Origin of the sequence: Nitratidesulfovibrio sp. HK-II, from assembly GCF_003402415.2 — a bacterium.
Lineage (GTDB): Bacteria > Desulfobacterota > Desulfovibrionia > Desulfovibrionales > Desulfovibrionaceae > Cupidesulfovibrio.
Genome location: NZ_AP036014.1, coordinates 2,331,612 through 2,444,239 on the forward strand (window position 1 = coordinate 2,331,612; position 112,628 = coordinate 2,444,239).

At 66.6% G+C, this 112,628-nt stretch carries 110 protein-coding genes, 3 tRNA genes and 1 pseudogene (1 of these 114 only partly in view); 30 read left to right on the forward strand and 84 right to left on the reverse strand.

Annotation, left to right across the window (positions count from 1 at the left end; all coding sequences use genetic code 11):
- Both RVX_RS09620 and lpxB read left to right on the forward strand, forming a co-directional pair.
- Positions 1-817 carry the 3' portion of a hypothetical protein gene (locus tag RVX_RS09620; protein ID WP_116305695.1) on the forward strand. 167 nt of this gene lie to the left of the window's left edge, so only the last 817 of its 984 coding nucleotides appear in the window; the start codon falls outside the window, past its left edge; the stop codon is at positions 815-817.
- 4 nt (positions 818-821) lie between these two features.
- Positions 822-2,000 carry a lipid-A-disaccharide synthase gene (gene lpxB, locus RVX_RS09625; protein WP_116305696.1) on the forward strand — a complete coding sequence of 393 codons (1,179 nt, stop codon included), beginning with the start codon at positions 822-824 and terminating at the stop codon, positions 1,998-2,000.
- A 281-nt stretch (positions 2,001-2,281) separates the two neighbouring features.
- On the opposite strand, the gene galE is transcribed toward lpxB, so the two are convergent.
- Complete coding sequence (gene galE, locus RVX_RS09630; protein ID WP_116305697.1) at positions 2,282-3,346, reverse strand: UDP-glucose 4-epimerase GalE; 1,065 nt, start codon at positions 3,344-3,346, stop codon at positions 2,282-2,284.
- A 445-nt stretch (positions 3,347-3,791) separates the two neighbouring features.
- Here galE and RVX_RS09635 point away from each other — a divergent pair, with 445 nt between their 5' ends.
- Positions 3,792-4,961: a DUF3179 domain-containing protein gene (locus tag RVX_RS09635; protein ID WP_230404525.1), complete on the forward strand. Its 1,170-nt coding sequence runs from the start codon at positions 3,792-3,794 to the stop codon at positions 4,959-4,961.
- Positions 4,958-5,689, forward strand: coding sequence for an HAD family hydrolase (locus tag RVX_RS09640; RefSeq protein ID WP_116305699.1), 732 nt, complete (start codon positions 4,958-4,960; stop codon positions 5,687-5,689). The genes RVX_RS09635 and RVX_RS09640 overlap by 4 nt, the downstream gene beginning before the upstream one ends.
- Positions 5,690-5,771: 82 nt before the next feature.
- On the opposite strand, the gene RVX_RS09645 is transcribed toward RVX_RS09640, so the two are convergent.
- Both RVX_RS09645 and RVX_RS09650 read right to left on the reverse strand, forming a co-directional pair.
- A complete protein-coding gene (locus RVX_RS09645) occupies positions 5,772-6,032 on the reverse strand; it encodes a Txe/YoeB family addiction module toxin (protein WP_116305700.1) in 261 nt (86 codons plus the stop codon).
- A 1-nt stretch (position 6,033) separates the two neighbouring features.
- Positions 6,034-6,297 carry a type II toxin-antitoxin system Phd/YefM family antitoxin gene (locus tag RVX_RS09650; protein WP_116305701.1) on the reverse strand — a complete coding sequence of 88 codons (264 nt, stop codon included), beginning with the start codon at positions 6,295-6,297 and terminating at the stop codon, positions 6,034-6,036.
- Between the two features lie 154 nt (positions 6,298-6,451).
- On the opposite strand from RVX_RS09650, the gene RVX_RS09655 reads away from it, so the two are divergent.
- Positions 6,452-7,021 (forward strand): hypothetical protein, encoded by a 570-nt coding sequence (locus RVX_RS09655; RefSeq protein WP_230404526.1) that lies wholly within the window; start codon positions 6,452-6,454, stop codon positions 7,019-7,021.
- 203 nt (positions 7,022-7,224) lie between these two features.
- On the opposite strand, the gene RVX_RS09660 is transcribed toward RVX_RS09655, so the two are convergent.
- The 3 genes from RVX_RS09660 to RVX_RS09670 form a co-directional block, all read right to left on the reverse strand.
- Positions 7,225-7,905, reverse strand: a complete 681-nt coding sequence (locus RVX_RS09660; protein WP_230404527.1) for a class I SAM-dependent methyltransferase — start codon at positions 7,903-7,905, stop codon at positions 7,225-7,227.
- A gap of 87 nt (positions 7,906-7,992) precedes the next feature.
- Entirely contained in the window at positions 7,993-8,877 is an 885-nt protein-coding gene (locus tag RVX_RS09665) for an HD domain-containing protein (RefSeq protein ID WP_172596596.1), read from the reverse strand.
- 2 nt (positions 8,878-8,879) lie between these two features.
- Positions 8,880-9,224 carry a hypothetical protein gene (locus RVX_RS09670; RefSeq protein WP_116305704.1) on the reverse strand — a complete coding sequence of 115 codons (345 nt, stop codon included), beginning with the start codon at positions 9,222-9,224 and terminating at the stop codon, positions 8,880-8,882.
- Positions 9,225-9,556: 332 nt separating this feature from the next.
- Between RVX_RS09670 and dnaE the strand changes: the two genes are divergently transcribed.
- The 3 genes from dnaE to RVX_RS09685 all read left to right on the forward strand — a co-directional run bounded on the left by dnaE (position 9,557) and on the right by RVX_RS09685 (position 14,366).
- Entirely contained in the window at positions 9,557-13,072 is a 3,516-nt protein-coding gene (gene dnaE, locus RVX_RS09675) for a DNA polymerase III subunit alpha (RefSeq protein ID WP_116305705.1), read from the forward strand.
- A gap of 61 nt (positions 13,073-13,133) precedes the next feature.
- Entirely contained in the window at positions 13,134-13,526 is a 393-nt protein-coding gene (gene queD / locus RVX_RS09680) for a 6-carboxytetrahydropterin synthase QueD (protein ID WP_116305706.1), read from the forward strand.
- A 222-nt stretch (positions 13,527-13,748) separates the two neighbouring features.
- On the forward strand, positions 13,749-14,366 hold the full coding sequence (locus RVX_RS09685; RefSeq protein ID WP_116305707.1) for a MarC family protein: 618 nt from the start codon (positions 13,749-13,751) through the stop codon (positions 14,364-14,366).
- 190 nt (positions 14,367-14,556) lie between these two features.
- On the opposite strand, the gene dxs is transcribed toward RVX_RS09685, so the two are convergent.
- From dxs to ispG, 7 genes are all read right to left on the reverse strand, one after another.
- Entirely contained in the window at positions 14,557-16,497 is a 1,941-nt protein-coding gene (gene dxs, locus RVX_RS09690; RefSeq protein ID WP_116305708.1) for a 1-deoxy-D-xylulose-5-phosphate synthase, read from the reverse strand.
- A gap of 85 nt (positions 16,498-16,582) precedes the next feature.
- Complete coding sequence (locus tag RVX_RS09695) at positions 16,583-17,491, reverse strand: polyprenyl synthetase family protein (RefSeq protein ID WP_116305709.1); 909 nt, start codon at positions 17,489-17,491, stop codon at positions 16,583-16,585.
- Positions 17,475-17,765: an exodeoxyribonuclease VII small subunit gene (locus RVX_RS09700; protein ID WP_116305710.1), complete on the reverse strand. Its 291-nt coding sequence runs from the start codon at positions 17,763-17,765 to the stop codon at positions 17,475-17,477. The genes RVX_RS09695 and RVX_RS09700 overlap by 17 nt, the downstream gene beginning before the upstream one ends.
- Positions 17,766-17,768: 3 nt before the next feature.
- Positions 17,769-18,743, reverse strand: coding sequence for a M23 family metallopeptidase (locus RVX_RS09705; RefSeq protein ID WP_116305711.1), 975 nt, complete (start codon positions 18,741-18,743; stop codon positions 17,769-17,771).
- On the reverse strand, positions 18,743-20,233 hold the full coding sequence (xseA, locus tag RVX_RS09710; protein ID WP_116305712.1) for an exodeoxyribonuclease VII large subunit: 1,491 nt from the start codon (positions 20,231-20,233) through the stop codon (positions 18,743-18,745). The genes RVX_RS09705 and xseA overlap by 1 nt, the downstream gene beginning before the upstream one ends.
- 231 nt (positions 20,234-20,464) lie before the next feature.
- Positions 20,465-22,192, reverse strand: a complete 1,728-nt coding sequence (locus tag RVX_RS09715; RefSeq protein ID WP_116305713.1) for a proline--tRNA ligase — start codon at positions 22,190-22,192, stop codon at positions 20,465-20,467.
- A complete protein-coding gene (gene ispG, locus RVX_RS09720) occupies positions 22,192-23,283 on the reverse strand; it encodes a flavodoxin-dependent (E)-4-hydroxy-3-methylbut-2-enyl-diphosphate synthase (RefSeq protein WP_116305714.1) in 1,092 nt (363 codons plus the stop codon). The genes RVX_RS09715 and ispG overlap by 1 nt, the downstream gene beginning before the upstream one ends.
- Before the next feature lie 305 nt (positions 23,284-23,588).
- Between ispG and RVX_RS09725 the strand changes: the two genes are divergently transcribed.
- The 4 genes from RVX_RS09725 to RVX_RS09740 are packed head-to-tail and all read left to right on the forward strand — an operon-like array spanning position 23,589 to position 26,959.
- A complete protein-coding gene (locus RVX_RS09725; RefSeq protein ID WP_230404530.1) occupies positions 23,589-24,686 on the forward strand; it encodes a metal ABC transporter solute-binding protein, Zn/Mn family in 1,098 nt (365 codons plus the stop codon).
- Between the two features lie 6 nt (positions 24,687-24,692).
- Positions 24,693-25,646 (forward strand): metal ABC transporter ATP-binding protein, encoded by a 954-nt coding sequence (locus RVX_RS09730; RefSeq protein ID WP_116305716.1) that lies wholly within the window; start codon positions 24,693-24,695, stop codon positions 25,644-25,646.
- Positions 25,646-26,470 (forward strand): metal ABC transporter permease, encoded by an 825-nt coding sequence (locus tag RVX_RS09735; RefSeq protein WP_116305717.1) that lies wholly within the window; start codon positions 25,646-25,648, stop codon positions 26,468-26,470. Before RVX_RS09730 ends, RVX_RS09735 begins: the two co-directional genes overlap by 1 nt.
- A gap of 21 nt (positions 26,471-26,491) precedes the next feature.
- Complete coding sequence (locus tag RVX_RS09740; RefSeq protein WP_116305718.1) at positions 26,492-26,959, forward strand: Fur family transcriptional regulator; 468 nt, start codon at positions 26,492-26,494, stop codon at positions 26,957-26,959.
- Positions 26,960-27,200: 241 nt separating this feature from the next.
- On the opposite strand, the gene RVX_RS09745 is transcribed toward RVX_RS09740, so the two are convergent.
- From RVX_RS09745 to RVX_RS09775, 7 genes are all read right to left on the reverse strand, one after another.
- A complete protein-coding gene (locus RVX_RS09745) occupies positions 27,201-27,575 on the reverse strand; it encodes an iron hydrogenase small subunit (protein WP_116305719.1) in 375 nt (124 codons plus the stop codon).
- 11 nt (positions 27,576-27,586) lie between these two features.
- A complete protein-coding gene (locus RVX_RS09750) occupies positions 27,587-28,852 on the reverse strand; it encodes a [FeFe] hydrogenase, group A (RefSeq protein ID WP_116305720.1) in 1,266 nt (421 codons plus the stop codon).
- A 124-nt stretch (positions 28,853-28,976) separates the two neighbouring features.
- The gene (gene hydF, locus RVX_RS09755; RefSeq protein ID WP_116305721.1) at positions 28,977-30,227 is read right to left on the reverse strand and encodes a [FeFe] hydrogenase H-cluster maturation GTPase HydF; all 1,251 of its coding nucleotides are present in this window, start codon (positions 30,225-30,227) and stop codon (positions 28,977-28,979) included.
- Positions 30,149-31,189, reverse strand: a complete 1,041-nt coding sequence (hydE, locus tag RVX_RS09760; RefSeq protein WP_116306517.1) for a [FeFe] hydrogenase H-cluster radical SAM maturase HydE — start codon at positions 31,187-31,189, stop codon at positions 30,149-30,151. Before hydE ends, hydF begins: the two co-directional genes overlap by 79 nt.
- On the reverse strand, positions 31,189-32,856 hold the full coding sequence (locus tag RVX_RS09765; RefSeq protein WP_230404531.1) for an aspartate ammonia-lyase: 1,668 nt from the start codon (positions 32,854-32,856) through the stop codon (positions 31,189-31,191). Before RVX_RS09765 ends, hydE begins: the two co-directional genes overlap by 1 nt.
- Positions 32,843-34,252: a [FeFe] hydrogenase H-cluster radical SAM maturase HydG gene (hydG, locus tag RVX_RS09770; RefSeq protein ID WP_116305722.1), complete on the reverse strand. Its 1,410-nt coding sequence runs from the start codon at positions 34,250-34,252 to the stop codon at positions 32,843-32,845. The genes RVX_RS09765 and hydG overlap by 14 nt, the downstream gene beginning before the upstream one ends.
- A gap of 33 nt (positions 34,253-34,285) precedes the next feature.
- Positions 34,286-34,555 (reverse strand): TM1266 family iron-only hydrogenase system putative regulator, encoded by a 270-nt coding sequence (locus RVX_RS09775; RefSeq protein ID WP_035064003.1) that lies wholly within the window; start codon positions 34,553-34,555, stop codon positions 34,286-34,288.
- A 615-nt stretch (positions 34,556-35,170) separates the two neighbouring features.
- Between RVX_RS09775 and RVX_RS09780 the strand changes: the two genes are divergently transcribed.
- From RVX_RS09780 to RVX_RS09790, 3 genes are read left to right on the forward strand one after another with little or no spacing between them, the layout of a single operon-like run.
- Positions 35,171-36,121 carry a FlgO family outer membrane protein gene (locus RVX_RS09780; protein WP_116305723.1) on the forward strand — a complete coding sequence of 317 codons (951 nt, stop codon included), beginning with the start codon at positions 35,171-35,173 and terminating at the stop codon, positions 36,119-36,121.
- 17 nt (positions 36,122-36,138) lie between these two features.
- Entirely contained in the window at positions 36,139-36,405 is a 267-nt protein-coding gene (locus RVX_RS09785) for a hypothetical protein (RefSeq protein WP_116305724.1), read from the forward strand.
- A 23-nt stretch (positions 36,406-36,428) separates the two neighbouring features.
- Positions 36,429-37,004, forward strand: a complete 576-nt coding sequence (locus RVX_RS09790; RefSeq protein WP_116305725.1) for a FlgO family outer membrane protein — start codon at positions 36,429-36,431, stop codon at positions 37,002-37,004.
- A gap of 287 nt (positions 37,005-37,291) precedes the next feature.
- Here RVX_RS09790 and lon read toward each other — a convergent pair whose 3' ends face one another.
- The 5 genes and pseudogenes from lon to RVX_RS09815 all read right to left on the reverse strand — a co-directional run bounded on the left by lon (position 37,292) and on the right by RVX_RS09815 (position 43,907).
- Positions 37,292-39,754 (reverse strand): endopeptidase La, encoded by a 2,463-nt coding sequence (gene lon / locus RVX_RS09795; RefSeq protein ID WP_007521085.1) that lies wholly within the window; start codon positions 39,752-39,754, stop codon positions 37,292-37,294.
- A 253-nt stretch (positions 39,755-40,007) separates the two neighbouring features.
- Positions 40,008-41,261: an ATP-dependent Clp protease ATP-binding subunit ClpX gene (clpX, locus tag RVX_RS09800; RefSeq protein WP_116305726.1), complete on the reverse strand. Its 1,254-nt coding sequence runs from the start codon at positions 41,259-41,261 to the stop codon at positions 40,008-40,010.
- A gap of 7 nt (positions 41,262-41,268) precedes the next feature.
- A pseudogene (clpP, locus tag RVX_RS09805) lies at positions 41,269-41,877 on the reverse strand (ATP-dependent Clp endopeptidase proteolytic subunit ClpP); the annotation flags it as partial.
- Positions 41,878-42,456: 579 nt separating this feature from the next.
- Complete coding sequence (gene tig / locus RVX_RS09810) at positions 42,457-43,755, reverse strand: trigger factor (protein WP_116305727.1); 1,299 nt, start codon at positions 43,753-43,755, stop codon at positions 42,457-42,459.
- A 67-nt stretch (positions 43,756-43,822) separates the two neighbouring features.
- A tRNA-Leu gene (locus RVX_RS09815) sits at positions 43,823-43,907 on the reverse strand.
- 379 nt (positions 43,908-44,286) lie between these two features.
- Between RVX_RS09815 and RVX_RS09820 the strand changes: the two genes are divergently transcribed.
- A complete protein-coding gene (locus RVX_RS09820) occupies positions 44,287-45,249 on the forward strand; it encodes a selenium metabolism-associated LysR family transcriptional regulator (RefSeq protein ID WP_116305728.1) in 963 nt (320 codons plus the stop codon).
- Positions 45,246-46,298 carry a selenide, water dikinase SelD gene (gene selD, locus RVX_RS09825; RefSeq protein WP_116305729.1) on the forward strand — a complete coding sequence of 351 codons (1,053 nt, stop codon included), beginning with the start codon at positions 45,246-45,248 and terminating at the stop codon, positions 46,296-46,298. Before RVX_RS09820 ends, selD begins: the two co-directional genes overlap by 4 nt.
- A 188-nt stretch (positions 46,299-46,486) precedes the next feature.
- On the opposite strand, the gene rplQ is transcribed toward selD, so the two are convergent.
- From rplQ to rpsL, 32 genes are all read right to left on the reverse strand, one after another.
- Positions 46,487-46,891, reverse strand: a complete 405-nt coding sequence (gene rplQ / locus RVX_RS09830) for a 50S ribosomal protein L17 (RefSeq protein ID WP_116305730.1) — start codon at positions 46,889-46,891, stop codon at positions 46,487-46,489.
- On the reverse strand, positions 46,881-47,924 hold the full coding sequence (locus RVX_RS09835; protein ID WP_007521063.1) for a DNA-directed RNA polymerase subunit alpha: 1,044 nt from the start codon (positions 47,922-47,924) through the stop codon (positions 46,881-46,883). Before RVX_RS09835 ends, rplQ begins: the two co-directional genes overlap by 11 nt.
- Before the next feature lie 12 nt (positions 47,925-47,936).
- Complete coding sequence (rpsD, locus tag RVX_RS09840) at positions 47,937-48,563, reverse strand: 30S ribosomal protein S4 (protein ID WP_116305731.1); 627 nt, start codon at positions 48,561-48,563, stop codon at positions 47,937-47,939.
- 16 nt (positions 48,564-48,579) lie between these two features.
- A complete protein-coding gene (gene rpsK / locus RVX_RS09845; RefSeq protein ID WP_007521058.1) occupies positions 48,580-48,969 on the reverse strand; it encodes a 30S ribosomal protein S11 in 390 nt (129 codons plus the stop codon).
- A gap of 150 nt (positions 48,970-49,119) precedes the next feature.
- The gene (gene rpsM / locus RVX_RS09850; RefSeq protein ID WP_007521057.1) at positions 49,120-49,488 is read right to left on the reverse strand and encodes a 30S ribosomal protein S13; all 369 of its coding nucleotides are present in this window, start codon (positions 49,486-49,488) and stop codon (positions 49,120-49,122) included.
- 17 nt (positions 49,489-49,505) lie between these two features.
- Positions 49,506-49,619 (reverse strand): 50S ribosomal protein L36, encoded by a 114-nt coding sequence (rpmJ, locus tag RVX_RS09855; RefSeq protein WP_007521055.1) that lies wholly within the window; start codon positions 49,617-49,619, stop codon positions 49,506-49,508.
- 85 nt (positions 49,620-49,704) lie between these two features.
- Positions 49,705-50,499: a type I methionyl aminopeptidase gene (gene map / locus RVX_RS09860; RefSeq protein ID WP_116305732.1), complete on the reverse strand. Its 795-nt coding sequence runs from the start codon at positions 50,497-50,499 to the stop codon at positions 49,705-49,707.
- 1 nt (position 50,500) lies between these two features.
- Entirely contained in the window at positions 50,501-51,814 is a 1,314-nt protein-coding gene (secY, locus tag RVX_RS09865) for a preprotein translocase subunit SecY (protein ID WP_116305733.1), read from the reverse strand.
- A gap of 3 nt (positions 51,815-51,817) precedes the next feature.
- Positions 51,818-52,267, reverse strand: a complete 450-nt coding sequence (gene rplO, locus RVX_RS09870; protein WP_012611257.1) for a 50S ribosomal protein L15 — start codon at positions 52,265-52,267, stop codon at positions 51,818-51,820.
- Positions 52,267-52,437, reverse strand: coding sequence for a 50S ribosomal protein L30 (gene rpmD, locus RVX_RS09875; RefSeq protein WP_007521049.1), 171 nt, complete (start codon positions 52,435-52,437; stop codon positions 52,267-52,269). The genes rplO and rpmD overlap by 1 nt, the downstream gene beginning before the upstream one ends.
- A 9-nt stretch (positions 52,438-52,446) precedes the next feature.
- Entirely contained in the window at positions 52,447-52,938 is a 492-nt protein-coding gene (rpsE, locus tag RVX_RS09880) for a 30S ribosomal protein S5 (RefSeq protein WP_043607855.1), read from the reverse strand.
- Between the two features lie 18 nt (positions 52,939-52,956).
- Entirely contained in the window at positions 52,957-53,316 is a 360-nt protein-coding gene (rplR, locus tag RVX_RS09885; protein ID WP_007521046.1) for a 50S ribosomal protein L18, read from the reverse strand.
- Positions 53,317-53,330: 14 nt separating this feature from the next.
- The gene (rplF, locus tag RVX_RS09890) at positions 53,331-53,867 is read right to left on the reverse strand and encodes a 50S ribosomal protein L6 (RefSeq protein WP_116305734.1); all 537 of its coding nucleotides are present in this window, start codon (positions 53,865-53,867) and stop codon (positions 53,331-53,333) included.
- A gap of 9 nt (positions 53,868-53,876) precedes the next feature.
- Positions 53,877-54,257: a 30S ribosomal protein S8 gene (gene rpsH / locus RVX_RS09895; protein ID WP_043607852.1), complete on the reverse strand. Its 381-nt coding sequence runs from the start codon at positions 54,255-54,257 to the stop codon at positions 53,877-53,879.
- A gap of 18 nt (positions 54,258-54,275) precedes the next feature.
- Entirely contained in the window at positions 54,276-54,461 is a 186-nt protein-coding gene (locus RVX_RS09900) for a type Z 30S ribosomal protein S14 (RefSeq protein ID WP_007521040.1), read from the reverse strand.
- Between the two features lie 12 nt (positions 54,462-54,473).
- On the reverse strand, positions 54,474-55,013 hold the full coding sequence (gene rplE / locus RVX_RS09905) for a 50S ribosomal protein L5 (RefSeq protein ID WP_007521038.1): 540 nt from the start codon (positions 55,011-55,013) through the stop codon (positions 54,474-54,476).
- 11 nt (positions 55,014-55,024) lie between these two features.
- Positions 55,025-55,348 carry a 50S ribosomal protein L24 gene (gene rplX / locus RVX_RS09910; protein WP_007521035.1) on the reverse strand — a complete coding sequence of 108 codons (324 nt, stop codon included), beginning with the start codon at positions 55,346-55,348 and terminating at the stop codon, positions 55,025-55,027.
- 10 nt (positions 55,349-55,358) lie between these two features.
- On the reverse strand, positions 55,359-55,727 hold the full coding sequence (gene rplN, locus RVX_RS09915) for a 50S ribosomal protein L14 (protein WP_007521033.1): 369 nt from the start codon (positions 55,725-55,727) through the stop codon (positions 55,359-55,361).
- Positions 55,728-55,736: 9 nt separating this feature from the next.
- A complete protein-coding gene (gene rpsQ, locus RVX_RS09920; RefSeq protein ID WP_007521031.1) occupies positions 55,737-56,003 on the reverse strand; it encodes a 30S ribosomal protein S17 in 267 nt (88 codons plus the stop codon).
- A gap of 4 nt (positions 56,004-56,007) precedes the next feature.
- Positions 56,008-56,193: a 50S ribosomal protein L29 gene (gene rpmC, locus RVX_RS09925; RefSeq protein ID WP_007521028.1), complete on the reverse strand. Its 186-nt coding sequence runs from the start codon at positions 56,191-56,193 to the stop codon at positions 56,008-56,010.
- Between the two features lies 1 nt (position 56,194).
- Entirely contained in the window at positions 56,195-56,608 is a 414-nt protein-coding gene (rplP, locus tag RVX_RS09930) for a 50S ribosomal protein L16 (RefSeq protein ID WP_012611251.1), read from the reverse strand.
- Entirely contained in the window at positions 56,608-57,249 is a 642-nt protein-coding gene (gene rpsC, locus RVX_RS09935) for a 30S ribosomal protein S3 (protein ID WP_116305735.1), read from the reverse strand. The genes rplP and rpsC overlap by 1 nt, the downstream gene beginning before the upstream one ends.
- Positions 57,250-57,252: 3 nt before the next feature.
- Complete coding sequence (gene rplV, locus RVX_RS09940) at positions 57,253-57,591, reverse strand: 50S ribosomal protein L22 (protein WP_007521022.1); 339 nt, start codon at positions 57,589-57,591, stop codon at positions 57,253-57,255.
- A gap of 12 nt (positions 57,592-57,603) precedes the next feature.
- Complete coding sequence (gene rpsS / locus RVX_RS09945) at positions 57,604-57,885, reverse strand: 30S ribosomal protein S19 (protein ID WP_007521020.1); 282 nt, start codon at positions 57,883-57,885, stop codon at positions 57,604-57,606.
- A 9-nt stretch (positions 57,886-57,894) separates the two neighbouring features.
- A complete protein-coding gene (rplB, locus tag RVX_RS09950; protein WP_007521018.1) occupies positions 57,895-58,725 on the reverse strand; it encodes a 50S ribosomal protein L2 in 831 nt (276 codons plus the stop codon).
- A 3-nt stretch (positions 58,726-58,728) separates the two neighbouring features.
- The gene (gene rplW / locus RVX_RS09955; RefSeq protein WP_012611248.1) at positions 58,729-59,019 is read right to left on the reverse strand and encodes a 50S ribosomal protein L23; all 291 of its coding nucleotides are present in this window, start codon (positions 59,017-59,019) and stop codon (positions 58,729-58,731) included.
- An 11-nt stretch (positions 59,020-59,030) separates the two neighbouring features.
- Positions 59,031-59,651, reverse strand: coding sequence for a 50S ribosomal protein L4 (gene rplD / locus RVX_RS09960; protein WP_007521015.1), 621 nt, complete (start codon positions 59,649-59,651; stop codon positions 59,031-59,033).
- Positions 59,652-59,669: 18 nt separating this feature from the next.
- A complete protein-coding gene (gene rplC, locus RVX_RS09965; RefSeq protein ID WP_007521014.1) occupies positions 59,670-60,299 on the reverse strand; it encodes a 50S ribosomal protein L3 in 630 nt (209 codons plus the stop codon).
- 12 nt (positions 60,300-60,311) lie between these two features.
- A complete protein-coding gene (rpsJ, locus tag RVX_RS09970) occupies positions 60,312-60,629 on the reverse strand; it encodes a 30S ribosomal protein S10 (protein WP_007521013.1) in 318 nt (105 codons plus the stop codon).
- A 771-nt stretch (positions 60,630-61,400) separates the two neighbouring features.
- Positions 61,401-63,476 (reverse strand): elongation factor G, encoded by a 2,076-nt coding sequence (fusA, locus tag RVX_RS09975; protein ID WP_116305736.1) that lies wholly within the window; start codon positions 63,474-63,476, stop codon positions 61,401-61,403.
- A gap of 18 nt (positions 63,477-63,494) precedes the next feature.
- Complete coding sequence (gene rpsG / locus RVX_RS09980) at positions 63,495-63,965, reverse strand: 30S ribosomal protein S7 (protein ID WP_012611244.1); 471 nt, start codon at positions 63,963-63,965, stop codon at positions 63,495-63,497.
- 15 nt (positions 63,966-63,980) lie between these two features.
- Positions 63,981-64,352, reverse strand: a complete 372-nt coding sequence (rpsL, locus tag RVX_RS09985) for a 30S ribosomal protein S12 (protein ID WP_116305737.1) — start codon at positions 64,350-64,352, stop codon at positions 63,981-63,983.
- Between the two features lie 1,253 nt (positions 64,353-65,605).
- Here rpsL and sat point away from each other — a divergent pair.
- Entirely contained in the window at positions 65,606-66,892 is a 1,287-nt protein-coding gene (gene sat / locus RVX_RS09990; protein ID WP_012611243.1) for a sulfate adenylyltransferase, read from the forward strand.
- Positions 66,893-67,066: 174 nt separating this feature from the next.
- On the opposite strand, the gene RVX_RS09995 is transcribed toward sat, so the two are convergent.
- Positions 67,067-68,035, reverse strand: coding sequence for a M48 family metallopeptidase (locus RVX_RS09995; RefSeq protein WP_420192304.1), 969 nt, complete (start codon positions 68,033-68,035; stop codon positions 67,067-67,069).
- A 114-nt stretch (positions 68,036-68,149) separates the two neighbouring features.
- On the opposite strand from RVX_RS09995, the gene RVX_RS10000 reads away from it, so the two are divergent.
- The 7 genes from RVX_RS10000 (at position 68,150) to dsrP (ending at position 75,103) form a co-directional block, all read left to right on the forward strand.
- Positions 68,150-69,187, forward strand: coding sequence for a hypothetical protein (locus RVX_RS10000; RefSeq protein ID WP_116305738.1), 1,038 nt, complete (start codon positions 68,150-68,152; stop codon positions 69,185-69,187).
- A gap of 390 nt (positions 69,188-69,577) precedes the next feature.
- Entirely contained in the window at positions 69,578-70,123 is a 546-nt protein-coding gene (locus RVX_RS10005) for an RsbRD N-terminal domain-containing protein (protein WP_007521006.1), read from the forward strand.
- Between the two features lie 15 nt (positions 70,124-70,138).
- Positions 70,139-71,146, forward strand: coding sequence for a sulfate reduction electron transfer complex DsrMKJOP subunit DsrM (gene dsrM, locus RVX_RS10010; protein WP_007521005.1), 1,008 nt, complete (start codon positions 70,139-70,141; stop codon positions 71,144-71,146).
- A gap of 9 nt (positions 71,147-71,155) precedes the next feature.
- Positions 71,156-72,766, forward strand: a complete 1,611-nt coding sequence (gene dsrK, locus RVX_RS10015; protein WP_007521004.1) for a sulfate reduction electron transfer complex DsrMKJOP subunit DsrK — start codon at positions 71,156-71,158, stop codon at positions 72,764-72,766.
- A gap of 2 nt (positions 72,767-72,768) precedes the next feature.
- Positions 72,769-73,149, forward strand: coding sequence for a sulfate reduction electron transfer complex DsrMKJOP subunit DsrJ (gene dsrJ / locus RVX_RS10020; RefSeq protein WP_007521003.1), 381 nt, complete (start codon positions 72,769-72,771; stop codon positions 73,147-73,149).
- Complete coding sequence (dsrO, locus tag RVX_RS10025) at positions 73,149-73,928, forward strand: sulfate reduction electron transfer complex DsrMKJOP subunit DsrO (protein WP_116305739.1); 780 nt, start codon at positions 73,149-73,151, stop codon at positions 73,926-73,928. Before dsrJ ends, dsrO begins: the two co-directional genes overlap by 1 nt.
- An 11-nt stretch (positions 73,929-73,939) precedes the next feature.
- Positions 73,940-75,103, forward strand: coding sequence for a sulfate reduction electron transfer complex DsrMKJOP subunit DsrP (dsrP, locus tag RVX_RS10030; protein ID WP_116305740.1), 1,164 nt, complete (start codon positions 73,940-73,942; stop codon positions 75,101-75,103).
- A 512-nt stretch (positions 75,104-75,615) separates the two neighbouring features.
- Here the strand turns inward: dsrP and RVX_RS10035 are convergent.
- The 11 genes from RVX_RS10035 to ftsH all read right to left on the reverse strand — a co-directional run bounded on the left by RVX_RS10035 (position 75,616) and on the right by ftsH (position 90,011).
- The gene (locus tag RVX_RS10035) at positions 75,616-76,902 is read right to left on the reverse strand and encodes an OmpP1/FadL family transporter (protein ID WP_116305741.1); all 1,287 of its coding nucleotides are present in this window, start codon (positions 76,900-76,902) and stop codon (positions 75,616-75,618) included.
- 493 nt (positions 76,903-77,395) lie between these two features.
- Complete coding sequence (locus tag RVX_RS10040; protein ID WP_116305742.1) at positions 77,396-79,081, reverse strand: response regulator; 1,686 nt, start codon at positions 79,079-79,081, stop codon at positions 77,396-77,398.
- A gap of 130 nt (positions 79,082-79,211) precedes the next feature.
- Entirely contained in the window at positions 79,212-79,604 is a 393-nt protein-coding gene (locus RVX_RS10045) for a response regulator (RefSeq protein ID WP_116305743.1), read from the reverse strand.
- 198 nt (positions 79,605-79,802) lie between these two features.
- The gene (locus RVX_RS10050) at positions 79,803-79,970 is read right to left on the reverse strand and encodes a hypothetical protein (RefSeq protein WP_172596559.1); all 168 of its coding nucleotides are present in this window, start codon (positions 79,968-79,970) and stop codon (positions 79,803-79,805) included.
- Positions 79,971-80,302: 332 nt separating this feature from the next.
- Positions 80,303-82,747, reverse strand: coding sequence for a replication restart helicase PriA (priA, locus tag RVX_RS10055; protein ID WP_116306523.1), 2,445 nt, complete (start codon positions 82,745-82,747; stop codon positions 80,303-80,305).
- Between the two features lie 101 nt (positions 82,748-82,848).
- A complete protein-coding gene (gene galU, locus RVX_RS10060; protein WP_007520995.1) occupies positions 82,849-83,724 on the reverse strand; it encodes a UTP--glucose-1-phosphate uridylyltransferase GalU in 876 nt (291 codons plus the stop codon).
- A gap of 116 nt (positions 83,725-83,840) precedes the next feature.
- Positions 83,841-85,193: a phosphoglucosamine mutase gene (gene glmM / locus RVX_RS10065; RefSeq protein ID WP_116305744.1), complete on the reverse strand. Its 1,353-nt coding sequence runs from the start codon at positions 85,191-85,193 to the stop codon at positions 83,841-83,843.
- A 174-nt stretch (positions 85,194-85,367) separates the two neighbouring features.
- Positions 85,368-86,267, reverse strand: coding sequence for a YbbR-like domain-containing protein (locus RVX_RS10070; RefSeq protein WP_116305745.1), 900 nt, complete (start codon positions 86,265-86,267; stop codon positions 85,368-85,370).
- A 2-nt stretch (positions 86,268-86,269) separates the two neighbouring features.
- Positions 86,270-87,013 carry a diadenylate cyclase CdaA gene (gene cdaA, locus RVX_RS10075; RefSeq protein WP_116305746.1) on the reverse strand — a complete coding sequence of 248 codons (744 nt, stop codon included), beginning with the start codon at positions 87,011-87,013 and terminating at the stop codon, positions 86,270-86,272.
- On the reverse strand, positions 87,013-87,948 hold the full coding sequence (gene folP, locus RVX_RS10080; RefSeq protein WP_116305747.1) for a dihydropteroate synthase: 936 nt from the start codon (positions 87,946-87,948) through the stop codon (positions 87,013-87,015). The genes cdaA and folP overlap by 1 nt, the downstream gene beginning before the upstream one ends.
- Positions 87,948-90,011, reverse strand: a complete 2,064-nt coding sequence (gene ftsH, locus RVX_RS10085) for an ATP-dependent zinc metalloprotease FtsH (RefSeq protein ID WP_116305748.1) — start codon at positions 90,009-90,011, stop codon at positions 87,948-87,950. The genes folP and ftsH overlap by 1 nt, the downstream gene beginning before the upstream one ends.
- A gap of 329 nt (positions 90,012-90,340) precedes the next feature.
- Between ftsH and RVX_RS10090 the strand changes: the two genes are divergently transcribed.
- Positions 90,341-90,434 (forward strand) — tRNA-Sec (locus tag RVX_RS10090).
- Between the two features lie 503 nt (positions 90,435-90,937).
- Entirely contained in the window at positions 90,938-91,150 is a 213-nt protein-coding gene (locus RVX_RS10095; RefSeq protein WP_116305749.1) for a hypothetical protein, read from the forward strand.
- A 207-nt stretch (positions 91,151-91,357) separates the two neighbouring features.
- Here the strand turns inward: RVX_RS10095 and RVX_RS10100 are convergent, their stop codons facing one another.
- From RVX_RS10100 to argF, 5 genes are all read right to left on the reverse strand, one after another.
- Positions 91,358-91,624 (reverse strand): RNA recognition motif domain-containing protein, encoded by a 267-nt coding sequence (locus RVX_RS10100; protein ID WP_007528059.1) that lies wholly within the window; start codon positions 91,622-91,624, stop codon positions 91,358-91,360.
- 279 nt (positions 91,625-91,903) lie between these two features.
- Positions 91,904-92,524, reverse strand: a complete 621-nt coding sequence (locus RVX_RS10105; protein WP_116305750.1) for a hypothetical protein — start codon at positions 92,522-92,524, stop codon at positions 91,904-91,906.
- A 172-nt stretch (positions 92,525-92,696) separates the two neighbouring features.
- A complete protein-coding gene (argH, locus tag RVX_RS10110; RefSeq protein ID WP_116305751.1) occupies positions 92,697-94,079 on the reverse strand; it encodes an argininosuccinate lyase in 1,383 nt (460 codons plus the stop codon).
- Positions 94,080-94,194: 115 nt separating this feature from the next.
- Positions 94,195-95,400: an argininosuccinate synthase gene (locus RVX_RS10115; protein ID WP_116305752.1), complete on the reverse strand. Its 1,206-nt coding sequence runs from the start codon at positions 95,398-95,400 to the stop codon at positions 94,195-94,197.
- Positions 95,401-95,491: 91 nt separating this feature from the next.
- Positions 95,492-96,394 (reverse strand): ornithine carbamoyltransferase, encoded by a 903-nt coding sequence (argF, locus tag RVX_RS10120; RefSeq protein WP_116305753.1) that lies wholly within the window; start codon positions 96,392-96,394, stop codon positions 95,492-95,494.
- A 445-nt stretch (positions 96,395-96,839) separates the two neighbouring features.
- Here argF and RVX_RS10125 point away from each other — a divergent pair, with 445 nt between their 5' ends.
- Together RVX_RS10125 and RVX_RS10130 are read left to right on the forward strand one after the other, a co-directional pair.
- Positions 96,840-97,484 carry a class I SAM-dependent methyltransferase gene (locus RVX_RS10125; protein ID WP_116305754.1) on the forward strand — a complete coding sequence of 215 codons (645 nt, stop codon included), beginning with the start codon at positions 96,840-96,842 and terminating at the stop codon, positions 97,482-97,484.
- 72 nt (positions 97,485-97,556) lie between these two features.
- On the forward strand, positions 97,557-98,387 hold the full coding sequence (locus tag RVX_RS10130) for a UPF0280 family protein (protein WP_230404536.1): 831 nt from the start codon (positions 97,557-97,559) through the stop codon (positions 98,385-98,387).
- A gap of 183 nt (positions 98,388-98,570) precedes the next feature.
- Here the strand turns inward: RVX_RS10130 and RVX_RS10135 are convergent, their stop codons facing one another.
- Positions 98,571-99,920 carry a coiled-coil domain-containing protein gene (locus tag RVX_RS10135; protein ID WP_230404538.1) on the reverse strand — a complete coding sequence of 450 codons (1,350 nt, stop codon included), beginning with the start codon at positions 99,918-99,920 and terminating at the stop codon, positions 98,571-98,573.
- A 528-nt stretch (positions 99,921-100,448) separates the two neighbouring features.
- On the opposite strand from RVX_RS10135, the gene RVX_RS10140 reads away from it, so the two are divergent.
- Positions 100,449-100,524 (forward strand) — tRNA-Thr (locus RVX_RS10140).
- 61 nt (positions 100,525-100,585) lie between these two features.
- Here the strand turns inward: RVX_RS10140 and RVX_RS10145 are convergent.
- The 9 genes from RVX_RS10145 to RVX_RS10185 all read right to left on the reverse strand — a co-directional run bounded on the left by RVX_RS10145 (position 100,586) and on the right by RVX_RS10185 (position 112,413).
- Positions 100,586-101,734: a GGDEF domain-containing protein gene (locus RVX_RS10145; RefSeq protein WP_116305756.1), complete on the reverse strand. Its 1,149-nt coding sequence runs from the start codon at positions 101,732-101,734 to the stop codon at positions 100,586-100,588.
- A 47-nt stretch (positions 101,735-101,781) separates the two neighbouring features.
- Positions 101,782-102,429, reverse strand: a complete 648-nt coding sequence (locus RVX_RS10150) for a PqiC family protein (RefSeq protein WP_230404539.1) — start codon at positions 102,427-102,429, stop codon at positions 101,782-101,784.
- A complete protein-coding gene (locus RVX_RS10155) occupies positions 102,429-103,412 on the reverse strand; it encodes an MlaD family protein (protein ID WP_116305757.1) in 984 nt (327 codons plus the stop codon). Before RVX_RS10155 ends, RVX_RS10150 begins: the two co-directional genes overlap by 1 nt.
- On the reverse strand, positions 103,412-104,338 hold the full coding sequence (locus tag RVX_RS10160) for an ABC transporter ATP-binding protein (RefSeq protein ID WP_116305758.1): 927 nt from the start codon (positions 104,336-104,338) through the stop codon (positions 103,412-103,414). The genes RVX_RS10155 and RVX_RS10160 overlap by 1 nt, the downstream gene beginning before the upstream one ends.
- The gene (locus RVX_RS10165) at positions 104,335-105,480 is read right to left on the reverse strand and encodes an MlaE family ABC transporter permease (protein WP_116305759.1); all 1,146 of its coding nucleotides are present in this window, start codon (positions 105,478-105,480) and stop codon (positions 104,335-104,337) included. Before RVX_RS10165 ends, RVX_RS10160 begins: the two co-directional genes overlap by 4 nt.
- A gap of 179 nt (positions 105,481-105,659) precedes the next feature.
- Positions 105,660-106,319, reverse strand: a complete 660-nt coding sequence (locus RVX_RS10170) for a DUF3313 domain-containing protein (protein ID WP_420192305.1) — start codon at positions 106,317-106,319, stop codon at positions 105,660-105,662.
- Between the two features lie 29 nt (positions 106,320-106,348).
- On the reverse strand, positions 106,349-109,489 hold the full coding sequence (locus tag RVX_RS10175) for an efflux RND transporter permease subunit (protein ID WP_116305761.1): 3,141 nt from the start codon (positions 109,487-109,489) through the stop codon (positions 106,349-106,351).
- A gap of 30 nt (positions 109,490-109,519) precedes the next feature.
- A complete protein-coding gene (locus RVX_RS10180) occupies positions 109,520-110,755 on the reverse strand; it encodes an efflux RND transporter periplasmic adaptor subunit (protein WP_116305762.1) in 1,236 nt (411 codons plus the stop codon).
- A gap of 38 nt (positions 110,756-110,793) precedes the next feature.
- On the reverse strand, positions 110,794-112,413 hold the full coding sequence (locus RVX_RS10185) for an efflux transporter outer membrane subunit (protein WP_116305763.1): 1,620 nt from the start codon (positions 112,411-112,413) through the stop codon (positions 110,794-110,796).
- Between the last annotated feature and the right edge of the window lie 215 nt (positions 112,414-112,628).

Here is a 112,628-nt window from a genome sequence, read left to right on the forward strand (position 1 = left end):
GCCCATCATGGGGCTTACCGGCCTACCCGCCGACCTTGGCCTGTCGTGGGCCACCAGCATGCTGGTGAACATATACAGCGGCCTGTTCGTCTACGCCGGGCTGCTGCCGGGCATGGAACAGCTGACCGTGGCCCAGGTGACCACCTTCGCCACCATGACGCTCATCGCCCACAACGTGCTGGTGGAAGGGCGCATCGCCCAGCAGTGCGGCCTGAACATGACCACCCAGGTCGTGCTGCGCTTCGGCGGGGCGCTCTTGTGCGGCATGCTCATGCGCGCCTTCTTCGACGCCACCGGCTATCTTTCCGAGCCCGCCGCCATGCTGTGGGCCCCGCGCGAAGCCCCGGCCAGCCTGGCCGCCTGGGCCTGGAACGAGGCGCGCAACCTGGTCTCGGTGTTCGGCATCGTGCTGGTGCTGATGGGCCTGATGCGCGTGCTGGACGCCGTGGGCATCACCCGGCTGCTCAACGCCTGCCTGCGCCCGGTGCTGCGGCTGATGGGCATCGGCGACAATGCCGCCACCATCACCATCGTGGGGCTGAGCCTGGGCATCGCCTACGGCGGCGGGCTCATCGTGCACGAGGTGCAGGGCGGCAAGGTGCCCCCGCGCGACGTGTTCAGCGCCATGTCGCTCATGGGCCTGTCGCACGCGCTCATAGAGGACACCCTGCTGATGACCCTCATCGGGGCGCACCTGGGCGGCACCCTGTGGGCGCGGCTGCTGTTCTCCATGGTGGTGGTGATGCTGCTCATCCGGCTGTACGACCGGTTGCGCCCCACGCCCGCCCCGGCCACCACGGCAAGCATGGGCGCATAGGCGGATGCCCATGCCCGAATCTGCCCCCCCGTCCGCCCCCCTGTTCGCGCCGGGCTCTTCCCCCGCCGCCACGCCGCGTACCGTGTGGATCAACGCCGGTGAGCTTTCCGGCGACATGCACGGCGGCCGCCTGCTGGAGGCCCTGCGCCGCCGCGACCCGGCGCTGCGCTGCATCGGCATGGGCGGCCCGCACCTGCGCGAGGCCGGGCAGGACGCCCTGCTGCGGGTTGAAGACCTGTCCGTCATGGGCATCACCGAGGTGCTGGGCTACCTGCCGCGCATCCTCGCCATGCTGCGCCGCATCAAGGCGGAACTGGCCGCGCGCAGGCCCGACGCCGTGGTGCTCATCGATGCGCCGGAATTCAACTTCCGCATCGCCAAGGCCGCGCATGCGCTGGGCATTCCGGTGCACTATTACATCAGCCCCAAGATTTGGGCGTGGCGCACCGGGCGGGTCAACTTCATCCGCCGCCACATCCGCCGGATGATCTGCATCCTGCCCTTCGAGGTGGAGTTCTACCGCCGCCACGGCATGGACGTGGACTACGTGGGCAACCCGCTGCTGGACATGATGGACTGGCAACGGCTGGACGCCATCGTCCCCGTGCCTGGACGCATCGGCCTGATGCCCGGCAGCCGCCGCAAGGAGATCGAGGCGCTGATGCCGGAATACGGCAAGGCCGCCCGGCTGCTGCTGGCAGCCCGCCCCGGCCTGTCCTTTCACTGCGTGCGCGCCCCCAACGTCACCGAAGACGCCCTGCGCGCCCTGTGGCCCGCCGACATCCCCCTGACCGTCGAGCCGCCCGACGACCGCTACGCCACCCTGCGCGCCTGCCAGCTGCTGCTGGCCGCATCCGGCACGGCCACGCTGGAAACGGCCCTGCTGGGCGTGCCCACGCTGGTGGCCTACCGCGTGTCCCCGCTTTCGTACTGGCTGGGCAAGCGGCTGGTAAAGGTAAAATGGGTCAGCCTGCCCAACCTTGTGCTGAACCGCGAGGTGTTCCCCGAGCTGTTGCAGGAGAACGCCGACGGTGCCGTGCTGGCCCACCATGCCCTGCGCTGGTTGGGCACCCCCGGCGAACTGGACCGAGTGCGCGCGGACCTGGACGACCTGCGCCGCCGCTGCGGGCCGCCCGGCGCGGCGGATGCTGCGGCAGGCATCATTCTGGACGAGATGAAGTAGAAACAGAACCGGGGGAGGGCGGAAGGGACTTTTGAAAAAGTCCCTTCCGCCCTCCCCCGGACCCCCTCCCTCCTTCCCAAAACTTTTCATTTGGGGGCTTCTTTTTGGCTCGGAATCGGCAGGAAGACAGGCATCGCCTCCTACCCCAACCAGAAAGTTTGCGGGATGGGGGGCACGGGGGGAAGGGGGCTTTGCGGCAACTGTTAGCCGAACGCGAAGCGTGAGGCTTACAGATGGCGACCGCAGAGCGCAAAGCCCCCTTCCCCCCGGCTCTTTCCCGCTCAGTACTTCTGATCGCGGTGCCAGGCCCACGCGGTTTCGATGATCTCGCGGATGTCGGTAACCTTCGGGGTCCATCCCAGTTCCCTGCCCGCCAGCGCGCTGTCGGCCACCAGCCTGGCCGGATCGCCCTCGCGGCGCGGCCCCACGGTGAAGGGCACCTCGCGCCCGGTCACCCTTGCCGCAGCGTCGATGACCTGCCGCACGGTGAACCCCTGCCCGTTGCCGAGGTTGCAGAGCAGCGCGCCCTGCTCGCCTGACCCGGCCGTCAGCCCGTCATTCAGGGCCGCCGTGCCCAACATTCCCACGGGGGCGGCCAGCAGCCTGTCCAGCGCGGCCAGGTGGGCGTCACACAGGTCATTGACGTGGATGTAGTCGCGCACGCAGGTGCCGTCGGGGGTGTCATAGTCGCTGCCGAACACGGTGAGCCCTGGCCCCGTGCCCAGCACGGCGCGCAGGATGTTGGGGATAAGGTGCGTTTCCGGGCTGTGCGATTCGCCAATGCCCCCCGCCCGGTCCGCCCCGGCCGCGTTGAAGTAGCGCAGCGCCACCGAACGCAGCCCGTAGGCCGTGGCGTGGTCGGCCAGCATGCGTTCCACCATCAGCTTGGACGCGCCGTAGGGGTTCACCGGGGCCAGCGGATGCGTCTCGGCGATGCGCTCGGTGACCGGGTTGCCGTACACCGCCGCCGTGGACGAGAACACCAGGCGCAGCACGCCCGCCTCACGCATGGCGTCCAGCAGGTTCAGGGTGCCGGTGACGTTGTTGGCGTAGTACAGGGCCGGTTCGCGCACCGATTCGCCCACCAGGCTGCGGGCCGAAAAGTGCATCACCGCGTCTATGCTGTACTCGGCGAACACCCTGCGCAAGGCCTGGCGGTCCAGCAGGTCGCCGCGCACCAGGTCGCAGTCCGGGGCGGCAGCGTCCACGGCCTCCGCGTGGCCGGTGGAAAGATTGTCGAAGATCACGGGCGTGCAGCCGCGCGCCACCAGCGCCCGGACCATATGCGAGCCGATGTAGCCCGCGCCGCCGCAAACCAGCACGTTGCAGATGGGTGTTTCACCCATGGGGCACCTCCTGAAATATCGGCGGAAAACGCGACAGGAATCGACTGGCGGCTACCGGCGACGGCTGTCGCGATGTCATGTCCGGTGCGTCCTGCCTCCGGCGTGCGGTACCGCCCGCCGCCACGTCCGCATTCCCTGTACAGCCAATACGACGGGGGGCGTCCTTGCCCCATGCCGCCGTTTTCACTATCCTTGCCCGGTGCGGGCGCACCAGCCTTCGCGCATTCTGCCGGGGCACGCCCCCATCACCATGCTTTCGGCCCGCGCCTTCGGAGACAAGCCGAAGTGGAACGCACGTCGGGCATGCCGGGGGCGCGCTGCCCGCGCAACATGCCGTCAGCCAAGGAGAACCTAACACATGCGGCAACGGATGCAACCACACGGCGCAACATGCGCGCCATGTCATCATGCCCCGGCGCGGCGCCGTGCCGTCCTGCCCGCCCGCATGCAGTCCGCCGCGCAGGGGCAGCCGACCGGGAGGCCGCTGGCGAAACTGGTTCTTGCCTGCCTTGCCGCCCTGCTGTTCCTGACGGCCCCCGGCCCGGCCATAGCCGGACCGCGCACCGACGACGACCTGAAGCAGCTGGCCAACCAGTTGCTGGAAACCAAGGTGAAGCCGGACGCCATCCCCGCCCTGTACCGCCCGGAATACACCACCACCATCAGCGCCGCCCTCAGCCTGGAGGACCCGGAACCGGTCTTCGTGGTGCGCCTGCCCGACGGCCCGCGCATCTACCCCCAGCGCATCATGGTCTGGCACGAGGCGGTGAACGAGGTGGTGGGCGAAGCCACCTACTGCATCACCTACAGCCCGCTCACGGGTGTGGTTGCCGCCTACAAGGGGCAGGCCGGGCGGTTCATGACCACCTTCGGCGTGGACGGACGGCTGCTGTACAACAACACCGTGCTGTTCGATCGCGCCAGCGGCAGCCTGTGGTCGCAGATGCTGGGCATTTCCATCGACGGTCCCCTGCGCGGCAAGGTGTTGCAGCGCATTCCCGCGTGGTGGACCACCTGGGGAGCTGCGCGCACCGCCCTGCCCGACGCGCAGGTGCTGGCCACCCCCACGGCCGTCCGCCGCTCCTACGGCAAGGATCCCTACGGCTCGTACCTGCTGCCCGGCAACTATTACGACGACGAGCGCATCATGCACCCCGTGCCCGCGCTGGACCGCCGCATGAAGCCCAAGACGCGCATTCTCGGCGTGGACATGCAGGGCCAGCAGGTGGCCATCGACATCGCCGCCGTGCGCAAGGACGGCATCGCCAACATCGAACAGGGGCCCGTCCCGCTGCTGGCCGTGGTGGACCGGCGCATGGACATCATCCGCGTGTACGACCGCATGGTGTGGGGCAAGCCCGCCACCTTCTCCTTCAAGAAGGGCAGCGCCAACCGTCTGGTCGATGCGGAAAGCGGCAGCGAATGGACCATCGACGGCAAGGCCGAGGCGGGCCCCATGAAGGGGGCCGTGCTGAACGAGGTGGTGGCCGTGGACGCCATGTGGTTCGCCTGGTCCGCCTTCCACCCCGCCACCATCGTCGCGCCGGGCACGGATGCGTGGCCCGCGCCGCCCAAGCCCCAGGTCACCGTGCCGGGGCTGGCTCCGTTCCAATGAGCGCGCCCCGTCAACTGCGCTGCGCGGGGGTGACCGTGCGCGCCGTGGTGTTCGACTTCGACGGCACCCTGGCCGTGCCCACGCTGGACTTCGGCGTCATGCGCCGCGCCGTGGCCGAGGCCATGGCCGCGCACCTGACCCCGCCGGAACGCCCCGACCTGCCGGTTATGGAGTGGATAGCCCACACTGCCCGCCTGCTGGAGGAGCGTTCTCCCGTTGGCGCTTCCGCCCTGCACGCGGAGGCCCACGCCGCCATCCGCCGCGTGGAGGTGCAGGCCGCCGCGCGGGGCAGCCTGTTTCCGTTCACCCGCCCCATGCTGGCCGCCCTCGCGGCCATGGGCGTGCCCGTGGCCATCGTGACCCGCAACTGCCCCGAGGCCGTGCGCGCCGTGTTCCCCGACGTGGACGCGCTGTGCCCCTGCCTGCTCACCCGCGACGACGTGCCCAGCGTGAAGCCAGACCCGGACCACCTGCTGCGCGCGCTGGACGGCATTGGCCGCGCACCCGGCGAGGCCCTGATGGTGGGCGACCACCCCATGGACATCGTCACCGGCCGCCGGGCGGGCACCCTGACCGCCGGGGTGGCCAGCGGCGAAAGCCCGGCCGACGCGCTGCACGCCGCCGGGGCCGACATGGTGGCGGACCACTGCGGTGACCTGATGGCCCGGCTGGGTCTAAGCGGGATGGACGAAACAGGCGGAATGGGCGGAATGGGCGGGATGGGCTAGCCGGGGACCGGTGATGTTCCGGAAGCAGGCTCTGCGGAGAAACAACGCGAAAAATGCCGCAGCGCGCAGCGCCTGAGAACAGCTAGTAATGATACCGGCATTGCAGGACGACAAGCATGGACGCTTTCTCGTCCAGCCTGTAGACCAGCCGATGTTCGCGGTCGATGCGGCGTGACCAGCATCCCGCAAGATCAAACCGGAGTGGTTCCGGCTTGCCCAATCCGGAAAACGGCGTCCGCAGGGCATCACGGACGAGTTCGTTGACGCGCTTCACGACGCGCGTGTCCGTGGTCTGCCAGTAAAGATAGTCCTCCCAGGCTTGCGGCGTCCATGCGAGAAGCACGTCAAGCCCCGGCGTCCACGAGGTCGCGGGGGGCCGCCTCGCCTGCATCGGCGGCGGCCAGAGAGGCGCGCAGGCGCGCGGCGTTGGCGGGGGACTGGAGAAGATAGGCGGTCTCCAGTATGCTGGAGTAGTCTTCCAGCGACATCAGCACCACCGAGCGCGCCTTCTGGCGCGTGATGATGATGGGCTGGTGCGAATCGCACACCCGCTCCATGGTCTGGGCAAGGTTCTGCCGGGCTTCGGAGTACGTGATGGCTTCTGACATGGCGGCCTCCTGACATGTACAAATATGCGTACATATCATTGTCTGTCAAGCTACTGAACTGCCCGCGCAACGGGACGCTCCATGGCCGTCCACCGCGAACCCGGCAGCCCCCCCAGCGCCCGGCCCAGCCGTGTCGCATCCACAGGAGTTCGTAATGTCCCCACGCCCCGAATTCGCCGCCAGCAATATTCCCACCGTCCGGCGGGCATCCCCAAGACGCTCCGGCATCCCCCGCGCCGCCCTGGCGGTGCTGCTGCTTGCCGCCGCCCTGTGCGCCGCCTGCGCCGGGCGGGCCTGCCCCCCGCGCGAAAGCTGCACCAAGCCGGTGTTCGAGCGGGTGCAGAACAAGGCCGTCAGCGCCGGGCAGCAGGCCGTGGTGCAGGGGCTGCTGGGCGTGCTTGCCGGGACGGCCACCGGGCCGAAATTCACGGGCGAGAGGCTGCGCCTTGAGATGTACCGCGCCTTTGACGACGCCTTCAAGGAAGAGGGGTACTCTCTTGATGCCACCCTGCGCGAATTCCTGGGCAAGCACGTGGACACCGCCTACTACCGCGACGCCCTGACCTCCGGGCTGGTGCCGCTGCTGGCCACGCCGCTGTCCATCCTGCGCGTGGCCGACGCCCGCCAGCGGCTGCTGGCCGAAGGCCGGGTGACCCAGCCCACCCTGGATCTGGTGGCCGCCGTGCCCGCTTCGGCCACTGGCGAGGGCACGGCGAAACCCTAAGCCGTGGCGAGCCGTCCGGCAACGGATTGCCCCATGCGCATCCCCGCAACACGAAACGCGAAACGCCCGGCTTCGGCCGGGCGTCATGCGTTGCGGGACGGTGATGGTGGGGGCGTTTCGTCTGACGATGCCGGTTGGCGGGTGGGGCGCATCATGGCTCCGGGCCACGACGGCCAAACCTCCATGAGCGACAGGCACACGTGTCAGCGCTCGCGCCGGTCCCGTTCGGCCAGCAGCAGCGCCCCGGCCCCGCCGAACAGCCTCTCCCGCCGGATGACGGCAAGCCCGGCCCGCTGCGCCAGCCCTTCCACGCCCCCACGGGCCATGAACCCCCGGAAATTGAGGTAGTGCTCGCCCCCGGCCAGCCGTTCCGGCAGATGCACGAACAGGGCGGCGGGCAGGTCCAGGTTGCGCTCGGCCAGCCGGTAATCGGCCAACAGCACGCGCGGGGCCACGCGCAGGGCCTCGGCCAGGGCCGCGTTGCCGGTGGATTCGGACATTTCGTGCAGGGCCAGCGACAGCACCACCGCGTCGAAGGCGTTGTCCGCGAAGGGCAGCCCGCGCGCGTCGGCGCGCAGCAGGGCCAGCGGGGCCAGCCGGGCGGAAGATGCCGGCGGGGCGCAACCACCGTGGGCCTCGCATGGCCGGGCCACGCGCGCGGCAGTTCGCGCCGCACGGAGCATGGCCGGGGAAAGGTCCGCGCCAACGCAGGACACCCCCGCGCCGCGTAACACCGCGCACTGCCGCCCGGTGCCGCAACAGGCGTCCAGCACCCGCCGCAGCCCCTCGGCGCGGCAGACCTCGGCCACGGTCCGGCGCACCCCGTCCAGCACGGGGTTCAGCAGCAGGTCGTACCAGTCTGCGATGCGGGCGTAAGGGTCCATGGGCATCCCGATGGGCATCCCGGCGGAAAGGGTCGGAGGAAAAAAGAGCGGAGATTCCAGCCAGAACTCCCGCTGGCGGGTGCCGTGCTACGGGGCCACGGGTTCCCCGGCGTCACTGTCATCAACGGCATCGCCGGCATTGCCGGGCGCTTCCACGAAGCCGGGGTGGCAGTCCGCCGCATCCCGGTCGTCGTGCAGCGCCGCCAGCACCCGGCAGCGCAGCTCGGCCATTTGCGGCGCCACCTCGGGCGAGGGCAGCCAGGCCAGCAGTTGCTCCACCCGGCCCGATTCGCGCAGCAGCCTGCGCGAGGCGGCGAACCCCAGGTCGAAGCTCCAGCCGCACAGCAGGATGCGGAAATCGTTCATGCAGCGCATGTCGGCATAGCTGGCCAACCGCCCGGCGCGCACCGCCTCCAGCACGGCGGGGGTCCACTGCCCTTCCTGTTCCGGCAGGTGCAGCACCACCACCTCGTCGCGGGGGCCGCCGGGCCGCATGTGCGCGGCCAGCACCCGAAAGATGTCCAGCTTGTCGGCGTCGCGCACCACGCGGGTCACCTGACGGGCGCGCGGCGAAACGCCCGCCGGAATGGCGAAGCGGTTGTGCAGCACCACGGCGCAGGCGGCCAGGCGGCGTACGGCCGGGGCCTCGTCGCGCAGGGGGCGTTCCTCGTTCAGGGTGCGTCCGCCCAGCAGGCCGTGGTTGGCCGAACGGGCGTCGCTGAAGGTGCGCCAGCGCCGATACTGCGGAAAGCGCCCCATGTCGTGGTACAGCGCGCCCAGCAGCGCGGCGCGGGCGCTGACCACGTCCATGGCGCCAGCGGCCACCGCCTCGGCCACGATGGTCCGGGCGTGCCCCAGCACCAGCAGGGAATGCTCGCGCTTGAGTTCAATGTGCCCGTCGTGTTCCGCGTTCCCGGTCAGGAAGCGGTCCACGTACTGGCCGAACCACGCCTCGTGCGCGGCGATGTCCATGCTCACGGGCGGTCTCCTTCGGCAATGGGGGAAGCCGCCGCCGGGGGCTCGGCCGCGCCGGTCGCTTCGTCGTCCGCACAGTCCGAGCAGTCCGGGCAGTCCGGGCCGTCCCCGGCCTTGGCCTTCGACGCATCCTCGCGCCGGGCGTCCTCGTTCCAACGGTCCCAGGCCGGGTCGCGGAAGACCCCCTTGGGTCCATACAGAAAACGCAGAAACCAGATGATGGACCCGAAAAAGGCGATGATCAGGACGTACTGTCCCGCTTTTTCCAGAACCAGCCCCCCAAGCCCCGTGTCCGTTGCCACGGTGGCTGCGGCGGCCGCATGGGCCATGGTCACGTCGAACACGCCAACCTCCTGTGCCGTCCGCAGGCTGCGGCGGCAGCCGTGGTTGTACGCATTCCCCATCTGCCGGGCAAGCCGCGTGCCGCGACTCGCCCCATGCGCTCCCCCGTCCGCTCTTCCCCGGCCCTCCCCGGCCTTCCCGGCCCCCACTCCGCCGTTGTGGGTGCGCCCCCCTTCTGCTAGGGTGGGGCATCCCCGTCACGGTACCGCCGCCGCCCCGCTGGGCGGCATTCAACGCGGCAACCTTCCGGATTCACACGCGAACAGACAGACGACCAGGCACCGCCCCGCGCGGCCCGGCCTGCGCCGCCCTGTCGGGAACACGTCCAACGTCCATGTCCGATTTCGTCCATCTGCATTGCCACACCGAATACAGCCTGCTCGACGGGGCCATCCGCCTGAAGGACCTGTGCGCCAAGGCGGTGGACTTCGGCATGCCCGCCGCCGCCATCACCGACCACGGCAACCTCTACGGTGCCGTCTATTTCTACAATACCTGCAAGCAGTTCGGCATAAAGCCGGTCATTGGCTGCGAGGTCTACGTGGCCAACGACCACACGGACAAGACCTCGGAGCTGGCCCGCGTGCGCCACCACCTGGTGCTGCTGGCGCGCACCACCGAAGGCTACCACAATCTGGTCAAGCTGGTGACCCACGGCTTCCTGCACGGCTTTCACTACAAGCCGCGCGTGGACATGGACCTGCTGCGCCAGTATTCGGGCGGCATCACCGCCCTTTCCGCCTGCCTGGCCGGGCAGGTGCCGCGCGCGCTCATGCGCAGCGGCATGGACGACGCCATCCGCATCGCCCGCGACTACGAGGCCATCTACCCCGGTCACTTCTATCTGGAATTGCAGTCCAACGGCCTGAAGGAACAGGACGAACTGAACGAGAAGCTGCTCGAACTCGCGGACCACACCAAGCTGCCGCTGGTGGCCACCAACGACTGCCACTATCTGGAAGCCAGCGACGTGGAAGCCCACGACGTGCTGCTGTGCATCCAGACCCAGGCCAAGGTGGACGACGAGCGCCGCATGCGCTTCGAGACCAAGGAACTGTACTACAAATCGCCGGAGGAAATGGAAAAGGCGTTCGCCCACGTGCCCGACGCCGTGGCCAACACCGGGCGCATCGCCGAGCAGTGCGCGGTAAAGTTCGAATTCGGCAAGTACGTCTTTCCCGTGTACGCCCTGCCCGAGGGCATGACCCTGGAGGACGAGTTCCGCCGCCTCTCGCGCGAAGGGCTGAAGCGCCGCCTGGAACGCCACCCCAACCGCGACACCATCGACCACGACCTGTACTGGAAGCGCCTGGAACTGGAACTGGACGTCATCGGCCAGATGGGCTTTCCCGGCTACTTCCTCATCGTGCAGGACTTCATCAACTGGGCCAAGGACAACGGCATTCCCGTGGGTCCGGGGCGCGGTTCCGCCGCCGGTTCGCTGGTGGCGTGGTCGCTGCGCATCACCAACCTCGATCCCATCCCGTACAACCTGCTGTTCGAGCGCTTCCTGAACATCGAACGCGTGTCCATGCCCGATATCGACGTGGACTTCTGCGAACGCCGCCGTACCGAGGTCATCCGGTACGTGGGCGAGAAGTACGGCGAAGACATGGTGGCCCAGATCACCACCTTCGGGAAGATGAAGGCGAAAGCCGTGGTGCGCGACGTGGGCCGCGCCCTGGGCATGACCTTTCCCGAGACGGACCGCATCGCCAAGCTGGTGCCCGAAGACCTGAAGATGACGGTCAAGAAGGCCATCGACGCGGAACCGGACCTGGCCGCGCTGTACAAGACCGATCCGCAGATCCGCAAGCTGCTGGACGTTTCCATGCGGCTCGAAGGGCTGTCGCGCCACGCCTCCACCCACGCGGCGGGTGTCGTGGTGTCCGACAAGCCCATGCGCGAATACCTGCCGCTGTACCGGGGAAAGAAGGGTGAAATAGTTACCCAGTTCGACATGAAGATGGTCGAGAAGGTCGGGCTGGTGAAGTTCGACTTTCTGGGCCTGCGCACCATGACCCTGGTGCAGGATTCGCTGGACGAGATCGCCCGGCAGGGCAAGACCCCGCCCGACCTCGACACGCTGGCCCTGGACGACGCGGAGACCTACGAGCTGTACTCGCGCGGGGACACCGACGGCATCTTCCAGGTGGAAAGTTCGGGCATGCGCCAGTACCTGCGCATGCTGAAACCCTCGTGCTTCGACGACGTCATCGCCATGCTGGCCCTGTACCGGCCCGGCCCGCTGGGATCGGGCATGGTGGACGAATTCATCAAGCGCAAGCACGGCGAGGTGCCCGTCACCTATCCGCTGCCCTCGCTGGAAGACTGCCTGCGCGATACCTACGGCGTCATCGTGTACCAGGAACAGGTGATGCAGATCGCCCAGATCGCGGCGGGCTACACCCTGGGCGGGGCCGACCTTTTGCGGCGCGCCATGGGCAAGAAGAACGCCGAGGAAATGGGCCAGCAGCGCATCAAGTTCGTGGAGGGCGCGCAGAAGAACGGCGTTGCCAAGGCCACGGCCGACGAAATCTTCGACCTGATGGAAAAGTTCGCGGAGTACGGCTTCAACAAATCGCACAGCGCGGCCTACGCGCTCATCTCGTACTACACCGCGTTCCTGAAGGTGCACTTTCCCACGGAATTCATGGCCGCCCTGCTCACGTCCGAAATGGGCAACCAGGACAAGCTGCTGAAGTACGTGGCCGCGTGCAAGGACATGGGCATCGCCGTGCTGCAGCCCAACGTGCAGGCCAGCCGCCGCGAGTTCACCGTGCACGAGGGGGCCATCGTTTTCGGCCTTGGCGGCATCAAGAACGTGGGCGACGAAGCCATCCGCGAAATCGTGGACGCCCGCGAAGAAGGCGGGGTGTTTGCCTCGCTGCTGGACCTGTGCACCCGGGTGAACCTGCGCAAGGTGACCAAGCGCGTGCTGGAAAGCCTGATCAAGGGCGGCGCGTGCGACTGCCTGGGCTGCACCCGCGCGGGCATGCTGGCCGCCCTGGACAACGTGGTCAGCAAGGCCCAGAAGCGGCTGAAGGACAAGGACTCGAACCAGGTGTCCCTGTTCACCATGGTGCCCGAGGAACCCGCCGTGTGCCCCGGCATCGGCTTCGACTGCGAAGAGCAGCAGGCCCAGGAATGGGACGACGACCAGAAGCTGCGCTTCGAGAAGGAGGCGCTGGGCTTCTTTCTGACCAGCCACCCGCTGCAGCCCTACCGCAAGGAACTGTTCCGCCTGCGCCTGACCCCGCTGGAAGAAACGCGGGACATGGCCCCCGGCATGTCGCTGAAGACCGCCGTGCTGGTCACCGGCATCAAGGAGCACATGACCAAGAAGGGCGCGCGCATGGCCTTCCTGCAGGTGGAAGACCTGACCGCCTCGGGCGAGTGCGTGTTCTTTCCGGAGCCGTACGCGGAATTCCGCGAACTGCTGAAGTCGGACCAGCCCCTGCTGCTGGAGGCCACCATCAGCAAGCAGCAGAACGACGACGGCGGCAGGAATGGCGGCGGGGGCGGGGATGGGTCCATGCCCATGTCCGAGGAAGACGACGACATACCGCGCGAAATCAAGCTGCTGGGCGACAAGGTCATTCCCCTGGCCCGCGCCTGCGGGGCCAGCGACCAGCCCGTGACCATCGACATGCCCCTGCCCCGCGTGGAGCCCGCCAGCCTTGCCGCGCTGCGCGCCATTCTGGAGCGGCATCGCGGCCCGGTGCCGGTGAACGTGCGCCTGGTGGTGGACGAGTCTGAATGCCTGTTGCAGTTCGGCCCGCAGTGGATGGTGCAGCCCGGCCCGGCCTTCGAGACCGACATTGCCCACTGGACCGAAGGGGCGGAGTAGCGCCCAAGCCCGCACGGGCAGATCATCGCATTGCAGCGGGGCTTGCCCCAGGAGACATACCGTGAAGAAATCCATCTGGCGGCTGACCGTGCGCTCGGAATTCTGCGCCTCGCACGCGTTGCGCCATTACGAAGGCAAATGCGAATCCATGCACGGCCACAACTTTTCCGTGGAAATGGTGGCCGAGGGCGACCGCCTGACCGGCGACACGGAAATCGTGCTCGACTTCAAGGTGCTGAAGCGCGAACTGAACGCGGTGCTCGACACCCTGGACCACAAGAACCTGAACGACGTGCCGCCCTTCGACGCCATCAACCCCTCGTCGGAAAACCTTTCGCGGCACATATGGCAGCAGTTGGCCCCGCGCCTTGCCCCGCGCGGGGTGCGCCTGCACGCCGTGACCGTGTCGGAAAAGGCCGCCCAGTCGGCCACCTACATGGAAATAGAGGAATAGCCGGGCGGCACGGCAACCAGTCCGCGCCCTGTTTCCGCCCGGCGGAACCCGCACCCCTGCGGGCCGCCGGGCGAGCCTTGTTCCGGCCTTGGGCGCGCCCCGTGGGAATACGCCGCCATCGCGGAACCCCTCCCCGCGGATCGTCGGACCAGGCACGCTCCGCACCCGCATCTCTTCAACCGGGCCACGCTCCTGCCGGGCCGCCCCGAAACGGATTTACCCATGTTCGACGCCTTCAACTTCCGCACCGCCTTCGAGATCGCCCTGCCGCTGTTCCTGATCATGGACCCGGTGGGCAACGCCGCCGCGTGCCTCGGCATGCTGCGCGAACATACCGAGGCGCGCCAGCGCGCCATCCTGCGGCGCGAACTGTTGTTCGCCCTCGGCATCATCCTGGCCTTCCACGTGCTGGGAGACGCGCTGCTGGGCATGCTGGAAATAGAGCAGTCCACCCTGCGCCTGTCCGGCGGGCTGATCCTGTTCATCATTTCCATGAAGATGGTCTTTCCACCGCAGGAAGGCGACACCGAAGCCGTGGCGCACGACCCGTTCATCGTGCCCATCGCCGTGCCGCTCATCGCCGGTCCCTCGCTGCTGGCGGCGGTGATGGTCTTCGCCCGGCAGGCCCAGGGCGGCATGATGGCCCAGATCAACGTGGTGGCGGGCATCCTGATGGCCTGGACGGGCACCGCCGCCATCATGGCCTTCACCCCGGACATCGCCCGACTGCTGGGGCCGCGCACCATGCGGGCCATGGAGCGCCTGATGGGCCTCGTGCTGATCATGATGGCCGTGCAAATGCTGGAGAACGGCATACGGCTCTTTGCGGCCAGCTTCTAGACGCCCAGCGCATGAAAGACATACGGCATCCCAGTGCCCCCCAAGCGCAATCTGCGCTGTACAACCGGGCAGCCAGCTTTCATCCCATTTTTTGAAGATCAGAACATGACGCCTGCAAACGGAAACGGCGGTCGGAGGGTATCCGACCGCCGTTTCCGTTCCATGTCATGGCATTCGGAAAGAATACCCTTCAGGCCACACCCAACATCTCGCGCAGGGCCTCTTCGATGCCGTCCACGCACAGGCCCAGTTTGCCCCGCAGTTCCTTCTGGCTGCCGTGCTCCACGAAGTGGTCGGGCACGCCCAGTCTGCGGACGGCCTGCCCGCGCAACGCGCCGTGGTCGGACAGGCATTCCAGCACGGCGGAGGTGAAGCCGCCCGCCAGGGCGTTCTCCTCGATCAGCAGCAACGCGTCGTGGGTGGCGGCCAGTTCCAGCAACTGCGCCTCGGGCAGCGGCTTCACCCACACGGCATCGAACACCGTGACCTGACGGCCGGATTCCTCGGCCACCCGCTCCGCCGCCTCCAGCGCCGGGGCCACCCGGCTGCCGCAGGCGATGACGGCAAGGCCCTCGCCCTGCTTCAGCACCTCGCCCCGGCCAAGGGGCAGCACCTCGCCGCGCGGAGGCAGCGCGACCCCGGTGCCCACGCCGCGCGGGTAGCGCACGGCCACCGGCGCGTCCTGGGCCAGGGCGGTGCGCATGGCATGGCGCAGTTGCGCCTCGTCGCGCGGGGCCAGGATGTGCATGTTGGGAATGTGGCGCAGGTAGGAAATATCGAACACCCCGTGGTGGGTGGGGCCGTCCTCGCCCACCAGCCCGGCCCGGTCCACGCAGAAGACCACGGGCAGGTTCTGGATGCACACGTCGTGCACCACCTGGTCGTAGGACCGTTGCAGAAAGGTGGAATAGATGGCCACGAACGGCCGCAGCCCCTGCGTGGCGAGCCCCGCCGCAAAGGTCACCGCGTGCTGCTCGCAGATGCCCACGTCCACGAACCGCTCCGGATGGCGCGTACAGAAGCAACTGGTGCCGGTGCCTTCGGGCATGGCGGCGGTGATGGCCATGACCCGCGCGTCCTCGTCGGCCAGCATGCACAGGGTTTCGCCGAACACGTCGGTGAAGCTGGGCAGCGCGGGGGCGTCGGCCAGCTTGGCGGCCTTGCCCGTTTCCGGCTCGAAGCGCCCCACCCCGTGGAAGTGGGTGGGGTTGGTCTCGGCCGGGGCGTACCCCTTGCCCTTGCGGGTCAGCACGTGCAGCAGCACGGGCTCGTCCAGGGTGCGGGCCATGTCGAAGGTGTTCTTCAGCGCCTTCAGGTCGTGGCCGTTCACCGGGCCGATGTAGTTGAACCCGAACGCCTCGAACAGCATGCCCGGCGTGAAGAACCCCTTCAGGCTGTGCTCGCTGCGCTTGGCGTAGCCCAGCATGTCCTCGCCGATGCCGGGGATGGAGCGCATGAAGGTTTCCATGTCCTTCTTCATGCGGCGCACCCAGCGCTTGGACAGGTTGCGGCTGAGGAACAGCGACAACGCCCCCACGTTCTTGGAAATGGACATCTCGTTGTCGTTCAGCACGACGATGAGCTTGCGGTCCATGGCCCCGGCCTGGTTCAGCCCCTCGAAGGCAAGCCCCGCCGTCATGGAGCCGTCGCCGATGACGGCCACCACGTTGTGGTCGCCCCCGGCCAGGTCGCGCGCCATGGCCATGCCCAGCGCGGCGGAGATGGACGTGGAGGAATGCCCCACCCCGAAGTGGTCGTAAGGGCTTTCCGCCATCTTGGGAAAGCCGCTGATGCCGCCGCCGCGCCGCAGGGTGTGGAACACGTCGGCCCGGCCGGTCAGCAGCTTCCAGGCGTAGGCCTGGTGCCCCACGTCCCAGATGACCTTGTCCCGCCCGGCGTCGAACGAGGTCAGCAGGGCGATGGTCAACTCCACCACGCCCAGCGAGGGCGCAAGGTGCCCGCCGTTGCGGGACACGGTGGCGATGATGCGCCGACGCAGTTCGTCGGCCAGTTGCTGCAACTGCTCGGGCGTCAGCCCGGCCACGTCGCGCGGGCTGGCCAGGGAAGCCAGCAGGGGCGTGTCGTCCGACTGCCCCGGAGGCTGGTAGGAAGGCGGTAGCTGTCCGGTCATGGGTGAAGTATCCGTTATCGGGCCGCGCTGGGCGCGCCCGGTGATGCATGGCGTTGTTGTCCGCCGTGAATGCTCCCGCGCGGCGCTAGGAAGCTCGATCGACAATGTAGCTCGCGAGGCTGCGCAGGAAATCGGCGTCCGGCCCGCTGTAGGGGGACAGCCGCTCCATGGCCGCGTCGGCCCGTTCGCGGGCCAGGGCGCGGCTGCGCTCCACGCCCAGCAGCGAGGGATAGGTGGTCTTGCCCTGCTCCGCGTCGCTGCCCACGGGCTTGCCGATTTCCGCCTCGTCGCCCACCTCGTCGAGAATGTCGTCCACGATCTGGAAGGCAGCGCCGATGTGCGCTCCGTAGTCGGCGATGCGGGCCTGCGCGTCGGCGTCCGCGCCCGCCAGCAGCGCGCCGGACAGGCACGACGCGCGCAGCAGGGCCCCGGTCTTCATGGCGTGCATGGCGGCCATTTCCTCCAGGGTCACGCCCGCGCGGCCGGTGTATTCCATATCCAGCGCCTGGCCGCCCACCATGCCGGGCGCGCCGGCGGCGCGGGCCACGGCGCGCAGGGCGGCCAGCACGTTGGCCGGGGGAATGCCCCCGTCGCCCGCACCGACACCGGCCATGAAATCGAAGGCGTCGGTGAGCAGGCCGTCACCGGCCAGAATGGCCGTGGCCTCGTCGAACATCTTGTGGTTCGAGGGCTTGCCGCGCCGCAGGTCGTCGTCGTCCATGGCGGGCAAGTCGTCGTGGATGAGCGAATAGGTGTGGATCATCTCTATGGCGGCGGCAAAGGGCATCACCTTCTGTGCGGGCAGGCCGAACAGCGCGGCGGTGGTCAGGCACAGCACCGGGCGCACCCGCTTGCCGCCCGCGTTCAGGCTGTATTCCATGGCCGCGCACAGCCGCGCGGGAATGCCCCTGTCGGCCAGGCACGCGGCAAGGTAGCCTTCCACCCCAGCCGCCGCGTCGCGCAGGCGGGCCTTGATCTCACTCGGCGTCAGCATCTTCCTCCACCCCTTCGAAATCCGTCAGGCCACCTTCCGTGAACAGGCGTATCTCGTTGCGGGCCGTGCGCAGCCGGTCGCGGCAGGCGCGGGACAGGCCCAGTCCTTCCTTGTACAGGGCCACGCTGCGTTCCAGCGGCAGGTCGCCCGCTTCCAGCGCGGCCACCACTTCCTGCAGGCGGGCCATGGCGGCCTCGTAGTCCACCTGTTCCCGGGGTTCCTTTTCCTGCGCGGGGGCGTCGCCCCCGGCATTCTTTCGTGCGCGCGCGGCCATGCGTTACTCCCGTGTGGTCGCGCCCGTATTCGCGGGCGCGTTCTCCAGCAATACCTGAGGGTCCACCATGTCGCCAAGCACCGCCATGCCGAAATGCAGATGCGGCCCGGTGACCCGGCCCGTGCTGCCCACCCGGCCGATGGCCTGGCCCCTCGCCACCGTCTGGCCGGGGGCCACGTCCATGGCGGACAGGTGAAAATACATGCTGACGACGCCCATCCCGTGGTCGATGTATACGGAATTGCCCGCGAAATAATGTTTCTCGGCCAGCACCACCCGGCCCGATGCGCAGGCCGTCACCGGTTCACCCGCCTCGCCGCGCAGGTCCAGCCCGCGATGCGGCGCGCGCGGCTCGCCGTTGAACACCCGGCGCAGCCCGAACAGGCTGGACACGTCACCCGCAACGGGCCGTTCCATGGGCAGCGCCCACAGCCGCTCCGGCGTGCGCAGGGCCAGGGCGGCCTTGACCCGGACGCGTTCCGCCTCGTGCCGATCCAGCGCGGCCTTGTCCGGGTTGACGTACTTGCCCTCCACGGTCAGGCGCTGCTCCGGATAGGCGGCGCGGACGACGGCGATGGCGCGCGTGACGCCCGTCTGGGCAGACACGGCCTTGGGCTGCCCGGCAACGCGGGCGCGCAGCGTCTCCGTACCCGGCTTCGCATCCAGCGGCACGGCCAGGATGGCCTGTCCCGTCCAGCCAGTGCGCGTTCCATCTGCCGCCATGGGAACGGTGACGGCCTGGCCGCGCCAGTCCAGCACCACGTCGCCCGGCGCATCCGCCGTCACGGTGACTACGAAGGGCTTGCCGTCGCCGGTGGAGTGCGGCGCATCCAGCGACAGCACCGCCGCATGCGCGGGCGTGGCCAACGCTACCAGCAGCAGGGCCGACGACAGGACCAGACAGCAACACGCCATCAACATCGACAGCAGGCGCGCGGCCCCCCGGCCATCACGCCCGGCAAACAGAAAACTCTGCATCACGAAAAATCTCCGGCGTCCCGCTCCGAAACGCCCATCTCGCCATCGCGGTCCGTTGCGGCGGCATGCCCGCCAGCAGAAGCACCGCCCTGCTCCATCATTCGTCCGGGTCGCGCGCCATGCACGGTCACGTCAACCTCGCCGTCGCGCACCAGCACGGCCAGCGCGTCGCCGGGCGCGACTTCCGCCACGCTGCGCAGAAAACCGCCGTCGGCCCGGCGCACCAGGCTGTAGCCACGCTCCAGCGGGCGCAGCGGGTCCAGCGCGTCCAGGCGCAGGGCATGGCGTTCCAATTCATGCTCGCGTCCAGTCACCGCGCGTTCGCCCGCCCACTGCAGGCGCGCGTCCAGAGCGTCAACCGCACGTTCACGGCGTTCCCACGCCTCCGGCCCCAGCACGCGGGCCAGTGCCGCATCCGCCGCATCCAGCCGCGCCGCATCGCGCCGGGCCAGCATCTCCCACGCCCGGCTCAAGCGGGCCGCCGCGTCGGCAAAGCGTTCGTCCAACCGGGCCAGCGCCCGTTCCGGCGAAAGCCAGGCCAGCCCGCGCATCAGGGCCCCCAACTGTTCGTCCAGCCGGGCGAAGCGCCGCTCCATGCCCCGCGTCAGGGCCATTTCCAGTTCGTCCACGCGCTGCGCCAGTTCGCGCCGCTCGGGCCACAGCAACTGCGCCGCGTGGGTTGGCGTGGCCGCGCGCACGTCGGCGGTCATGTCGGCCATGGTGTGGTCCACCTCGTGGCCGATGCCCGCCAGCACGGGCAGCGGGCTTTCGAACACCGCCGTGGCCACCCGCTCGTCGTTGAAGGCCCACAGGTCTTCCAGCGAACCGCCGCCGCGAATCAGCACCGCCACCTGCGCCCAGCCCTGCGCCGCCACGTCGGCCAGCGCCGCCGCGATGCGCGGGGGGGCCTCGTCGCCCTGCACCGGCACCGGATGGATGCGTATCTCGCAGCCCCAGCCGCGCTCGTCCGCCATGCGCAGAAAATCGCGCACCGCCGCCCCGCCGGAGGCCGTGACCACCGCCACCCGCCTGGGGTGGCGCGGCAGCGGCCGCTTGCGCGCCGCGTCGAAATATCCCCGCTCGGCAAGGCGGGCCTTCAGCGCCTCGAACTGCGCGTGCAGCCGCCCCAGGCCCGCGTCCTGCGCCATTTCGACCACCAGTTGGTAGCCGCCGCGCGGCGGGTACACCGTCAGCCGCCCCGCGCACAGCAATTCCTGGCCGTTGGCCATGGTGCGGGCAAGGCCGGGACGCGGCCCGTCCTCGAACACCTCGCCGGTCATGGGGTCGAAATGTTCCGCCTCGCGCTGGTTGCCCCGGAACCACACGCAGTTCAGCACCGCGTCCTCGTCCTTGAGCGCGAAATAGCAATGCCCCGAGGCCGGGCGCGACAGGTTGCTCACCTGCCCGCGCACCCACACGAAGGGAAACCCGCCCTCCACGGCGGCCCGGATGGCCCGGGTCAATTCACCCACGGTGTAGATGGTGCTCATGGCGTTGCAGATGCGGGGCTCCGCCCCGCTCCCCGCAAGGGGGCCGCGCCCCCTTGACCCCTTTTGCGTGAACAGCCCGCGCTACGCGCGGCCCGTCCACGGAACGGACACAACGGGAAGCGGCAGGCTGCCTCGAATGAAAAGTTTTGGAGGGAGGGGTCCGGGGAGGGAGACCTTTTCCAAAAGGTCCCCTCCCCGGCAACTCTTGCCAAACCTCTTTCAGTCCGCCTGCTACAGCCCCCAGCCCGCGCGCACGGCGGCGCGCCAGGTACGGAAGGCTTCGGCGAAGCCTTCGACGGGCAGTTCGGTCTTTTCGCCGGTGCGGCGGTCCTTGGCCTCCACAATGCCTCGGGCCAGGCCCTTGCCGCCGACCACCAGTTGCAGGGGCATGCCCACCAGGTCGGCGTCCTTGAACTTGACGCCGGGGCGCTCGTCGCGGTCGTCCAGAATGACGTCCACGCCCTGGGCCTTGAGTTCGGCGTAGAATTCCTCGGCCTTGCCCAGGGTTTCGCCGTTCTTGGGGTCCAGGCAGCACAGCACGGCTTCGTACGGGGCGATGGGCGGCGGGAACACGATGCCGTCGGCGTCATGGTTCTGCTCGATGCACGAGGCGACGACGCGCGACACGCCGATGCCGTAGCAGCCCATGATCATGACCTTTTCCTTGCCGTCTTCGTCAAGGAAGGTGCACTTGAGCGGTTCGCTGTACTTGGTGCCCAGCTTGAACACGTGGCCCACCTCGATGCCACGCGTCAGCTCGATGGGCTGGCCGCAGCGCGGGCAGGCGTCGGCGGGGGTGATCACGCGCAGGTCGGCGTAGCGCTCGATCTTGGCGTCGCGGCCCAGGCTGACGTTGCGCAGGTGGGTGTCGCCCTTGTTGGCCCCGGCGATCCAGCCATCGGAGGTCAGCAGTTCGTGGTCGGCGAAGACGCGTTCCACGTTCAGGCCCACCGGCCCGGCATAGCCCACGGGCGCGCCGGTAACCTTCTGCACCAGTTCGGGCGCGGCCAGTTCCAGTTCGTCGCACTTCAGCAGGTTCTTCAGCTTCACGTCGTTCAGTTCGCGGTCGCCGCGCACCAGGGCGGCCACGGGCTTGCCGTCGGCCACCAGGATCAGCGTCTTGACCAGCGCGGTCTGCGGCACGCCCAGGAAGGCGCATACATCTTCCACGGTGTGCTTGCCGGGGGTAGCCACCTCTTCGATGGCCCCGACTGCGGGCAGCGTGGCGGGCACGGCAGGGGCCGCAACCTCGGCGCGCTCAACGTTGGCGGCGTACTCGCAGCCGGTGCAGGCGGCAATGGTGTCCTCGCCGGTGTCGGCCAGCACCATGAACTCGTGCGAAAAGCTGCCGCCGATGGAGCCGGAATCCGCCTCCACCGCGCGGAAGCGCAGGCCAAGGCGCTTGAACACGTTCTGGTAGGCCTCGTACATGGCCCAGTAGCTCTTGTCGGCCCCGGCCTCGTCACGGTCGAAGGAGTAGGCGTCCTTCATGATGAACTCGCGGCCGCGCATCAGGCCGAAGCGCGGGCGGATCTCGTCGCGGAACTTGGTCTGGATCTGGTACAGGTTGATGGGCAACTGGCGGTACGAGCGCACCTCGCCGCGCACGAGGTCGGTGATGACTTCCTCGTGCGTGGGTCCAAGGCAGTAGTCGCGCCCGTTGCGGTCCTGGAAGCGCAGCAGTTCCTTGCCGTAGAATTCCCAGCGGCCCGATTCCTGCCACAGGTCGGCGGGCTGCACCATGGGCATGGAAAGTTCCAGCGCACCAGCGCGGTTCATTTCCTCGCGCACGATGGCGGCGGTCTTCTCGATGGCCTTCAGGCCAAGGGGCATGTAGATGTAGATGCCCGAGGTGAGCTTGCGGATCATGCCAGCGCGGGTGAGCAGCTTGTGGCTGACCACTTCGGCGTCGGCCGGGGCTTCCTTCAGGGTGGGGATGTAGCAATTGCTCCAGCGCATCAGCTGTCCTTTCTGGCTGCCTTGCGTTCGGCAAGGAACGTATCGAGTTCTTCCATGAAGGCGGCGAGCAGGTTCGCGCCGCCCTTGACTGTTCGTATGATCTCTCCCTTGCGGAAGATGATGCCCTTGTCGCGCCCGCCCGCGATGCCGATGTCGGCCTCGCGCGCCTCGCCGGGGCCGTTCACGGCGCAGCCCATGACGGCCACCTTGAAATTTTCCGTCTCGCCCGCCAGGCGGCGTTCCACTTCCTGCGCAAGGCTGATCAGGCCGATCTCCGTGCGCCCGCAGGTCGGGCAGGAGATGATTTCCGGCCCCCGGTGGCGCAACCCCAGCGAGCGCAGGATTTCCCACGCCACGGGAATTTCCTCCACCGGGTCGCTGGTCAGCGAAACGCGCAGCGTGTCGCCTATGCCCAGCCACAGCAGCACGCCAAGGCCCACGGACGACTTGACCGACCCGCGCAGCATGGTGCCCGCCTCGGTCACGCCGATGTGCAGGGGGTAGTCGCACCGGTCCGCCAGCATGCGGTAGGCGTCTATGGTATGCAGCACCGATGAGGACTTCAGCGATATCTTGATGTCGCCGAAGCCCCGGTCCTCCAGCATGCGCACATGGCCGAGGGCGCTTTCCACCATGGCTTCGGGCGTTGGTCCGCCGAAGCGTTCCAGCAGATGCTTTTCCACCGAGCCGGAATTGACCCCCACCCGGATGCACGCGCCGCGAGCGCGGGCCGCATCCACCACGCGGGCCACGTTGGCCTCGCCCCCGATGTTGCCGGGGTTGATGCGCAGGGCGTCCACGCCCGCTTCCAGCGCGGCCACGGCCAGGCGATGGTCGAAATGGATGTCCGCCACCAGCGGCACCGGGGACGCCGCGCGGATGGGGCCGATGGCCGCAGCCGCAGCCTCGTTCAGCACGGCAAGGCGCACCACCTCGCACCCCGCGGCGGCCAGCGCGCGGATCTGCGCCACGGTGGCGTCCACGTCGCGGGTGTCGGTGTTGGCCATGCTCTGCACGACAACGGGGTTGTCCCCCCCGATGCGCACGGAGCCGATGCGGACCTCGCGGGTCCGCCTGCGTTCGATGGTCATGAATGGTCCCTGAAGATGGACGGCCCGGCGGCCCTCTGGGGGCCCGGATGGCACAAGCCGAATTGACGGTTCATACTGCATTTCCCCCTGCTCGCCAAGGGCGGTCCGGCCGCCGGAACAGGCACGGCAGCAGGTGCGCCAAGGGCACGAGCGAGCGGGATGCACCGCCCGGTGCGGTCTTTTCGTTGCCAGCCCTCTTTTTTCCGTCCCCGCGTTGACAGCACCCGGCCAGAGGACTACATGACTCAAATGCAACCGAGTTGCATTCTCAATCACTCATCCACGAGCCCACCACCGGAGGCGTCATGACCATCCGCTTCGCCATTCCGAAAGCCCTCGACCTGCGGCTTGCCCTCTTTGCGCGGTTCACGCAGTTCACACTGCTCTCGCTGTTCCTTCTGCCAGGTCTGCTTGCCGCGCCCGGCTCCCCCGCAGTTGCCCCAGCCAGAGCCGCTGCCGCCGTGCAGGTGGCGGTGAGCATCCTGCCGCAGAAGTATTTCATCCAGCGCATTGCGGGCGACCTGGCCGAGGTGACGGTGATGGTGCCCTCCGGCGCGGACCCGCATACCTACGAACCCAAGCCCAGCCAGATGCGCGGCCTTGCCGGGGCCAGGCTGTACATGACCATCGGCGTGCCCTTCGAAAAGGCCTGGCTGGACCGCATCACTGCCGCGGGCGGCAAGGACATGACCTTGGTGCGCCTGGAAAAGGGCATCGACCTTCTGCCGCAGGACGAACATTTTCTGGACGAGGCCCACGGCCACGACGGCGAACACAAGGACGGGCACAAGGACGGGCATGACGCCGCCAAGCCCTCCGGCGCCAAGCATGACGCCAAGCATGACGAGCATGACGGCGGCCATCACCACGACGCCGAAGCCGCCGAAGGCCACCACCACGACCATGAAGGCGGCGACCCGCACATCTGGCTGTCCCCCGCGCTGGTCAAGATGATGGCCGGATCCATCAAGGCCGCGCTGGTCAAGGCCGACCCGGCCCACGCCCCCCTGTACCGCGCCAACCACGACGCCTTCGTGCGCGAACTGGACGAACTGGACCTGCACATCAACGATCTGTTCGAGAACGTGCCCGAAAACCGCCGCCGCTTCATGGTCTTTCACCCTGCGTGGAGCTACTTCGCCCACAACTACAACCTGCGCGAGGTCGCCATTGAAGTGGAAGGCCGCGAACCGGGCCCCAGGCAATTGACCCGCATCGTGGAGTTCGCAAAGAAAGAGAAGATCGAAGCCATCTTCGTCCAGCCGCAATTCTCGAAGCGCGGCGCGGAAACCATTGCCCGCAACGTGGGGGCCACGCTCATAGAGGCCGACCCGCTGGCCGAAGACTGGGCCGCCAACATCCGCCGCGTGGCCGAGGCCATGGCCAAAACCCTGAACAAGTAGACACGCATGCACATGCCCGTCAGCGCGCCCGCCACGCCGGGCGCACCGCATACACCGCACGAACCGGTCATCGCCGTGCGCGACCTGTGCTTCGCCTACGGCGATGAACCGGTGCTGGACCACGTGGACCTTACCGTGGAGCGCGGCGAATTCCTGGCCGTGCTCGGTCCCAACGGCGGCGGCAAGACCACCCTGCTCAAGCTGCTGCTGGGCCTGCTGCCCCCGCGTTCCGGCAGCGTGACGCTGTTCGGCGGCGCGCCGCAAGCGGCGTTGCCGCGCATCGGCTACGTGCCGCAGTATTCCACGGCCCGGCTGGACTTTCCCGTCACCGTGCTGGACGTGGTGCTGATGGGCCTTGCGGGCACCCGGCGCGGGCTGCTGGGCCGCCACTGGTCGCGCAATGCGGCGTCCATCGACCGCGCGCGCGAGGCGCTGGACCAGGTGGGCCTTTCCGGCATGGAAAAGCGCATGGTGGGCGAGCTTTCCGGCGGGCAGCGCCAGCGGGCCGTGGTGGCCCGCGCCCTTATGGCCCAGCCGGAACTGCTGCTGCTGGACGAGCCCACCGCGTCCATCGACCCGCAGGGCTCGTTCTGCTTCTTCGAATTCCTGGGCACCCTGCGCGGCCCGCACACCCTGGTGGTGGTCAGCCACGACCTGTCCATCGCCACGTCCACCTTTTCCAACGTGGCCTTCGTCAACCGCACCCTGGTCCACAGCCGGGGCGCGGGGCTGACGCCGGAGATGCTCAGCATGCTCTACGGCCACCACGAGAAGACCTGCCCCATGGGGGCGTTCATCTCTTCCGTGTCCGGGCTGTTCCCGGTGCTGCCCAAGGCGGAAGACCTGCCCCCCGGCACCCTCGCGGCTGGCACCCCGTCCGATACGACGCGGACTCCGGCGCACGGCCAGTCCGCCCCGGCGGCCTCCGCCGCCACCCCTCATCCCGGCAAGGACGCCTGATGCTCGACGCGCTCTCCTACGACTTCATGCAGCAGGCCCTGGCCGCGTCGCTGCTGGCCAGCATCGCCTGCGGGGTCATCGGCACCCTGGTGGTGGTGAACCGGCTGGTGTTTCTGGCGGGCGGGGTGTCGCACGCGGCCTATGGCGGCGTGGGACTGGCCTTTCATTACGGCTGGCCGGTCTTGCCCAGCGCCATCGGCTTTTCCGTGGCCTCGTCCATGCTCATGGCCGGGGTGGCCCTGAAACGGCCCGAAAAGTCCGACACGGCCATCGGCGTGCTGTGGGCGGCGGGCATGGCCTTCGGCATCATCCTCATAGACCTCACCCCCGGCTACAAGGCCGACCTGATGAGCTTTCTGTTCGGGTCCATCCTGGCAGTGCCGGTCACCGACCTGTACCTGATGGCCGCGCTGGACGCCGCCCTGCTGGCCGTGGTGGCCCTGTGCCACCAGACCCTGCTGGTGACGTCCTTCGACCGCGAATTCGCCGAGGCGCGCGGCCTGCCGGTGCGCACCGCGCACTACCTGGTGGTGGGCATGACGGCGGTGGGCGTGGTGATGCTGATCCGCGTGGTGGGCCTTGTGCTGGTCATGGCCCTGCTGACCATCCCGCCGTTCATCGCGGCGCGCACGGCCCGCTCGCTGCCGTCCATGATGGCCGCCGCCACCGCGTGGAGCACCGTGTTCTGCGTGGGCGGGCTGGCTCTGGCCTACCGCTGGGACGTGACCTCGGGCGCGGCCATCATCGCCGTGGCCTCGGCCGGGTTCATGGCCGTGTCCGGCGCGGGCGCGCTGCGCCGAATCATGGCCCGCAAGACCGCCTGACGGCGCAAGCCAAGGATTTTCATGACCGACACCACCCAACACCGCGCCTCCATCCCGCACTCCCCTGCCGAACCCGACGCCCGCGCCCGTCTGGAACACGCTGGGCTGGAAGCCACCCCTCGCCGGATCGCCGTGCTGGAGGCCTTGGCCGCCCTACCCCATGCACCCGCCGCGCAGGAACTGCTGGATGCGGTGCGCCGCACCACCCGCATGGACAAGGTGACCCTGTACCGCACCCTGGACCTGCTGGTGGAGGCGGGCATCCTGCAACGCCACAGCGGGGCCGACGGCGCCTTCCGGCACTGTATGGCCCCGGCGGGGGGAAACGCGCCGCACGGCCATTTCCAGTGCACCCGCTGCGGGGTGATGACCTGCCTGCCCCCACTGCCCGCAACGCTGGACGCCGCAGCCCTGCTGCCCGCCGGAGTCACTGTCGAACACGTGGAAGTGCGCCTGGACGGGGTGTGCGGGCGGTGCAGCAAAAGCTGATTCCGTTCAGGCGAACTTTCCTGCCCCCCACACGGCGCAAGGGCCGGACACCCGGAACCATCCGGATGCCCGGCCCTTGCGCCGTCCTGCATCTGCATCTTCCCTTCGTTCCGTGACCTCGCCCTTGGTGTCAGGGGTTGCTCCCCTCGTCGCAGGCGGGCCGTCGGATCATGCACGGTCACGGGACAATGCCCGTATCAGGACGCCGTGTCTGGCACCGCGTCTGGGCGGCCCCGTGCCGTTATTCGTAGGGGTAGGTGTTGCCCTCGAATTCCTTGGCGCGCGGATTGGGGTAGGCCCCTTGCGCCTTCATGCGTTCGATGGCCTTGGAGCGGTCCACCCAGTGGGTGTGCAGCAACTGCTCGGCCTTGTGGCTCATGGGCTTTTCCAGGAAGTCCGCGTACAGCTTCTGCACCTGCACGTTGTCCTGCGAGGCGCGCACCGGGAACTTGGCGTCCGCCCCGTACACCCCGCTGATGCGGTCCATCATGTAGTCCTTCAGCTGCTTGGCGGCGGCCACGGCCTTGCCGGTCATGCGAATGCTGATCAGGGCGCCGCCGGTGACGACGCAAGCGGCCTTCAGAAAGCCGCGCCGGGTAAGGTTGACGATCTGCATGGTGGTTCCTCCTATGCCCGGCTGGCGCTGGCCATGGCCAGGCGCTTCTTCAGGCCCGCGTACATCTGGGTCACCCTGCGGTCGGCGGCTTCGAGCACGCCGGGCATCACCGGCTGGCCGCCGCCGCACACGCAACCGCCGGGGCAGGCCATGAACTCGATGAAGTGCCACGGGGCCTTGCCCGCCTTCACCAGTTCGCACACGTCATGGAAGCGCTTGGCACCGTGCACCACGGCCACCTTCACGTCCACGCCGCCCACGTTCACCGTGGCTTCCTTCACGCCCTGCAACCCGCGCACGCCCTTGAAGTCCAGGCTTTCCGGCTTCTTGCCGGTGACGGCCTGGTAGGCGTAGCGCAGCGCCGCTTCCATGACGCCGCCGGTGACGCCGAACAGTGTCGCGCCGCCGGTGGATTCGCCCATCAGGGTGTCGCGCTTGCCGTCGGGCAGCTTGGTGAAGTCGATCTTGGCCTTCTTGATCATGTACGCCAGTTCGCGGGTGTCGATGGTGGCGTCGATGTCCTTGTGACCGCTGTCCCACAGCTGCGGGCGCATGCCTTCGTACTTCTTGGCGGTGCACGGCATGATGGACACGGTGTACACCTTGGCCCGGTCGTACTTCATGCGGTCCGCGCCGTAGGTCTTGGCCAGCGTGCCCAGCATGCCGATGGGCGACTTGCACGATGACATGTGCGGGAACAGCTCCGGGTACAGCGATTCCACGTACTTGTGCCAGCCGGGGCAGCACGAGGTGAACTGGGGCAGCGGCTTGTCCAGTTTCTTGGTCAGGCGCTGCACGAATTCGGTGCCTTCTTCCCAGATGGTCACGTCGGCGGTGAATTCATTGTCCCAGCAGTGGTCGAAGCCCAGTTCCTTGAGCGCCGAGAACATCTTGCCGGTGGTCACGGTGCCCACGGGCAGGCCGAAGGCGTCGCCCAGGGCGTAGCGCACGGCGGGCGCGGGCATGGCGATGACCTTGACGTCCTTGGCCTTGATCTGCTTCTCGATCTCGGTCACCCATGACTGCGCTTCGTAGATGGCGCCCACGGGGCAGTGGGTCAGACACTGGCCGCAGTTGACGCACAGTTCCTCGTGGGGGATCTTGTGCGCGTCGCCCGTGTCGCCGAAGATGGCGCCCGTGGGGCAGTACTGCTGGCAGGTGTCGCACCCGATGCACTTCGACTCATCGATCTGGATGAAGAAGAGCTTGTCGGGATCGGCCTTGGGGTCTGGAGCGTGATCTTCGTAGAAGATCTTCTCCATTTCGATACGGCTCATCTGCACGTCTCCTGTGGTTGAAGGTTGCGATCACGTCGTTGGCACCCGCGACGCCGTCCGAACACCTCCTTGTCCCGCGCCGCCTTGTGCCGGTCCGACACCGCCCGCCGCCACCGGAGTGGCGTCAGGCGCCCTTCGCCGCCGCGCGGAAGGCGTCCAGCGCCGCCGGGAAGGGTCCCAGCGCGCGGGGCAGTACCCCTTGCGTCAGCGAAATGGCCAGCCCGTAGTTGGTCATGGGCACCCCCGCCCGCCGCGCCGCGCGCAGCCGGGCCAGCATGTTGCCCCGGTTGATGACGCAGCCGCCGCAATGCACCACCAGCGCATAGGCGGCCATGTCCTCGGAAAGCTCCTTGCCCGCCGCGACGTCGATTTCGATGTCTCCGCCCGCGTACTGGCGCAGCCAGCGGGGAATCTTCACCCGGCCTATGTCGTCGGCCAGGGGGTGGTGGGTGCAGGCCTCGGCTATCAGCACCCGGTCGCCGGGCCCCAGCTGTTCGATGGCCGCCGCGCCACGCGCCAGTTCCACCAGGTCGCCCTTCAGCCGGGCCATCAGGATGGAAAAGGTGGTCAGGGGCACGCCGGGGGGGGTATCCGCCGCCGCCTTCAGCACCACCTGCGAGTCGCACACCACAAGGTCCGGCGGCGCGGAAAGGCGCTCCAGCGCGGCGCGCAGTTCGCGTTCCTTGACCACCAGGCACATCTGGTCGCCGTCCAGCAGGTCGCGGATGGCCTGCACCTGCGGCAGGATCAGCCGCCCCTTTGGCGCGCCGAGGTCGATGGGAACCACCAGCACCACAAGGCCCCCCGGCGGCACCAGATCGGACAGCATGTGCGGCTGGGCGATGGCGTGTTCCGGGGCCAGCATGGCGATGCGCTCGCGCACGGCGTCCAGCCCCTGCCCCAGCAGGGCCGAGGCCGCCACCACGGCAATGCCGCGCCGGGCCAGCGCATCACGCACGGTCACGGGCAACTGGCCGCCGGGCGTGCCGTCCGCAAGGTCCGCCTTGTTGGCCACCACCAAGTACGGCAGCTTGCGCGCGGCGAATGCCGCCTCCAGCGCCTCCTCGTCGCGGCCCCACGCCCCGTCGGTGACCAGCAGGGCCACGTCGGTGCGGTCCAGCGCCCGTTCCGAGCGTTCGCGGCGCAGCGCGCCCAGCGCGCCCTCGTCGTCGATGCCCGCCGTGTCGATGAACACCACCGGGCCCACCGGGTCCAGTTCCAGCGTCTTTTCCACGGGGTCGGTGGTGGTGCCCGGCGTGTCCGAAACGATGGACGCGCCCTGCCCCACCAGCCCGTTCAGCAGCGACGACTTGCCGACGTTGCGGCGTCCGTAGATGCCGATGTGCAGCCGCAGCCCCCTGGGGGTATCCTGCATGCCCTTGCTCCTTGCGCCGGTGCGGGCACGCGCCCGGCCCGGCGGATGGTGTCCAGCGCGTCGTCCATGTCCACGCGCCGCTTGTGGTCGTAGATGTGGTAGTCCGCCCGGCGGGCGGCGGGGGTAAAGCCCGGCATCAACACGTTGCCGCCCGCGCGCAGCCCGGCCAGTTGCCCGTCTGCCGGGTCCAGGGTGGCCAGGGCGGTGGTTGCGGGCAGGTTCAGGCCGGGCCGGGCGATGCGCAAGGCGGCCATGCAGCGCAGGGTCAGTTCCACCGGGCCGTGCGCCGTCCCCGCCAAAGGGGTTGCACTGTTGGGCACGAAGGGACCGGCCCCGCACATGTCCGCCGCCAGCTCGCACACCAGCAGCACGTCGTCGGCCAGCGATTCGGGCCGCTGCCCCGGCACCCCTACGATGAACCCGCTGCCCACCTCGTAGCCTGCGTCGCGCAGGCGGCGCAGGGCCGCAAGCCGCTGGGCCAACGTCTTGCCGGGATGCAGGCGGGCATACAGGGCGGCATCCGCCGTCTCGTGCTTCATCAGAAAGCGGTCCGCCCCGGCGGAACGCCACAGGGCATAGTCCCGCGCCGGGCGTTCGCCCACGCTCAAGGTGACGGCAAGGCCCAGCCGGGACTTCACCGCTTCCACCATGTCGGCAAGGTCGCGCGGGGGCATGCCGTAATCGTCGCCCGATTGCAGCACCACGGTGTCTGCTCCGGCTGCGGCAGCCTCGCCCGCCGCAGCCAGCACCTCCGGCAGGGTCAGCCGGTAGCGACGCGCCTGCGCGTTGTCGCGGCGCAGCCCGCAATATACGCAGTTGCGGATGCAATGATTGGAAAATTCCACGATGCCGCGCACGTGCACCACGTCGCCCTTGGCCTCGCGGCGCACCGCATCGGCGCGGGCCGCAAGCTGGTCGAAGGGTGTTGCGAACAGCAGGCCGAGTATCTCGTCGCGATGCATCATGGCCGCCCCCGGCCCTTGTCGCGGCCGTTTCCGGGGATGCCGGAAGGCGTCGCCCGGCCTTCTCCCGGGTCTCTTGGCCTTCCCAGGCGGGCCATGGCCTCCGGCGACAGCAGCGCGTCCAGCGCGGCCTCGTCCAGCAGGCCGGTGTACCGCGCCGCCTCGCGCAGGCCGCAGTCCCTCTCGCGCATGACGCCCACCAGCCGGGTGGCCCCTTCGTAGCCCAGCACCGGCACCAGCGCGGTCACCGTGCCCCACGAATCGTCCACGTGGCGCGCGCAGGCCGCCGCGTCCGCCCGCATGCCTTCCACGCAGCGGGTGCGGAACATGACGCAGGCGCGGGTGAGAATGGAAATGGTGTCCAGCAGCGCATCGGCCACCAGCGGCAGGAAGGCGTTCAGCTCCAGTTGCCCGGCCTGCGCGGCCATGGTCAGCGCCGCGTCGTTGCCCAGCGCGCGCATGGCCGCCTGGGCCACCGCCTCGCAGATCACCGGGTTGACCTTGCCGGGCATCAGACTGGACCCGGCCTGCACGGCGGGCAGCGCCAGTTCGCCCAGGCCCCCGCGCGGACCGGAGGCCAGCAGCCGCAGGTCGGCGGAAATCTTCAGCAGGTTCACCGCATGCGCCTTCAGGATGCCGGAAACCTCCACGAACACGTCGGCGTTCTGGGTGGCGTCCACAAGGTTCTCCGCGCGGGCAAGGCCAAGGCCGGCCACCTCGCGCAGCCGCTCCACCACCAGAAAGATGTAGTCGCGCGGGGCGGTGACGCCCGTGCCCACCGCCGTGCCGCCCAGATTGACCACGCGCAGGCGCTCCTCGCACTTGAAGATGCGCCAGCGGTCGCGCGAAAGAGCTTCGGCCCAGGCGGAGCACTCCGCCCCCAGGGTCATGGGCACGGCGTCCTGCAACTGGGTGCGGCCCAGCTTGACCACCCCGGAGAAGTCGCGTTCACGGTCCTGAAAGGCGCGTTGCAGCGCGGCCACGGACCGCTCCAGTTCGCGCAGCCCGCGCATGGCCGCCACGCGCAGCGCCGTAGGAAAAACGTCGTTGGTGGACTGGTGCAGGTTGACGTGGTCCAGCGGGCGCACCAGCCGGTACGTGCCGCGCACGCCGCCCATGAATTCTTCCGCCCGGTTGGCCAGCACCTCGTTGACGTTCATGTTGGCAGAGGTGCCCGCCCCCCCTTGCAACGCATCGACCAGCACATGCGCGCCAAGATCGCCGTGCGTCATCTCGTCGCAGGCGGCGCACACGGCGTCGGCCACGCGCCGGTCAAGATAGCCAAGTTCGGCGTTGGCCCGCGCGCAGGATTTCTTGACCAGGGCAAGCGCCTCCACGAGTCCCGGGTGGAGGCGCCGCCCGGCAACGGCGAAGTTGTCCAGCGCCCGCAGGGTGTGGATGCCGTGGTAGGCATCCGCGGGCACTGGCAACTCGCCCAGCAGGTCGTGTTCCGCGCGGACGGGTGCGTTCGCCGCGCGGGCACACCCCCCGCAGGTATTCGAGGGCAGGTCGGCCATGGCGTGCGTGCCGCCCGTGCCGCCCGTGCCGCCTCTGCCGCCCATGCCGGGAGTCCCGACAGTGGACGGCAGGACGGCGGCCGCGTCCGTTACGGACGGCACGTCCACCGTGTCCTGCCCCGCATGGGCGACGGGTTCAGCAGAAGACATCCCTGCGCCCTTCCTGCACCTTGCCCAGCATGCGTTCGGCCACGCGGCGGGTGCGGTCGTCCATGCCGCCGAGTTCGGCGGCGATGACGCCCTGGCCCACCTCACGTTCCAGGGGGCTGCCGTAGTCGATGAGGTATTCCAGGAAGGTGGACAGCGCGTTGGGGGCGCACTTTTCCTTGATCAGGCCGGGCTTGGCGAGATCCATGAAGTCCTGCCCGGTGCGGCCCAGCCGGTAGCAGGCGGTACAGAACGAGGGGATGTAGCCCATGCGCCCGATGTCGGCCACGACCTCGGACAGACTGCGGTGGTCGCCGAGCTGGAACTGGCTGGATTCGAACTTTTCGGCTTCCGTATAGCCGCCGGGGTTGGTGCGGCTGCCCGCCGATATCTGCGACACGCCAAGGGCCAGGGTGGAGTGACGCACCTCGGCATTCTCGCGCGTGGACATGATCAGGCCGGTATAGGGCACGGCCAGCCGCAGGATGGCCACCAGCTTGCGGAACTCGTCGTCCGTCACGGCCTGCGGCGGACAGCTGGCCATCTCGGAACCCACGGCGGGCTCGATGCGCGGCACGCTGATGGTGTGGCAGCCCACGCCGAAACGATCTTCCAGATGCCGGATGTGGCTCATCAGCGCCAGGGTGTCGAACCGCCAGTCGGCCAGCCCGTACAGCACGCCCAGGCCCACGTCGTCGATGCCCGCGCGCATGGCCCGGTCCATGGCCGAGGCGCGCCAGTCGAAGTCGCGCTTCAGGCCGCCCACGTGCACGCGGGTGTAGGTGGGCCGGTGGTAGGTTTCCTGGAACAGTTGGTAGGTGCCGATGCCGCGCTCCTTCAGGCGGGTAAAGTCTTCCACCGTCAGCGGGGCCACATTGACGTTGATGCGCCGGATCTCGCCGCTTTCCTCGTGCACCGAGTACACGGCGTCAATGGCCTTCAACACGTACTCGAAGCCCTCGCCGGGGTAAGATTCGCCCGCCACCAGCAGCACCCGCTTGTGGCCTTGGCGCACCAGCACGCGGGTTTCCGCGGCCACCTCGTCCATGGACAGGGCGCGGCGGTCCAGTTCCTTGTTGGTGGCGCGGAACGCACAATACAGACATTCATTGGCGCAAAGGTTGGAGATGTACAGCGGCGCGAACATGACCAGCCGGTTGCCGTAGATTTCTTCCTTGACCCGGCGGGCGGTATCGAACAGTTCATCGACGAGGCCCGGGCTTTTCACGTGCATCAGCGCGGCCACGTCTTCGTGGTCCAGCCCTTCCAGTTCGCGGGCCTTGGCCAGCACTTCGCGTATCTTGCCCGCATCTTCTGCGGTGTTGCGGGCCAGCGTGTCCGCGATGAAGCCGTCGTCAAGCCACGAAACGTCCCTGTCGGCATCCGTTGCCTTGCCCATGGTCCTGCTCCTTCCACGGTATGGCGGCGCGGCTCATGCCGCGTCGGTAAGCAGAAGCGTCTTGATGCGCACGCCGGGGATGGCCCCCAGCCTGCCCGTCATCGCCCCCAGTTCGTCGGTGGTGCCGTCCACGATCAGCGAAATGACGCCCACTCCGCGCTCGCGGTACGGCACCCCCATGCGTCCGATGACCAGAGAACCGAACTCGCTGATCACGGCATTGACCTTGTCCGCGCAGGCCTCGCGGTTGCTGACCAGCAGCGCCACCACGCCCACGCGCTTGCACTGTCCGTTTGCTTGCATCCCCGACCTGCCTCCCCGACTTCGCCGGTCTCGCCATCCACCCGCCAGCCGTATGGCATGGGTCGGGATGCGGCGCACGACGCACCGGATGGCGTCCACTCGCCACGCGGGTTGCCCTACACTCGGCAGTCTCGCCACATTCGCGAGCCTGCACGCGAAGTCGCCATTTCCGCCGCACGGCACCGTGCGCCGCACTTCACGACCTGCGTGTTATGTTTTTTATTGCGATTACTCTCATGTGTTACTCGTGTCAATTTCGTGCTACATATTTATTGCACACCACCAATCCTGAAAATAGATTTCATCAATGGCAATGCCCCAGATTGTTCCACCAAACAATACAAGCCGCCTTGGCAATGCTGCATCCTACACCCGACGCCACTGGCCCATGACGCACACGTTGTCCCCCCCTGCACACCAGCTTGTCGCCACCTTGCCCCCGGCATGCCGGGGAACACCCCAGCCATGGGGATTGCAACCTCAAGCTTTTCGTGTTTGCGCCGATAGGACGTGCAACGAAGCATACCCAGGACGCGCCCGGCCATGTTCGGCCACCGCGCGCCACGGCATGCGGCGCGCGGCCCGATGCCGTGCGCAGACCATCGGAGGCGACCCATGTCCCGTGAATCCCGCGTACCCCGCGAGCCACATATTCCGCAGAAGGCCCCGGGCAAGGGGCAGGGCAAAACGGTGCGCGCGGGCGTTGCGGCGCTGGCGCGCACGGGTCCCGTCCTCACCGGGCTGATCCTGACCGGGCTTGCCCTGGCCGCCCAGCCCCTGCTGCCCCCCGGCGGCACGCCTGCCGGGGCGGAAATGCGCCAGTCGCAGGCCGCCCCGCCGCAGCCCGCGTCCATGGCGCCGCAACCGCCGCGCCTTGGCGCGGACCCCGGCGCGCCGCTGGTGGCCAAGGAATCGGGCGAGGCCAACGTGAACGGGCAGACCATGCCCCTCTCCACGGTGGTCACCCACGACAACGGCTTCATGGTGCCCGACAACCAGGGCGGCATGTTCTGGAGCAAGGGCGTGCCGCGCCCCCAGGCGGACCCCAACTACATGGAGGCCCGCGAGCTGAAGCTGAAGGTGCGCGAACTGGTGGACCAACTGCTGGCCACGGTGCCCAACGACGCGCTGATGGGCTACATCGCCCTGCCCACATCGTTCGTGAACCAGGACGACTTCGACGAATCGTCGTCGCTGGGGCGGTACATTGCCGAGCAGCTGTTCTACGAATTCAACCAGCGCGGCTTTCCGGTGCGCGAATACCGCCTGCCCGGCACCCTGCGCCCGCGCGAGGGCGAAGGCGAATTCCTGCTCTCGCGCAACGTCGGCGTGCTGCCCGCGCGCGAAGGGTGGGCCGTGTTCGTGGCGGGCACCTATTACCGCGACAAGTACAGCGTGTTCATCAACGCCCGGCTGATCCGCGCGGCGGACGGCCTGGTGCTGCGCACGGCGGAACTGGTCATGCCCGCCAACGGCCTGTTGGGCCGCATGCTGGCCAATACCGGTCGCAAGCTGATGGGCGGCTCCATGAACATCGGCGATTTCGACCGGACCACCCGGAAATAGCCGCGAGGACCCAGACCATGCGCACCCCCGCCATTCTTCTGCTGCTGGCCTGCCTTGCCCTGCCCGCCCTTGCGGGGTGCGGCAAGCAGGTGGCCTCCGTCCCCGAAAGCGACGAGGCGCTGCACAACTGGCACCAGGGCCGCACCTACCAGGCCCAGGGCCGCTATGAACTGGCCCGCGAACACTACCTGCTGGCCCTGGCCGCCGCGCGCTCCGACGACGTGCGCGACGTGCTGGCCCGCGAAGTGGACGTGGTGGACCGCCAGATAAAGACGCTGCGCTGACGCGGCGATTTCGGGAGAACCCCATGAAACGCATACTCGCCCTGCTCGTGCTGACCATAGGCCTGCTGCTGCCCCTGGCGGCGGCCGCCGCCAGCGTGCCCGAGGCCGCCGACGCCATGGCCTCGGCCATGGACGCACAGATGGCCCGCAAACTGGGGCAGGACGCCCCGCCCGCCAAGGGCATCAGCATCATGGTCACCACCCCGGTGGACCTTGGCGACCTGGAAGGGGCCAACCCGCTGTCCCGCCAGATGGCGGAGGAAATGGCCCGCTGGTTCGTGCAGTCGGGCTACCGGGTGCAGGAAATCCGCAAGGGGCGCACCATCCTGTTCCAGCCGGAGACGGGCGAACTGCTGCTGACCCGCAAGGCGGAACTGCTGGGCACCCAGAACGTTTCCAGCGTGGCCATTCTGGCGGGCACCTACACCATCACGCCGAAGTCGGTGCGCTTCAACATGCGGCTCATCCACACCCCCACCAACGAGGTGCTGGCCATGGGCACGGCCACGGTGCCGGTTTCCGAGGAACTGCGCCCGCTACTGGTGGACGCCTCGCGCAACCGGACCATCCAGCCCAGCGTGGGCACCAGCCTGCGCTGACCCCCTCCCAAGATTCCGACGCCCCGCCCCTCGCGCCAGGGGGGCCAGGGCCCGGGCACCACGCCCAGGATACGGACCGCCCCGTCCTGCCGTTCAGGACGGGGCGGCACCTATTTTGGCGTACAGGAATTTCCCCCTTTCCTGCGTCACCCCGCAAACAAAGAACCCCCGTCGCGTTTCCGCAACGGGGGTTCACCGGACCAATCAAAAAATTTGGGGGGGAGGGGTCCGGGGAGGGAGACCCTTTTCAAAGGGTCCCCTCCCCGTCACTCTCACATTCATTTTGTCTAGTGCGCGGTGGATACGGGCGGGGTCACGTCGCAGCCAGCGCCTTCGCGCAGGGTGCGGAACAGCGGCAGGCCTTCGTCGGCGCGGCCGGAGAAGATGGCTTCGGCCTCGCTTTCCAGGGCCAGGGGCAGCACTTCGTCCACGTGGTCCACGAAGGTGATGGTGAGGTCCTTCAGGATTTCGTCGGGAACGTCCTTGAGGTCCTTTTTGTTGTCGCGCGGCACGAGCACCTTGGTGATCAGGCCCCGGTGGGCGGCCAGCAGCTTCTCGCGCAGGCCGCCGATGGGCAGCACGCGGCCTCGCAGGGTGATCTCGCCGGTCATGGCCACGTCGTTGCGCACGGGCACGCCCAGCAGCGCCGAGACCAGCGAAGTGGCCAGGGTGATGCCGGCCGAGGGGCCATCCTTGGGGGTGGCCCCTTCGGGCACGTGCACGTGGATGTCGATGTCCTTGTGGAAGTCGCTGCGCAGGCCGAACATGTTGGACCGCGAACGTACGTAGGACAGGGCGGCCTTGGCCGATTCGGTCATGACCTCGCCGAGCTTGCCGGTGATGACCACCTTGCCCGTGCCGGGCATGAGGGCGGTTTCCACCATCAGCAGTTCGCCGCCAAGCTCGGTCCAGGCAAGGCCGGTGGTCACGCCCACCTGCGGGTTGGCCTCGCGCTCGCCGTAGCGGAACTTCTTCACGCCCAGGAACTGGGGCAGGTTCTGCCGGGTGACGGTGACCGTCTTGTCCAGATCGTCGGCCTCGACGATCTGCATGGCCACCTTGCGGCACACCCCGGCCAGTTCGCGCTCGAGGTTACGCACCCCCGCCTCGCGGGTGTAGGTGCGGATCATCTCCAGCACGGCGTTGTCCGACATCTTCACGTTCTCGGGCTTGATGCCGTGCGCCTCGATCTGCTTGGGCAGCAGGAATTCGCGCGCGATGCGGCGCTTCTCCGTCTCGAGGTAGCCGGGCAGCCGGATGATCTCCATGCGGTCCTGCAACGGCAGCGGGATGGAGTGCAGGCTGTTGGCCGTGGTGATGAAGAACACCTGCGACAGGTCGTAGTCCATGTCCAGGTAGTGGTCGTTGAAGGTGTTGTTCTGCTCGGGGTCCAGCACTTCCAGCAGGGCGGCGGAAGGGTCGCCCCGGAAGTCCATGCTCATCTTGTCGATTTCGTCCAGGCAGAACAGCGGGTTGTTGAACTTCACCCGTTTCAGCGACTGGATGATCTTGCCGGGCAGCGCGCCCACGTAGGTACGCCGATGGCCGCGGATTTCGGCCTCGTCGCGCACGCCGCCAAGGGAAAGGCGCACGAACTCGCGGCCGGTGGCCTTGGCCACGGACTTGGCCAGCGAGGTCTTGCCCACGCCGGGGGGGCCGACCAGGCACAGGATGGGGCCCTTCAGGCGGTTCACCAGCTTCTGGACGGCCAGATACTCTAGGATGCGCTCCTTGGGCTTTTCCAGGCCGTAGTGGTCGGCGTCGAGAACCGTGCGGGCCTTCTCGATGTCGATCTCGGTTTCCTTCAGGGTGTTCCACGGCAGGTCGAGAATCCAGTCCACGTAGTTGCGCACCACGGTGTACTCGGCGGACGAGGGCGGCATCTGGCGCAGCTTCTTCATCTCGCGCAGGGCCTTCTCGCGCGCCTCGTCGGGCATGTTCTTCTCGGCCAGGCGCTGTTCAAGCTCGTTGACCTCGGCCTGCGGGTCTTCCTCGCGGCCCATCTCCTTGTGGATGGCCTTGATCTGCTCGTTCAGGTAGTACTCGCGCTGGTTGCGCTCCATCTGGTTCTTGACGCGGTTCTTGATGCGCTTTTCCATGGACGAGATGGCGATCTCGCCCTGAAGCAGCTCGTACACCTTTTCAAGGCGCACAACCGGGTCTTCCAGTTCCAGCACTTCCTGCTTCTTGCGGTAGTCCACCTTCAGGTGGGGCATCACCGCGTCGGCCAGGCGGCCCGCCGTGTTGATGGCGGTGATGGCCAGCAGGGTTTCCTGCGCCAGCTTCTTGTTGATCTTGCTGTATTCCTCCAGCGCCTCTTGCGTCGCGCGCACGAGGGCCTCGGATTCCGCGGTCAGGGCGTCGGATTCGCGCAGGGGCAGGATGGAGGCGCGGGGAAAGTCGCCCTCGCCCTCTTCACCCAGCCCTTCCCAGCGGGCGCGATACAGCCCCTCGAACAGCACCTTGATGGTGCCGTCGGGCAGGCGCAGCAGTTGCAGTATCTTGCTGACGGTGCCGACCTCGAACAGGTCTTCGCCGCCGGGCTTCTCCACTTCGGGCTCGCGCTGGGCCACCAGGAATATCTTCTTGCCGTAATCGGAGATGGCGTTCTCGATGGCCCGGATGGACGCCTCGCGCCCCACGAACAGGGGCACGATGGAGCGCGGGAACATCACCACCTCGCGCAGCGACATCAGCGGCAGGTCCAGAACGGGACGGGCCTTTTCGCCATCAACGTCGAAATCGCTCATTCATTCCTCCAGAACGGCGGCGGGGCCGCCGGGTGCCCGCGCGCCGGAAGGGGGCGCGGGAGCCCCGCGTGCGAGACGGGGCACAATGCACACAAACTAGTGTCCCGATTCCCGTTGTCAACGCCAGCCAGGCAGCCCTGCGGGGCACCGGAAGGCACGGGGCGGCTGCGGGGGCCCCGGCGGGGCCGCGCCCGCAGGGTGCGCGGGACGAAACCATGCGGCGCGGCCCTTGCGGACCGCGCCGTTGCAGTGACTAGGAACCGGTCTTGGCTTCGGTGTGATAGATCATCACCGGTTCGCGGCTTTTCTCCACCACGGCACGGTTGATGACGCACTCCTTGATGTCCTGCTGCGAGGGCAGCTTGTACATGATGTCGAGCATCACCGATTCCATGACGTTGCGCAGGCCGCGCGCGCCGGTCTTGCGCTCGATGGCCTGGGTGGCGATGCTCTTGAGCGCGTTGGAGGTGAAGCGCAGGTTCACCTTGTCCAGCTCGAACAGCTTCTGGTACTGGCGCACCAGGGCGTTCTTGGGCTCGGTGAGGATGCGCACCAGGTCGTCCTCGCTCAGTTCCTCCACGTGGGTGACCACGGGGATGCGGCCCACGAATTCGGGAATCAGGCCGAACTTGACCAGATCGTTCGGATGCACCTGGCCCAGCAGTTCGCCGAAGGGCAGGTCCTTGCGGCTGGCCACCTTGGCACCGAAGCCCATGGCCCCGCCGCCAATGCGCTGCTCGATGAGCTTGTCGAGGCCGATGAACGCCCCGCCGAGGATGAACAGGATGTTCGAGGTGTCCATCCTGATGAATTCCTGCTGCGGGTGCTTGCGCCCGCCCTTGGGCGGGATGTTGGCCTCGGTGCCTTCGATGATCTTCAGCAGGGCCTGCTGCACCCCCTCGCCCGACACGTCGCGGGTGATGGAGGGGCCGTCGCCCTTGCGGGAGATCTTGTCGATTTCATCGATGTAGATGATGCCCTTGGACGCCGCCTCGATGTCGTAGTCGGCGTTCTGGAGCAGCTGGACGAGGATGTTCTCCACGTCTTCGCCCACGTAGCCGGCTTCGGTCAGGGTGGTGGCGTCGGCGATGGCGAAGGGCACCTTCAGCACGCGGGCCAAGGTTTTCGCCAGCAGGGTCTTGCCGCTGCCGGAGGGGCCGATGAGCAGGATGTTGCTCTTTTCCAGCTCCACCTCGCCGCCCAGGGCGTCGGCAAAGAAGACCCGCTTGTAGTGGTTGTGCACCGCCACGGACAGGATCTTCTTGGCCTGGTGCTGGCCGATCACGTATTCGTCGAGTTTGGCCTTGATCTCGGCGGGGGTCAGCAGCTTGCCGTCCTCCACCGTCTCGGTGATGTGCTCCTGCGCGATGATCTCGTTGCACAGCGAGACGCATTCGTCGCAGATGTAGACGCCGGGCCCGGCAATGAGGCGCTGCACGGCGTCCTGCCCCTTGCCGCAGAAGGAACAACGCAGCTCGCGTTCCGAGCCGCCCTTGGTATTGGCCATGATGTACCTACTTCGCTTTGTTCTGCGTGGCATCCCGCCGCGAGGTGAGGATGCTGTCGATGATGCCGTATTCCTTGGCCTCGGCGGGTCCCATGAAGTAATCACGCTCGGTGTCGTCGGCAACCCGTTCCACGGGCTGGCCGGTGTGGCGGGCCATGATGTCGTTCAGGTTGGCCTTCATGCGCAGCACTTCGCGGGCCTGGATGTCGATGTCGCTGGCCTGGCCGGAAAAGCCGCCCGAGGGCTGGTGGATCATGATGCGGCTGTTGGGCAGCGCGTGGCGCATGCCCGGCTCGCCAGCGGCGAGCAGCAGCGCGCCCATGCTGGCGGCCTGCCCAAGGCACAGGGTGGCCACGGGCGAGGTGATGTACTGCATGGTGTCGTAGATGGCCATGCCCGCCGTCACCGCGCCGCCCGGCGAGTTGATGTACAGGTAGATTTCCTTCTCGGGGTTTTCCGATTCGAGGAACAGCAGCTGCGCGCAGATGAGCGACGCTATCTGGTCGTCGATGGGGGTGCCGAGCAGGATGATGCGGTCTTTCAGCAGGCGCGAATAGATGTCGTAGGCGCGTTCGGAACGGCCCGAGGTCTCGATGACTATGGGAACTGGCATGTGCCTCTCCTGCGTGTGCGGCCGTGTGCGATGGTGATGCGCGCGGCGCCGGGGTGCCCCGGCCGGTGAAGGGTGCGCGTCCGCCGGTATTCCGGGGACTGCCGGGACTGCCGGGAAACGCGGCGGCATGATGGCCGCGCCCCCGGCGCGCCGTCCGTGCCGAGCCCTGAAAACAGGGCTCGTCGGACCGACGCGAAACTGACTCGTTGCCTGAAGGATAGCAGAAGACCGCCCCGCACCACAAGGCGCGCGTGGCGGACCGGCCGCTGGCCCTGCGTCGGCCCGATGCCGACTTGATGCTGGCCCGATGCTGTACCTATGCCGACCAGGCACCTAGCGGACCTGACGGGCCTGACGGAAAGGGCGGGCCTGGCGAACTTGGCGGACAGGACGGATACAACAGACCTGGCTACACAGGCCATGGCGGTTTTGGCCGCCCTTCCATCCGTCTTGTCGGCCGGAAGCCGTTTTCCTTTACGAAACAAGGGGCAGGGAAGGTGCGGGTGCACCCCCCCTGCCCCGAACATGCTCCAGGAACCGGGCGGCCCGGCCCCATGCGCAGTCGCGCGGGCAAACCTGCCGTTACTTGGCGGCGGGCTCCACCTCGGTCACGGCGGCCTTCTCGTAGATGGCGTCCATGGCCTTGTCGGCCAGCATGCGGTCGCGCAGCGAGAAGATCAGGTTGTTCTTGATGTAGTAGTCCTTCAGGGCGTTGTAGTCCTGGCCGGAACGCGCGGCGATCTGCTGGATCTGGGCGTCGATCTCCTGCTCGGTCACTTCCACGCCTTCCTTGCGGGCGGCGCGCAGCAGGAATATCTGGGTGCGGGTCACCTGCTCGGCTTCGGGGCGCACTTCGGCGCGCAGCTCCTCGGGCTTCTTGCCCAAGGATTCCACGCTCTTGCCCTGACGTTCCAGCTTGGTGCGCATGTCGTCCAGCAGGTGGCCGACGTACATGTCCACCATGGATTCGGGCAGGGGAAAGTCCACCATCTTCAGCAGCTTGTCCAGCATGGTCTTCTGGGCGGTGGCCTTCACCAGCTGGGTGCGGCTCTGCATGTAGGAAGAGGTGACCGCCTCGCGCATCTTGTCCATGGACTCGAAGCCCCCGGCCTTCTGGGCCAGGTCGTCGTTGGCCTCGGGCAGGCGGCGTTCCTTGACGGCATGCACCTTGACCTTCACGGTCAGGCTCTTGCCCGCGAAATCGGGGTTGATGAAGTCGGCCGGGAAGTTCAGGGGGCCTTCGCCCTCTTCGCCGGGGGACAGGGTCTTCACCAGGTTCTCGAAGTCTTCCAGGGCCTGGCGGTCGCCAAGGTTCATCTGGAAGTTCTCGGCGCTGATGCCTTCCACCGGCTGACCGTTCTCGAACGCGGCGAAGTCCAACACCACCACGTCGCCGTCCTTGCCGGGGCGCGCTTCGGCCACGGGCACCAGTTCGGCCATGTTGGTGCGGATGCGGGTGATGACCTCGTCCACTTCCTTCTCATCCACCACGGCCTTTTCCTGCTCCACGGCGAAACCGTCGTAGTCGGGCAGGTCGAACTCGGGCAGCACCTCAAAGGAGATGTTGTACTCGAAGGGGGTGCCGCGCTCCAACTGCCCGCCATCGAAGTCGATGCGCGAGATGGGGTTGGCGTCGAGGGCGGTCATCACTTCGTTGATATGCACGTTCACGAGGTCCTGGGTGGCCTCGTTGTAGATTTCCTTGCGGAAGCGGCTTTCGACCAGGTTCGCGGGCACCTTGCCCTTGCGGAACCCGTCGAGGGACATGTTGGTGCGGTACATGGCGATGGCGGCGGACAGGGCGGCCTCCACCTCTTCGACCGGCACCGTGATGTTGACCTTTTTCTTGACCGGGGAAAGATCTTCGACGGTATATTCCATGGTGCAACGCTCCTTGTGAATGTCTGTTCGTGGCCGGGCCGCGCCCCGCGCGAAGGCGCGGCGGCGCTGGTGCCGGGGGCGGGGATTGAACCCGCATGGTGTGAACCACTGGCTTCTAAGACCAGCGCGTATACCAGTTCCGCCACCCCGGCAGTGCGACGGCGCAATCCGAGGCCGCGACGCCCGGCAGAATGCCCCCGAAGTGGCTGTGCACAGGCACGGGGCGGTCCGGCGGCGGTTCGGTGACGCTTCGGAAAGCCCGCTCCTTTACCATTTGTGACACCGGAGCGCAAGCCCGCGCCCCTGTGCAAGCCGCGTCCCGGCCGGATGCGCGCGGGACACTCCGTGCGCTGACGGGCTCGCCCGCGCGGCTGCCCGTAATGCCCGGAACAACGGCAGCGCGTGGGTCTTCCGCCTTTCCTGCCAGCACGCCCCTGCCCTTGCTCCGTCCCCCCGCCGCCGCATCAGAAAGATGGCATCCAACCCGCCAGCTTTCTTGACGTATCATTCCCATCAATATACATAATCGAAATGCTGGATTTCAGAAGACTCGAAGCGTTCTGCAAGGTCTACGAACTGCGCAGCTTCTCGCGGGCCGGGGCGGACCTGTTCCTTTCCCAGCCCACCATCAGCGCGCACGTCCTTGCACTGGAAAAGGAACTGGGCGTCCGCCTGCTCGACCGCATGGGTCGGCAGGTGCTGCCCACGCCCGCCGGCGAGGTGCTGTACCGGCGCGCGTCCGAGGCGTTCGCCAGCCTTGCCGCCGCAGAGGCCGAAATCGGCCAGTTGCGCGACGAGGTCAGCGGCGACCTTGTGGTGGGGGGCAGCACCATACCCGCGCATCACGTGTTGCCAGAGGTCATCGCCGGGTTCGTGCGCACCTACCCAGCCGTGCGCGTGCACCTGCGCGTGGGCGACACGGCGGACATCGTGCAGCGCGTCACCGACGGCGAGCTGATGCTGGGCCTGGTGGGCGCCATGGAGCCCCACCCCGACCTGGTGTTCGAGCCGCTGGTGGACGACGAACTGGTGGTGGTGGCCGCGCCGGAAATGGCGGGCGGCAGACGCCACGTGCAGGTCGAGGAGCTGGCCCAGTGGCCGTGGATCATGCGCGAGGCAGGGTCCGGCACGCGGCGCACCTTTGCCGAGGCGCTGGCCACGGCGGGCATGGACGTGCGGCGGCTGCCGGTGGCCCTGGTGGTGGACAGCACCCAGGCCGTGGTGCAGTACGTGCGCGCGGGCCTTGGGGTCAGCGCCACCTCTCGTCTGGCCGTGGCCGAAAGCATCACCAGGGGCGAACTGGTGGAGCTGCAGCTTGACGATTGCCGCCCCGCGCGCCAGTTTCACTCCGTGCGCCATGCGCGGCGACACCAGTTCCCCGCTGCCGCGGCCTTTGCCGCATACCTTGGCGAACACACCCGGCACCTGCGCAACGGCAAGGCCCCGGCCAACGCCGAAAGCGCCGCCAAGACCCGAAACAAGGACAAGGCATGAGCCGCATCCGGCTGGTCGATTCGGTCAAGGCCGCCGGTTGAGCCGCCAAGGTGGCTCCGGGGGACCTGGAGCGCATCCTGGCGGGCCTTCCGCGCGACCCTTCCGTTGAGGACAGGGTGATCCTGGGCACGCGCCACAACGAGGACGCGGCCGTGGTCCGTCTGCCCGGTGGCCAGGCCATCGTGCAGACGCTGGACTTCTTCACGCCCATCGTCAACGATCCCTACCAGTTCGGTCGCATCGCCGCAGCCAACGCCCTGTCCGACGTCTACGCCATGGGCGGCACCCCGTGGTGCGCCATGAACATCGTCTGCTTTCCGGTAAAACGGCTGCCGGAATCCATCCTGGCCGACATCCTGCGTGGCGGGTCGGACGCGCTGCGCGAGGCGGGCGCGGCGCTGGTGGGCGGCCACAGCGTGGAGGACGACGAGATCAAGTACGGCCTCTCCGTCACCGGGCTCATCGAACCGGACAAGGTGGCCTCCAACGCGGGCCTGCGCCCGGGTGACAGGCTGCTGCTCACCAAGCCGCTGGGCACGGGCATCCTTGCCACCGCCGTCAAGGCCAGCTGGCCCGGGTGGGAAGCGTTCGAGGAAGAGCTGTACCGCTGGGCCTCGCGACTGAACAAGGGCGCGGGCCGCGTCATTCGCGAGCTTGGGCTGAAGGCGGCCACCGACGTCACCGGCTTCGGCCTTGGCGGGCACTGCCTGGAAATGGCCGGGGCCTCCGGCGTCACCGTGGCCCTGGACACCACCGCCCTGCCCGTGCTGCCCGGCGTGCTGGAACTGGCGGGGATGGGCCTTGTGCCCGAGGGCAGCCACGCCAACCGGGCCCACTGCCACAAGCATGTGCGCACGGAGCCCGGCGTCACCCCCGTGCTGTCCGACGTGGCCTTCGACGCGCAGACATCCGGCGGCATGCTGCTGGCCGTTCCGCCGGACAAGGAGGACCAGGCCGTGGCCCTGCTGGCCGAATCCGGCGACCCCGCCTACCCCGTGGGTGAGGTGCTGGAGCCGCTGCACGGCGGCGCGCTACTGGTGCTGCGGTAGGGCACCCCCGGCGCCTCCCTCCCCCCTGCCGTTCGCCTGCGGCGTTCAGTTCACGCCCCCGCAACCGATACATGCTTAATATGGCAAGGGTCGCCCCACACGGAGCGGCCTTTCCTTTTCAGAACGTAAAACGGGGCGGACCATGCGGTCCGCCCCGTTCGGGTACGTGCTGCGAAAGGCGTCGCCGATTACTCGGCGGCAGCCTTCTTCTCTTCCGCCGGGACTTCCACGGCGGGCTGGTGGGTCAGTTCGATGACCGCCAGCGGAGCGTTGTCGCCCTTGCGGGGCAGGCCCAGCTTCACCACGCGGGTGAAGCCGCCGGACACGCCGGTGAAGGCGGGGCCGATGTCGTCGAACAGGCGCTTCACGAGCTGGTGCGAACCCAGCACGTCATAGGCCTGGCGGCGGGCGTGCAGGTCGTTGCGCAGGGCCAGGGTGATCAGCGGTTCGACGATGCGGCGCAGTTCCTTGGCCTTGGTCTCGGTCGTGCGGATCTTGCCGTAAGTCAGCAGGGCCTTGGCCATGTTGCGGAACAGGGCCTTCCGGTGGGACGGCGTTCTGCCCAGCTTCTTGCCGGAATTGCTATGCCTCATTTTGCTGCTTCCTCTTCCATTCCTGGTATTTCTTCTCGAAGCCGTCGACCTTCATGCCGAAGTCCAGGTTCATGTCGGACAGCACGCGCTTGATTTCATCCAGCGACTTGCGGCCGAAGTTCTTGGTCTTCAGCATTTCGTTCTCGGACTTCTGGACCAGTTCGCCCACCAGGGTGATGTTGGCGCTCTTCAGGCAGTTGGTGGCGCGCACGGACAGTTCGAGCTCGTCGATACCCTTGAACAGGTTCTCGTTGAGGTCGCTGCTGCCCGACGAGTTGCCGGAACTTTCGCCCGAAATGCGCTCATCGAAGTTGATGAAGACGGATATCTGGTCCTTGATGATCTTCGCGCTGTACGCAATCGCATCTTCGGGGGTCACGGAACCGTCGGTCCAGACTTCGATGATGAGCTTGTCGTAGTTGGTCATCTGGCCGACGCGAGCCTGCTCAACCGTGTAGGCGACCTTGCGGACCGGAGCGAAGCTGGAATCCAGCTTGATCAGGCCGATCTCCTCGCTGAGGCCTTCGTGCATGTCGGCGGGCACGTAGCCCTTGCCCATGCGCACCTCGAACTCGAAGGTGAGTTCCAGGTCTTCGGTCAGCGTGGCGATGTGCAGGTCGGGGTTGAGGACCATCACGTGCTGGTTGGTCTTGATGTCGCCGGCCTTCACCGCGCCCTTCTTGTTCACGGAAAGCTCCAGGAACTGGGGCTCGTCCGTGTCCATGGCGAGGCGCACCTGCTTCAGGTTGAGGACGATGTCGGTCACGTCCTCAAGCACGCCGGGAATGGTGGTGAACTCGTGCTGTACGCCCGAGACCTTCACCGAGACGAACGCCGCGCCCTGAAGCGAAGACAGCAGAACCCGGCGAAGCGCGTTGCCGATGGTGGTGCCGTAGCCACGTTCCAGCGGTTCGCACACGAACTTGCCGTACATGGCATCGGCCGGGTCGCTGTCCCGGGTGATCTGCTCGGGCTTCACGAGCTCCGACCAGTTCCGGGTGTTGATAAGCCTGTCGCCTTGTTTGATGAGCATGCTCACACCCGCTTATTTGGAGTAAAGCTCGACAATCAGGTGTTCGTTGATCGGGAACTGAATGTCTTCGCGCTGCGGCAGGGCCTTGACCACGCCCTTGAAGCTGGGGCCATCCACTTCAAGCCACGAGGGGCAACCGCGACGGGCGATCACTTCCTGGGCTTCGGCGATCACGGGAATCTTGCGGTTGGCTTCGGGCACTTCAATGATGTCGCCCACGCGAACCTGCATCGAAGGGATGTTCGCCTTGCGGCCGTTCAACGTGAAGATGCCGTGGCGCACCAACTGGCGCGCCTGCTGGCGCGAGTTGGCAAAGCCGAGGCGGTAGATCACGTTGTCGAGACGGCGTTCGAGAATGGCCAGCAGGTTCGCGCCGGTCACGCCCTTGGCCATGTCGGCCTTGTGGAAGTAGCCGCGGAACTGGCGTTCAAGAACGCCATACACGCGACGGACCTTCTGCTTCTCGCGCAACTGCACCGCGTAGTCGCTGACCTTCTTGCGGGCGCGGCCATGCTGGCCGGGCGCGTAGGGGCGACGATCGTAGGCGCACTTGTCGGTGTAGCAACGGTCGCCCTTGAGGAAAAGCTTGGTGCCTTCACGCCGGCACATCCGGCACTTTGCGTCATTGTACTTAGCCAAGGCTGGATCCTCCTAACTAGACGCGGCGCCGCTTGGGCGGACGGCAGCCGTTGTGGGGAATCGGGGTGATGTCACGGATGAAGGCGACCTTGAAGCCCGCGGCATTGACTGCGCGCATGGCGGCTTCACGGCCGGAGCCGGGGCCCTTGACGTAGATGCCCACGGTACGCATGCCGTGATCCTGGGCACGCTTGGCCGCCTGTTCGGCAGCCACCTGCGCGGCGAACGGGGTGCTCTTGCGCGAGCCCTTGAAACCGCTCTGCCCGGCGCTGGCCCAGCTGATGGTGTTTCCCCGCGTGTCCGTGAAGGTCACGATGGTGTTGTTGAACGTCGCCTGAATGTGAACAATCCCAACCGGGACGTTCTTCTTCTCTTTCTTTTTGACCGTACGCTTGGGTCTTGCCATGACTTACTCTCTGCGGACTAGAATTAGGGGCTTGCAGCCGGAACCTCAAAACGAGCTCAGTCATGACAGAGCCGTGCCGCGCTGGTCACCGGGAAATTTGGTTGCCCTGGCGACGCAGGTGAGATTCCACGCCTTTGTGCTAGCCTTGGATTACTTCTTCTTGCCGACGGCGCCGCGACGGGGACCCTTGCGGGTGCGGGCGTTGGTATGGGTGCGCTGACCGTGCACCGGCAGACCGCGACGATGGCGCAGGCCGCGGTAGCAGCCGATGTCCATCAGACGCTTGATGTTGCTGGAGACCTCGCGACGGAGATCGCCTTCAACCTTGTGGTTCTGCTCGAGCTCCTTACGGATCTCATTAACCTCGTCGGCGCTCAGGTCATCGATGCTCCGGCTCCAGTTGACGCCGGTAACATCCAGAATCTGAAGCGCGGTAGCCCGACCGATACCGTAGATATAGGTCAGGGCGATGTCAACGCGCTTGCCTCGGGGCAGATCGACACCTGCAATTCTGGCCACTGTTTACTCCTGACGGCTTAGCCCTGGCGCTGCTTGTGCCGGGGGTTGTCGCAAATGACCCTGAGAATGCCCCGGCGGCGGATAACCTTGCACTTGGGGCACATCTTCTTGACGGAAGGCCTGACTTTCATGTTCGACTCCGTTGTTTGTCTTTGGCCCGACATGACGGAAGAGCAACGTCGGAACAGGGGTGGATATCACCCTGCCGAACGTCCGTCAACCGGCAAGTCGCGCCGCCTCTGCCTGCGACAGGCTGAGAATGATCGGCCCGTCCGGCGTGATGGCCACGCTGTGTTCAAAGTGGGCCGACAGCTTGCGGTCACGGGTGACCGCCGTCCAGTTGTCGGCGAGGATTTCGACCTCGTACGTACCCACCGTGACCATCGGTTCGATGGCCAGCACCATGCCCGGCTTCAGGGGCACGCCCGGCATGCCGCGCGGCACGAAGTTGGGAATCTCGGGCTTCTCGTGCAGCGAACGGCCGATGCCGTGCCCCACGAACCGCCGCACCACCCCGAAACCGGCAGCCTCGACATGCCGTTGCACGGCCGCCGAGATGTCGTACAGGGTGTTGCCCACCCGCGCCTGCTCGATGCCCTCGAAGAGCGATTCGCGCGTCACGCGGATGAGGTGCGCGGCCTCGTCGCTCACTGCCCCCACCGGGTAGGTGCGGGCCGAGTCGCCGTAGAAGCCGTCGTACACGACGCCCATGTCGAAGCTGACGATGTCCCCTTCCTGGAGAATCCGCTTCGCCGAGGGAAATCCGTGCACCACCTCTTCGTTCACCGAGCAGCACAGGGCGAACGGAAACCCGTGATAGCCCTGGAAAGCCGGGCGGACGCCGTGCTTGCGGCACTCCGCCTGGGCCAGCTCCTCGAAATGCATCGTCGAGACGCCCGGGCGAACGTGTTCGCCCAGAACGTCCAGTATCGCGGCAACGATTCGATTGGCCTCCCGAAGGAGGCCAATCTCGTTGTCATTCTTGATGAAGACACCGCGGAACTTCTTCAACTCACTGCCGTCCCTTGATGCGGGTCTTGTTCATGAGACCCTCGTACTGCCGTGAGATCAGGTGCGATTCCACCTGGGACATGAAGTCCATGGCCACGCCCACCAGAATCAGCACGCTGGTGCCGCCGAAATAGAACGGCACGTTGAACTGCGCGATGAGGATCATGGGCAGGACGCAGATCGCGGATATGTAGATGGCCCCCCAGATGGTCATCCGGGTGAGCACCCTGTCGATGTACTGCCGGGTCTTGTCCCCAGGGCGGATGCCGGGGATGAACCCGCCGCCCTTCTTCAGGTTCTCGGCGATGTCCTTCGGATCGAAGATGATCGCCGTGTAGAAGAAGCAGAAGAACACGATGAGGCTGATGAACAGGATGTTGTACATCACCGTGTGCGGCGCGAACCAGGCGGCCACCTGCTGGAGCATCTCGTTGGCCGAGAAGCTGGCGATGGTCGCGGGGAACAGCAACAGCGAAGAGGCGAAGATGGGCGGAATCACGCCCGCCGTGTTGATGCGCAGCGGCAGATGCGTGCTCTGACCGCCGAACATCTTACGCCCCACCTGCCGCTTGGCGTAATGGATGGGGATGCGCCGCTGCCCGCGTTCCATGAACACGATGCAGCCAAGCACCACCGCCATCACCACCAGCACCAGAAGCGCGGTGAACAGGCTCATGTCGCCGGCCTTGATGAGCTGGGCCGACTTGACGATGCCGCCGGGAATGCCGGCGACGATGCCCGAGAAGATGATCAGCGAAATACCGTTGCCGATGCCCTTCTCGGTGATCTGCTCACCAAGCCACATGATCAGCATGGTGCCAGCGGTAAGCGTGGCGATGGTGATCATCCGGAAAGCCCAGCCCGCATCCACCACCACGGGTGCGCCCGCGGGGCTGTGCATGTTCTCCAGGCCCACGGCGATGCCGAAGGCCTGGATCACGGTGATCAGCACCGTGGCGTACCGGGTGTACTGGGTGATCTTGCGGCGGCCCGACGCCCCCTCCTCCTTCGCCATCCGCTTCAGTTCAGGGCTTACGACCTGCAGAAGCTGGATGATGATCGAGGCGGAGATGTAGGGCATGATGCCGAGGGCGAACACCGACAGATTGCGGAGCCCGCCCCCGGAGAACATGTCGAAGAGGCCGAAAAGGGTGTTCTGGACGCTGGCGAAGAAGTCGGCCAGCGCTCCGGAATCCACCCCGGGGACCGGGACGTGAACCCCGATGCGGTATGCGGCCAGCAACAGGAACGTCCAGAAGAGCTTCTTGCGAAGCTCCGGCAGACGCGCCAGGTTTTCTACACCACTAAGCGCCACGGCTTACCCTTCCAGTGCCTTGGCTTCGCCACCGGCGTTGCGGATTTTTTCGGCGGCGGAGGCGCTGAACTTGTGCGCTTCCACCGTAAGGGCAACGCTGACCTCGCCCACGCCGAGAATTTTCACCGAGGCGCCAGCCTTGCACAGGCCGCGCGCGTAGATGTCTTCCAGCGTGATGTCGGTCTTGCCTTCAAAGGACGCCACCAGGCGATCGAGATTGATCACCTCGTAGGTGGCCTTGAAGGGCGCGTTCTTGAAGCCGCGCTTGGGCAGACGGCGCTGCAGCGGCATCTGGCCGCCTTCGAAACCGGGGCGCACACCGCCGCCGGCGCGAGCATTCTGGCCCTTGTTACCTTTGCCGGAGGTGCAGCCGAGCCCCGAACCGGAACCGCGGCCCACGCGCTTGCGCGATGCCCGTTCCTCGGCGAACGGATAGAGTTCGTGCAGTCTCATTATTCACTGACCTCGACCAGGTGCTTGACTTCGGCGATCATGCCACGGATTGCGGCATTGTCCTCAAACGACTTCTCGCAACGGATCTTCCGCAGGCCAAGCGCGTCAAGAACCTTGCGCTGCTTGGGTTTGCAACCGATCCAGCTGCGTACGAGCTTCACCTTGATCATGATTGCGTCCTACTTTCTGGGCGCTTCGAGCTTCATGCCGCGAAGCTGGCCCACGTACTCGGCGCTGCGCAGCGAGGTAAGCCCCGCCATGGTTGCGCGCAGCACGTTGTGCGGGTTGTTGGTGCCGATGGCTTTCGCAAGCACGTCGGTCACGCCCACGGCTTCCATGACGGCGCGCACGGCCCCGCCAGCGATGATGCCGGTACCCTTGGAGGCGGGCTTCAGCATGACGCAGCCGGCGCCGAACTCGCCCAGGATTTCATACGGAAGGGTGCCATCCACCAGCGGAATCTGGACCATGTCCTTCTTCGCGCGTTCGGTGGCCTTGCGCAGGGCTTCCGGCACTTCCTGGGCCTTGCCGAGGCCGAAGCCCACGGCGCCCTTGCCGTCGCCCACGACAACGAGGGCGCTGAAGCTGAAGCGGCGGCCGCCCTTCACAACCTTGGCAACTCGGTTAAGGTAGACGATCTTCTCTACCAACCCGAACTCATTCTGTTCCATGCCAGTACCTACCACCCGTTAGAATTCCAGGCCGCCCTCACGGGCACCGTCGGCAACAGCCTTGATGCGCCCGTGATACAGGTAGCCGTTACGGTCGAACACCACGCGCTTGATGCTCTTCTCGCCCGCGAGGCGTGCGATTTCCTTGCCCACCAGTTCCGCCCCGGCCTTGTTGCAGTGCGCCCCGGCCTGGGCCTTGCCGATGGCAAGGGTGGAGGTGGCAACAAGCGTGGCGCCGGTGGCGTCGTCCACGATCTGGGCGTAGACGTGCAGGTTCGAGCGGTAGACAACCAGCCGGGGACGCTCGGTGCTCCCGGCGATCTTCTTGCGAATGCGGACTTTGCGCCGCTTTCTGGCATCGTTCTTGGTCATCGTCATTTTCTCATACCTGCCTATTTGCCACCAGACTTGCCGGCCTTGCGGCGAATCTGCTCGTTGTCGTACTTGATGCCCTTGCCCTTGTAGGGTTCAGGCTTACGCACGCGGCGGATGCGTGCGGCGATCTCGCCGACCACTTCTTTGCTGATGCCCGAGATGGTCAGCTTCTGGCCTTCCACCTTGGCTTCGACGCCTTCGGGCATCTCCATGATCACCGGGTGCGAGAAACCGACCGCGAGCTCAACCAGGTTGCCCTTCACGGCAACCTTGTAGCCGACGCCGATGACTTCCAAGGTCTTGGAGAAGCCCTTGGTCACGCCCTGCACGCAGTTGGCGAGCAGGGTGCGGCGCAGGCCGTGCTGGGCACGGGCGGTGCGGGTTTCGGTGGCGCGGGTGATGACGACCTGGCCGCCCTCAACCACGTAGTTCAGTTCTTCATGGGTAGGGGTGACGAGCACGCCCTTCGGGCCCTTGACCTCGACGGTGCCGGTCCCGACCTTCACTTCGACGCCGGAAGGAATGGCGATGGGGAGTTTACCGATTCGCGACATGTCCGTACCCTACCAGATTTCGCAGAGCAGTTCGCCGCCAACCTTACGGTCACGGGCCTGCGTGCCCGCAAGGACACCGCTGGAGGTGGACAGGATGCAGATGCCAAGCCCGTTCTGGACCTTGGGGATGTCGGTGGAGCCGACATACACCCGGCGGCCGGGCTTGCTCACCCGCTTGAGGCCGGCGATGACCGGCTTACCCTTGAAATACTTGAGGGAGATCTTGATCTCGGCCTCTTCCACCGCCACGTCTTCGACGTAGCCTTCCTGCTTCAGGATGGCGGCGATGGATTCCTTCATCTTCGAGCGCGGCACACTCACTTCCTTGTGCAGGGCCAAGTGTGCGTTGCGGATACGCGTGAGCATATCTGCAATAGGATCAGTCAGCATTCCTTACTCCTTGGTGACTTACCAGCTCGACTTGCGAACGCCGGGCAGTTCGCCGCGCAGGGCCATGTTGCGGAAGCAGATACGGCACAGGCCGAACTTGCGCATGTAGGCACGCGGGCGGCCGCAGACCGGACAACGGTTGTAGGCGCGGGCGGAGAACTTGGGCTTGCGCTGCGCCTTCACTTCAAGCGATGTACGAGACAAAGCCGTTTCTCCTTACTTCTTGAAAGGCATGCCGAGCTGGTCGAGCAGCAGCTTGCCTTCCTTGTCCGTCTGGGCGGTGGTAACGATCGTGATGTTCATCCCCTTGGGGTTGTCAACGCGATCCACTTCCAGCTCGGGGAAAATGGTGTGTTCCTTGATGCCCAGGGTGAAATTGCCCCGGCCATCGAAGCCACGGTCCGGAATCCCTCTGAAGTCGCGCACACGGGGGAGCGCGAAGTTCATCAGCTTGTCCAGAAAGTCCCACATGCGTTCCTTGCGCAGCGTCACGCGGCAGCCGATGGGCATGCCTTCGCGCAGCTTGAACGACGCGATGGACTTCTTCGCACGGGTCACGACGGCCTTCTGCCCGGCGATGGCGGTCAACTCCTTGATGGCTTCTTCCATCAACTTGTTGTTCTGGCTCGCGGCGCCGAGGCCGATATTCAGAGAGACTTTCTCAATCCCGGGAACCTGCATCGAAGAAGTGTAGTTGAACTCCTTCTGCAATACCGGAACCACTTTCTCGCGGTATATCTGTTCAAGACGCGTCATCGTCTCTCACCCTATCCGATGATTTCGTTGCACTTCTTGCAGAAGCGAACTTTCTTGCCGTCCTCGGTGTAGCGGTAGCCCACCTTGGTGGCCTTGGCGCACGCATCGCACATCACCATCACGTTGGAGATGTCGACAGGCATCTCCTTCTCGATGATACCGCCCGGCTGCTGCCGGTACGGATTGGCGCGCATGTGGCGCTTGACCATGTTGACCTTCTCGACAAGCACGCCGTCCTTCTTGGGAAGGACCTTGATTACCTTGCCGATCTTGCCTTTGTCCTTGCCGGCGATGACGACCACTTTGTCGTCCTTGCGGATGCGGAACTGTTTCATTTCTGGGCTCCTAGAGCACTTCGGGCGCCAGCGACACGATCTTCATGAAGTTCTTGCCGCGCAGTTCACGGGCAACAGGGCCGAAGATGCGGGTGCCCACCGGCTCGCCCTGCTTGTTCAGCAGCACGGCCGCATTGGAATCGAACTTGATGTACGAACCGTCGACGCGGCGGACTTCCTTGCGGGTGCGCACGATGACGGCCTGCATCACGTCGCCCTTCTTCACCTTGCAGTGCGGCAGGGCTTCCTTCACGGAAACGACGACGATGTCGCCCACGGTGGCGTAGCGGCGCTTGGAGCCGCCGAGCACCTTGATGCACGCGACTTTCTTCGCACCGGAGTTGTCCGCCACCTGCAGCGTGGATTCTACCTGGATCATCGCAAACCCCTACACGGCTTTTTCGAGAATGGAGACCAGATGCCAGCGCTTGTTGCGGCTGAGCGGACGGTACTCGATGATCTTCACCTTGTCGCCGATGCCGCACTCGTTCTGGGGATCGTGAGCGGTGAACTTGTTGCGGCGGCGCACGTACTTCTTCAGCAGGGGATGCTGCACCAGCGTTTCGACGCGAACGACGATGGTCTTGTCGTTCTTGTCGCTGACGACGATCCCGGTGAGCACCCTGCCCTTGCGGTTCATCAGTTCTTCGGACATGGGCTTACCCCTTTTCCTTCAGGATGGTCAGAATCCGGGCGATCTCGCGCTTGGTCGCCGGGAGGTTGGAGGTCTTCTCCAACTGCGCGGTGGCGTGGCGGAAACGCAGATCGAACAGTTCCTTGCGGGATTCGGCCAACTTGTCCTTGAGCTGTTCAGCGCTGAGCTTTCTCAGTTCTGCGGCGTTCATTCTAGAGGCCCTCCCGCACGACAATGGTCGTCTTGATGGGGAGCTTGTGGGCGGCGCGCGTCAGAGCTTCCTTGGCCAGCTCCAGGCTGACGCCCTTGATTTCGTAAAGCACGCGGCCCGGCTTCACCGGAGCGCACCAGCCCACCGGGGCGCCCTTACCGGAACCCTGGCGGGTTTCGAGGGGCTTGGCGGTGACCGGATGGTCGGGGAAGATGCGGATCCAGACCTTACCGCCGCGCTTGATGTGGCGCATCATGGCGATACGGGCGGCCTCGATCTGCTGGCTGGACAGCTTGCCGTGTTCTACTGCCTTAAGGCCGATATCACCGAAGGAGACAGTGGCGCCGCGGGTGGCCATGCCACGCAGACGGCCCTTCTGCCACTTGCGGAATTTAACCTTTCTGGGGCTCAACATTACTGTTCTACCTCGTTGGCCAGAATTTCACCCTTGAAAATCCAGACCTTGACGCCGATCACCCCATACGTGGTGCGGGCTTCGGCGAAACCGAAGTCGATGTCGGCGCGCAGGGTCTGCAGGGGCACGCGACCATCGCGGTACCATTCGGTACGGGCGATTTCGGCCCCGGCGAGGCGGCCGGAACAGGTCACCTTGATGCCTTCGGCGCCGAACTTGCGCGACATGGACACCGTGCGCTTCATGGCGCGACGGAAGGCCACGCGGCGTTCAAGCTGCAGCGCGATGTTTTCGGCAACGAGCTGCGCTTCCACTTCGGGGCGGCGGATTTCGTTCACCTCGATGGAGAACTCGCGCTTGAACTTCTTGCGCAGGTCGCCACGGAGCTTCTCGATTTCCACGCCCTTGCGGCCGATGACGATGCCCGGACGCGCGGTGGAGAGGATCAGCCGCACCTTGCCGCCGGCACGTTCGATCTCGATCTTGGAGAGACCGGCGTGGTACAGCGTCTTCTTCACGAACTTGCGGATGTTGTGATCCTCGAAGACGAAGCCGGGGTATTCCTTCTTGCTGAACCAGCGCGACTGCCAGTTCTTGTTGTACCCCAGCCGGAAGCCGTAAGGATGTACTTTCTGACCCATAACCTATTCCTGCCCTTCTGCGAGAATCACGGTGATGTGGCTGGTACGCTTCCGAATCTTGGTGGCGCGACCCTGCGCACGCGGAAGAAACCGCTTCCAGGTGGGGCCTTCGTTGATAACGATCTGCTTCACGACCATGGCGTCCACGTCGATGCCGGGCAGTTGCTCGGCGTTGGCGAGGGCGGAACGCAGCACGCCGAAGATGATGTCGGCGGGCTTGTTGGGCGTGAACTTCAGGATATTCATGGCGTCTTCGACAGGCAGCCCGTTCACGTTCTTGGCGACCAGGCGGGCCTTACGCGGCGACACACGCATGAATTTCGCGGTGGCTCTCGATTCCATCGGATTCACCCACTACTTCTTTGCTTTGCTCTTCTTGTCCGCGGCATGCCCGTAGAACGTGCGGGTCGGGGCGAATTCGCCCAGCTTGTGACCCACCATGTTCTCGGTGACGAACACGGGAATGAACTTCTTCCCATTGTGGACCGCGAACGTCAGGCCGACCATCTCGGGAGCGATGGTGGACCGACGCGACCACGTCTTGATGACGCGGCGGTCGCTGTTCGACACGGCCAATTCCACTTTCTTGATCAGATGGTCGTCTATGAACGGACCTTTCTTCAGAGATCTGGGCATGCTCTACTCCTACTTCTGACCGCGACGCTTGACGATGAGCTTCGAGGAAGCCTTCTTGCGATCGCGGGTCTTGTACCCCTTGGTGGGCACGCCCCACGGGGTCACCGGATGGCGACCGCCGGAGCTGCGGCCTTCACCACCACCCAACGGGTGGTCGATGGGGTTCATGGCGACGCCGCGGACCTTGGGACGACGGCCGAGCCAGCGATTGCGGCCCGCCTTGCCCAGCGAGATGTTCTCGTGGTTCACGTTGCCGACCTGGCCGATGGTGGCGCAGCAGGCGGCGAGCACCTTGCGCACTTCGCCCGAAGGCATGCGCAGGAGGGCGTACTTGCCTTCCTTGGCCACCAGCTGGGCGTAGGTGCCGGCGGCGCGGCAGAACTGGCCGCCACGGCCGGGGTAGAGCTCGATGTTGTGCAGCACGGTGCCGACGGGGATGCGGGCCATGGGCATGGCGTTGCCGGGCTTGATGTCCGCGCCTTCGCCAGCCTGCACCATGTCGCCCTGCTTGATGCCGAGCGGGGCGAGGATGTAACGCTTCTCGCCGTCCGCGTAGTGCAGCAGCGCGATGCGGGCGGTACGGTTGGGGTCGTACTCGATGTGAGCGACCGTGGCCGTGATGCCGAGCTTGTTACGACGGAAGTCGATGATGCGGTACAGACGCTTGTGACCGCCGCCACGGCGGCGCATGGTCACGCGGCCGTTGTTGTTGCGGCCGCTCTTCTTGGTCAGCCCCTCGGTAAGGGACTTCTCGGGCGTGCTCCTGGTGACTTCCTCGAAATCCGAGACGGTCTGGAAGCGGCGACCGGGAGATGTCGGTTTCAGCTTACGAACAGCCATTGCTTACACTCCCTCGAAGAATTCGATTTTTTCGCCGGGAGCCAGGGTCACGTAAGCCTTCTTGCAGCCGGAGATCCGGCCCACGACGCGGCCCTGGCGGACCTTGTCGGAAGGCTTCTTGGTGATGACGTTGACGTCGGTCACCTTGACCTTGAAGGCGGCTTCGACGGCCTTCTTGATTTCGATCTTGTTGGCCCGGGGGTTCACGAAGAACACGACCTGCTGGGCCTGTTCCTTCACGAAGGTGGCCTTTTCGGACACCAGGGGCTTCACGAGAATCTGGGTATAATCCATGACCATCCTCCCTACTTCAGCCTGGCCTGGACGGATTCGACGGCGCCCTCGAACATCACCAGCTTCGGGTGCTTCAGAATCTCGTAGACGCTGAGCTGGTCGGCGGTGATCAGGGTGATGCCGGGAATGTTGCGGGCCGAAAGGGCGAGGGTGGTGTTCTCGTCGGCGGTGATAACCAGGGCCTTCGAAAGGCCCAGGGTGTCGGCCACCTTGGCGAACAGCTTGGTCTTGATCCCGGGCAGTTCGATGCCCTTGACCACCATCAGGTTCTCGCCGGCAAGCCGCGAGCTGAGCGCCATCTTGAGCGCCAGCTGGCGGACCTTCTTGTTGATCTTGAAGCCGTACTCGCGGGGCTGAGGGCCGAAAATCACGGCCCCGCCACGCCAGATGGGCGAGCGGTTCGAACCGGAACGGGCGCGGCCGGTGCCTTTCTGGCGCCAGGGCTTCGCACCGCCGCCGGAAACGAAGGCGCGGGTCTTGGTGGCATGGGTGCCGGAGCGCAGCCCGGCGCGGTGCGCACGGACCACGAGATTGAGAATCTCAGGCTTCACCTCGACCTCGAACACCTCGGGAGCGAGCGTCAGTTCGCCGGCTTCCTTCTTGTCCTGATCGTATACTTTCACCACAGCCATGTGATCATCCTCATTTCGTTACTGCTTGCGCACCAGGACGAGGCCGTTCTTGGGGCCGGGAACGGCGCCCTTCACCAGAATGACGTTGTCTTCGGCGCGGATGTCGACGATCTCGAGATTCTTGACCGTCACGCGCTCGTCACCCCAGTGGCCAGCCATCTTCTTGCCCTTGAACACGTGACCGGGGAAGGTGTTGTTACCGATGGAACCACCGGAACGATGCACCTTTTCGCAGCCGTGCGTGTCCTTGGAGCCGGCGAAGTTCCAGCGGCGCATGACGCCCTGGTACCCCTTGCCTATGCTGGTGCCGGTCACCTTCACCTTTTCGCCGGCGGCGAACAGGGACACGGTGAGTTCCTGGCCGACTTCGAATTCGGCGGGCGCTTCCAGGCGGATTTCGCGAAGATTGCGGAAAAGACCCTTGCCGGCCTTGGCGAAGTGGCCACGGGCGGGCTTGGTGGTGTGCTTTTCCTTGGCTTCCTCGAAGGCGATCTGCACGGCGTCGTAGCCGTCGGTTTCGCCGTTGCGGACCTGGATGACCGGACAGGGACCGGCCTGGATGACCGTAACAGCCACGGCGGAACCATCACTGGCGAAAATGCGGGTCATGCCGACCTTGCGACCCAGGATACCCAATTTCTCAGCCATGACTTCCTCTCACTAGAGCTTGATTTCGACGTCCACACCGGCGGGCAGGCTCAGCTTGCCCAGTGCGTCCACGGTCTGCTGCGTAGGCTCGAGGATGTCCATGAGCCGCTTGTGGATCCGCATCTCGAACTGCTCGCGCGACTTCTTGTCGACGTGCACGCTCCGGTTGACGGTGTACTTGTGAATGTTGGTGGGCAGGGGGATGGGACCAGCCACCCCGGCGCCCGTGTTGCGCGCCGTATCCACGATTTCCGCCACAGCCTTGTCCAGGATGCGGTAATCGTAAGCTTTCAGCTTGATTCTGATACGATCACTGCTAACTGTCGTCATTGTTGATTACTCCGTTATCTGGCAAACGTACCCTTGCCGTCCAGCGCCTGACTGCCATGAGGTGAGAGGCAGGCGTGTCGGGTGCAGAGTTCCTCACGTTCGGTGGCGGCACACCGAGACCCGCCATAAGCATCCGGTGCTACGCTAAACCCGGACGCCGCTTCCGCGACGTGGGCACAGGTGGCATGTGACGCCATGGCGGCCTGCCGTCCAGCGGGGGACGGTGTGCCGTGATCTTCGAGGATTTGGAGCGGTGGAGAATAAGGCGGGTGGGGAGCCAGCTGGCGCACCCAAGGCCTTCTCGTTCGCCTCGCGGCTACTGCTGCGCAGTGCCGTCCAGGAAGATCACCCATGTTGTCGCCAGCCTGGCCCTGGCCGGAGCATGCTCCGGCGAGTGCAGGTGGTCCACAGGGGTCACCGAATAGGGCGCATTGCGCCCCGCAAGTACAGTACCTTACAGCCCGCCAACGACAGTGTTAACGGCGGACTGGAACGGCATGACTATTTGCGGCATTCGGTAACGCCTGCAAATGTCAAAGCTCGGCTTTCGCCAAACGCATCAGGACAGGCTCGACCCGCCCTTCCCCTGCCGTTACAGGGGGCAACTTTTTTGCTCCGGAGAACCGGCGCGAGAGGGTTAACTACGCCACCGCCCCGTTCCCGTCAAGCTTTTTTGAAAAAAAGAGGCCCCGGACAGAAACTGCCCGGGGCCTTGCTTTCAACGGATGCCTTTACCGGTGGCTCCGCCCTCTTCACGAAGTCCGAAGGGGGTTAGCCCTTCTTCTTCACCACTTCTTCCGCGATCTGGGCGGGAACCCGCTCATAATGGTGGAACTGCATGGAGAAGGTGGCGCGGCCCTGCGTCTTGGAGCGCAGGTCGGTGGCGTAGCCGAACATCTCGGACAGCGGCACCTGGGCGCGCACGGCCTGAGAGCCCACGCGGGCTTCCATGTTCTGCACGCGGCCGCGGCGGCCGTTCAGGTCGCCCATGACGTCGCCGAGGTATTCGTCGGGGGTCACCACTTCCACGTCCATGATCGGTTCAAGCAGAACCGGCGAGGCCTTGTGGATGGCGTCCTTGATGGCCATGGAGCCGGTAACGTAGAACGCCTGCTCCGAGGAGTCGACGTCGTGGTACGAGCCGAACACCAGGTTGACCTTGATGTCCACGGTGGGGAACCCGGCAAGGACGCCGCTCTTCATGGCGTCCTGGATGCCCTTGTCCACCGGGGCAATGTATTCCTTGGGGATGACGCCGCCGGTGATCGAGTTGACGAACTCGTACCCCTTGCCGGGGTTCGGCTCGATCTCGATGACCGCGTGACCGTACTGGCCGCGACCGCCCGACTGCTTCACGTGCTTCATGTCGGACTTGGACGAGGAGGTGATGGTCTCGCGGTAGGCGACCTGCGGCTTGCCCACGTTGGCGTTGACGCTGAACTCGCGGGTCAGGCGGTCGACGATGATTTCCAGGTGCAGTTCGCCCATGCCGGCGATAAGGGTCTGCCCGGTTTCTTCGTCGCCCTTCACGCGGAACGAGGGGTCTTCCTTGGCCAGCTTGGCGAGCGCTGCGGAAAGCGCGTCACGGTCGGCCTTGGTCTTGGGCTCGATGGCCACTTCGATGACCGGCTCGGGAATGTCCAGCGATTCGAGCACCACGGGGCGCTTTTCATCGCACAGGGTGTCGCCGGTGGAGGCCTGCTTCAGACCGACCACGGCCACGATGTCGCCAGCGCCCGCCCACTTGATTTCTTCACGCTTGTTGGCGTGCATGCGCAGCAGGCGGCCGACGCGTTCCTTCTTGCCGGTGGTGGCGTTCAGCACCGTCATGCCGGATTCGATGAACCCGGAGTAGATGCGGAAGAAGGACAGGTGGCCGATGTAGGGGTCGGAGAACAGCTTGAACACCAGACCCGCCAGGGGTTCCTTGTCGCTGCAGTTGCAGACGATGGTTTCCTCTTCGTTGTCCGGGTTCATGCCCTTCATCTGGGCGATGTCCACGGGCGAGGGCAGGAAGGCGACCACCGCGTCAAGCAGGGGCTGCACGCCCATGTTGCGGAAGGCCGAGCCGCACAGCACCGGCACGATGTTGCGAGCGATGGTGGCCTTGCGCACGCAGGAGGTGATCTCCTCGACGGTCAGCTCTTCGCCGCCCAGGTACTTTTCAAGCAGCGCCTCGTCTTCTTCGGCCACGGCTTCCACCATGGCGAAACGCTTCTCTTCGTACAGGGCCATCATGTCGGCGGGCACGTCTTCTTCCGTGAATTCCACGCCCTTGCTGGACTTGTCGAACTTGATGGCCTTGCCGCGGATAAGATCGACAACGCCTTCGAACTTGTCCTCGCTGCCGATGGGCAGTTGGATCGGGATGGGCTTGGCGCGCAGGCGTTCGACCATCATGTCGACGCAGCGGAAGAAGTTGGCGCCGATGCGGTCCATCTTGTTGACGAAGCAGATGCGCGGAACGCCGTAGCGGTTGGCCTGGCGCCACACCGTTTCGGACTGCGGCTCGACGCCGGCAACGGCGTCGAACACGGCGACAGCGCCGTCAAGCACGCGCAGCGAGCGTTCGACTTCGATGGTGAAGTCGACGTGGCCGGGCGTATCGATGATGTTGACGGCGTGGTCGTTCCAGCTGCAGGTGGTGGCGGCGGAAGTGATGGTGATGCCGCGCTCCTGCTCCTGCTCCATCCAGTCCATGGTGGCAGCGCCGTCATGGACTTCGCCGATCTTGTGCGAAACGCCGGTGTAGTAGAGGATGCGCTCGGTGGTCGTGGTCTTGCCCGCGTCGATGTGGGCCATGATCCCGATGTTCCTCTGCCGTTCGATGGGGACGGTTCTTGACACGATGGCTACTCCGGCGCTCTACCAGCGGTAATGGGCGAAGGCCTTGTTGGCTTCGGCCATGCGGTGGGTGTCTTCCTTCTTCTTCACGGCGCCGCCGCGGCTGTTGAAGGCGTCGATGAGTTCGGCGGAAAGCTTCGCGGACATGCCCTTCTCGCCACGCGAACGCGCGTAGTTGATCAGCCAGCGGATGGCCAGCGAGACCTGGCGGTCGGGGCGCACGTCCATGGGCACCTGGTAGGTGGCGCCGCCCACGCGGCGGGCCTTCACTTCCAAGTGCGGCTTCACGGACTCAACGGCGCGTTCGAACGCCTTCAGGGGTTCTTCGCCGGTCTTTTCGCCCAGGGTTTCGAGCGACTTGTAGAAAAGCTTTTCCGCCACGCCCTTCTTGCCGTCATACATCAGGCGGTTGATGAAACGGGCGGCCAGCCGGCTATTGTACACCGGATCGGGCAGAATCTCACGTCTGGGGACGGGTCCTTTACGAGGCATCGAAATACTCCCTTGCTATTTGGGACGCTTGGCGCCGTACTTGGAGCGACTCTTGCGACGGTCCTGCACGCCGGCAGTGTCGAGGGTGCCGCGCACGATGTGGTAGCGGACACCGGGCAAGTCTTTCACGCGGCCGCCGCGAATCATGACGACCGAGTGCTCCTGCAGGTTGTGGCCTTCACCGGGAATGTAGGCGGTAACTTCGATACCGTTGGTGAGGCGCACGCGGGCAACCTTACGCAAGGCGGAGTTGGGCTTCTTCGGGGTGGTGGTGTACACGCGGGTGCACACGCCACGGCGCTGCGGGCAGGCCTGGAGAGCGGGGGTTTTCTTCCGCTTCAGCACCGCTTTGCGCTCTTTGCGAATGAGCTGGTTGATAGTGGGCATTCTGCTCCTCCGTGAAAGTGGATCGGAAACAATCGGTAAAGGCGCATGGGCATAGCCCAGCGCCTGACGGTTGTCAAGCAACACGATACGGAGCCCGCCCGAGATCACCTGTGGGGCTGGTCCGCGCCGAACTCACGGTCACACGGGCTACCGGACACGCCGCAAGCGCTCCGGTGGGGCGGGGTTCCAGCAGCCAAGCATCCCCGCAAAATCGCCCACCATGGTCCTGAACCCAAGTCATCTACTCCCTTTCCGACGAATGGACAAGTTTTTTCCATGCGCAGTTCCGGGGGCATCTGCGCACACGGCCGTGTTCCCTTTCCCTATGCAGCCTTAGACATGCCGCGTTGTTGCTTCATGGTTGATGCACGCGCCACACGCCCCTCATGGACACGTGGCACCCGCCTACTCCCGCCGGGGTCGGATGGCCCGGGCCGGGTCGCGCAGGAGATGCGCGCAACTGGGAACATCTGGATCTCGCGGAACGCCAATCCGCCGCCCGCGAAAGGCATATATATGGTATGATGCCCCCACGGCCTCCAGCACCAGCCCTGCCCCCCTGCGCCTTCCTCCAGCAACACCGCCTCGACATGACCCGCACCGGGCAACTTGGCATGCCCCGCGACACGCGCCCCTCCTCGCACCTGCCTTGCGCTCACCCCGCCCTGCCACGCCAAAACCGTCAGCCGCGCAGAACGCTCACCCCGCCCTTGGTCATTTTGTCACAACCCAAACGACACGCCTTCGTCACCACGCAAGGCGCGGGATGTGCCGAAGACGCCCGCCCGCTCACGTGAATCTGCCCGCAGGACGAGCCTTTTCACTTCAAACGCATGATTTCAAGATGTTGCAAACACGCCCCGGCCTATGCCCACCGCCTGCCCCCAACCGCGAAAACGCCATCCCCTTGCCGCTCTCCACCGCCCATGCCGGTGTTCACATGCCGGGACAGCCCAGCACCTCTCCCTTGCCCGCGCACGCCGCGCAATCCGGTTCCTTGCCGCAAGGCCGTCCGACGCCTTGGCCGACGCGCCCCTGCTGGCGCAAAATCAGCGACCTGACGCTTTTCCCCCATTTGCCGCTTGACATTATGTAAAATATTTCACAAGAGGGATTCGTGAACGGCGACTTGCACTCCCGAATGCACCGCCGCTTCCGCGCGCCTCTCTCACGAGAGCAGCTTTTTCGTAGGCGCCGCCCATAAGCGGCGCGCCATGGCAACAACACATTCATTCATTTGGAGGATGGAAGGTATGTCCAAGCTGGTTCCCCCTCATGGTGGTAAGGGCCTCGTCTGCTGCCTGCTCGAAGGTGCCGCCCGCGAAGCCGAACTCAAGAAGGCCGCTGGCCTGAAGCAGATCGAAATCAGCTCGCGCACCAAGGGCGACCTCATCATGATGGGCATCGGCGGCTTCTCTCCGCTGAACGGCTTCATGAAGAAGGCCGACTGGAAGAGCGTCTGCGAAAAGATGACCACCGCCGACGGCACCTTCTGGCCCGTGCCGGTGACCATGGACATCTCCAAGGAAGACGCCGCCGCCGTGAAGGTGGGCGACGAAGTGGCCCTGGTGCGCAAGGGTGAAACCTTCGCCACCATGAAGATCGAAGAAATCTACGAAATGACCGAAGCCGACAAGAAGTGGGAATGCGAACTCGTCTTCAAGGGCGAAGGCCCCGACTCCCAGAAGTTCTGGGAAGTGGCGCTCGAAGACCACCCCGGCGTGAAGATGGTCATGGAACAGAAGGAATTCAACGTCGCCGGCACCGTCAAGGTGCTGTCCGAAGGTGACTTCCCCACCAAGTTCGCTGGCGTGTACAAGCGCCCCGCCGAACTGCGCGCCGAAATGGAAGAACGCGGCTGGGCCAACGTTGCCGCCCTGCAGCTGCGCAACCCCATGCACCGCTCGCATGAATTCCTGGCCAAGATCGCCATCGAAGTGTGCGACGGCGTGGTCATCCACTCCCTGGTGGGCGCCCTGAAGCCCGGCGACATCCCCGCCGAAGTGCGCGTGAAGTGCATCGACACCCTGGTCGAAAAGTACTTCGTGAAGCAGAACGTCATCCAGGCCGGCTACCCCCTGGACATGCGCTACGCCGGTCCCCGCGAAGGCCTGCTGCACGCCACCTTCCGCCAGAACTACGGCATCAACCGCATGATCATCGGCCGTGACCATGCCGGCGTGGGCGACTTCTACGGCATGTTCGAAGCCCAGACCATCTTCGACAAGATCCCCTACGTCAACGAAGCCTGCCCCGAGCCCGGCAAGGCCCTGATCTGCACCCCGCTGAAGATCGACTGGACCTTCTACTGCTACAAGTGCGACGGCATGGCCTCCCTGCGCACCTGCCCGCACGGCAAGGAAGACCGCGTCATCCTGTCCGGCACCAAGCTGCGCAAGGCCCTGTCCGACGGCGCCCCCGTGGCCGACCACTTCGGCCGCGACGAAGTGCTGGAAATCCTGCGCGCCTACTACGAAGGCCTGACCGAAAAGGTCGAGGTCAAGATGCAGCAGGCCGCTTCCGGCTCCGTGATGAAGTAGGCCCCGGCCGCTTCAACGCACGCTACATCGGGGAGGCGCCGCAAGGCGCCTCCCTTTTCCATTTCAATCAGAGGCCTCCGTCGCTCCGGCATCGCTCACGCAAAAGGCGCGGCCCGCCGACATGGGTGGCCGCGCGCTTGCTGTCTACAAAACGATCGGGAATAGGGAGAATACCTAACGTGCCCACCATGGCACATGCGACCAGCCGGAACGCAGCCCCTCGCGCCATTCGGCGGCATGGGGGTCAACGCTGGCCAGCAGGGCGTGAAAGCGCGGTGAATGGTCCAGGTGCGCGGTGTGACAGAGTTCGTGCAGCAACACGTGGCGGGCCAGTTCACGCGGCAGGAACAGCAGGCTGGCGTTGCAACTGATGGTGCCCCGTGCCGAACAGCTGCCCCAGCGGGTCTGCTGCATGCGCACCACGCAGCGCTGATAGCGAAAGCCGTGCTCCACGGCCAGCCCGTGCAGCCACGGCGCCAGCCGCCGCCGGGCCACGGCGCGCAGCCAATCGCGCAGCAGGTCCACGGCCACGCCGTCGCCCGCCCCCCCTTCCGGCACGCGCAGGCGCAGGGCGGCGTCCACCTCACGCAGTTCCGGGCGCATGCCCGGCGCAAGGGGCGCACGAATCACGGCATAGTGCGCATGCACCGCAGGCAGAAGCACCTCGACGGGCACGCTGCGGATGCCGTCCGGCCCCAGAAACGCCCCGCAGCCCCCGACATTGCCGCCAGCCCCGCCAAGGCCATCGCCCGCGCCCCCCTGGGACTCCGCCAGCCCGGCGCGCAGCAGGGCCCGAACGATCCATGTGCGGTGGCGCTCCAGCACCTCGGGGATGCGCGTTGCGCTGAAGCCTTGCGGCACCACCACCTCCAGCCCGCGCCGGGGCACGATGCGCAGGCGCACCCGCCGGGCGCGGGGACTGGTGCGCACGTCGTGGCGAGGCGGCCACGCCACTTCGGGCTGATCCGCGCGGGCGATTCCCGCCCCTGCGTCCGACAAGTCGCCGGGGTCGCCAGACGCGCCCGTAGCCGCCGCGGGGGCCGTCTCCGGCCCGGCGTCCGATTCGCTGTCCTGTTCGGAACCTAGTCCGGAACCAGGCACGCCGCCTGGCCAGCCCGGACAGACACCGGCGAAACGCCGCATCAGATCCTTCAATGGGTTCATCGGGTCCGGGTCTTTACCTGTTTCTGTTTCCCGCATACTATCGCATCGCCTCGGGCTGGCCTTTACGCAAGACCCGCACTGGAGATTCGAGACATGCTCGCGTCCAATCGTTCCGCCGCCATCTGGGGCGGCTTCCTGCTCGCCGCGCTGGGCGCGGCCTTCTGCGCCTGGGCCGCCGTCGCCCCTTCCGAGTCGCTGTGCATCAGCACCGGCTGCTCGCTGTACCGCAACCTGACGGTGTGGGGGCTGCCCCTGTGGTGGTACGGCGCGGGGGCGTTCTCGCTCCTAGCCCTGTTCTGCATCTTCGGCAAGCAGGGGGCGGCGCGCGGGTTCGTCTGGCTGATGCTGGCCGCCGACACCGCCCTGCTGGCCCTGATGGCCCTCACCGCCCCCTGCGCCGCGTGCCTGGTGGTGGCGGCGCTCATCGCCGGTACCTTCGTGGCCATCCCCGCCGAACCGCGCCGCGACCGGCAGCAGCGCATCTCCATCCTGCTCCTGCTGTGGGGGGGCCTGTTCTTCGCCAACGGGGCGGCACTGGCCACCGAGCGCATGGGGGCATGGAACCTCCAGGGACCGGAGAACGCCCCCGTCACCCTGTACTTCTCGCCGTCGTGCCCGGCCTGCCGTCAGGCCATCACCGCCCTCGCCTCCGCCGCTCCGGACACCGTGGCCTACCGCCCCGTGGCCGAAAACGATGACGACGTCCCGGCCATCGAACAGATGCGCCGCGCCGTCGAGCAGGGTACCCCGGTTGCCGAAGCCTTGCGCGCGGCGACGGAAACGCCCCCCTCCCCGGACATGTCCATGCTCGACCAGGCGCGCCTGCGCTGGAAGCTGCTGCGCAACAAGGCCCGCGTGCTCTCCACGGGCGCGGACCGGCTGCCCGTCATGCTGATTTCGGGCATGCCCCGCCTGCCCTACGGACAGGGCGCGGAAGGTGCGCCCGCGCCCTCCCAGCCCCCCAAGTCCGCCGCGCCGCAAGCCGGGCCGTCAACGCCGGTGCCGGGCCAGAACGGCAAGCCCCCCGCGCCCGTCTCGGGAACCAACGGCCAGGACGGTGCGCTGCCCTTCCTAACAAACGACTTTGCCGGATGCGGGCAGACGCCCACCAGCAACGCCACCTGCAACTGACCCCGCCGGTCTTGTCACCCCGTGCCCCTGCGGCACACCTGCGCCGCCACGCCTTGGCTTGGCCTCGGTGCGGCTTTGCTTCGCGCCAAAGTGGGTACGGTGCTGGCAAGACGCGGGTCTGGCGCGCTGGACAGACATCCCTTCCTCCAGGCTTCAGCGCGCGAGTTGAACAATCAATCAGAACCTGCATGTTTTGTTGACCTTTCGGGCATTTCAGACTATGTGAAAAAAATCATTTTTTCAGACATCACGCCTGCGCACGCCGTGCGCCGGGTCTGTCCGGGGACGCGCTGCATCCCCCCTTTTCGCTTGGACAAAGCGAAAAAAACGCCGTATAGGGGGGTGCGCCGAGAAAGGCGCGTCCGCTAACCGCAACGGCAAAGAGTTCACATGACCATCCGGGATCTGCTCTTCGAGCACAAGGACGCCATCATCCACAAATGGATAGACGCCATGTACGGCACCTATCCGTTTGACACCGTAGGTTTCCTGCGCAGCAGCAGGGACCAGTTCTCCAACCCCGTGGGCCACACCACGGCGGCCTCCGCCGTGGTCATCTTCGACGCCGTGGCCGGGGACGACGTGGATGACGCCCTTCTTTCCGAGGCCATAGAGGATGTCATCCGCATCCGGGCCATCCAGAATTTCACCCCCGAGCAGGCCGTAGGCGTGCTGTTCGTGCTGAAGACGGTGATCCGCCAGATGCTGCGGGCCGCCATCATGCAGCACGGGCTGCACGACGGGCAGCTGGAGGTCGAATCGCGCATCGACACCGTGGCGCTGCTTGCCTTTGGCAAGTACGCCGCATGCCGTGAGCGCCTGCACATGATGAAGGTCGATGACTTCAAACGTGGATACGCCCAGCTCTTGCGCAGGGCTGAACGTATATTGGACAAACCGGTAGGGGAACCGGACACGCAGAAACCGATAGCCTAGCAGCGAGGTAACGGAATGTTCATTTCACTTTTAGCGGTCATTGCGCTGGGTTGCATCGCCTGGCTGGGAGCTGCCTCAGGCTTCCAGTACCTTATCGGGGTGGTGTTGCCGTATGCCGCGGTGCTCGTGTTCATCGGCGGTTTCGTCTGGCGGATCGTGGATTGGGCCAAGTCGCCCGTGCCCTTCCGCATCCCGACCACCGGCGGCCAGCAGAAGTCGCTGGACTGGATCCAGCCCGCCCGGCTCGACAGCCCCTTCACCGTCACCGGCACCGTGGGGCGCATGCTTCTTGAAGTGCTGCTGTTCCGGTCGCTTTTCCGGAACACTTCGGTCGAAATTCAGAAAGGCCCGCGCGTGGTCTACTATTCGGCCAAGTGGCTGTGGCTTTTCGCGCTGCTGTTCCACTACTGTTTCCTGCTCATCTTCATCCGGCACTTCCGCTTCTTCCTCGAGCCGGTGCCCTTCGCCCTGACGGCCATCGAATTCGTCGACGGCATCATGCAGATCGGCGTGCCGCGCATGTTCATGACCGACGTGCTGGTGGTGGCCGCCCTGGGCTTCTTGCTGGCCCGCCGCCTGTTCAGCGAGAAGGTGCGCTACATCTCGCTGGCCAACGACTACTTCCCGCTGTTCCTGCTGCTGGGCCTCGTGGGCAGCGGCATCTGGATGCGCTACTTCACCAAGGTCGACATCGCCTCGGTCAAGGTGCTGACCATGGGCCTCGTGACCATGAACCCCGTGCTGCCCGAAGGCATCGGCGCGGCGTTCTTCGTGCACATCTTCCTGCTCTCGTGCCTGCTTGTGTACTTCCCGTTCAGCAAGCTGATGCATATGGGCGGCGTCTTCCTGAGCCCCACGCGCAACCTGCCCAACAACACGCGCGCGGTGCGCCACGTGAACCCCTGGAACCCGCCCAAAAAGTACCGCACCTACGCGGAATACGAAGACGAGTTCCGGGAACTGATGGAAGAGGCGGGGCTGCCTGTCGACAAAACCTCTGAAGAAGCCGCTGCCGCCGAGTAAGGAGCCGACATGTCCAAACTGCCAACTCCCGACAAGCTGATCGCAACCATCCCTGCCTTCCCCATGGAAGGATGGATGGACACCAAGCCGGAGTTCAAGCCCGGCACGTGGTGCTATCCGGCCAAGGTCGACAACATGACGGCCCTCGGCATGCCGAACCCGCACGAGTGGTCGGCCGACCAAGAAGACTGGAACCTGCCGGAGAACTGGGAAGAAATCATCTACGAAGGCCTCAAGGCGCGCCTGGCCAAGCACCGCTCGCTCAAGGTCTTCATGGACATCTGCGTGCGCTGCGGCGCCTGCGCCGACAAGTGTCACTTCTTCATCGGCACGGGCGACCCCAAGAACATGCCCGTGCTGCGCGCCGAGTTGCTGCGCTCGGTGTACCGCCGCGACTTCACCACCGCCGGCAAGCTGCTGGGCAAGCTGGCCGGCGCGCGCAAGCTGGACAAGGACGTCATCAAGGAGTGGTTCTACTACTTCTACCAGTGCACCGAATGCCGCCGCTGCTCGCTGTTCTGTCCCTACGGCATCGACACCGCGGAAATCACCGCCATCGCGCGTGAGCTGCTGCACGAGTTGGGCCTTGGCATCCACTGGATCATGGAGCCGGTGTTCAACTGCAACCGCACCGGCAACCACCTGGGCATCCAGCCGCACGCCTTCAAGGAAATCGTCGAATTCCTCTGCGAGGACATCGAGACGGTGACCGGCATCAAGATCAACCCGCCCTTCAACGAAAAGGGCCACGAGATCGTGTTCATCACGCCCTCGGGCGACGTGTTCGCCGACCCCGGCATCTACACGTTCATGGGCTACCTGATGCTGTTCCACGAAATCGGGCTGGACTACACCCTGTCCACGTACGCATCCGAAGGCGGCAACTTCGGCTCGTTCACCACCTTCGACATGGCGAAGAAGCTGAACGCCAAGATGTACGCCGAAGCCGAGCGCCTTGGCTCCAAGTGGATCCTGGGCGGCGAATGCGGGCACATGTGGCGCGTGGTGCACCAGTACATGGACACCTTCAACGGCCCCACCCCGCCCAAGATGGAAACGCCGAAGTCGCCCATCACCGGCACGGTGTTCAAGAACGCGGCGTCCACCAAGATGGTGCACATCGCCGAGTTCACGGCCGACCTCATCAAGCACAACAAGCTGCGCCTCGACCCCAGCCGCAACGACCACCTGACCGTGACCTTCCACGACTCGTGCAACCCGGCGCGCGGCATGGGCCTGCTTGAAGAACCCCGCTACGTTCTCAAGAACGTGTGCAACAACTACTTCGACATGCCCGAAAACACCATCCGCGAGCAGACCTTCTGCTGCGGCGGCGGTTCCGGCCTGAACACCGACGAAATCATGGAAATCCGCATGCGCGGCGGCCTGCCCCGCGGCAATGCCCTGCGGTACGTGCAGCAGAAGCACGGCGTGAACACCATGGCCTGCATCTGCGCCATCGACCGGGCCACCCTGCCCCCGCTGGCCAACTACTGGGCCCCCGGCGTCACGGTCTACGGTACCCACGAGCTGGTGGCCAACGCCCTCGTGATGCGCGGCGAACAGAAGCGCACCATGGACCTGCGGCAGGAAGAACTGCCCGGTATGGAGGATGAATAACCATGTATAACGGCAAATACATCATCCCCGGCATCGTGATCTTCGTCGGGCTGTTCACCTTCCCCTTCTGGTCCAACCTGCTGACGCCCAAGTACGAGCGCCCGCAGCTGGCCCTGCCCGCCGGGCAGAAGGAATGCATCGAACCGGCCGAATACATGCGCGCCGAGCACATGCACATCCTCGACGTGTGGCGCGACCAGGCCCTGCGCGAAGGCAAGCGCGCCTACGTCGCCTCCAACGGCAAGGTCTGGGACATCAGCCTGCAGAACACCTGCATGAAGTGTCACGCCAACAAGGCCGATTTCTGCGACAAGTGCCACAACTCCAACAGCGTGAGCCCCTACTGCTGGGATTGCCATGTGGCGCCGAGGGGGAACCAGTAATGAGCACCACCAGAAGACAATTCCTGAAGATCGCCGGGCTCTCCGTGTTCGGCCTTGGCGCCTCGACCGCGCTGGACGCGGCTGACGCGGTCGCCAAGGACATGCCGGGTGCCAAGTACGAAGTGGGCGGCAAGCACCTTGCCGCCAAGCGCTGGGCCATGGTCATCGACACCCGCAAGCTGGAATCGCGCGAGGATTACGCGCGCATCATCGACGCCTGCCACAAGGTCCACAACGTCCCCTCGATTCCCACCAAGCAGGAAATCAAGTGGATCTGGACCGACAAGTACGACCGGGTGTTCACCGACGACATGAGCCAGCACCTGTCCCCCGCCGTGCGCGAAAAGGACTACCTGCTGCTGTGCAACCACTGCGAAAACCCGCCCTGCGTTCGCGTGTGCCCCACCAAGGCCACCTTCAAGCGCGCCGACGGCATCGTGGTGATGGACTACCACCGCTGCATCGGCTGCCGCTTCTGCATGGCCGGGTGTCCGTACGGCGCGCGCAGCTTCAACTTCGGCGATCCGCGCCCCTACCTGAAGGACGTGAACCCCGCGTTCCCCACCCGCATGCGCGGCGTGGTGGAAAAATGCACCTTCTGCTCGGAGCGGCTTGAGGTAGGCCTTCTGCCCGCCTGCGTCGAAGCCTCGAACGGGGCCATCCTGTTCGGCGACCTCGACGACCCGAATTCGCCGGTGCGCAAGGCCCTTGCCGAGAACTTCAGCATTCGCCGCAAGCCCTCCATCGGGACCCAGCCCGGCGTCTACTACATCGTGTAGGAGGAGAAGCCATGATCGAGAAGGTTCTGAAAGGCTCCCCAGCGTTCTACATCTGGCTGCTCTTCCTTGGCGGCATCGCGAGCCTGGGCGTCTTCGCGTACATCTTCCAGCTCAAGTACGGGCTGACCATCACCGGCATGAGCCGCGACGTTTCGTGGGGGCTGTACATCTCGCAGTTCACCTACTTCGTCGGCGTGGCGGCCTCGGCCGTGATGCTGGTGCTGCCCGCCTACTTTCATCACTACAAGAAGTTCAAGAAGATGATCATCCTCGGCGAGTTCATGGCGATCTCGGCCGTGCTGATGTGCATGCTCTTCATCGTCACCGACATGGGGCAGCCCCAGCGCATGCTGAACGTCATCCTGCACCCCACGCCGAACTCCATCATGTTCTACGACATGATGGTGCTCATGGGGTACCTGTTCATCAACGCGCTGGTCGGCTGGGTCACCCTTGAAGCCGAGCGCCACGATGTGGACCCGCCCAAGTGGATCAAGTTCTTCATCTACCTGTCCGTGGTGTGGGCGTTCTCCATCCACACCGTGACGGCCTTCCTGTACGCGGGCCTGCCCGGCCGCCACTACTGGCTGACGGCCATCATGGCCGCCCGCTTCCTGTCCTCGGCCTTCGCTTCCGGTCCCGCCATCCTGCTGCTGCTGGTCATCGCGCTGCGCAGGCTGACCGGCTTCGATCCCGGCCGCGAAGCCATCCAGACCCTGACCAAGATCATCACCTACGCCATGGCCATCAACGTGTTCTTCTTCCTGCTGGAAGTGTTCACGGCCTTCTACAGCGGCATGCCGGGCCACCAGCACCCGCTCACCTTCCTGTTCGTGGGCCACGACGGCCACGCCTCGTGGGTGGTGGGCTGGATGTGGACGGCCGCCGTGCTGGCCATGCTGTCGCTGTGCCTGCTCATCCCCCCGCAGATTCGCGACAACGAGCGCGTGCTGCCGTGGGCGCTGGGCATCCTGGTCATCGCCAGCTGGATCGACAAGGGCCTGGGCCTCTTGATCGGCGGCTTCACGCCCAACCCCTTCGAGACGGTTACGGAGTACGCGCCATCCTTCCCGGAAATCCTCGTCACCGTGGGCGTGTACGCCATCGGCCTGATGGTGCTTTCCGTGCTGTGGAAGATCGCCCTCGACGTGAAGAAGGAAGCGGGCACCTTCTAGCCCCCTGCCTTCGCCTTGCCTGACTGCAAGGGCCCGTGCCGACATGGCGCGGGCCCTTTTGCATGGTGCATGCGAGGTGCGGTGCTCGTCGCCGCAACAGCCGAACGCAGGAAGAACGCACGCGGGCCGCCCTTTCCCCACCTGGCCGCCAACTGCTCCTGCGCGCGGCGGCATGGCCTCGCCACACAGCCATCACCGGAGTCCTTCTACGCCTTGAGTCCGCCCCCCGCCGCGACTGGAGCCCTTGCGCGCGGCCCGTCCCTTTGTGCCGATACGTTCTGCCCATGCCCGCGCCATGACGCCGACCATCCCCCGTCGGCACGAGGCTCACCGTTCCGCACCATCGCACGCCTGGCAAAAGGGCATGCTCCGCACCGGAGCGTGCTCGTTTGCGCTTTAGCTCCTTCACCTTCCTCCCTTACCGGCAAGATCCGCCGCATCCGCGCCTCTCTCCAACGCAAAAGGGCCGCCCCCGAAGGAGCGGCCCCGCGCATGAATCAGAACGTCCGCGTTTAGAACTTGTAGCCCACCGAAAGGCCGACAACGTGGGTGCGGCCGTCGTACGAATTGCCGTCGTAGATGCCGTTGGAGGCGTGGTTGTCGTACTCGGCGTTGGTGGCCACAATGTAGGTGTAGGAAAGGTCCACGGTGTAGCTGTCCCAGTGGAAGCCGACACCGGTGCTGTACAACTGGCGGTCGCTGGTGGGGATCAGGTAATCGATGTGATCCGAATCTGCGGGCGATTCATCGTAGATGAAGCCCGCGCGCAGGTCCATCCACGGGGTGGCGGCGTATTCGACGCCGACACTGTAGCGCCAGGAATCGCTCCACTCCTTCTCGGAATTCACGAGTCGGCCGGTGCCAGCGAAAGGCGCGTTGTGGTAGATGCCCAGGTTGTCATACAGCGACCAACGGGTGAGGGTGGCCCCGACTTCGATGCCAAGTTCGGGGATCGGATTGTAGGAAATGCCGAAGGAAATCATGTCGGGCAGGGTCACCGAGCCCTCCACGTTGCAATCGCGGTAGGCGCCAAGGATCATCGGGTTGGTCACCGACGAACCGGGAGTGAAAGAATTGGTGCCGTCAGCGTTCTGCTTGACCTGGCTCTTGTAGCTGACGCCAGCTGCCCACTGCTCGTCGAACTGGTAGTGCAGACCGCCGGTAAGGCCCCAGCCGTAGCTGTCGGCCTTGAGTTCGGAATCGATGTCGCCGTTGCCGGAATCGGTGGGGCTGTTGTCCATGTCGGTGCCGTCGATCTTTTTCTTCAGCTTGAGATCGAGGGTCATGAACTCGATGCCGACGGCTGCGGACAGCTTGTCGGTGATCTTGAACGCCACGTTGGGATTGTAGGAGACGGTCTGGATTTCGGCGTCGTAGATGTTGTAACGACCAGCCCAGTTGGGGTCGTCGTACTCGGTGCCCAGACCAAAACGGGTGTAGATGCCCATGCCAAGCCACAGGTTGTCCTTGACCTGGGTGGTCAGGTAGCCGTGCGGCGGCGTCCAGACGTTGTGGGCGCCTTCCCCGGTGTAGGTCTGGCCGCCGTAGTTAACGTCCACCTTGGCGTCGGGGACGATGGCGCTGAAGCCAGCCATCACCTGGGTGCCTTCCAGCTTGGTCATCAGGGCCGGGTTGTAGGCCACGGCAGAGGCATCGGGCTTGCGGGCCACCATGGCGCCGCCCAGCGCGTTGCCGCGCGCGCCCCATTCGTACAGGGCAAAGCCTTCGGCCTGCGCGGTGCCTGCCAGCGCGGTGCACACCAGCAGACAGGAAACAGCCAACTTTTTCAGTCGCTTCATGGATCTCCCCTAGAGTTTGTATGCCTGCCGCCGAACGATGCACACGCGCGAAGAGAGTCCCCCGGCGCGGCAAACCGTCCAAGGGAGAACTCACGGAACGTTCCGACTTTTCAGGCAGAATGACGATTGCCGTTCCCCCGCGCGTTCCCTCTCGGCCTTGCGGCCGAACGCACGTACCGGGGCACGGCACCCCTTAAGCACAATCGGTTCTAGCTATCCGATTCGTCAACGATTTGCAACCATTCGGAAACACCCCGGAAACACGGCGAAAGCGACGCTCGCGCATGGTACGGCAACGCTGTTGCATGACGCGGGACAAAAAGCCCTATCTCCATGGCATGGGTCAGGACGAACCGTCCGCTGGCGCACACAGCCGTCCCACCCGAGCCTTGCGGGCTTGCCCCCCAACGCGCAAGAGCGCGGAATCCGGACTTGCATCCTTTTTCCGCGCCCTTGCGTCGCACACGGGCAACCGCGTGCCGCCGTTCCCCAATTAGGCTTCCAAAGGCCCATCCAAGAGGCCGCGCGCGCCCAGCACGGCCTCTATCTCGGCCACCAGGCAGCCGAAATCCACGGGCTTCGATACGTAGCCGTCCATGCCCGCAGCCAGGAACCGCTCCCGGTCCCCTGTCATGGCATGCGCCGTCATGGCGATGATGGGCACCTGCCCGGGTCCGCCCCGGCGGCCGCGCAGCGCACGCACGGTCTCCAGGCCGTCCATCTCGGGCATCTGGATGTCCATAAGCAGAAGGTCGCACGGTTGCCGCTCCAGCGCGGCCAGCACCTCCAGCCCGCTGGACACGGTGGCCACGTCGTGCCCCATGCGCTCGAAGAAATACACCGCCAGCTTGCGGTTGATCACGTCGTCCTCGGCCACCATGATGCGCAACCGCCGCTGCACGCCCCGGATTACGGGCAGGCTGGCGTCGCGCGGGCACGACGCGGCGGATTCGCCCACGAAAAAGCGCATGGTCAGTACGAAGATACTGCCCGCGCCCTCCTGACTGCGCACCACAATGTCGCCGCCCATCATCCGCGCGATCTCGCGCGAGATGGCAAGTCCAAGGCCCGCGCCGCCGTACTTCTTGGTCAGGAAGTTCTCGGCCAGGGTGAACGGCTCGAAGATGCGTTCCCATTTTTCCGGCGCGATGCCCACGCCCGTGTCCTCCACGGTGACGCGCAACACCACCGCATCCGCAGGGGCCACGGAACGTTCCGCGCTTCCGGAATCTGTCGCGGCCGGACGCTCTTCCTCCACCTCGACGGCCAGCGAAACGCCGCCCACCTCGGTGTACTTGATGCCGTTGATGACGAGGTTGGTCAGCACCTGGCGCAGCCGCGCGGCGTCGCCCACCAGCCGGTCGGGAACGCCGGGGGCCACGGCGCAGGCCAGGGTCAGGTTCTTCCAGCGGGCCTGCACGTCCAGCACGCGGACCAGGTCGCCCACGGTTTCGCGCAGGTTGAACGGGGCCTCGTTGAGGGCGATGCGCCCGGCCTCGATGCTGGACATGTCCAGCAGGTTGTTGACGATGGCCAGCAGGTCGAGCCCTGCCTGGCGCACCATGCCCAGGCACTCCTCCTGCTCGCCGGTGGGTCCGGCGGCCAGCAGCAGTTCGGTGAGCCCGATGATGCCGTTGAGCGGGGTGCGCAGTTCGTGGCTGATGTTGGCGAGGAACTGGGTCTTGGCGCGGTTGGCCGATTCCGCCTCGTGCCGTGCGTGCTCCAGCTCGCGGGTGCGCAGGGATACTTCTTCGGCCAGGTGTTCGTGGTAGCGGCGGTTCTCGGCGCGCAGCCTGCCCTGCTCGATGGCGATGCGCACCCGGTGGCCCAGCACGTCCAGGTCCAGGATGGGCTTGAGGATGAAGTCCCACGCGCCCCGGCGCACCGCCTCGATGGCGTCCTGCATGACCCCGGTGCCGGAAACGACGATGGTGGGCATGTCCGGCCGCTGCATCGTCAGTTCGCGCAGCACGTCCAGCCCGTCAATGCCAGGCATGCGCAAATCCACCAGCACGGCATCGGGCTGCACGGCGCGCACCATCTCAAGGCCGGTGCGGCCGTCATTGCCCTCGTGCACCACGTAGCCGAGGTCTTCGAGATAGGCGGTGATGCTGCGGCGCACCACCGTGTCGTCGTCTATGACGACAACGGTGGGAGGGGTGGGGGGGGGCTCCGTCATCGTGCCCCCTCAGGGGCCAGCGTGTTGCCTGAATCGGCAACCATCCCCAGAGTGCCCCCGCAGCGCCCTGCCCGTGCTGGTCGCTCCGTCGGGGAGCAGTACCCCGCAGGCAGATCCGGGGCCAGGCGGCTCATGCCTGCTCCGGGGCGGCGAGACGACGGTAGATGCCCTGCACCAGGTCGTCCATGTTCTGCAGCGGCTTGATGTGGATGTCGGTACGCTCCACGCCGATGGCGATGAGTTCGGACGGCAGCTTGTAGTTGGTCGACCCCGTGTGGATGAGATAGCGCAACGTGGGCAGCACCTGATGGGCACGGATGATGAAATCGTTTCCGCTCATCCCCGGCAGGCGCATGTCGATGATGCCGACGTCCGGCCGATGGTGGGCCAGCAGGTCCAGCGCCTCTTCGCCGCTGCCCGCCGTGACCACCCGGAACCCCTCGTCCTCAAGGTACGCCTCGAGGTTCTCGCGCACCATCTCTTCGTCATCCACCACAAGGATGAGGATATCGGCATTGCTCATAGCTACCCCATACTGCCCCGATGCTTCCCCGCCCGGTGCGCCCATAGCCGGAATGGACGACTGCCGTCAGGATGAACGGCCGTCAGATACACTCTAGCCGGAGGCGGCGCGGCGCGCAACGCCGGAATGCACGCTGGCCGACTGGATTGCCCGGCAGAACGTATCATGCGGCGACGGCCCCTGCACTGCCCGGCTCGATCAGGACGCCTCGCGCACGATGGCCTGCTCGCGCCGCAGGGGGCACCACGAGGGGCGGTCCTGCTCCGGGTCCAGCGGGCGGTGCTTGGGCGTGGAAAGGTTGCAGCGGGCAGGTTCGCCCTGACTGCAGAAGGGACAGTCGCTGCACTTGCGGACGACGATGATCATGGCGGTATCCTTGGCGTGCCGCGCCGGGCGCGGGTTAGGGGCTGTCTTCAAATCAGGATTTTCGTTCGTTGGCAAGGAAAACGAGCCTGGCATGAGGGAGTGCCTCAGCCGTTAAGTGAGCGAAGCGAACTTTACGGATGAGGACCGCAGAGCGCCCCAGCCGTTGGTGAGCGAAGCGAACTTTACGGATGAGGACCGCAGAGCGCCCCAGCCGTTGGTGAGCGAAGCGAACCTTACGGATAGGGACCGCAGCGCGCGGATAAGGACAGCAACGCCATGGCAGGCGAAGATTGACGTAGCCAACGGACGAAAAGACAATTTCAAGGCAGCCCCTACATCATGTTGACGGGATCCAGGTCCAGCGAGATGCGCAGGTGGCTCGTGCCCGGGGTTGCACCGGCCGCTCCGAACAGCGCACGGATGCTCGGCCAGTCGTCGGCCTTCAGCAGACACTGAAAGCGCTTGCGCCCGCGCAGCAACGGCAGCGGCGAAGGAGCGGGGCCCAGCACCTGCACGCCGCGCTCGCGCCCCAGGCCGCGCACCGCGTTGGCGAAACGGGCCAGTTCCTCCTGCCCACCCGCGAAATCCATGGGATAGCTGATGCGCACCAGCGCAAGGCGCACGAACGGAGGGTAGCGCCGCCGCTGGCGGATGGCAATCTCGTGGGCGTAGAACCCTTCGTAGTCCGCCGTGCGCACGAAATTCCAGCAGTAGTGGGAAGGGTCGCGGGTCTGGATGAGCACCCGGCCCGGCTTTTCGCCACGCCCGGCCCGCCCGGCCGACTGCACCAGCAACTGGAAGGTGCGCTCCGCCGCCCGGTAGTCCGGCAGGTTCAGGCCCAAATCGCCGTCGGCCACCACGGCCAGGGTCACGTCCGGAAAGTGGTGCCCCTTGGAGAGCATCTGGGTGCCCACCAGCACCTGCGCCTCGCGCCGGGCAAAAGCCCCCAGGATTTCCTCCATCCGGCCCGGCCTTCTGGTGGAGTCGCGGTCCAGCCGCAGCACCTTGCCCCCGGCGGGCAGCAGCGCCGCCAGGGTTTCCTCCAGTTTTTCCGTGCCTTCGCCCATGGGCAGGTAGTGCATGCACTTGCAGTTGGGACAGGTGGCCGGATACGGCACGGAATGCCCGCAATAGTGGCACACCAGCCGTTCACGCCCCTTGTGGTAGGTAAGGCCAATGTCGCAGTGCGGGCAGCGGGCCACGGTACCGCAGTCCAGGCAGTACATCAGCGGGGCGTAGCCGCGCCGGTTCAGCAGGATCACCGCCTGCTCGCCGCGTTGCACCGTTTCGCGCAGGGCCGCGCCGCTCTGGGCCGCCAACACCGAATCGGTGGAGGAAAGATCCTTGATGTCCACCAGTTCCACGTCGGGCAGGGTGCCGCCACCGGCCCGCTCCGGCAGGGCCGCCATGGGCAGCCGCCCCTCGTGCATGGCGTGGAAGGTCTTCACGTCCGGTGTGGCGGATCCCAGCACCAGCAGTCCCGCCCCCTGCCCCACCCGGAACCAGGCCACTTCCTTGGCCTGATAGGCCAGCCCCTCGTCCTGCTTGAACGAGGTGTCGTGCTCTTCGTCCAGCACCACCACGCCAAGGTCGGGCGCGGGCAGGAACAGGGCCGAACGGGTGCCCACGATAAGGCACGGCTCGCTCCGTGCGGCCAGCGCGCGAAAGGTGCGCTCGCGCTGTGACGGCCCCTGGTAGCCGTGGAAAAAGAACATCGGCGCGCCGGGCAGGCGCTCGTCCACGTCGCGGCGCAGCTTGCAGGCCAGCGCCACCTCCGGGGCCAGCAGCATCACCGAACGCCCGCGGGCAAGGCATTCCCGCGCAAGGTCCAGGTATACCGCCGTCTTGCCGCTGCCGGTCACGCCGTACAGCAGGCGATGTTCCGCGCGCGACCCATCCAGCGCGGCCAGAAAGTCGTGCAGGGCCGCGCGCTGGTTCGCGTTCAGTTCAAAGGGGGCATCCGGCGGACCATACAGGCAGGCCGGGCCTTCACCCTCGGCGGCCTCGTCGCAGGCGCAGTCGGCCTCGTCGCGCCGGGTAACCGCCACAAGCCCGCGCTTCAGCAGCCCCTCCAGCGCCGTGGCCGCTGCCGCGCCAAGGTCGCGCAGCACAGCGCGGCGGCTGGCCGAGCCCTTTTCCCACAGGTATTCCAGCAGCTGCACCTGGCGCACGGCGGAAGGACGCACCGGCCACGGCGGGTCAGCCGTCACCGCGCACAGTTCCGCGTCGGCGGCGTCCTCGGCCTTGTCCAGCACCTCGCCCCGGCCCTCCATCCAGGCCAGCCCCAGACGGTGCAGCGCCGAAGGGTCCTTGTCCGCCAGGGGCACCAAGTCGCGAAACTTCAGCGTCCGCGCCCGGCCATCCTCGAAGAAACGCAACCGCACCTGGGTGGTGCGCAGGCCCACGGGCAGGAAGTTACCCAGTATCTGCCCCTCGCTCGCCGCCTGCCGCAACGCCAGTTGCCGCACCATGTCCAGATACCCGGCGTCCAGCAGCGGTCCGCGCTCCAGTGGCCACAGCATGGGCCGGGGCACCACGCCTTCCGGCAGCGCCCTGCCGTCTGCTCCACCGTTTGGGCCGCCGCTTGCCGCCGCGTGCGACTCGTCGTCCAGCAACACGCCCACTCGCACCGCGCCGTTGCCCAGCGGCACGGCCACCCGCGTGCCCCGACGCCATGCCTGTGGCGGCAGCCACGGAGGCACGGCGTACGTCAGCGTGGCGTACGGCGGACTGAGCAGCGCGACGGCGCGCAGCGATGGGGCGGTATTGGTGGGCATGCGCAAGGGGTACCAAAGAAGGGACAAGCACGAGAAGAGAACCGGGGGGCGGAAACTCCTCCCCCCGGCCAGCGTTCACGACATTCCGGAATACCCGAAGCCTACGTGCCGCTGTACGGCAGCAGCGGCTTGAGCTGGCGCACCAGCTCGTCGCGCAGTTCTTCGTCCTGCAAGGCAAAGTAGATGTTGGCGGTAAGGTATTCCGCCCAGTCGCCCGCGTCGAAGCGCATGCCGCGAATCTTCACGGCCAGCAGGCCCCGGTCGTCGGCCAGCATCTGCAAGGCGTCGGTGAGCTGGATTTCGCCGCCGTGGCCCGGCTTCATCTGTTCAAGGCAACGGAAGATGTCTGGGGTGAGCACGTAGCGGCCCACGATGGCCAGGCGCGAAGGCGCCTCGCCCAGCTTGGGCTTTTCCACCAGCTTGTTGACCTTGAAAATGCCGGGGGCGAATTCCTCGCCAGAGATGATGCCGTAGCGGTTCACCTTGTCGGCGGGCACTTCCATCACCCCGATGACGGGCAGCCGTTCGGAGGCGGCCACGTCGATGAGCTGCTTGATGCCCGGCGTCATGCCGAACATCAGGTCGTCGCCCACCATGACGGCGAAGGTTTCGTCGCGCACCACGTCCCGCGCGCAGAGCACCGCGTGGCCAAGGCCCAGCTGCTGCTTCTGGCGGATGGAGATGATGTTGACCATCTCGGCCACCTCGCGCACCTGCCGCAACATCTCGGTCTTTCCGGCGCGTTCCAGCACGCTTTCCAACTGCAGGTTGTAGTCGAAGTGGTCCTCGATGATCTTCTTGTCGCGGTTGGTGACAAAGACCACGTCGCCGATGCCCGAGCGGATGGCCTCTTCAACCACGTACTGCACCACCGGCTTGTTGTAGACCGGCAGCATTTCCTTCGGGATGTTCTTGGTGGCGGGAAGCGAACGGGTACCCCAGCCGGCGACGGGAATGACGACCTTGCGGATGTTCATGGGGGGCTCCTTTGGGATGTGTCGTCGTGTCGGCCTTCACGGTCCGGACGCATCTCCCGCGAGCCGAGGGCCTTCCGGTGTTCCCTGGCGCGCAGCGATGCACGGGGCGCCGAAGACTAACGCAGATGCTTCTGCACCGTCTCCGCCAGCAGCGAAGCCAGCCGCTTCACCTGCTCGGGGTCCTCGCCCTCCACCATCACGCGGCAGACGGCCTCTGTGCCCGAGTAGCGCAGCAGCACGCGGCCCCTGTCGCCCAGTTCCGCCTCGACCTTGGCCACTCCGTCGAGCACGGGCTGGCACTGTTCGAAGGGAATCTTCCGCTCCACATGAACATTGATAAGCTCCTGCGGGAAAAGCTGCAACTGGCCCGCCAGTTCGGACAGGGGCCGGTCGCGCTCGCGCATGATGCGCAGTATCTGCAGGGCGGCCATCAGGCCGTCGCCCGTGGTGCCGTGGTCCATGAAGATGAGGTGGCCGGACTGCTCGCCGCCCAGGTTCGCCCCTTCGCGGCGCATGGCCTCGACCACGTAGCGGTCGCCCACTGGGGTGCGCAGCAGCCTGCAGCCGCGCTCCTTCATGAACACCTCGAGCGCCATGTTGCTCATGACCGTGGCGACCAGGGTGTTGTTGCGCAACTCGCCGCGCCGCAGCATGTCTTCCGCGCACAGGGCCATGATCTGGTCTCCGTCGAGCACGGTGCCCTTCTCGTCCACCACGATGAGCCGGTCGGCGTCGCCATCCAGGGCCAAGCCCACGTCGGCGCGGGTTTCCAGCACCTTGCCAGCGGCCACGCCGGGGTACAGCGAGCCGCACTGGTGGTTGATGTTCAGGCCGTTGGGCTCGGTGCCGATCTTGATCACCTCCGCTCCCAGCTCTTCAAGGGCCAGCGGGGCCACCTTGTAATTGGCGCCGTTGGCGCAGTCGAGCACCACGCGCATGCCATCCAGAGTGAGGTGCGAGGGAAAGCTGTTCTTCAGGTAGACGATGTACCGGCCGGGAGAGTCCTCGATCTTGGCGGCGCGACCCACGCGTTCGGGCGCGGGGTAGTCCCACTGCCAGTCGGGGTCCAGCACCATGTCGGTGATCTTGTTCTCCGTCTCGTCGGGCAGCTTGAAGCCGTCCTTGTCGAAGAACTTGATGCCGTTGTCCATGAACGGGTTGTGCGAGGCGGAAATGACCACGCCAAGGTCGGCCCGCATGTTGCGGGTCAAAAAGGCGATGGCGGGCGTGGGCAGCGGCCCCACCAGGTACACGTCCATGCCCGCGGCGCACAGCCCGGCGGTAAGCGCCGACTCGAACACGTAGCCGGACAGGCGGGTGTCCTTGCCGATGACCACCCGGTGGCGGCGTTGACCGTTACGGAAATGCGTACCCGCCGCAAGGCCCAGACGCAGGGCCACGTCGGCGGTCATGGGATAGATGTTCACCTGGCCGCGCAGGCCGTCGGTGCCGAACAGGCGTTTGCCCATCTGCGAATCCTCTCTGGATTGTGCGTTGGCGGCCAGCGCCGCCGGTGCGCCTCACTACAGCATTTGGCGGGGTTCTTCAATCGTCGGCAGGGGCCGCGAAGGCCGGGGGTCGCCTGGGGCACAGCGCCCGGACAGCGCCCGGACAGCGCAACGCCCTGAGGAACGCGCCCGGTGCTACTTGCGGAAGGTCACGTTCACCGCGTCGGGCGAAATGTCCTTCAGCCGCACCTTCTCCGGCAGGTCCACCCGCACCGGCAGCTTCGCCTGGCCGGGCATGGTCCCCACCGGAACCTCGGCGTACACGCGCACCCCGCGCAGCGCGACCTCGTCGGCGGCCACCGAGGCGGGCATTTCCAGCAGCAGCGTGACCGTGCGCGGCGAAACCTGCGCCCGCAGCCCCTGCGGAGGCCGCACGGACACCTCGCGCTTCAGGGTGGTTTCCTTGATGCGCACGCCAAGGGTGAACTGAACGGACACCGTGGGGGGGATGGATTCCGTGGCCTCGGGCAGAATCGGGGTGGCCTGAACCTCCATGGACCCCGCCTCGTCCAGCGCGGGTGCAGCCACCGCCACCTTCACCTTGTCGATGCGCGAAATCAGCGTTTCCGGCCCGCGCAGATGCACCCTGGGAGGCACCACCTCGGTCTTGTCGATGCGCAGGTCCACGGGCAGGATGCCGTTCAGGTCAACGGTGACCGGCACGTCCTTCTCGCCGATGGCGTCCACCTCAAGCGTCAGCCGCGAGGGAATGATCTCCACCACCTCGAAGGCCCGCGCCTCGGGCAGCTTTTCGGCCGTCAGGGGCACGATGTTGGTGCCGCGCTTCAGCCCGCTGAGGTCGATGGCGTAGTTCAGGTCGCGCGAATTCATGACGCGCACCAGCCCCTTGGGGCCGCGCACGCGCACGCTGACCTTGTTGACCAGCCCTTCGCGCACCACGAGGTTCTGGGGAATACCCTTGAATTCCAGCCGCACCTCGCTCACGACTTCCACCCGTTCGCGCCCGGTGACCATGTACCAGAGGGTGACGGCCATGACGAAGGCCATTATGGCATATTGCCAGTTGGAACGCACGGCTACTTCTCCAGGATGTTCTTGAGCACGCGCTTCAGGCGCGTGGCGTCGAGGCTGGTGGTCAGCTTGCCGCCCACGGCCACGGTGACGGCCCCGCGCTCTTCCGAAACCACCACCGCCACGGCATCGCTTTCTTCGGTGATGCCGAGCGCGGCGCGGTGCCGGGTTCCGAAGTCCTGCCGGTCCACGGTGGCCAGCGGCAGGATGCACGCGGCCGCAGCCAGCTCGCCCTTGCGGATGATCACCGCGCCGTCGTGCAGGGGCGTCTTGGGAAAGAAGATGGTGATGAGCAACTCGCGCGAGAGCGCGGCACCCAGCTTCACCCCGCGCTCGATCATGTCGCCCAGGGCCACGTTGCGCTCGATGACGATGAGCGCGCCGATCTTGCGCTGGGCAAGGTACAGCGCCGCGCCGATGATCTCGTTCAGGGTGTCGTCGGCGGTGGTCTTCTTGCGAAAGAAGCTGCGCGCGCCCATGTCTGTGAGGGCCTGGCGGATGTCGCGCTGGAACAGCACGATGATGACCAGGAACAACGAACCGAAAAAGCTCTCCAGCAGCCACCCCAGCGTGTACAGCCCAAGCTCGCGCGACACGAAATAGGTGACCACCAGCAACAGCAGCCCGTAGATGGCCGACACGGCGCGCGTGTCCTTGACCATGACGATGATGCGGTAGAACAGCGCGGTGACCAGCGCTATGTCCAGAAGGTCGCGCCAGTTGGCGGTGACGTTCTCGAGTCCCAGCATCAGTTCTCCGTCCGTGGCGCGGGGGCCATGGCTTGGGTAAGGCGCAGGGTGCGCACCGTTTCCGCCACGTCGTGCACCCGGTGGCACAACACGCCGCGCGAGGCCAGCAGGGCCGTGGCGACCTGCGTCGCGCCGCCGCGCTGCCCCTGCCCCAGGTCCAGCAGCCCGCCGAACAGCGACTTGTTGGAAAGTCCCATCAGCACGGGGCGCCCCAGGGCGTTGAAGCGTTCGATGTGGCGCAGGATCTCGAAATTGTGTTCCGTCAGCTTGCCGAAGCCGATGCCGGGATCAAGCAGGATGCGCGACTCCGGCAGCCCCGCCCGCACGAGCACATCCATCTTTTCGTGAAAGAAGTCCAGCAGCGAATCGAGCACGCTGGCATAGGACGGGGCATCCTGCATGGTTTCCGGGCGGCCCAGGCTGTGCATCAGCACGTAGCCGGGCTTGTAGTGGGCCAGCACGTCGAGCAGGCCGGGGTCGAAGGCGCATGCGGAAATGTCGTTGATGATGTCCACGCCCTCGTCCAGCACCGCCGCGGCCGTGCCCGCCTTGTAGGTGTCCACCGAAAGCAGCGGAGCGCCGCCCCCCGCGCGGGCCGCGTACCCGTCGCGGATGCCCCGCACCACGGGCAGCACGCGCGCCAGTTCCTCTTCCAGGGGCACCGGCTCGGCGTAGGGCCGCGATGATTCGCCGCCGATGTCCAGCACGTGCGCCCCCTCCGCCGCCAAGCGCAGGGCGTGGGTGACCGCCGCCTCGTGCGAGACGTAGCGCCCGCCATCGTGGAACGAGTCTGGCGTGACGTTGACGATGCCGAAGATGACGAAGGAAACCGGAGAAACGGGGGAGCCAAAGGGAGCAGGGGGGGCGGGCGTCACCGCCCTTCCCCCCCTTACGGTCCAGATAGCCTGTTGCGCGTGGCCGAAAGCCGTCGCCATCAACGCCCCGCTTCGCCGCTGCCGTCGCCCGACCGGTCGCCAGACCTGTCGGAGCCCCGGTCGGACCCGGAATCGTCGGCTTCCAGGGTGAATTCGTCGCGCCCGGCGGCGTCAGCGTCCGCTGCGGTCCTGGGGGCCGTGCCCGCCGTTCCGGGTGCGGGCTGCGCGCCGGAGGTTGAAGACGCCGCGTCGCCCTGGCCAGACGCGGGGCGCTCCCCCGCGCGGGCGGCCACGCCCCCGGCCGTGCCCCGGTTGTTGGGCTTTTCCGGCGGCAGCGGTTCGCCGCGCATCAGGATGTCGATGTCCGCGCCGCTGATGGTTTCACGTTCCAGCAGCGCGCCGGCGATGGCGTGCAGCGAGTCGATGTTCTCTTCGAGCAGGGTGCGGCAGCGCTGCCGGGCCTCCTCGATGATGCGCTTGACCTCGGCATCCACCAGGCGGGCGGTTTCCTCGCTGAAGTTGCGGGAATGCGCCCATTCGCGGCCGATGAACACCTCTTCGCCGTGCTCGCCGATGTTCAGCGGGCCGATGGCCTCGCTCATGCCCCATTCGCAGACCATCTTGCGGGCCATCTTGGTGGCGCGCTCGATGTCGTTGCCCGCGCCGGTGGTGATGTCGTTGAACACCACTTCTTCGGCCACGCGGCCGCCCAGCAGCAGCGCCAGGTTGTTCAGCAGGTAGCTGCGCGAGTAGCCGTGACGGTCGCCCTCCGGCAACTGCATGGTAATGCCGAGGGCGCGACCGCGCGGAATGATGCTCACCTTGTGTACCGGGTCGGAACCGGGCAACAGCTTGGCGGCCAGGGCGTGGCCCGCCTCGTGGTAGGCGGTGATGCGCTTTTCCTCGTCGCTCAGGATGAGGCTGCGGCGCTCCTTGCCCATGAGCACCTTGTCCTTGGCGTACTCGAAGTCACCCATGTCCACGGTGTCCTTGCCCACCTTGGCGGCCTGCAGGGCAGCCTCGTTGACCAGGTTCTCCAGGTCCGCGCCCGAGAAGCCGGGCGTGCCCTTGGCGATGACGTCCAGTTCCACGCCGGTGGCCAGGGGCGTGCGGCGGGTGTGCACTTCAAGGATGCGCTTGCGGCCCCGCACGTCGGGGGTGGGCACCACCACCTGGCGGTCGAAGCGGCCGGGACGCAGCAGGGCCGGGTCCAGCACGTCGGGGCGGTTGGTGGCGGCGATGAGGATGACACCCTCGTTGGACTCGAAGCCGTCCATCTCCACCAGCAGTTGGTTCAGGGTCTGTTCGCGCTCGTCGTGGCCGCCGCCAAGGCCGGCGCCACGCTGACGGCCCACGGCGTCGATTTCGTCGATGAAGATGAGACAGGGCGCGTTCTTCTTGCCCTGCATGAACAGGTCGCGCACGCGCGATGCGCCCACGCCCACGAACATTTCCACGAAGTCGGAACCGGAAATGGAGAAGAACGGCACGCCCGCCTCACCGGCAACCGCACGGGCCAGCAGGGTCTTGCCGGTGCCGGGGGGGCCGACCAGCAACACGCCCTTGGGAATGCGCCCGCCAAGGCGGGTGAACTTGCGCGGGTTGGACAGAAACTCCACCACTTCGCTCAGTTCTTCCTTGGCCTCGTCCACGCCCGCCACGTCCTCGAAGGTGACGCGGGCCGATTCCGGCGTGATCATGCGGGCGCGAGAACGCCCGAACGACATGGCCTTGCCCCCGCCGCCCTGCATCTGCCGCATGAAGAATATCCACACGCCGATCAGCAGCAGCATGGGGAACCAGGAAACCAGCAGGGTCATGTACCAGGGGGCTTCCTCCTGCGGTTCCGCCTTCACCTCGACCTTCTGGGAGATGAGGCGCGAAACCAGCTCGGGATCATGCGGGGCATAGGTCTGGAACGCCTTGCCCTCGGAGGTTTCGCCCACCAGTTTCTGGCCCTGGATGGTCACGCGCAGCACTTCGCCGCGTTCGACCTTCTGCAGGAATTCCGTATAGGTAAGACGCGCCTGCGTCCCCTGCGGCTGATTGAACAGGTTGAACAGGACGACCATGAGCAAAGAGATGATCGCCCAGAGAATCAGATTGCGCGAAAACTGGTTCAAGTCTGGCCTCCGTGCGGAAGTGAGCGTCCGTCGTGCGGACGATTCTTCTTTTTAAGTCGTCGGGAACTATTTGACAATGCGCGCGCGCGCACTTTCCCCGGCTTTTCGGGCAAGCCGCACCGTGCGGCATGCCCTGCACCATCACGGACCCGACCAAAGAGCGCAAGCCCCCACGTACGCGCCTGCGCACGCCGTCACCCACCAGCCTTCCCTGCGACGGCGGGCAAGGCGGACGCGCCATACCCGTTGCGGACTGGCGCCGCAGGTCCGCAACGCCGCCAGTCCCTTGCCGCGCCCGCGCGATTCTGCTAGATACGCCGAACCCTCGTGGAAGCGTTTCGTCACCGGTGTGGCGCCCGGTCTTCAAAACCGGTGGTGGGCAGAGATGTCCATGGTAGGTTCGACCCCTATACGCTTCCGCCACGATGCCAAGGCCCCGGTTTCGGGGCCTTTTTTTATCGTCTCCCCGCCCCTGCGACTTTTGTCCGCCAATCCGGCCTGACTTGCATTCGCCGCGCGCACGGCGCCAACGCGTGCGCCACCGGCCCGCAAGGCCGCAAATCCCGCGCCAGCATACCGGACGCCCCAGCAGCAGGCCCGTCATGGCATCCTCCCCCCCGTGCACGTCTCGCCACGTCCGTTCCGGCCCCCGCGCGCCGACTGCGCGCTGAACGTGCGGCTCTGGCTTGCCCTGACCGTGCAGGGTGCCGCCCCCGTATCGGCGCTCGCCAACGAAGACGCCAAGCCCTCGGCGGGCGTCGGACCCTGCGGTGCTTTTCTGCTGCTGAACACCGTCTACCCGCCGTACTCCGTTGCCCTCGGTGACGGAGGGGGGCGCGACTGTCCGTCGAGCACGCCCCTTGAACGAAAACAATTTCGCCAAGTTGCGCACCGGGCGCATGGACCTGTGACTGAACAACGGCACGGTGGACGAAGCCTATCGGCCCAGTCAGCCCGACCTGGATGCCGCCGTGGGCGAGGCGGACCGGCCCGTGCGCAGCTACCCGCTGCACATGGCCTTTTCCCGCAGCTCACCGCTGGCCGCCCGCCTGCCCGAAATCAACCGGGCATTGCAACGGATGCACGCCGACGGCCCCCTGCGGCGCATCCTTTCAGCGGAGTTTCCTGAGCTGCACTGACGCGCGCAGCCGCCATCCTCCGCCCGCCGCTGGTCGCCCGCGCGTTTTTCATTGCCATTCAGCACGCAAACGAAAAAGGCCCGCCTCGACCGGAATTCCGGCGAGGCGGGCCTTGTGATTGCTGCGTATCCGCGTGGACCCGCGTCAGGCTGACGTCAGCGGGCGGATGTCACTGCGGGCGTCACTGCGGACGTCGGGGCGCCGGTGTTACCAGCGGGGCGGACGGGGAGCGCGGGGCTGGGCTTCGTTGACCTTCAGGGCGCGGCCGCCGAAGGAGTAGCCGTTCAGGGCTTCCACGGCGCTGCTGGCGTCGGCGGCTTCCATTTCGACGAAGCCGAAGCCACGGGGACGGCCGGTTTCACGGTCGGAGATCAGCTTCACGCTGAGCACCTGGCCGTGCTGGGAGAACAGGTCGCGGATTTCGTCTTCGGAGGCGGAGAAAGGCAGGTTGCCCACATACAGAGACTTGGACATCAGGAAAACTCCTTGCAGGGAAAATGGGGGGGTTCGCTCGTGCGAAAGATCGGGCAGAAACTCTGTAGGTGGGATGCCTATCGACTCGCCGAAACTCTTGCCACAAGCCCGTGCCGATCCCGACGCACGGCACACCCGGAGCATCGACCGACACGATTGGAGAATTAGTCGGAGTTTTCCGGGCGGTCAAGTAGAATCTGTCACAATTCCGCCTGAAAACGTTGCGACCTCGCCCGGCTACCCCAAGCCTATATCCGCACCCCCATCAAACGTCCCTTGCTACTGCCCCACTCCGGCAGGCCCCACGGTCAGCCCGGCGGCCCCCGGCGCTGCCGGTTCTCCGGCATTTCCGGCGTGTCCGGCCCCGGCGTCCTGCGGTTGCCCGCCCTTCGCCAGCGTCTCGTAGGCTTGGACGATGAAGGCGTTGGCCGCGCGCCGCTGCTCCAGCTTCGCGAGGTTGCGCGCCGCGCGCACGGAATACTTGATGGTGGCGCGGGTCTTGGCCGCCTCGCGCACCACCGCCTGCAGCACATCCTCGCGCGGTTCGGGCCGGTACATGACCTCGGCGGCGGTGATGGCCACGGCGAACTTGCCCGCCTCCAGCGCGCGCGAGGCGGCCAGGGTCAGCGCCTGGTCACGCGCATCCTTGTAGTATCTGCCGCTGGAGGCCTGGGTGACCATGGCCATCCATTCGTTGTCCGATGCCGTCTCGTCCGCCGTGTTCAGGGCCGTTACCTCGGCCTTGAGTTCGGCGGACAGCAGGGCAGAGCCGTCGTCACCCTGCTCCGTCACCTGGCCGCTGCCGGGCAGCAGGCCGGAGACGGCCAGCAGGTTGTACAGCGCCCAGCTGAACAGCACGGCCAACAGTAGTGCGGGGATGAGCTTCTTGTTGCGTTGCATGTCATCCTTGTGCGACCCGTGCCACAATGCGCCGGGCCATGTTGCGGCGGGCCGCCCCCCTGCCGGAAGGCGGCCCGCTTTCAGGTCGTTGATCGGCGATCTGGCCTATGAGGGTAGCTGGGGCTGTTTACGCCATGAGGACAAGCGGTCCATGACGCAATGACGCATGGTTCTAGTCTTCCAGCCAGTCGGCCAGTTCTGCCAACTGCGCCGCCACGGACGCGGGGCCGGTGCCGCCGGGCATTTCGCGCCGGGCCACGGCGGCCGCCGGGTCGAGCACGGGGTACACGTCGTCGCCGATGCGGTCGCAGATGGACTGCAGGTCGGCCAGGGGCAGTTCCTCCAGCGTGACGTTGCGTTCCTCCGCCAGGGCCACGGCGGCCCCGGTCAGGTGGTGCGCCTCGCGGAAGGGAATGCCCTTGCCCACCAGGTAGTCGGCAAGTTCGGTGGCGTTCAGGAAGCCCGCGCGCAACGCGGCGCGCATGCGCCCTTCATTGAAGCCCAGTTCCCGCAGCATGCCCGCCATGATCTCCAGCGACGCCGATACGGTGCGGTCGCAGTCGAGGAACGGTTCCTTGTCCTCCTGCATGTCGCGGTTGTAGGTCATGGGCAGGCCCTTCACCGTGGTGAGCATGGCGGTCAGCGCGCCGTACACGCGCCCCGTCTTGCCGCGCATGATCTCGGCCACGTCGGGGTTCTTCTTCTGGGGCATGATGGACGAACCCGTGGCGTAGGCGTCGGGCAGCCGCACGAAGCCGAAGGCCGGGTTGGCCCAGATGATGATTTCCTCGCACAGCCGCGACAGGTGGGCCATGATCGTCGCCCCGCAGAACAGCGATTCGAGCACGAAGTCGCGGTCGGACACGGCGTCCATGCTGTTGCGGAAGGTGCCGTACATGTCCAGTTGCTCGGCCACGAAGGCCGGGTCCAGCGGATAGGTGGTGCCCGCCAGCGCGGCCGCGCCCAGCGGGCACACGCGCGCCCGGCGGTCGCAGTCAGCCAGGCGTTCGGCGTCGCGGCGCAGCATCCACGCATAGGCCAGCAGGTGGTGCCCAAGGCTTACCGGCTGGGCGGGCTGCATATGGGTGCAGCCGGGCAGCAGCGTGGTTGCGTGCTCGCCCGCGCGTTCCGCCAGAACGCCGACCAGGTCGCGCGCAAGGCCGCGCCAGGCGCGGATGCGGTCGGACACGAACAGACGGAAATCCAGCGCCACCTGGTCGTTGCGGCTGCGGCCGGTGTGCAGCTTCTTACCCACGTCGCCCACCAGTTCGGTGAGGCGGCTTTCGATATTCATGTGCACGTCTTCCAGTTCGCGCCGCCAGACAAAGGCGCCGCCCTCTATCTCGGCCAGCACCATGTCCAGCCCTTCCACGATGCGCGCGGCCTCGTCCGCCGTCAGCACGCCCTGCTTCGCCAGCATGCGCGCGTGCGCCTTGGAGCCCGCGATATCCTGCGCGTACAGGGCCCGGTCGAACGAGACGGATTGGGTGTATTCCTCGACCAGGGCGGCGGTGGCCTGACGGAACCGCCCGCCCCACATCTTCTTTTCGGCCATTGCTGGTCCCTGCCGTTGCGGCGGCTTGGTACGCGTAAGGCCCCCCATACGGGAGGCCCCACGGAACATGCTGAACATATTGACCGCCGAAGGGGCACCCCTCCGGACGGAGCGTCTAGCCCTTCTTCACCCGCTGCGCATACCCGCGCACGCGCAGGCCCTGCAGCTTGATGAAGCCCGCGGCGTCGGCGTGGTCGTAGGTGGCACAGTCTTCAAAGGTGGCCAGGTCGTGGCAGTACAGGGTGTTGGGCGAGGTGCGGCCCACCGGGTAAGCGTTGCCCTTGTACAGCTTGAGACGCACGGTGCCGTTGACGGTTTCCTGCGTCTTGTCGATGAAGGCCTGCATGGCCTCGCGCTCCGGCGCGAACCAGAAGCCGTTGTACACGGCCTCGGAGTAGCGCGGAATCATCTGGTCGCGCAGGTGCATGGATTCGCGGTCCATGCAGATGCCTTCCAGGTCGCGGTGGGCGATGTGCAGCACGGTGCCGCCGGGGGTTTCGTACACCCCGCGCGACTTGATGCCCACGAAGCGGTTTTCCACCATGTCCAGGCGGCCAATGCCGTGCCTGCCCGCAATGGTGTTCAGGGTGCGGATGATGGTGGCCGGGCTCATGGCTTCGCCGTTGACGGCCACCGCATCGCCCTTCTTGAACTCGATGGTGATGTATTCCGGCGTGTCCGGGGCCTGTTCCACGGGCACGGCCATGACGTGGCTGTTGGGACCGGGTTCGCACCACGGGTCTTCCAACTCGCCACCCTCGAAGCTGCAATGCAGCATGTTGCGGTCCATGCTGTACTGCTTGGACGAGGTGGACAGGGGAATGCCATGCTTTTCCGCAAAGGCGGTAAGGTCGGTGCGCGAGCGCAGGTCCCAGATGCGCCATGGGGCGATCACGTCCAAGTCGGGGGCCAGGGCGTTGACGGTAAGCTCGAAGCGCACCTGGTCGTTGCCCTTGCCGGTGGCCCCGTGGGCCACGGCCTGCGCGCCTTCGGCGCGGGCGATGTCCACCAGGCGCTTGGCGATGAGCGGACGAGCGATGGAGGTGCCCAGCAGGTAGCGGCCCTCGTACACCGCGCCGGAGCGCATCATGGGAAAGATGAAGTCGCGCGCGAATTCCTCGCGCAGGTCTTCCACGTAGGCGCGGGTGGCGCCAGTGCGCAGGGCCTTGGCGTCAACGCCGTCCAGGTCCTCTTCCTGCCCGAGGTCGGCGGTAAGGGTCACCACCTCGCAGCCGTAGGTGACGGCGATCCACTTCAGGATCACCGACGTGTCCAGCCCGCCGGAATAGGCGAGCACGACCTTCTTGATAGCCTTGGCCATGTCGTTTCAGCCCCGTTGTGCGGTAGTTATGCGGTATGTTGTGCGGTATGTTGTGCGGTATGCGTCGCGCGGCACGTGCCGTGGCGCGGTGTTATTCCGAAAGCGCCCATTCCAGAATGGCCTTCTGGATGTGCAGACGGTTTTCTGCCTGGTCGAAAATGATGGACGCCGGGCTTTCCATGACCTCGTCGGTCACTTCCTCGCCCCGGTGGGCAGGCAGGCAGTGCATGAACTTGGCGTCGGGCGCGGCAAGGGCCATCATGGCCGAATCGACGCAATAGCCCTTGAAGGCGGCCTCGCGCTTCTTCTGCTCCTCTTCCTGGCCCATGGAGGCCCACACGTCGGTGTTCACGTAGTGCGCGCCGTCCACCGCCATGAGCGGGTCGTGCGTCAGGAATATCTTGGCCCCGGCCTGCATGGCGAAGCCCAGCAGGTCGCGGTCGGGCTCGTAGCCTTCGGGAAAGGCCATGAACAGCTCGAACGGGAAATAGATGGCCGCCTCGATCCACGAATTGGCCATGTTGTTGCCGTCGCCCACCCAGGCCACGCGGACCTTGGAAAGGTCGGGGGTGCGCTCGTACATGGTCAGCACGTCGCCCATGACCTGGCAGGGGTGCCCTTCGTCGGTGAGGGCGTTGACCACGGGGATGGAGCCGTATTCGGCCAGTTCGTCGATCTTCGACTGGCCGAAGGTACGCACCACCATGCAGTCGGCATAGCGCGAGAGCACGCGGGCCGTGTCGCGCAGGGGTTCGGAGCGGCCAAGCTGGCTTTCCGCCGGGGTCATGAAGATGGTGGAGCCGCCAAGGTGGCGCACCGCCATCTCGAAGGACACGCGCGTGCGGGTGGACGCCTTCTCGAAGATGAGGATGGCGGTCTTGCCTTCCATGATCTTGCCCCGGTAGGCGGTGTCCTTCATTTCCTTGGCGCGTTGCAGCAGCTTCCAGGCGCCCTCGTAGCCGAGGTCCCTGATTCGCTTGAAATGTCTGGGCATGGCTCCATCCTTGTGTTGCGGCACTGCGGAACGTGATGCGGAAAAGGGTTTCCTAGCCTCAAAGCCCGCCGCTTGTAAAGAATGCAGCCCGTCCGGGGACCGGGGAAGACACGGGCCGGAGGGGCGCAAGAGGGAAGGGCCAGCTAAGTGCCGCCGCGCCCTCTCCCCCCGCGTTTCGCCACGCAAGCTCGCAGGGCTCTCATTCATGGGGCAACCGCTGCGCGCCCCTGCGTTCTGCCAGTCAGAAATCTTAGAACGCCGGGATTGCGCTCCCATGCCCCCCTCCGGCGAGCATCCCACCCAAGAGGAGTCATAGGGCGACACCCGAACAGCGCGTTTCAAATTGAATTAGCGCAGAACGTGTGCCATTAAGTTTTGTAAAGAACGCGCAGTGAAGGCACGGCGGATATCCTGCCGCCCCCCATACGCATGCCCCGCCACCCACATGAAATACCAAAACGAATTTTCATACTGGCAGGCCACATTTGTCGGCGAAGGGCACACGTTCAGCAACGCCCACTACGCCGGACGCATGCTGCACCTTGCCGGAGAACCGGACGACGACTTCATGCGGGGCAAGATCGTGGCCGACTTCGGTTGCGGGCCACGCGGCAGCCTTGCGTGGACGCAATGTCCGGCGCTGCGGATAGGCATCGACGTTCTTGCGTCGACCTACATCGACGCATTTGCGGATGTCATGCTGCGGCACGGCATGGTGTACGTGACATCCACGGAACGGACGATTCCCCTGCCTGACGACTTCGTGGACATCATGTTTACCCTCAATGCAATGGACCACGTGGACGACTTTGCGCAAATGGCCACCGAAGTGCTGCGCGTTCTCAAGCCCGGGGGAACGTTCATCGGCAGCTTCAACCTGCACGAACCCACGACGGACTGCGAGCCCCAGACCCTGACGGAAGACATCATCCGTAGAAACCTGCTCCACAGGCTACACGTCACGTCCTACCGCGCAGCCATAAAGCATCCGCAGAACCCCTACAAATTTCTCCATGAAAACAAACTAGCCAGAACACTGGTCCCCGACGAACAGTACGTTCTCTGGGTAAGGGGAGACAAGCGTCCCTGACCTGTCCGCACGGTGGCTTCGCGAAGCCCCGTCCCGATTGACGCCCGCCCGCCCCTGTGGTGAAACCGCGCCATGAGCATCAGCCGCACCCCCAAGAAACGCACCGCGCCCATCGCGCCCACCACTCCGGAAACCATCACCGTGCACACCGACCACGTGCGCGGCTACCGCAAGCGCACCGCCCGTCACGCGGACGAGGTGGTCTTTCAGGTGGTGGTGGAGGAAACCGACCTGTGGGTGACCGCACACGCCGGTCTGCCCGGTCTGCCAGACCTGGCCGACCTGCCCGACCGGATCGCCGCCTACGTCACCGAACTGCGCGGCCAGATCAAGGCGTGGATGCTGCTTGCGCCAGACTTTCGCACCAGCCTCGTGCCCGTGCCCACGCCCGACAGCGCGCCGGAGGTGGCGCGGCGAATGGCGCACGGGGCCGACATCGCCGGGGTTGGCCCCTTCGCCGCCGTGGCGGGCACCGTGGCCCAGATGGTGGCGGAGCGCTTTGCCCCGGTGTCGCCGGACATCATCGTGGAGAATGGCGGGGACATCTACATCTGCTCCCGACGCGACCGGGTGGTGGGCCTGCTGCCCGACCCGGCCAGCGGCGAGATGATCGGCGTGGTGGTGAAGGCGGCGGACTGCCCGGTGTCGCTGTGCTCGTCGTCGGCCACCATCGGCCATTCGCTCAGCCTGGGCGTTGGCGACATCGCGGCGGTGCGGGCGCGCGACGCCAGCCTGGCCGACGCGGCGGCCACCCTGTTCGGCAACATGCTGCAAGGGCCGGACGACGTGGCCCGCGTGACCGAGCGCGCGGCGGCCATGGCGCACCTGGGCATAGAGGGAGTGTACGCCCAATGCGGCGGGCGCGTGGGCATTTGGGGCAACATGGAGCTTGCCGTCGCGTAGATGGGGGCGGCGAGTAGCCGGAAGGGCGGCGACACGCACTCGAAGGCGAGGCCGGGGACGGGACGCCGCGAAGCGGACGCACTGTCCAGCCCACAGACGACACGCGTGGACAGCCGCCCCTCGCACGGCCAAACGGCGCGGAGGCCACATGCCGCCTATGGCTTGTTACGCCCGCGCTACGCCCTATCGGGCCTCGTAGCTTTCCCGGATATTCCTGAACAATTCCAAAAGAAAACGGTCCGGAACCGTATCGCCGTTGATGGCGAGGCGCGAGAGCCGGGTGACCAGGTTGCCGCTGGGCGTGGTGACCGGCTGCAAGGTCAGTTCGTGGGTGCGGCTGCCGCCCTGCCTGCCGATGGCCGGTTCATCCGTGGTCATGCGCAGCACCCAGGCGGAGCCGGAGCGCCCCCACCCCATGGACACGCGGTGCCGCCGCGCGGCGTGGCGTTCCACCAGGGCCAGCAGCTCGCGCAGGGTGAACGCCTTGTCCCTGCCGGACACGCCAAGGAACTCGCCGTTGCGCCGGATGACCAGCGGCCGCTCGAACAGGGCGGCAGGCGGCATGGAGGAAGCGCCCTTGCCGCCGGATGTCTCGTCGGACGTCGCGCCGGACGTTGTGCCAGACGCCCCGCCGGACGTCGCGCCGGATGCACCGGCCTCGGTAGACGAGGGACCGGCATCGGCGGCTTCGAACTGGGCCGAAGAGAAATCTCCATCGGCGGTTGATCCGGTCGGAGAGGCCTCCGCGTGGGGGTTCGCTCCTGTTCCTCCGTCGGAATCGACACGGGAGCCGACACCCGCCGCTCCAGAGGCGGCGGTGTAGTAGTCATCCACGAGCCGGGTCACGGCTTCGGCGCGTTCGCGGCGCAGCAGTTCCAACGCGCCGTCCAGCCGCGCCGCGCGCTCGTCGAAGGCGGCCAGCAGTGCGTCGCGGTCCGCGCGCAGTTCCTCCACCTGGCGGCGCAGGCTGGAAAGCTCCGCCAGCATGTGCCCTTGCACCTGCAACAGCGTGGCCATGCGGTCGAGCATGCCGGGCAGCCCTTCCACCGCCTGGTCTCCATCCGGACCTTGCGCCATGCCGTGCGGGAACCCCCGCGTCCCGCCATCCGCGCTGCCGTCGAAATCCTGGAGCCGTTCCCGGCGGTATGGTTCCGCCCCCGCGCCGGATGCCCGCGCCCCCGCGCCGTCAACGCCGCCCGTTCGTGCGGGCCGGTGGGGATCACCGGGCTGTCCACCCTGCGCCCCCGGCCCGCCCTGCGCGGACAGCATCGCCGTCAACTCCTCCAGCCGTTCCTCGATCTGTTCCGCCGCCACGTTGCGCGTGTACATGCTCCTGATCTCCCTGAAGATGTCCAGCACATGCACGGGATAGCGCAGCCGCCTGCCCCGCCCTTCTCCGGCGGGCAGGAAGCGCGCGAACCTGTCCTTGTAATAGGCGATACTGGAGGGAGGCACGTCGAGGCGGCGGGCGATTTCGCGGAGGGTCAGCAGTTCGCGGATCATGGGGAAGTGCTCCAGTTCTTGTTGTTGCACAGTTGCGCGTGACGAGCACTTTGTCAAGAAATCCGCATAAAAATATTCTCTAGAAAATAGTACAACAACCTTCGGCTAGTAGTGCAACATTCCTTGGACATTGACGGTCACACTGCGCGGGCACGACGCGGAGAGGCAAAACCCCGCCGCGAGCGGGGTAGGTGCGGGAGCCCGTGCACACCCTGGCTGGCGGGCAAGAAAGGTGGATTGCTGGAAGCCCGTAGGGCGAGACGGCAGGCGGTGCGCGAGATACGCATCAGACTGGGGCGCTATGGCTCCCATCCGGCAAGGGACTGCGGGACGGTAGGTCGCAGGGTTGCGCACCGGCAACGGACTCCTGCCAACCACGGGCTGGCATCGCCATACTTGTCGGTTCCCATGCCGCCCGCCACATGGCACCCGCTGCCGCCCCACAACCCGCTTGACTTCCCTTGCCAACTTCCATAACTAGCACATCTCGCTTCTGGCGGAGGCATCCGCCGCGAGCACGCGCGCAGACGGGCCCGAGGGCGCGGACTGGGCGTGAAAGCCGGAGTAACTCAGTTGGTAGAGTAGCTGATTCGTAATCAGCAAGTCGTGAGTTCAAGTCTCATCTCCGGCTCCAGAAAAAAGCAAGGGGTCAGGCGCAAGCCTGACCCCTCTTTTCGTGCGCGGGCAATCCCCCGTCAGACGCCATGCCTCCGATAGGCGTTGCGCCCGCCGTGCTTGGCTTCGTACAGTGCAGCATCGGCCTCGGCCAGCATGCCGTCCAGGTCCTGCGGGCCGCGCGGCACCCGGCACGCGGCACCCACGCTCACGGTGAAGGGCACCCCCCTGCCCTGCTCCGCCGCCTCCAGCCCCGCCCGTTCCATGCCCTGGCGGATGCGTTCTCCCACGAGGTCGGTCACCGCGCCGTCGGCGTCGGGCAGCACGGCGGCGAATTCCTCGCCGCCGAAGCGGCAGGTGGCGTCGTAGCCGCGCACCAGCGCGGGCAGCGCCGCACCGATGCAGCGCAGCACCGCATCGCCCATGGGGTGGCCATGCGTGTCGTTGACCCGTTTGAAATGGTCCACGTCGAAGATGATCACCCCCACGGGCGTGCCCTTACGGGCGGCCAGGGCCAGGGCGGGCTCCACGACGGACAGGAAGTGGCGGCGGTTGTGCAGGCCGGTGAGGGCATCGGTGGTGGCCAGGCGGTGGATGTGCGCCTCGTACCGTTCGCGCAGCACCACCACGAACCACACGCACCCGATGAACGCCAGCGCCTGCAACAGCAGCAAGCCGACCATCTCCATATGCGGCACGGCGGGAATGTCCGCCCCCTCGTGCCGGGCCAGCAGGTACCCGCCCCGCAGGAACGTGAACGCAGCCAAGGCCAGGTACGCGCCGCCGGTAGCGCCATGCAGCCGCCGCGACGCCACGTTGCGCGTGGTGAGCAGCAGCACCCCGCCGGGCAGAAACAGCACGGCCGCCGCCATGGACTGCACAAAGGCCCGCACCTCGAAGGGCCGCCCGGCCACGGCAACGGCCAATAGCACATGCAGCGTCACCACCCCCGCAAGCACTGGCAGCAACTTCGACGGACGACCGGTGCGCACCCGCACGATGGCCAGCGCCTCGAATCCCAGCCCCACCAGCAACAGAAACCGGAACGGCGGCATCACGTCCGACGCCGCCGTGGCCAGGCCGAAGCCCAGCCAGCCCGCGGCCTGCACGCCCTTGCCCCACGCCAGCAGACGCAGGTCGTGCCCGTCGCCGTCCAGATGGCCGTGCACCAGCAGCAGCGCCACGGTGACGGCGCACAACACGCACAGCGCAAGGGAAAGAGAGGCCATGAGCCGTTCCTCCGTGGTCGTTGTGGGCCACAGGTGCGCGGCGGCGTTCAGCGGCGGGGCAACACCTCGCGCACGGCCGCCGCCACGGTGTCGGCAAGGGCCGCCGTCAGCCCGCTCTGGGCCGTGACCAGGGCGGCATAGTCATCACCGGCGGGCCGTCGCTCGACCATCCGGCCACGGCGCAACGTGGCGCCCGAACGATCCAGCAGCGCCCACCAGGCGTCCAGCACCACCGTGCCGCCAAGGCTGCCGTCCAGCCGGATCACATCCACGGTCACGCGGATGTCGGCGTCGTCGGCCTTTACGCCGGGAAACACCAGCACGTGCTCGCCGCCCAGCGAGCGCGAAACGTCTTCGGCCAGCACGCGGGGCAGGCTTTCGGCCAACGGCTCGGCCCAGCGGTCGAATTCCGCCAGCCCCAGCCGCACGCCGTCGCCCTCGCGGGTGACGATCTGCGGACGGTCAAGATACGAGGCAACGTTCACCGGCCCCACCGCCACCCGCGCCTGGGGCGCGACAGGCAAGACGCGTGCACTGCCCCCCGCCGGAGGCGAGAGCAGATAGAACCGCGTGGCGGCGCTGCTGCCCGCGCAACCGGCCAACAACAGACAGGCCAGCAGCGCCAGCAGAAGGGCCAGCGATGGCATCCACGGAACCGTCGGCACGGGACGATGGCAAAGCGAAGCGGCGTTCATCAGCGATACTCTCCTTTGCCTCGCAGCAAGGCCTCGGGGTGACGTTCCAGATACTCGGCCAAGGCCCGCAGCGACCGGGCCGCGCCGCCCATCTCGCGCAGGGCCTGCTGCACCTCGGTCATGGTGCGCGAATCGTCGCGGATGGTTCCGTGGGCGGCGGCCAGGGCCGACTCGGCCCGCGCGGACGCTGCCGCCAGCGACTTCAGGGTCTGGGTGGCCTGGGCCAGGGTGTCCGGCAGTTGCCGGTCCAGCTTGTCCGCCAGCGCGCCGTAGCGTTGCGCCGCCCCGGTCACGGACTGGCCAAGGGGGGCCACCTGGGCGTTCAGGGATGCGGCCAACTGGCGCACTTCCTTCAGGGTGTCGTTCAGGCTGGCGGCCGTATCCGACACCACCGGCGAGTTCACCAGCTTGTTCAGCCCGGTCACCGCTTCGTTCAACTGCGCCATGATGCTTTCGATGGGCAGGTTCTGGAGCGTGCGGGTCAACTCCTCCATGGGCGAGGGCAACGTGGGGATTTCGCGCAGGGTTCCGTCGCCGCGCAGCACCAGCGGGCTGCCGGGTTCGAAGTCGACCTCGATCATCAACTGTCCGGTGACGAAGCTCTGCAACGCCAGCCGCGCCCGCATGCCCTTTTCCACCAGCAGGTCCAGCACCTTGCCGTCCGCCTGTCGCTTGACCACGGTGCCATCCTTCATGTTCAGGATGCGCTCCGGATCGAACTCAATGAACACCGGAATGAAGAATTCCAGGGTATCGGGGTCGTGCAGCAGCCGGATTTCGGTCACGCTGCCTATGGGCACGCCCCGGAAGACCACGGGCGCGCCGATATTCAGCCCCCGCACCGACCCCTTGAAGTAGAGCACCAGTTGCGGCCGGTCCTTCATGAACCTGCCGGAGCCGAACAGCAGCACCGCCGCCGCCAGCAGCGCCAGCGCCCCCACCACGAACGCGCCGAGCATGGCCTTGTTGGCTTCGCGCGCCATTACCGTTCCTCCTTGCCGCAGGATGGTGCATCCGGTCCGATGCCGACTTCCTCCGTCGCGCCCGTTTCTTCCGGTCCGGCCGGGGGTGCCCCGTCCGGTGGCGCTGCCCCCGTCACGGGGCCGGGCCTGCGCGCCGCGCCCATGGAGGATTCGCCACGGGTCAGGAAGCGCACGGCCTTGGGGTCGCGCGCCTCGCGCAGGATGTCGTTGGGGTTGCCGCCAGCGGTCATGGTGCGCGTTTCCACGTCCAGGAACACCGAATTGGTGCCGATGGCGAAAATGGACGCCAGTTCATGGGTGACCACCACGATGGTGGTGCCCAGACTCTCGCGCAATTCCAGGATCAGGTCGTCCAGCAGCCGCGCGCTCACCGGGTCCAGCCCGGCCGAGGGCTCGTCGAAGAAGACGATTTCCGGGTCCAGCGCAAGGGCCCGGGCCAGCCCGGCGCGCTTGCGCATGCCGCCGCTGATCTCCGAGGGGTAGAACCGCTCGAAGCCCGCCAGCCCCACCAGGGCCAGCTTGAAGGACACGATGTCGGCGATCTCGGCGCGCGAAAGCCTGGTGTACTGCTCCAGCGGCAGGGCCACGTTTTCCGCCAGGGTCATGGAGCTCCACAGCGCGCCGCTCTGGTACAGGATGCCCGCGCGGCGCATCACCGCGTCGCGCACGGCCGGGGGGCCGCCCCAGAAGTCTGTGCTGCCGTACTGCACGGTGCCCGAGGCGGGCTGCTTCAGCCCCACCAGCACCTTGAGCAGGGTGGATTTGCCGCAGCCGCTGCCGCCCATGATGATGAAGATGTCGCCGCGCCCGATGTCGAAGTTCAGCCCGCGCATGAGCACGAACGAGCCGTAGGCCACGGTCAGGTCGCGCACCCGGATGTGCGGCGCGGGGGGCTGGATGGCGGAAGATGGCGTGGTCTGGTTCATATGCCCAGCACCTCGCAGGCCACGGTGATGAACGCGGTGCACAGGATGATGGACACGATGCCGCTGACCACCGCCGCCGTGGTGGCCGCGCCCACGGCCGAGGCGCTGCGGCCGCAGCGCATGCCGTGGTAGCAGCCGCACAGCGCCACCACCACGCCGAACACCGCCCCGTGGGTGATGCCTATCCACACGTTGGCCATGGTCATGGCCTCCTGCGTGGCGATCAGGTACTCCATGGGGTTCAGGTCCAGCATGAACACCCCCACGATGAACCCGCCCGCCATGCCCATGAGGTCGGCGTAGATGGTCAGCAGCGGCAGCATCACCACCAGGGCCAGCAGGCGCGGCAGCACCAGTTGTTCCACCGGGCGCAGGCCCATGGTGGCCAGGGCGTCCACCTCTTCGTTGACCTGCATGGTGCCCAGGATGGCCGCATAGGATGCACCCGTGCGCCCGGCCATGGTGATGCCGGTCATGATGGCCCCCATCACCCGCACCATGGCGATGGCCACCAGGCTGGCCACGTAGATCTGCGCGCCGAACACCCGCAGTTGCACCGCGCCCACGAAGGCCAGGATGAGCCCCACCAGCAGGCTGATCAGCGAGACGATGGGCAGCGCGGCGGAACCGCTTTCGGACATGAACTGCAACAGGTCGCGCGGCCGCATGTCCGCCCGGCCGCGCGCAAGGCGGGCCAGCGCGGACGCCACCTCGCCGATGAAATCAAGGACGCTGCCCACGGGCTTGGGCAGTTCCAGCACCTTCGCGCCGATGCGCTCGAAAAGGCCGGGCCGTGCATCGCTGCGGGCGGCCCCGGCGCGCTCGGGCACGGCGAAGGCAAGGTCCACCAGCCGGGTCAGCCCGGCGGGCAGGTCGCTGGTGTCCACCGAAAGGTTGCGTTCGCGGCAGGCGCGGATCACCCCGGCCACGAAGATGGCGAGGCTGCTGTCCCAGTCGCCCAGCCCTTCGGCGGCCAGGGATACGGCGGCCACGCCCGGCTCCTGCAGCCTGGCCATGGCCGATGTCCGGGCCGCGCCAGCCAGCGGGGCGGCAAGGTTCCATGCCCCGCCCACGGCAAGGCGCAGCAGGATGCCCCCTTGCGTGCCGGAACTGGAGACGGTGAGTGTGGCGTGCGGTGGCATGGCGCATCCGGGTAATGGCGCTACAGGGTGTAGGAGCCGGGAGCGGTCACAGCCGGGCGTGCCGTTTCCGGGCGGCTATGCCCCGGATTCTGCCGGGGTGGAGAACACGCGCCAGCAGCGGTCATGCCGCCGCAATCCTTCTTCCGGGCCGTACATGTGGCCCTGCGGTATTGCCGGTCCTACGGACGCAGGTTGCCCGCCTTGAATTCGGCCAGTCGCTTGCCCAGCCGCGCTGCCCAGAACTCGCACGCATCCCTGGCATCCTGCATGGAGCCGCGCAGGGGGGCCTTGGTGCCGCTGCGCCGGTCCACGGACGCGGCTAGCTGGGTGCCAGTAGCCCCATCCAGCACTTCCATTTCCACCGATGCCTCGCCCGTGCCGATGTGCTCGCCGCTCACGGCGCGGGTGGCGCCGGACACCGCGATGCCGATGGGCACGATGGAGGTCAGGGTGCCGCTTACGGGATCGCCGGGCACAATGTCGGTAAGGGCGGTGCGCAGCACCAGCACGCGCGGGCCGGGTTCCGCCACCACGCGGTAGCTCTTGCCCGCCTCGCGCACCAGGGCGTCGCCGAAGAAGGTCAGCAGTTCGTCCAGCTCCTTGGCGTCCACACCCTTGAACGGCGCGTCGGGCTTGATCCACGCCTTCGGCCGGTCGATGACCACGGCGTCATAGTCCTTGGCGTTGATGCCGGACTTGATCCAGACCAGCCCGGCCTGGTCATCGCGCCCCTTGGACAGCTTGGAGTAGTCCTTGAGGAAGCCCGAGGGCTTCGCGTCCAGTTTGTGCGCCGCGCAGCCGGTGACCGCAAGCAGCAGAACAAGGGCGATACACGACATGATGCGGGACGGAACGGCCATGACTCCTCCTAGTGGGTGTTGTCGGGTTGCGCCTTGGGGCTCGGCGGGCTGCCGCGTTCGCTCAGGCGCTGGATGACGGTGAAGAAGACCGGCACGAACATGACGGCGAGGAAGGTGGAGGCCAGCATGCCCCCGAACACCGCCGTGCCCAGCGCCCGCTGGCTGGCGGATCCCGCGCCCGAGGCGGTGAGCAGCGGCACCACGCCCAGGATGAACGCGAACGAGGTCATCAGGATGGGCCGCAGCCGGGCGCGCGCGCCCTCCACGGCGGCCTCGGGGATGGACATGCCCTTGTGCATGCGCAATTCCCGCGCGAATTCCACGATGAGGATGGCGTTCTTGCTGGCCAGCGCGATAAGCAGCACGATGCCGATCTGGGTGTAGACGTTGTTGTCCATGCCGCGCGCGGACACGGCGATGCAGGTGCCCAAAAGCGCCAGCGGCACCACCAGGATGATGGCCGCCGGGGCCGACCAGCTTTCGTACTGGGCGGCCAGCACCAGGAACACCAGCAGCACCGCCAGGCCGAACACCGCGAAGGCCTCGTTGCCGGTGGCCTTTTCCTGATAGGCCATGGTGGTCCACTCGAAGCCCATGGTGGACGGCAGGGTGCGCTTGGCCATGCCTTCCATCAGACTCAACGCCTGCCCGGAACTGAAGCCAGGCGCGGCGGATCCTATCAATGAGGCGGCCGGGTACAGGTTGTAGCGGGTCACCACGTCGGGCCCCACCACGTCGCGCACGTTGGTCACGGCCCCCAGGGGCACCATGCGGCCGTCGGCGTTGCGCACCTCGAGCTGCCCTATGTCCCCGGCCTCCAGCCGATAACGGCTGTCGGCCTGCACGCGCACCTGGTACGCCTTGCCGAACTTGTTGAAGTCGTTGACGTAGGACGAACCCAGATAGGCCTGCATGGTGCTGAACACGTCGCTCAGCTGCACCCCGTGGTCCTTGACCTTGGTGCGGTCCACGTCCACGTACAGCTGCGGGGTGCGCGCGGTGTAGGTGGTGGCCACGCCGGAAAGGCCCGACTGGCCCCGGCCCGCCCCCATCATCTCGTAGGCCGCGTTTTCCAGCGCCTGCGCCCCCGTGGCGGCACGGTCCTGCACCATCATCTCGAAGCCGCCCGCGTTGCCCAGCCCCTGGATGGGCGGCGGGGTGACCACCATGACCATGCCTTCCTGGATGGCCCCGGCCTTGCGGCGCAGGTCGGCCACCAGCTTGTCCTGCGTCAGGTCGCCCCGTTCGGACCAGTCCTTGTACATGACGAAGACCGTGGCCGAGTTGGGGGTGTTGGCGTTGTTCAGGATGGACATGCCGCCGAAGGTGATCCAACTGGCCACGCCCGGTGTTTCGGCAAGGATGGCGTCGAGCTTGGCGGTCACCTCGCGGGTGCGCGACTGCGATGACGCGCCCGGCAGTTGCACCGCCACCAGCGCGTAGCCCTGGTCCTCGTCGGGCAGAAAGCCCGTGGGCAGCGAGGTGAAGAACCAGAAGGTGAGCGAGATCAGCCCCACGAAGACCAGCATGGTGGTCCAGGCGTGGTGCACCATGGTCTTCAGCAGCGCGACGAAGAAACGCTCCACCGCGTCGTACACCTTGTTGAAGCCCCGGTAGAAGGCGTTGCGCCCCGGCACGATGGGCTTCAGGAACAGGGCGCACTGGGCGGGGGTCATGGTGGCGGCCAGCAGCGCGCTGACCAGCGCCGTGGAGGCGATGACCAGCGCGAACTGGCGGTACAGCTGCCCGGTGATGCCCGACATGAACGACGCGGGCAGGAACACGCACGACAGCACCAGGGTGATGCCGATGATGGGGCCGAACAGTTGCACCATGGCCTTCACGGTGGCGTCGCGCGCCGAATCGCCGTGCTCCATGTGGTGCGCCGCCCCTTCCACCACGATGATGGCGTCGTCCACCACGATGCCGATGGCCAGGATGATGCCGAACAGGGTGACCAGGTTCACCGAGAAGCTCAGGGCCATCATGGCCATGAACCCGCCAAGGATGGTGATGGGCACCACGGTGGCGGGAACCAGCGTGGCCCGCCAGTCCTGCAGGAAGATCAGGATCACCGCCAGCACCAGCACGGCCGCCTCGAACAGGGTATGGTACACCTGCTCGATGGCCGCCTCGACGAAGCGGGTGGTGTCGTAGGGAATGTCCCAGGCCACGCCGGACGGAAATTCCTTGCCCAGGCGCTGCATGGTGGCGGTGACCTTTTGCGCCACGTCCAGCGCGTTGGCCCCCGGCAACTGGTAGATGATCACCAGCGAGGCGGGCTTGCCGCTCTTCTGGGCGTACAGGTCGTAGGTCTGCCCGCCCAGCTCCACGCGGGCCACGTCCCGCACCCGGACGGTGCGCCCGGTGGGGCCGCCCGTTGCCGTGCGGATGATGATGTCCTCGAATTCAGAAACATTGGAAAGCCGCCCCTGCGTCTGCACCGTGAACTGAAAGTTCTGGGTGTCCGGCGCGGGCTGCGCGCCGATCTGCCCGGCGGCCACCTGCACGTTCTGTTCGCTGATGGCGTTGACCACGTCCTTGGTGGCCAGGCCCAGGCTTTTCAGGCGCGGGGCGTCCAGCCACACGCGCATGGAATAGCTGGCCGCGCCGAACACCACGGCCTCGCCCACGCCGGGGATGCGGGCCAACTCGTCGCGCACGCGCAACGACGCGAAGTTGCTCAGAAACAGGTCGTCATAACTGCCATCGGGCGAGGTAAGCGTGACCACCTGAAGGATGGCGGTGGACTTCTTTTTCACCGTCACGCCCTGGCGCTTCACCTCGTCGGGCAGGCGGGCCATGGCCACGTTGACCCGGTTCTGGACCAGCACCGTGGCCATGTCGATGTCGGTGCCCAGGGCGAAGGTAATGGTGAGGGTGTAGGTGCCGTCGTTGGCGCTCTTGGATGACATGTACAACATGTCCTCGACGCCGTTGACCTCCTGCTCGATGGGCGCGCCCACCACGTCGGCCAGCACCAGCGAGTTGGAGCCGGGGTAGATGGCCTTCACCTCCACCGTGGGCGGGGTGATGTCCGGGTACTGCGAAATGGGCAGCATGATCAGCGACACGACGCCGATGAGGATCAGCACGATGCCGATGACGTTGGAAAGGATGGGGCGGTCGATGAAGAACTTGGCGAACATGGCGGCCTCGCTGGTGGTGGTGTGGCGCCTCTAGCTGGCGGGCCTGGCGGCGGGCTTGCCTTCTCCCTTGCCGTCTCCCTTGCCGCCTTGGCCCGCACCGGGGGCGGCCGCGTCGGCAGTCACCGGATCCACCGTGCTTCCGGGCCGGGCGCGCTGCATGCCGTTGACCACCACGCGGTCCTGGGCCGTTACCCCCTTTTCCACCACCCGGTAGCCTTCGTGCAGCGCTCCCAGCTTCACCGGACGCTGCTCGGCCACGTTCTGCGCATTGACCACGATGACGTACGAACCGGACTGGTCCTGTCCCAGGGCGCGTTCCGGCACCAGCAACGCCGCGTCGCGCTTGCCCATGGCAACCCGGATGCGCGCGTACAGGCCGGGCACCAGCCGCCCTCCGGCGTTGGGGAAGATGCCCCGCAGCAGCAGCGTGCCGGTGGAGGGGTCTACCGTGGGGTCGGCGTAGTCCAGCTTGCCCGCGTGCGGAAAGGCTTCCTCGTCGGCCAGGGCCAGTTCAAGCGCCAGTTCCGGCGGCGCTCCGGTCTTGCCGTTCTTGGCGTGTTGGGGCTTGTCGCCCATGAGCCGCAGCAGGTCGCGCTCGTTGATGTTGAAATACACGTGCACCTGGTCGCGCCGGACGATGGTGGCGAGCTTGGTCACCGCGCCGGGGCCCACCACGTTGCCGGGGTCCACCAGGCGGCGGGTCATCTGGCCGTCGAAGGGCGCGGTGATGCGCGTGTAGCCAAGGTCGATGCGGGCCGTCTCGATCTGGGCGCTGGCCCGGCTTATGCCCGCCTTGGAACTGTCGCGCTGCTGCTGCCAGCGCACCACGTCCGACTCGGACCCGGCCTTTTCCGCGAGCAGCTTGCGGCTGCGGGCCAGTTCGGTCTCGGCCCGGTCCAGGGAGGCGCGCTGCACTTCCAGTTCGGCCTCGGCCCGCTGCAGGGCGGCCTGGAACGGTTCCGGCTCAATGAGGAACAGCGGGTCGCCCTTGCGGACCAGGGTTCCGTCGCGGAACTGCGCGGTGCGCAGCACGCCGGTGACCCGGGCGGTGATGTCCACCGACTCCACCGGGGCGATGGTGCCGGTGAACTCCATGTAATCGATCACCGGACCGACCTTGGGGGGGGCCACCGTCACTTTCGGCGCGGGGGGCGGCACGAAGGCGTTGCGCGAATCGCACCCGGCAAGGGGGATGATGGCGAGGGCGGAAAGCAGGGCCAGCAACGCCGGGCGCAGAAGCTGAAAAACGAAGGGATGGCGCGTCATCGGAATCTCCATGCGAACGGGGTGTGTTCCGTGGGCTTCTAGAGGTCGGGCAGGCGCACGTCGCCACCGGCGGGCACGGCCCCGTGCTCTTCGGGCAGCGCGCCCCAGTCGGTGCGGGCGCGCATTGCGCGCAGCGTTTCGAGCGGAATGGGACCGCCCTCGGGCAGGGTGCGCCAGCCGCCGCCCAGCGCCTTGAACACGGCCACCAGGCTCTGGCTTATCTCGCCCCCGGCCTGGGCCAGGGCGTCCTGTCGGGTGGAAAGGTCGCGCGCGGCGGTGAGCACCGTGGTGAAGTCGGTGGAGCCCTCCTGGTACTGGACCATGGCCAGTTCCAGCGAGCGGGCGGCGTCGGCGGCGCTTTCGGCCAGCAGTGCCGCCCTGCCCTGCGCGTTGAGGTAGCGGTCGATGCCGTCCTCGGTTTCGCCCAGGGCGGAAAGCACCGTGTCGCGGTAGGCCACCAGCGCCTGCTGGAACCGGGCGTCCTGCGCCCGCACGTTGTTGACGATGCGCCCGTAGTTGAACAGCGGCAGGGTAAGGCCGGGGCCGCCGTAGGCCGTGAACCCGTGCGAGAAGGTGTCGCCCGTGCTGAACGCGCCCACGCTGCTGGCGGTGAACCCCACGAAGCCGCCCAGGGAGATGGCCGGGTAGAAGTCGGCCTTGGCCACGCCCAGGCGGGCGCATTGCCCGGCGGCGGCGTATTCGGCCTTGCGCACGTCGGGCCTGCGGCGCAGCAGGTCTGCGGGAATGCCCAGCGCCACGCCGGGCGGGGCCATGGGAATGGGGGCCTGGCCCAGTCGGGCGGAGATATCCTGCGGCGGCTTGCCCAACAGGACGCACAGCGCGTTGCGGGCCTGGCGCAGGGAATGGGCCAGGCTGGGGATGCTGGCCTCGGTATCGCGCAGCAGGGAAAGGGCCTGGCGCATGTCGCGTTCGCTGGTGGCCCCGTAGTTGAAGCGCGCCGTGGCGATGCGCAGGCTTTCGCGCTGGATGGCCACGTTGTTGTCGGCGATGGCCAGTTGCTGTTGCAGGGTGCGGTAGAGCACGTACGACTGCGCCACATCCGCCGTCAGGGCCACCATGGCGGCCTCGTAATCGGCGGCGGCGGCGCGCAGATCGGCGTCGGCCGCTTCCACGCCGCGCCGGTACTTGCCCCAGAAGTCCAGTTCCCACGCCGCGTCCAGCCCCACGCTGGTCTGCACGTAGTCGGGGTTGTTCCTGCCCGTGCCGGGCTGGGGGGCGGTGGGCGCGCGGTCGCTGGGGTGGGTCCAGGTCAGCCCGCCGGTGGCCTGCTGGCGTTGCGGGTAGAGGTTGCCCACGGCAACGCCCAGGCGGGCGCGGGCTTCCAGCACCCGCAGCGCGGCCACGTGCAGCGAAAGGTTGCCGCCGCGCGCCTCGGCCACCAGCCCGTCCAGAGTGGCGTCGCCAAAGGTGCGCCACCACTCCTCGCTTACCTCTCGGCCAGAGGCGGCGCCCAGAACCGCGCCATCCTGCCAGGTTGCGGGCATGGCGGCGTCCGGCGTGCTGAAGTCGGGCCCCACCTTGGCGCATGCGGCAAGCATGGACAGCAGGAGCAGAAACAGGAGCGGCAGACAGCGGGAAACACCGGTCACGGCGGGCTCTGGTGTCCCCTGAACGAGAGCGCGGGCGGGCAGCGTCATGGGCTCTCCTCTTTTCCGCAGGAGGATGGGACAAGGATGACTCTGCTTTTGTTATCCGCCCGCCGCCAACTTCGGGCAATTAGATTTTCGCAACATCCCGTCACGCAGCAAAAAAACTGCCGAGCGAAAGGCGAAACCGGGGGAAAAGCGCCCCTCTGCCCCGCGCTGCGGCACGCCCACACGCACATCATGCCCGGCAGGACACATATCGCGGC

Coding starts and splice junctions, on each gene's coding strand:
- lpxB (WP_116305696.1), top strand. CDS start 822: ATGCCCATGCCCGAATCTGCCCCCCCGTCCGCCCCCCTGTTCGCGCCG.
- galE (WP_116305697.1), bottom strand. CDS start 3,346: ATGGGTGAAACACCCATCTGCAACGTGCTGGTTTGCGGCGGCGCGGGC.
- RVX_RS09635 (WP_230404525.1), top strand. CDS start 3,792: ATGCAGTCCGCCGCGCAGGGGCAGCCGACCGGGAGGCCGCTGGCGAAA.
- RVX_RS09640 (WP_116305699.1), top strand. CDS start 4,958: ATGAGCGCGCCCCGTCAACTGCGCTGCGCGGGGGTGACCGTGCGCGCC.
- RVX_RS09650 (WP_116305701.1), bottom strand. CDS start 6,297: ATGTCAGAAGCCATCACGTACTCCGAAGCCCGGCAGAACCTTGCCCAG.
- RVX_RS09655 (WP_230404526.1), top strand. CDS start 6,452: ATGTCCCCACGCCCCGAATTCGCCGCCAGCAATATTCCCACCGTCCGG.
- RVX_RS09660 (WP_230404527.1), bottom strand. CDS start 7,905: ATGGACCCTTACGCCCGCATCGCAGACTGGTACGACCTGCTGCTGAAC.
- RVX_RS09665 (WP_172596596.1), bottom strand. CDS start 8,877: ATGGACATCGCCGCGCACGAGGCGTGGTTCGGCCAGTACGTGGACCGC.
- dnaE (WP_116305705.1), top strand. CDS start 9,557: ATGTCCGATTTCGTCCATCTGCATTGCCACACCGAATACAGCCTGCTC.
- RVX_RS09685 (WP_116305707.1), top strand. CDS start 13,749: ATGTTCGACGCCTTCAACTTCCGCACCGCCTTCGAGATCGCCCTGCCG.
- dxs (WP_116305708.1), bottom strand. CDS start 16,497: ATGACCGGACAGCTACCGCCTTCCTACCAGCCTCCGGGGCAGTCGGAC.
- RVX_RS09695 (WP_116305709.1), bottom strand. CDS start 17,491: ATGCTGACGCCGAGTGAGATCAAGGCCCGCCTGCGCGACGCGGCGGCT.
- RVX_RS09700 (WP_116305710.1), bottom strand. CDS start 17,765: ATGGCCGCGCGCGCACGAAAGAATGCCGGGGGCGACGCCCCCGCGCAG.
- RVX_RS09705 (WP_116305711.1), bottom strand. CDS start 18,743: ATGCAGAGTTTTCTGTTTGCCGGGCGTGATGGCCGGGGGGCCGCGCGC.
- xseA (WP_116305712.1), bottom strand. CDS start 20,233: ATGAGCACCATCTACACCGTGGGTGAATTGACCCGGGCCATCCGGGCC.
- RVX_RS09715 (WP_116305713.1), bottom strand. CDS start 22,192: ATGCGCTGGAGCAATTGCTACATCCCCACCCTGAAGGAAGCCCCGGCC.
- ispG (WP_116305714.1), bottom strand. CDS start 23,283: ATGACCATCGAACGCAGGCGGACCCGCGAGGTCCGCATCGGCTCCGTG.
- RVX_RS09725 (WP_230404530.1), top strand. CDS start 23,589: ATGACCATCCGCTTCGCCATTCCGAAAGCCCTCGACCTGCGGCTTGCC.
- RVX_RS09730 (WP_116305716.1), top strand. CDS start 24,693: ATGCACATGCCCGTCAGCGCGCCCGCCACGCCGGGCGCACCGCATACA.
- RVX_RS09735 (WP_116305717.1), top strand. CDS start 25,646: ATGCTCGACGCGCTCTCCTACGACTTCATGCAGCAGGCCCTGGCCGCG.
- RVX_RS09740 (WP_116305718.1), top strand. CDS start 26,492: ATGACCGACACCACCCAACACCGCGCCTCCATCCCGCACTCCCCTGCC.
- RVX_RS09745 (WP_116305719.1), bottom strand. CDS start 27,575: ATGCAGATCGTCAACCTTACCCGGCGCGGCTTTCTGAAGGCCGCTTGC.
- RVX_RS09750 (WP_116305720.1), bottom strand. CDS start 28,852: ATGAGCCGTATCGAAATGGAGAAGATCTTCTACGAAGATCACGCTCCA.
- hydF (WP_116305721.1), bottom strand. CDS start 30,227: ATGCAGGATACCCCCAGGGGGCTGCGGCTGCACATCGGCATCTACGGA.
- hydE (WP_116306517.1), bottom strand. CDS start 31,189: ATGCATCGCGACGAGATACTCGGCCTGCTGTTCGCAACACCCTTCGAC.
- RVX_RS09765 (WP_230404531.1), bottom strand. CDS start 32,856: ATGTCTTCTGCTGAACCCGTCGCCCATGCGGGGCAGGACACGGTGGAC.
- hydG (WP_116305722.1), bottom strand. CDS start 34,252: ATGGGCAAGGCAACGGATGCCGACAGGGACGTTTCGTGGCTTGACGAC.
- RVX_RS09775 (WP_035064003.1), bottom strand. CDS start 34,555: ATGCAAGCAAACGGACAGTGCAAGCGCGTGGGCGTGGTGGCGCTGCTG.
- RVX_RS09780 (WP_116305723.1), top strand. CDS start 35,171: ATGTCCCGTGAATCCCGCGTACCCCGCGAGCCACATATTCCGCAGAAG.
- RVX_RS09785 (WP_116305724.1), top strand. CDS start 36,139: ATGCGCACCCCCGCCATTCTTCTGCTGCTGGCCTGCCTTGCCCTGCCC.
- RVX_RS09790 (WP_116305725.1), top strand. CDS start 36,429: ATGAAACGCATACTCGCCCTGCTCGTGCTGACCATAGGCCTGCTGCTG.
- lon (WP_007521085.1), bottom strand. CDS start 39,754: ATGAGCGATTTCGACGTTGATGGCGAAAAGGCCCGTCCCGTTCTGGAC.
- clpX (WP_116305726.1), bottom strand. CDS start 41,261: ATGGCCAATACCAAGGGCGGCTCGGAACGCGAGCTGCGTTGTTCCTTC.
- tig (WP_116305727.1), bottom strand. CDS start 43,755: ATGGAATATACCGTCGAAGATCTTTCCCCGGTCAAGAAAAAGGTCAAC.
- RVX_RS09820 (WP_116305728.1), top strand. CDS start 44,287: ATGCTGGATTTCAGAAGACTCGAAGCGTTCTGCAAGGTCTACGAACTG.
- rplQ (WP_116305730.1), bottom strand. CDS start 46,891: ATGAGGCATAGCAATTCCGGCAAGAAGCTGGGCAGAACGCCGTCCCAC.
- RVX_RS09835 (WP_007521063.1), bottom strand. CDS start 47,924: ATGCTCATCAAACAAGGCGACAGGCTTATCAACACCCGGAACTGGTCG.
- rpsK (WP_007521058.1), bottom strand. CDS start 48,969: ATGGCAAGACCCAAGCGTACGGTCAAAAAGAAAGAGAAGAAGAACGTC.
- rpmJ (WP_007521055.1), bottom strand. CDS start 49,619: ATGAAAGTCAGGCCTTCCGTCAAGAAGATGTGCCCCAAGTGCAAGGTT.
- rplO (WP_012611257.1), bottom strand. CDS start 52,267: ATGAGACTGCACGAACTCTATCCGTTCGCCGAGGAACGGGCATCGCGC.
- rpmD (WP_007521049.1), bottom strand. CDS start 52,437: ATGATCAAGGTGAAGCTCGTACGCAGCTGGATCGGTTGCAAACCCAAG.
- rpsE (WP_043607855.1), bottom strand. CDS start 52,938: ATGGAACAGAATGAGTTCGGGTTGGTAGAGAAGATCGTCTACCTTAAC.
- rplR (WP_007521046.1), bottom strand. CDS start 53,316: ATGACGATGACCAAGAACGATGCCAGAAAGCGGCGCAAAGTCCGCATT.
- rplF (WP_116305734.1), bottom strand. CDS start 53,867: ATGTCGCGAATCGGTAAACTCCCCATCGCCATTCCTTCCGGCGTCGAA.
- rpsH (WP_043607852.1), bottom strand. CDS start 54,257: ATGCTGACTGATCCTATTGCAGATATGCTCACGCGTATCCGCAACGCA.
- rplE (WP_007521038.1), bottom strand. CDS start 55,013: ATGACGCGTCTTGAACAGATATACCGCGAGAAAGTGGTTCCGGTATTG.
- rplX (WP_007521035.1), bottom strand. CDS start 55,348: ATGAAACAGTTCCGCATCCGCAAGGACGACAAAGTGGTCGTCATCGCC.
- rplN (WP_007521033.1), bottom strand. CDS start 55,727: ATGATCCAGGTAGAATCCACGCTGCAGGTGGCGGACAACTCCGGTGCG.
- rpsQ (WP_007521031.1), bottom strand. CDS start 56,003: ATGTCCGAAGAACTGATGAACCGCAAGGGCAGGGTGCTCACCGGGATC.
- rpmC (WP_007521028.1), bottom strand. CDS start 56,193: ATGAACGCCGCAGAACTGAGAAAGCTCAGCGCTGAACAGCTCAAGGAC.
- rplP (WP_012611251.1), bottom strand. CDS start 56,608: ATGTTGAGCCCCAGAAAGGTTAAATTCCGCAAGTGGCAGAAGGGCCGT.
- rpsC (WP_116305735.1), bottom strand. CDS start 57,249: ATGGGTCAGAAAGTACATCCTTACGGCTTCCGGCTGGGGTACAACAAG.
- rplV (WP_007521022.1), bottom strand. CDS start 57,591: ATGGAATCGAGAGCCACCGCGAAATTCATGCGTGTGTCGCCGCGTAAG.
- rpsS (WP_007521020.1), bottom strand. CDS start 57,885: ATGCCCAGATCTCTGAAGAAAGGTCCGTTCATAGACGACCATCTGATC.
- rplB (WP_007521018.1), bottom strand. CDS start 58,725: ATGGCTGTTCGTAAGCTGAAACCGACATCTCCCGGTCGCCGCTTCCAG.
- rplW (WP_012611248.1), bottom strand. CDS start 59,019: ATGGATTATACCCAGATTCTCGTGAAGCCCCTGGTGTCCGAAAAGGCC.
- rplD (WP_007521015.1), bottom strand. CDS start 59,651: ATGGCTGTGGTGAAAGTATACGATCAGGACAAGAAGGAAGCCGGCGAA.
- rplC (WP_007521014.1), bottom strand. CDS start 60,299: ATGGCTGAGAAATTGGGTATCCTGGGTCGCAAGGTCGGCATGACCCGC.
- rpsJ (WP_007521013.1), bottom strand. CDS start 60,629: ATGACGACAGTTAGCAGTGATCGTATCAGAATCAAGCTGAAAGCTTAC.
- rpsG (WP_012611244.1), bottom strand. CDS start 63,965: ATGCCTCGTAAAGGACCCGTCCCCAGACGTGAGATTCTGCCCGATCCG.
- rpsL (WP_116305737.1), bottom strand. CDS start 64,352: ATGCCCACTATCAACCAGCTCATTCGCAAAGAGCGCAAAGCGGTGCTG.
- sat (WP_012611243.1), top strand. CDS start 65,606: ATGTCCAAGCTGGTTCCCCCTCATGGTGGTAAGGGCCTCGTCTGCTGC.
- RVX_RS09995 (WP_420192304.1), bottom strand. CDS start 68,035: ATGCGGCGTTTCGCCGGTGTCTGTCCGGGCTGGCCAGGCGGCGTGCCT.
- RVX_RS10000 (WP_116305738.1), top strand. CDS start 68,150: ATGCTCGCGTCCAATCGTTCCGCCGCCATCTGGGGCGGCTTCCTGCTC.
- RVX_RS10005 (WP_007521006.1), top strand. CDS start 69,578: ATGACCATCCGGGATCTGCTCTTCGAGCACAAGGACGCCATCATCCAC.
- dsrM (WP_007521005.1), top strand. CDS start 70,139: ATGTTCATTTCACTTTTAGCGGTCATTGCGCTGGGTTGCATCGCCTGG.
- dsrK (WP_007521004.1), top strand. CDS start 71,156: ATGTCCAAACTGCCAACTCCCGACAAGCTGATCGCAACCATCCCTGCC.
- dsrJ (WP_007521003.1), top strand. CDS start 72,769: ATGTATAACGGCAAATACATCATCCCCGGCATCGTGATCTTCGTCGGG.
- dsrO (WP_116305739.1), top strand. CDS start 73,149: ATGAGCACCACCAGAAGACAATTCCTGAAGATCGCCGGGCTCTCCGTG.
- dsrP (WP_116305740.1), top strand. CDS start 73,940: ATGATCGAGAAGGTTCTGAAAGGCTCCCCAGCGTTCTACATCTGGCTG.
- RVX_RS10035 (WP_116305741.1), bottom strand. CDS start 76,902: ATGAAGCGACTGAAAAAGTTGGCTGTTTCCTGTCTGCTGGTGTGCACC.
- RVX_RS10040 (WP_116305742.1), bottom strand. CDS start 79,081: ATGACGGAGCCCCCCCCCACCCCTCCCACCGTTGTCGTCATAGACGAC.
- RVX_RS10045 (WP_116305743.1), bottom strand. CDS start 79,604: ATGAGCAATGCCGATATCCTCATCCTTGTGGTGGATGACGAAGAGATG.
- RVX_RS10050 (WP_172596559.1), bottom strand. CDS start 79,970: ATGATCATCGTCGTCCGCAAGTGCAGCGACTGTCCCTTCTGCAGTCAG.
- priA (WP_116306523.1), bottom strand. CDS start 82,747: ATGCCCACCAATACCGCCCCATCGCTGCGCGCCGTCGCGCTGCTCAGT.
- galU (WP_007520995.1), bottom strand. CDS start 83,724: ATGAACATCCGCAAGGTCGTCATTCCCGTCGCCGGCTGGGGTACCCGT.
- glmM (WP_116305744.1), bottom strand. CDS start 85,193: ATGGGCAAACGCCTGTTCGGCACCGACGGCCTGCGCGGCCAGGTGAAC.
- cdaA (WP_116305746.1), bottom strand. CDS start 87,013: ATGCTGGGACTCGAGAACGTCACCGCCAACTGGCGCGACCTTCTGGAC.
- folP (WP_116305747.1), bottom strand. CDS start 87,948: ATGGCGACGGCTTTCGGCCACGCGCAACAGGCTATCTGGACCGTAAGG.
- RVX_RS10100 (WP_007528059.1), bottom strand. CDS start 91,624: ATGTCCAAGTCTCTGTATGTGGGCAACCTGCCTTTCTCCGCCTCCGAA.
- RVX_RS10105 (WP_116305750.1), bottom strand. CDS start 92,524: ATGCAACGCAACAAGAAGCTCATCCCCGCACTACTGTTGGCCGTGCTG.
- argH (WP_116305751.1), bottom strand. CDS start 94,079: ATGGCCGAAAAGAAGATGTGGGGCGGGCGGTTCCGTCAGGCCACCGCC.
- RVX_RS10115 (WP_116305752.1), bottom strand. CDS start 95,400: ATGGCCAAGGCTATCAAGAAGGTCGTGCTCGCCTATTCCGGCGGGCTG.
- argF (WP_116305753.1), bottom strand. CDS start 96,394: ATGCCCAGACATTTCAAGCGAATCAGGGACCTCGGCTACGAGGGCGCC.
- RVX_RS10125 (WP_116305754.1), top strand. CDS start 96,840: ATGAAATACCAAAACGAATTTTCATACTGGCAGGCCACATTTGTCGGC.
- RVX_RS10130 (WP_230404536.1), top strand. CDS start 97,557: ATGAGCATCAGCCGCACCCCCAAGAAACGCACCGCGCCCATCGCGCCC.
- RVX_RS10145 (WP_116305756.1), bottom strand. CDS start 101,734: ATGGCCTCTCTTTCCCTTGCGCTGTGCGTGTTGTGCGCCGTCACCGTG.
- RVX_RS10150 (WP_230404539.1), bottom strand. CDS start 102,429: ATGAACGCCGCTTCGCTTTGCCATCGTCCCGTGCCGACGGTTCCGTGG.
- RVX_RS10155 (WP_116305757.1), bottom strand. CDS start 103,412: ATGGCGCGCGAAGCCAACAAGGCCATGCTCGGCGCGTTCGTGGTGGGG.
- RVX_RS10160 (WP_116305758.1), bottom strand. CDS start 104,338: ATGAACCAGACCACGCCATCTTCCGCCATCCAGCCCCCCGCGCCGCAC.
- RVX_RS10165 (WP_116305759.1), bottom strand. CDS start 105,480: ATGCCACCGCACGCCACACTCACCGTCTCCAGTTCCGGCACGCAAGGG.
- RVX_RS10170 (WP_420192305.1), bottom strand. CDS start 106,319: ATGTCGTGTATCGCCCTTGTTCTGCTGCTTGCGGTCACCGGCTGCGCG.
- RVX_RS10175 (WP_116305761.1), bottom strand. CDS start 109,489: ATGTTCGCCAAGTTCTTCATCGACCGCCCCATCCTTTCCAACGTCATC.
- RVX_RS10180 (WP_116305762.1), bottom strand. CDS start 110,755: ATGACGCGCCATCCCTTCGTTTTTCAGCTTCTGCGCCCGGCGTTGCTG.
- RVX_RS10185 (WP_116305763.1), bottom strand. CDS start 112,413: ATGACGCTGCCCGCCCGCGCTCTCGTTCAGGGGACACCAGAGCCCGCC.